Annotated in this window: 132 protein-coding genes, 3 pseudogenes and 2 riboswitches (1 of these 137 cut by a window edge); of the genes and pseudogenes, 108 read left to right on the top strand and 27 right to left on the bottom strand. The window is 34.9% G+C overall.

From position 1 onward, the window contains the following. The 14 genes and pseudogenes from ACIPKN_RS04115 to ACIPKN_RS04050 all read left to right on the top strand — a co-directional run bounded on the left by ACIPKN_RS04115 (position 1) and on the right by ACIPKN_RS04050 (position 7,341). Positions 1-273 carry a helix-turn-helix domain-containing protein gene (locus ACIPKN_RS04115; RefSeq protein WP_400933643.1) on the top strand — a complete coding sequence of 91 codons (273 nt, stop codon included), beginning with the start codon at positions 1-3 and terminating at the stop codon, positions 271-273. Further along, a complete protein-coding gene (locus tag ACIPKN_RS04110) occupies positions 264-530 on the top strand; it encodes a hypothetical protein (protein WP_400933641.1) in 267 nt (88 codons plus the stop codon). Before ACIPKN_RS04115 ends, ACIPKN_RS04110 begins: the two co-directional genes overlap by 10 nt. A 286-nt stretch (positions 531-816) precedes the next feature. After that, entirely contained in the window at positions 817-1,101 is a 285-nt protein-coding gene (locus ACIPKN_RS04105; RefSeq protein WP_400933639.1) for a hypothetical protein, read from the top strand. Then, positions 1,098-1,334 carry a YqaI family protein gene (locus tag ACIPKN_RS04100; RefSeq protein WP_400933637.1) on the top strand — a complete coding sequence of 79 codons (237 nt, stop codon included), beginning with the start codon at positions 1,098-1,100 and terminating at the stop codon, positions 1,332-1,334. Before ACIPKN_RS04105 ends, ACIPKN_RS04100 begins: the two co-directional genes overlap by 4 nt. A 70-nt stretch (positions 1,335-1,404) precedes the next feature. Continuing rightward, positions 1,405-2,298: a hypothetical protein gene (locus ACIPKN_RS04095; protein WP_400933635.1), complete on the top strand. Its 894-nt coding sequence runs from the start codon at positions 1,405-1,407 to the stop codon at positions 2,296-2,298. After that, positions 2,249-3,052 carry a PD-(D/E)XK nuclease-like domain-containing protein gene (locus ACIPKN_RS04090; protein ID WP_400933633.1) on the top strand — a complete coding sequence of 268 codons (804 nt, stop codon included), beginning with the start codon at positions 2,249-2,251 and terminating at the stop codon, positions 3,050-3,052. Before ACIPKN_RS04095 ends, ACIPKN_RS04090 begins: the two co-directional genes overlap by 50 nt. A gap of 155 nt (positions 3,053-3,207) precedes the next feature. Next, positions 3,208-4,284 carry a DnaD domain protein gene (locus ACIPKN_RS04085; protein WP_400933631.1) on the top strand — a complete coding sequence of 359 codons (1,077 nt, stop codon included), beginning with the start codon at positions 3,208-3,210 and terminating at the stop codon, positions 4,282-4,284. A gap of 51 nt (positions 4,285-4,335) precedes the next feature. Further along, positions 4,336-4,790, top strand: a pseudogene (ssb, locus tag ACIPKN_RS04080) (single-stranded DNA-binding protein). A 25-nt stretch (positions 4,791-4,815) separates the two neighbouring features. Next, positions 4,816-5,175, top strand: a complete 360-nt coding sequence (locus ACIPKN_RS04075; protein WP_400933629.1) for an NUMOD4 domain-containing protein — start codon at positions 4,816-4,818, stop codon at positions 5,173-5,175. Between the two features lie 619 nt (positions 5,176-5,794). Then, on the top strand, positions 5,795-5,944 hold the full coding sequence (locus tag ACIPKN_RS04070) for a hypothetical protein (RefSeq protein WP_400933627.1): 150 nt from the start codon (positions 5,795-5,797) through the stop codon (positions 5,942-5,944). 61 nt (positions 5,945-6,005) lie between these two features. Next, positions 6,006-6,329, top strand: a complete 324-nt coding sequence (locus ACIPKN_RS04065; RefSeq protein WP_400933625.1) for a dUTP diphosphatase — start codon at positions 6,006-6,008, stop codon at positions 6,327-6,329. Between the two features lie 9 nt (positions 6,330-6,338). Then, complete coding sequence (locus ACIPKN_RS04060; RefSeq protein WP_400933623.1) at positions 6,339-6,590, top strand: hypothetical protein; 252 nt, start codon at positions 6,339-6,341, stop codon at positions 6,588-6,590. Beyond that, positions 6,587-6,847: a hypothetical protein gene (locus tag ACIPKN_RS04055; protein WP_400933621.1), complete on the top strand. Its 261-nt coding sequence runs from the start codon at positions 6,587-6,589 to the stop codon at positions 6,845-6,847. The genes ACIPKN_RS04060 and ACIPKN_RS04055 overlap by 4 nt, the downstream gene beginning before the upstream one ends. Positions 6,848-6,924: 77 nt before the next feature. Continuing rightward, a complete protein-coding gene (locus ACIPKN_RS04050; protein ID WP_400933619.1) occupies positions 6,925-7,341 on the top strand; it encodes a DUF1064 domain-containing protein in 417 nt (138 codons plus the stop codon). A 242-nt stretch (positions 7,342-7,583) separates the two neighbouring features. Here the strand turns inward: ACIPKN_RS04050 and ACIPKN_RS04045 are convergent, their stop codons facing one another. The 3 genes from ACIPKN_RS04045 to ACIPKN_RS04035 form a co-directional block, all read right to left on the bottom strand. Continuing rightward, positions 7,584-7,790 carry a hypothetical protein gene (locus ACIPKN_RS04045; protein ID WP_143999067.1) on the bottom strand — a complete coding sequence of 69 codons (207 nt, stop codon included), beginning with the start codon at positions 7,788-7,790 and terminating at the stop codon, positions 7,584-7,586. A 152-nt stretch (positions 7,791-7,942) separates the two neighbouring features. Next, entirely contained in the window at positions 7,943-8,092 is a 150-nt protein-coding gene (locus tag ACIPKN_RS04040; RefSeq protein WP_400933617.1) for a YjcZ family sporulation protein, read from the bottom strand. 513 nt (positions 8,093-8,605) lie between these two features. After that, on the bottom strand, positions 8,606-8,872 hold the full coding sequence (locus ACIPKN_RS04035; protein WP_400933616.1) for a hypothetical protein: 267 nt from the start codon (positions 8,870-8,872) through the stop codon (positions 8,606-8,608). 225 nt (positions 8,873-9,097) lie between these two features. Here ACIPKN_RS04035 and ACIPKN_RS04030 point away from each other — a divergent pair, with 225 nt between their 5' ends. The 27 genes from ACIPKN_RS04030 to ACIPKN_RS03900 all read left to right on the top strand — a co-directional run bounded on the left by ACIPKN_RS04030 (position 9,098) and on the right by ACIPKN_RS03900 (position 32,066). Beyond that, positions 9,098-9,496, top strand: a complete 399-nt coding sequence (locus tag ACIPKN_RS04030) for a LuxR C-terminal-related transcriptional regulator (protein WP_400933614.1) — start codon at positions 9,098-9,100, stop codon at positions 9,494-9,496. A 980-nt stretch (positions 9,497-10,476) separates the two neighbouring features. Further along, complete coding sequence (locus tag ACIPKN_RS04025) at positions 10,477-10,947, top strand: hypothetical protein (RefSeq protein WP_400933612.1); 471 nt, start codon at positions 10,477-10,479, stop codon at positions 10,945-10,947. Positions 10,948-11,110: 163 nt separating this feature from the next. After that, positions 11,111-11,584 carry a hypothetical protein gene (locus tag ACIPKN_RS04020; RefSeq protein WP_400933610.1) on the top strand — a complete coding sequence of 158 codons (474 nt, stop codon included), beginning with the start codon at positions 11,111-11,113 and terminating at the stop codon, positions 11,582-11,584. A 304-nt stretch (positions 11,585-11,888) separates the two neighbouring features. Continuing rightward, positions 11,889-12,071, top strand: coding sequence for a hypothetical protein (locus ACIPKN_RS04015; protein WP_400933608.1), 183 nt, complete (start codon positions 11,889-11,891; stop codon positions 12,069-12,071). Positions 12,072-12,083: 12 nt separating this feature from the next. Beyond that, a complete protein-coding gene (locus ACIPKN_RS04010; RefSeq protein ID WP_400933606.1) occupies positions 12,084-12,857 on the top strand; it encodes a hypothetical protein in 774 nt (257 codons plus the stop codon). A gap of 588 nt (positions 12,858-13,445) precedes the next feature. Further along, a complete protein-coding gene (gene terS / locus ACIPKN_RS04005; protein WP_400933604.1) occupies positions 13,446-14,216 on the top strand; it encodes a phage terminase small subunit in 771 nt (256 codons plus the stop codon). Next, positions 14,188-15,489, top strand: coding sequence for a PBSX family phage terminase large subunit (locus ACIPKN_RS04000; RefSeq protein ID WP_400933602.1), 1,302 nt, complete (start codon positions 14,188-14,190; stop codon positions 15,487-15,489). The genes terS and ACIPKN_RS04000 overlap by 29 nt, the downstream gene beginning before the upstream one ends. A gap of 12 nt (positions 15,490-15,501) precedes the next feature. Further along, positions 15,502-16,998, top strand: a complete 1,497-nt coding sequence (locus tag ACIPKN_RS03995; RefSeq protein ID WP_400933600.1) for a phage portal protein — start codon at positions 15,502-15,504, stop codon at positions 16,996-16,998. Between the two features lie 4 nt (positions 16,999-17,002). Then, complete coding sequence (locus ACIPKN_RS03990) at positions 17,003-18,130, top strand: phage minor capsid protein (protein ID WP_400933598.1); 1,128 nt, start codon at positions 17,003-17,005, stop codon at positions 18,128-18,130. A gap of 83 nt (positions 18,131-18,213) precedes the next feature. Continuing rightward, positions 18,214-18,873 (top strand): hypothetical protein, encoded by a 660-nt coding sequence (locus ACIPKN_RS03985; RefSeq protein ID WP_400933596.1) that lies wholly within the window; start codon positions 18,214-18,216, stop codon positions 18,871-18,873. A 98-nt stretch (positions 18,874-18,971) separates the two neighbouring features. Then, the gene (locus tag ACIPKN_RS03980) at positions 18,972-19,871 is read left to right on the top strand and encodes a capsid protein (RefSeq protein WP_400934050.1); all 900 of its coding nucleotides are present in this window, start codon (positions 18,972-18,974) and stop codon (positions 19,869-19,871) included. Positions 19,872-19,930: 59 nt separating this feature from the next. After that, positions 19,931-20,254 (top strand): hypothetical protein, encoded by a 324-nt coding sequence (locus tag ACIPKN_RS03975; protein ID WP_400933594.1) that lies wholly within the window; start codon positions 19,931-19,933, stop codon positions 20,252-20,254. An 8-nt stretch (positions 20,255-20,262) separates the two neighbouring features. Next, on the top strand, positions 20,263-20,658 hold the full coding sequence (locus ACIPKN_RS03970) for a head-tail connector protein (protein ID WP_400933592.1): 396 nt from the start codon (positions 20,263-20,265) through the stop codon (positions 20,656-20,658). Beyond that, positions 20,658-21,002: a putative minor capsid protein gene (locus ACIPKN_RS03965; protein WP_400934049.1), complete on the top strand. Its 345-nt coding sequence runs from the start codon at positions 20,658-20,660 to the stop codon at positions 21,000-21,002. Before ACIPKN_RS03970 ends, ACIPKN_RS03965 begins: the two co-directional genes overlap by 1 nt. Beyond that, positions 21,002-21,325 carry a minor capsid protein gene (locus ACIPKN_RS03960; protein WP_400933590.1) on the top strand — a complete coding sequence of 108 codons (324 nt, stop codon included), beginning with the start codon at positions 21,002-21,004 and terminating at the stop codon, positions 21,323-21,325. The genes ACIPKN_RS03965 and ACIPKN_RS03960 overlap by 1 nt, the downstream gene beginning before the upstream one ends. Beyond that, positions 21,322-21,723 (top strand): phage tail terminator protein, encoded by a 402-nt coding sequence (locus tag ACIPKN_RS03955; RefSeq protein WP_400933588.1) that lies wholly within the window; start codon positions 21,322-21,324, stop codon positions 21,721-21,723. Before ACIPKN_RS03960 ends, ACIPKN_RS03955 begins: the two co-directional genes overlap by 4 nt. A gap of 2 nt (positions 21,724-21,725) precedes the next feature. Continuing rightward, positions 21,726-22,160, top strand: a complete 435-nt coding sequence (locus tag ACIPKN_RS03950) for a phage tail tube protein (RefSeq protein ID WP_400933586.1) — start codon at positions 21,726-21,728, stop codon at positions 22,158-22,160. 97 nt (positions 22,161-22,257) lie between these two features. Continuing rightward, a complete protein-coding gene (locus ACIPKN_RS03945) occupies positions 22,258-22,647 on the top strand; it encodes a hypothetical protein (RefSeq protein WP_400933584.1) in 390 nt (129 codons plus the stop codon). A 9-nt stretch (positions 22,648-22,656) separates the two neighbouring features. After that, the gene (locus ACIPKN_RS03940; protein WP_400933582.1) at positions 22,657-23,226 is read left to right on the top strand and encodes a bacteriophage Gp15 family protein; all 570 of its coding nucleotides are present in this window, start codon (positions 22,657-22,659) and stop codon (positions 23,224-23,226) included. Positions 23,227-23,244: 18 nt separating this feature from the next. After that, on the top strand, positions 23,245-23,370 hold the full coding sequence (locus ACIPKN_RS03935; RefSeq protein WP_400933580.1) for a zinc finger domain-containing protein: 126 nt from the start codon (positions 23,245-23,247) through the stop codon (positions 23,368-23,370). Between the two features lie 56 nt (positions 23,371-23,426). Then, the gene (locus ACIPKN_RS03930) at positions 23,427-28,193 is read left to right on the top strand and encodes a tape measure protein (RefSeq protein WP_400933578.1); all 4,767 of its coding nucleotides are present in this window, start codon (positions 23,427-23,429) and stop codon (positions 28,191-28,193) included. 13 nt (positions 28,194-28,206) lie between these two features. Further along, complete coding sequence (locus ACIPKN_RS03925; RefSeq protein ID WP_400933576.1) at positions 28,207-29,094, top strand: phage tail family protein; 888 nt, start codon at positions 28,207-28,209, stop codon at positions 29,092-29,094. 2 nt (positions 29,095-29,096) lie between these two features. Next, the gene (locus ACIPKN_RS03920) at positions 29,097-30,209 is read left to right on the top strand and encodes a siphovirus ReqiPepy6 Gp37-like family protein (RefSeq protein WP_400933574.1); all 1,113 of its coding nucleotides are present in this window, start codon (positions 29,097-29,099) and stop codon (positions 30,207-30,209) included. Beyond that, positions 30,209-31,069, top strand: coding sequence for a hypothetical protein (locus ACIPKN_RS03915; protein ID WP_400933572.1), 861 nt, complete (start codon positions 30,209-30,211; stop codon positions 31,067-31,069). The genes ACIPKN_RS03920 and ACIPKN_RS03915 overlap by 1 nt, the downstream gene beginning before the upstream one ends. Next, a complete protein-coding gene (locus ACIPKN_RS03910; protein ID WP_400933570.1) occupies positions 31,069-31,629 on the top strand; it encodes a hypothetical protein in 561 nt (186 codons plus the stop codon). The genes ACIPKN_RS03915 and ACIPKN_RS03910 overlap by 1 nt, the downstream gene beginning before the upstream one ends. 18 nt (positions 31,630-31,647) lie before the next feature. Continuing rightward, complete coding sequence (locus ACIPKN_RS03905) at positions 31,648-31,872, top strand: hypothetical protein (RefSeq protein ID WP_400933568.1); 225 nt, start codon at positions 31,648-31,650, stop codon at positions 31,870-31,872. A gap of 11 nt (positions 31,873-31,883) precedes the next feature. Then, complete coding sequence (locus ACIPKN_RS03900) at positions 31,884-32,066, top strand: hypothetical protein (RefSeq protein ID WP_142511020.1); 183 nt, start codon at positions 31,884-31,886, stop codon at positions 32,064-32,066. Between the two features lie 61 nt (positions 32,067-32,127). On the opposite strand, the gene ACIPKN_RS03895 is transcribed toward ACIPKN_RS03900, so the two are convergent. Continuing rightward, positions 32,128-32,913 (bottom strand): DUF4393 domain-containing protein, encoded by a 786-nt coding sequence (locus ACIPKN_RS03895; protein WP_400933566.1) that lies wholly within the window; start codon positions 32,911-32,913, stop codon positions 32,128-32,130. Positions 32,914-33,498: 585 nt separating this feature from the next. Between ACIPKN_RS03895 and ACIPKN_RS03890 the strand changes: the two genes are divergently transcribed. From ACIPKN_RS03890 to ACIPKN_RS03880, 3 genes are all read left to right on the top strand, one after another. Next, entirely contained in the window at positions 33,499-34,485 is a 987-nt protein-coding gene (locus tag ACIPKN_RS03890; protein WP_400933564.1) for a hypothetical protein, read from the top strand. 126 nt (positions 34,486-34,611) lie between these two features. Continuing rightward, positions 34,612-35,064: a phage holin family protein gene (locus ACIPKN_RS03885; protein ID WP_400934046.1), complete on the top strand. Its 453-nt coding sequence runs from the start codon at positions 34,612-34,614 to the stop codon at positions 35,062-35,064. Beyond that, entirely contained in the window at positions 35,064-35,807 is a 744-nt protein-coding gene (locus ACIPKN_RS03880) for a peptidoglycan recognition protein family protein (protein WP_400933562.1), read from the top strand. The genes ACIPKN_RS03885 and ACIPKN_RS03880 overlap by 1 nt, the downstream gene beginning before the upstream one ends. A 46-nt stretch (positions 35,808-35,853) precedes the next feature. On the opposite strand, the gene ACIPKN_RS03875 is transcribed toward ACIPKN_RS03880, so the two are convergent. Beyond that, positions 35,854-36,105, bottom strand: a complete 252-nt coding sequence (locus ACIPKN_RS03875) for a hypothetical protein (protein ID WP_400933560.1) — start codon at positions 36,103-36,105, stop codon at positions 35,854-35,856. Between the two features lie 193 nt (positions 36,106-36,298). Here ACIPKN_RS03875 and ACIPKN_RS03870 point away from each other — a divergent pair, with 193 nt between their 5' ends. After that, positions 36,299-36,637, top strand: a complete 339-nt coding sequence (locus ACIPKN_RS03870; protein ID WP_400933558.1) for a YolD-like family protein — start codon at positions 36,299-36,301, stop codon at positions 36,635-36,637. A gap of 537 nt (positions 36,638-37,174) precedes the next feature. Here ACIPKN_RS03870 and ACIPKN_RS03865 read toward each other — a convergent pair. After that, the gene (locus ACIPKN_RS03865; protein ID WP_400933556.1) at positions 37,175-38,020 is read right to left on the bottom strand and encodes an FRG domain-containing protein; all 846 of its coding nucleotides are present in this window, start codon (positions 38,018-38,020) and stop codon (positions 37,175-37,177) included. A 748-nt stretch (positions 38,021-38,768) separates the two neighbouring features. On the opposite strand from ACIPKN_RS03865, the gene ACIPKN_RS03860 reads away from it, so the two are divergent. Both ACIPKN_RS03860 and ACIPKN_RS03855 read left to right on the top strand, forming a co-directional pair. Then, entirely contained in the window at positions 38,769-39,269 is a 501-nt protein-coding gene (locus tag ACIPKN_RS03860; RefSeq protein WP_142511107.1) for a hypothetical protein, read from the top strand. A gap of 295 nt (positions 39,270-39,564) precedes the next feature. Continuing rightward, complete coding sequence (locus tag ACIPKN_RS03855) at positions 39,565-40,836, top strand: oligosaccharide repeat unit polymerase (protein WP_400933554.1); 1,272 nt, start codon at positions 39,565-39,567, stop codon at positions 40,834-40,836. Positions 40,837-40,884: 48 nt separating this feature from the next. Here ACIPKN_RS03855 and ACIPKN_RS03850 read toward each other — a convergent pair whose 3' ends face one another. Beyond that, complete coding sequence (locus tag ACIPKN_RS03850; RefSeq protein ID WP_400933552.1) at positions 40,885-41,535, bottom strand: FusB/FusC family EF-G-binding protein; 651 nt, start codon at positions 41,533-41,535, stop codon at positions 40,885-40,887. 430 nt (positions 41,536-41,965) lie between these two features. On the opposite strand from ACIPKN_RS03850, the gene ACIPKN_RS03845 reads away from it, so the two are divergent. The 7 genes and pseudogenes from ACIPKN_RS03845 (at position 41,966) to ACIPKN_RS03815 (ending at position 47,739) form a co-directional block, all read left to right on the top strand. Beyond that, on the top strand, positions 41,966-43,759 hold the full coding sequence (locus tag ACIPKN_RS03845; protein ID WP_400933550.1) for a S9 family peptidase: 1,794 nt from the start codon (positions 41,966-41,968) through the stop codon (positions 43,757-43,759). A 65-nt stretch (positions 43,760-43,824) separates the two neighbouring features. Beyond that, positions 43,825-44,460 carry a class I SAM-dependent methyltransferase gene (locus tag ACIPKN_RS03840; protein ID WP_400933548.1) on the top strand — a complete coding sequence of 212 codons (636 nt, stop codon included), beginning with the start codon at positions 43,825-43,827 and terminating at the stop codon, positions 44,458-44,460. Beyond that, positions 44,457-45,414 (top strand): annotated as a pseudogene (locus ACIPKN_RS03835) (HD domain-containing protein). The gene ACIPKN_RS03840 and the pseudogene ACIPKN_RS03835 overlap by 4 nt, the downstream one beginning before the upstream one ends. 490 nt (positions 45,415-45,904) lie before the next feature. After that, the gene (locus tag ACIPKN_RS03830; protein WP_400933546.1) at positions 45,905-46,303 is read left to right on the top strand and encodes a MarR family winged helix-turn-helix transcriptional regulator; all 399 of its coding nucleotides are present in this window, start codon (positions 45,905-45,907) and stop codon (positions 46,301-46,303) included. After that, positions 46,303-46,650, top strand: a complete 348-nt coding sequence (locus ACIPKN_RS03825; protein WP_400933544.1) for a DUF3147 family protein — start codon at positions 46,303-46,305, stop codon at positions 46,648-46,650. Before ACIPKN_RS03830 ends, ACIPKN_RS03825 begins: the two co-directional genes overlap by 1 nt. An 11-nt stretch (positions 46,651-46,661) precedes the next feature. Further along, positions 46,662-47,144, top strand: a complete 483-nt coding sequence (locus ACIPKN_RS03820) for a GNAT family N-acetyltransferase (protein WP_400933542.1) — start codon at positions 46,662-46,664, stop codon at positions 47,142-47,144. A 130-nt stretch (positions 47,145-47,274) separates the two neighbouring features. Further along, entirely contained in the window at positions 47,275-47,739 is a 465-nt protein-coding gene (locus tag ACIPKN_RS03815) for a hypothetical protein (RefSeq protein WP_142507949.1), read from the top strand. A gap of 361 nt (positions 47,740-48,100) precedes the next feature. Here ACIPKN_RS03815 and ACIPKN_RS03810 read toward each other — a convergent pair whose 3' ends face one another. The 3 genes from ACIPKN_RS03810 to ACIPKN_RS03800 all read right to left on the bottom strand — a co-directional run bounded on the left by ACIPKN_RS03810 (position 48,101) and on the right by ACIPKN_RS03800 (position 50,451). Further along, positions 48,101-49,297, bottom strand: coding sequence for an MFS transporter (locus tag ACIPKN_RS03810; protein ID WP_400933540.1), 1,197 nt, complete (start codon positions 49,295-49,297; stop codon positions 48,101-48,103). Beyond that, positions 49,287-49,775, bottom strand: coding sequence for a MarR family transcriptional regulator (locus ACIPKN_RS03805; RefSeq protein WP_400933538.1), 489 nt, complete (start codon positions 49,773-49,775; stop codon positions 49,287-49,289). Before ACIPKN_RS03805 ends, ACIPKN_RS03810 begins: the two co-directional genes overlap by 11 nt. Positions 49,776-50,103: 328 nt before the next feature. Next, entirely contained in the window at positions 50,104-50,451 is a 348-nt protein-coding gene (locus tag ACIPKN_RS03800; protein WP_400933536.1) for a hypothetical protein, read from the bottom strand. Positions 50,452-50,778: 327 nt separating this feature from the next. On the opposite strand from ACIPKN_RS03800, the gene ACIPKN_RS03795 reads away from it, so the two are divergent. The 6 genes from ACIPKN_RS03795 to ACIPKN_RS03770 all read left to right on the top strand — a co-directional run bounded on the left by ACIPKN_RS03795 (position 50,779) and on the right by ACIPKN_RS03770 (position 53,853). After that, positions 50,779-51,288: a hypothetical protein gene (locus ACIPKN_RS03795; protein ID WP_400933534.1), complete on the top strand. Its 510-nt coding sequence runs from the start codon at positions 50,779-50,781 to the stop codon at positions 51,286-51,288. Positions 51,289-51,411: 123 nt separating this feature from the next. Further along, a complete protein-coding gene (locus ACIPKN_RS03790; protein WP_400933532.1) occupies positions 51,412-52,032 on the top strand; it encodes a hypothetical protein in 621 nt (206 codons plus the stop codon). Positions 52,033-52,094: 62 nt separating this feature from the next. Continuing rightward, on the top strand, positions 52,095-52,880 hold the full coding sequence (locus ACIPKN_RS03785; protein ID WP_400934044.1) for a lipid II flippase Amj family protein: 786 nt from the start codon (positions 52,095-52,097) through the stop codon (positions 52,878-52,880). 121 nt (positions 52,881-53,001) lie between these two features. Further along, positions 53,002-53,361, top strand: a complete 360-nt coding sequence (locus ACIPKN_RS03780) for a hypothetical protein (protein ID WP_400933530.1) — start codon at positions 53,002-53,004, stop codon at positions 53,359-53,361. Between the two features lie 252 nt (positions 53,362-53,613). Next, positions 53,614-53,721, top strand: a complete 108-nt coding sequence (locus ACIPKN_RS03775) for a His/Gly/Thr/Pro-type tRNA ligase C-terminal domain-containing protein (protein WP_400933528.1) — start codon at positions 53,614-53,616, stop codon at positions 53,719-53,721. A gap of 3 nt (positions 53,722-53,724) precedes the next feature. Beyond that, the gene (locus ACIPKN_RS03770; protein WP_400933526.1) at positions 53,725-53,853 is read left to right on the top strand and encodes a hypothetical protein; all 129 of its coding nucleotides are present in this window, start codon (positions 53,725-53,727) and stop codon (positions 53,851-53,853) included. 181 nt (positions 53,854-54,034) lie between these two features. Here the strand turns inward: ACIPKN_RS03770 and ACIPKN_RS03765 are convergent, their stop codons facing one another. Then, positions 54,035-54,499 (bottom strand): hypothetical protein, encoded by a 465-nt coding sequence (locus ACIPKN_RS03765; protein WP_400933524.1) that lies wholly within the window; start codon positions 54,497-54,499, stop codon positions 54,035-54,037. Between the two features lie 132 nt (positions 54,500-54,631). Continuing rightward, entirely contained in the window at positions 54,632-54,772 is a 141-nt protein-coding gene (locus ACIPKN_RS03760; protein WP_198516187.1) for an aspartyl-phosphate phosphatase Spo0E family protein, read from the bottom strand. 554 nt (positions 54,773-55,326) lie between these two features. Here ACIPKN_RS03760 and ACIPKN_RS03755 point away from each other — a divergent pair. Next, positions 55,327-55,956: a hypothetical protein gene (locus tag ACIPKN_RS03755; RefSeq protein ID WP_400933522.1), complete on the top strand. Its 630-nt coding sequence runs from the start codon at positions 55,327-55,329 to the stop codon at positions 55,954-55,956. An 11-nt stretch (positions 55,957-55,967) separates the two neighbouring features. After that, positions 55,968-56,502: pseudogene (locus tag ACIPKN_RS03750) on the top strand (histidine phosphatase family protein). Positions 56,503-56,624: 122 nt separating this feature from the next. Here the strand turns inward: ACIPKN_RS03750 and ACIPKN_RS03745 are convergent. Both ACIPKN_RS03745 and ACIPKN_RS03740 read right to left on the bottom strand, forming a co-directional pair. Beyond that, positions 56,625-57,179: a GNAT family N-acetyltransferase gene (locus ACIPKN_RS03745; protein WP_274067843.1), complete on the bottom strand. Its 555-nt coding sequence runs from the start codon at positions 57,177-57,179 to the stop codon at positions 56,625-56,627. Between the two features lie 500 nt (positions 57,180-57,679). Continuing rightward, positions 57,680-57,985, bottom strand: coding sequence for a hypothetical protein (locus tag ACIPKN_RS03740; RefSeq protein WP_400933519.1), 306 nt, complete (start codon positions 57,983-57,985; stop codon positions 57,680-57,682). Between the two features lie 179 nt (positions 57,986-58,164). Here ACIPKN_RS03740 and ACIPKN_RS03735 point away from each other — a divergent pair, with 179 nt between their 5' ends. Beyond that, complete coding sequence (locus tag ACIPKN_RS03735) at positions 58,165-58,659, top strand: GNAT family N-acetyltransferase (RefSeq protein ID WP_400933517.1); 495 nt, start codon at positions 58,165-58,167, stop codon at positions 58,657-58,659. Positions 58,660-58,737: 78 nt separating this feature from the next. Further along, the gene (locus ACIPKN_RS03730) at positions 58,738-59,157 is read left to right on the top strand and encodes a GNAT family N-acetyltransferase (protein WP_400933515.1); all 420 of its coding nucleotides are present in this window, start codon (positions 58,738-58,740) and stop codon (positions 59,155-59,157) included. A 54-nt stretch (positions 59,158-59,211) separates the two neighbouring features. Here ACIPKN_RS03730 and ACIPKN_RS03725 read toward each other — a convergent pair whose 3' ends face one another. After that, entirely contained in the window at positions 59,212-59,949 is a 738-nt protein-coding gene (locus ACIPKN_RS03725) for a class I SAM-dependent methyltransferase (RefSeq protein WP_400933513.1), read from the bottom strand. Positions 59,950-60,280: 331 nt separating this feature from the next. Between ACIPKN_RS03725 and ccsB the strand changes: the two genes are divergently transcribed. Beyond that, entirely contained in the window at positions 60,281-61,450 is a 1,170-nt protein-coding gene (ccsB, locus tag ACIPKN_RS03720; protein ID WP_400933511.1) for a c-type cytochrome biogenesis protein CcsB, read from the top strand. Positions 61,451-61,930: 480 nt separating this feature from the next. Here the strand turns inward: ccsB and ACIPKN_RS03715 are convergent, their stop codons facing one another. From ACIPKN_RS03715 to ACIPKN_RS03705, 3 genes are all read right to left on the bottom strand, one after another. Beyond that, entirely contained in the window at positions 61,931-62,131 is a 201-nt protein-coding gene (locus ACIPKN_RS03715; RefSeq protein ID WP_053592785.1) for a cold-shock protein, read from the bottom strand. 218 nt (positions 62,132-62,349) lie between these two features. Further along, positions 62,350-62,976, bottom strand: coding sequence for a response regulator transcription factor (locus tag ACIPKN_RS03710; RefSeq protein WP_142507965.1), 627 nt, complete (start codon positions 62,974-62,976; stop codon positions 62,350-62,352). Next, complete coding sequence (locus tag ACIPKN_RS03705; protein WP_400933507.1) at positions 62,969-65,161, bottom strand: sensor histidine kinase; 2,193 nt, start codon at positions 65,159-65,161, stop codon at positions 62,969-62,971. Before ACIPKN_RS03705 ends, ACIPKN_RS03710 begins: the two co-directional genes overlap by 8 nt. A gap of 208 nt (positions 65,162-65,369) precedes the next feature. Between ACIPKN_RS03705 and ACIPKN_RS03700 the strand changes: the two genes are divergently transcribed. The 27 genes from ACIPKN_RS03700 (at position 65,370) to ACIPKN_RS03570 (ending at position 90,980) form a co-directional block, all read left to right on the top strand. After that, entirely contained in the window at positions 65,370-66,290 is a 921-nt protein-coding gene (locus ACIPKN_RS03700; RefSeq protein ID WP_400933505.1) for a hypothetical protein, read from the top strand. A 73-nt stretch (positions 66,291-66,363) separates the two neighbouring features. Then, positions 66,364-67,341 carry a thymidylate synthase gene (locus ACIPKN_RS03695; RefSeq protein ID WP_323657365.1) on the top strand — a complete coding sequence of 326 codons (978 nt, stop codon included), beginning with the start codon at positions 66,364-66,366 and terminating at the stop codon, positions 67,339-67,341. A gap of 627 nt (positions 67,342-67,968) precedes the next feature. Beyond that, positions 67,969-68,169: a hypothetical protein gene (locus tag ACIPKN_RS03690; RefSeq protein ID WP_142507969.1), complete on the top strand. Its 201-nt coding sequence runs from the start codon at positions 67,969-67,971 to the stop codon at positions 68,167-68,169. Between the two features lie 45 nt (positions 68,170-68,214). Beyond that, a complete protein-coding gene (locus ACIPKN_RS03685) occupies positions 68,215-68,421 on the top strand; it encodes a thymidylate synthase (RefSeq protein ID WP_400933502.1) in 207 nt (68 codons plus the stop codon). A gap of 113 nt (positions 68,422-68,534) precedes the next feature. After that, on the top strand, positions 68,535-68,945 hold the full coding sequence (locus ACIPKN_RS03680) for an Rrf2 family transcriptional regulator (protein ID WP_142507971.1): 411 nt from the start codon (positions 68,535-68,537) through the stop codon (positions 68,943-68,945). Between the two features lie 76 nt (positions 68,946-69,021). Continuing rightward, positions 69,022-69,651 carry an NAD(P)-dependent oxidoreductase gene (locus ACIPKN_RS03675; protein ID WP_400933499.1) on the top strand — a complete coding sequence of 210 codons (630 nt, stop codon included), beginning with the start codon at positions 69,022-69,024 and terminating at the stop codon, positions 69,649-69,651. A gap of 380 nt (positions 69,652-70,031) precedes the next feature. Further along, on the top strand, positions 70,032-71,450 hold the full coding sequence (gene aspA, locus ACIPKN_RS03670) for an aspartate ammonia-lyase (RefSeq protein ID WP_400933497.1): 1,419 nt from the start codon (positions 70,032-70,034) through the stop codon (positions 71,448-71,450). Positions 71,451-71,687: 237 nt separating this feature from the next. Beyond that, positions 71,688-72,938, top strand: coding sequence for a methyl-accepting chemotaxis protein (locus ACIPKN_RS03665; protein WP_400933495.1), 1,251 nt, complete (start codon positions 71,688-71,690; stop codon positions 72,936-72,938). A gap of 228 nt (positions 72,939-73,166) precedes the next feature. Beyond that, positions 73,167-74,636 carry an amidase family protein gene (locus ACIPKN_RS03660; protein WP_400933493.1) on the top strand — a complete coding sequence of 490 codons (1,470 nt, stop codon included), beginning with the start codon at positions 73,167-73,169 and terminating at the stop codon, positions 74,634-74,636. 87 nt (positions 74,637-74,723) lie between these two features. Further along, a riboswitch (cobalamin riboswitch) is annotated at positions 74,724-74,907 on the top strand. A gap of 178 nt (positions 74,908-75,085) precedes the next feature. Continuing rightward, positions 75,086-76,000: a tyrosine-type recombinase/integrase gene (locus ACIPKN_RS03655; protein ID WP_400933491.1), complete on the top strand. Its 915-nt coding sequence runs from the start codon at positions 75,086-75,088 to the stop codon at positions 75,998-76,000. Between the two features lie 14 nt (positions 76,001-76,014). Beyond that, positions 76,015-76,158: a hypothetical protein gene (locus tag ACIPKN_RS03650; RefSeq protein ID WP_400933489.1), complete on the top strand. Its 144-nt coding sequence runs from the start codon at positions 76,015-76,017 to the stop codon at positions 76,156-76,158. A gap of 800 nt (positions 76,159-76,958) precedes the next feature. Beyond that, complete coding sequence (locus ACIPKN_RS03645; protein ID WP_400933487.1) at positions 76,959-77,183, top strand: hypothetical protein; 225 nt, start codon at positions 76,959-76,961, stop codon at positions 77,181-77,183. Positions 77,184-77,610: 427 nt separating this feature from the next. Next, on the top strand, positions 77,611-77,910 hold the full coding sequence (locus ACIPKN_RS03640; RefSeq protein ID WP_400933485.1) for a hypothetical protein: 300 nt from the start codon (positions 77,611-77,613) through the stop codon (positions 77,908-77,910). Positions 77,911-78,047: 137 nt separating this feature from the next. After that, positions 78,048-79,145: a sigma-70 RNA polymerase sigma factor region 4 domain-containing protein gene (locus ACIPKN_RS03635; protein ID WP_400933483.1), complete on the top strand. Its 1,098-nt coding sequence runs from the start codon at positions 78,048-78,050 to the stop codon at positions 79,143-79,145. Between the two features lie 318 nt (positions 79,146-79,463). Further along, positions 79,464-79,868 carry a hypothetical protein gene (locus ACIPKN_RS03630; RefSeq protein WP_400933481.1) on the top strand — a complete coding sequence of 135 codons (405 nt, stop codon included), beginning with the start codon at positions 79,464-79,466 and terminating at the stop codon, positions 79,866-79,868. Between the two features lie 101 nt (positions 79,869-79,969). Beyond that, positions 79,970-80,836: an SU10 major capsid protein gene (locus ACIPKN_RS03625; RefSeq protein WP_400933479.1), complete on the top strand. Its 867-nt coding sequence runs from the start codon at positions 79,970-79,972 to the stop codon at positions 80,834-80,836. 277 nt (positions 80,837-81,113) lie between these two features. Continuing rightward, positions 81,114-81,302, top strand: a complete 189-nt coding sequence (locus ACIPKN_RS03620; RefSeq protein WP_400933477.1) for a hypothetical protein — start codon at positions 81,114-81,116, stop codon at positions 81,300-81,302. 37 nt (positions 81,303-81,339) lie between these two features. Continuing rightward, entirely contained in the window at positions 81,340-82,329 is a 990-nt protein-coding gene (locus ACIPKN_RS03615) for a helix-turn-helix domain-containing protein (protein ID WP_400933475.1), read from the top strand. Positions 82,330-82,647: 318 nt separating this feature from the next. After that, positions 82,648-83,202, top strand: a complete 555-nt coding sequence (locus ACIPKN_RS03610) for a nucleotidyltransferase family protein (protein ID WP_400933473.1) — start codon at positions 82,648-82,650, stop codon at positions 83,200-83,202. 153 nt (positions 83,203-83,355) lie between these two features. Continuing rightward, positions 83,356-83,736, top strand: coding sequence for a hypothetical protein (locus ACIPKN_RS03605; protein ID WP_400933471.1), 381 nt, complete (start codon positions 83,356-83,358; stop codon positions 83,734-83,736). Position 83,737: 1 nt separating this feature from the next. Continuing rightward, entirely contained in the window at positions 83,738-85,327 is a 1,590-nt protein-coding gene (locus ACIPKN_RS03600) for a terminase large subunit domain-containing protein (RefSeq protein ID WP_400933469.1), read from the top strand. Between the two features lie 93 nt (positions 85,328-85,420). Further along, positions 85,421-85,726 (top strand): hypothetical protein, encoded by a 306-nt coding sequence (locus ACIPKN_RS03595; RefSeq protein WP_400933467.1) that lies wholly within the window; start codon positions 85,421-85,423, stop codon positions 85,724-85,726. A gap of 61 nt (positions 85,727-85,787) precedes the next feature. Continuing rightward, the gene (locus ACIPKN_RS03590) at positions 85,788-87,113 is read left to right on the top strand and encodes a phage portal protein (RefSeq protein ID WP_400933465.1); all 1,326 of its coding nucleotides are present in this window, start codon (positions 85,788-85,790) and stop codon (positions 87,111-87,113) included. Positions 87,114-87,643: 530 nt separating this feature from the next. Then, a complete protein-coding gene (locus ACIPKN_RS03585) occupies positions 87,644-87,982 on the top strand; it encodes a hypothetical protein (protein WP_400933463.1) in 339 nt (112 codons plus the stop codon). A gap of 11 nt (positions 87,983-87,993) precedes the next feature. Beyond that, positions 87,994-88,599 (top strand): hypothetical protein, encoded by a 606-nt coding sequence (locus ACIPKN_RS03580; RefSeq protein WP_400933461.1) that lies wholly within the window; start codon positions 87,994-87,996, stop codon positions 88,597-88,599. Positions 88,600-88,740: 141 nt separating this feature from the next. After that, positions 88,741-89,622, top strand: a complete 882-nt coding sequence (locus tag ACIPKN_RS03575; protein ID WP_400933459.1) for a hypothetical protein — start codon at positions 88,741-88,743, stop codon at positions 89,620-89,622. A 163-nt stretch (positions 89,623-89,785) separates the two neighbouring features. Further along, a riboswitch (cobalamin riboswitch) is annotated at positions 89,786-89,969 on the top strand. A 246-nt stretch (positions 89,970-90,215) separates the two neighbouring features. Next, the gene (locus ACIPKN_RS03570; protein WP_400933457.1) at positions 90,216-90,980 is read left to right on the top strand and encodes a hypothetical protein; all 765 of its coding nucleotides are present in this window, start codon (positions 90,216-90,218) and stop codon (positions 90,978-90,980) included. Between the two features lie 184 nt (positions 90,981-91,164). On the opposite strand, the gene ACIPKN_RS03565 is transcribed toward ACIPKN_RS03570, so the two are convergent. Both ACIPKN_RS03565 and ACIPKN_RS03560 read right to left on the bottom strand, forming a co-directional pair. After that, entirely contained in the window at positions 91,165-93,105 is a 1,941-nt protein-coding gene (locus ACIPKN_RS03565) for a GTP-binding protein (RefSeq protein ID WP_400933455.1), read from the bottom strand. Between the two features lie 466 nt (positions 93,106-93,571). Then, entirely contained in the window at positions 93,572-93,994 is a 423-nt protein-coding gene (locus tag ACIPKN_RS03560) for a hypothetical protein (protein WP_400933453.1), read from the bottom strand. Positions 93,995-94,292: 298 nt separating this feature from the next. Here ACIPKN_RS03560 and ACIPKN_RS03555 point away from each other — a divergent pair, with 298 nt between their 5' ends. After that, on the top strand, positions 94,293-96,281 hold the full coding sequence (locus tag ACIPKN_RS03555; RefSeq protein WP_400933451.1) for a S9 family peptidase: 1,989 nt from the start codon (positions 94,293-94,295) through the stop codon (positions 96,279-96,281). A gap of 214 nt (positions 96,282-96,495) precedes the next feature. On the opposite strand, the gene ACIPKN_RS03550 is transcribed toward ACIPKN_RS03555, so the two are convergent. The 3 genes from ACIPKN_RS03550 to ACIPKN_RS03540 form a co-directional block, all read right to left on the bottom strand. Next, on the bottom strand, positions 96,496-97,038 hold the full coding sequence (locus tag ACIPKN_RS03550) for a GNAT family N-acetyltransferase (RefSeq protein WP_142507979.1): 543 nt from the start codon (positions 97,036-97,038) through the stop codon (positions 96,496-96,498). A gap of 253 nt (positions 97,039-97,291) precedes the next feature. Continuing rightward, positions 97,292-98,488 carry a class I SAM-dependent rRNA methyltransferase gene (locus tag ACIPKN_RS03545; protein ID WP_400933449.1) on the bottom strand — a complete coding sequence of 399 codons (1,197 nt, stop codon included), beginning with the start codon at positions 98,486-98,488 and terminating at the stop codon, positions 97,292-97,294. 62 nt (positions 98,489-98,550) lie between these two features. Continuing rightward, complete coding sequence (locus ACIPKN_RS03540) at positions 98,551-99,468, bottom strand: alpha/beta hydrolase (protein WP_400933447.1); 918 nt, start codon at positions 99,466-99,468, stop codon at positions 98,551-98,553. A gap of 172 nt (positions 99,469-99,640) precedes the next feature. Here ACIPKN_RS03540 and ACIPKN_RS03535 point away from each other — a divergent pair, with 172 nt between their 5' ends. From ACIPKN_RS03535 to ACIPKN_RS03525, 3 genes are all read left to right on the top strand, one after another. After that, on the top strand, positions 99,641-100,120 hold the full coding sequence (locus ACIPKN_RS03535) for a dihydrofolate reductase (RefSeq protein WP_400933445.1): 480 nt from the start codon (positions 99,641-99,643) through the stop codon (positions 100,118-100,120). Between the two features lie 320 nt (positions 100,121-100,440). Then, positions 100,441-101,274: an alpha/beta fold hydrolase gene (locus tag ACIPKN_RS03530; RefSeq protein ID WP_400933443.1), complete on the top strand. Its 834-nt coding sequence runs from the start codon at positions 100,441-100,443 to the stop codon at positions 101,272-101,274. Between the two features lie 52 nt (positions 101,275-101,326). Further along, positions 101,327-101,815: an HIT family protein gene (locus ACIPKN_RS03525; protein ID WP_400933441.1), complete on the top strand. Its 489-nt coding sequence runs from the start codon at positions 101,327-101,329 to the stop codon at positions 101,813-101,815. Positions 101,816-101,862: 47 nt separating this feature from the next. Here ACIPKN_RS03525 and trhA read toward each other — a convergent pair whose 3' ends face one another. Next, positions 101,863-102,498 carry a PAQR family membrane homeostasis protein TrhA gene (trhA, locus tag ACIPKN_RS03520; RefSeq protein ID WP_400933439.1) on the bottom strand — a complete coding sequence of 212 codons (636 nt, stop codon included), beginning with the start codon at positions 102,496-102,498 and terminating at the stop codon, positions 101,863-101,865. Between the two features lie 274 nt (positions 102,499-102,772). On the opposite strand from trhA, the gene ACIPKN_RS03515 reads away from it, so the two are divergent. From ACIPKN_RS03515 to msrB, 5 genes are all read left to right on the top strand, one after another. After that, positions 102,773-103,615: a DegV family protein gene (locus ACIPKN_RS03515; protein ID WP_400933437.1), complete on the top strand. Its 843-nt coding sequence runs from the start codon at positions 102,773-102,775 to the stop codon at positions 103,613-103,615. Positions 103,616-103,796: 181 nt separating this feature from the next. After that, complete coding sequence (locus ACIPKN_RS03510) at positions 103,797-104,729, top strand: GDSL-type esterase/lipase family protein (protein ID WP_255505038.1); 933 nt, start codon at positions 103,797-103,799, stop codon at positions 104,727-104,729. A gap of 4 nt (positions 104,730-104,733) precedes the next feature. After that, entirely contained in the window at positions 104,734-105,309 is a 576-nt protein-coding gene (locus ACIPKN_RS03505; RefSeq protein WP_400933434.1) for a YpmS family protein, read from the top strand. A 12-nt stretch (positions 105,310-105,321) separates the two neighbouring features. Beyond that, complete coding sequence (gene msrA / locus ACIPKN_RS03500; protein WP_400933432.1) at positions 105,322-105,855, top strand: peptide-methionine (S)-S-oxide reductase MsrA; 534 nt, start codon at positions 105,322-105,324, stop codon at positions 105,853-105,855. Then, complete coding sequence (msrB, locus tag ACIPKN_RS03495; protein WP_400933430.1) at positions 105,848-106,276, top strand: peptide-methionine (R)-S-oxide reductase MsrB; 429 nt, start codon at positions 105,848-105,850, stop codon at positions 106,274-106,276. The genes msrA and msrB overlap by 8 nt, the downstream gene beginning before the upstream one ends. Before the next feature lie 99 nt (positions 106,277-106,375). Here msrB and ACIPKN_RS03490 read toward each other — a convergent pair whose 3' ends face one another. Beyond that, positions 106,376-107,122: a formylglycine-generating enzyme family protein gene (locus tag ACIPKN_RS03490; protein WP_400933428.1), complete on the bottom strand. Its 747-nt coding sequence runs from the start codon at positions 107,120-107,122 to the stop codon at positions 106,376-106,378. A 132-nt stretch (positions 107,123-107,254) separates the two neighbouring features. Then, positions 107,255-109,093 carry a methyl-accepting chemotaxis protein gene (locus ACIPKN_RS03485; protein WP_400933426.1) on the bottom strand — a complete coding sequence of 613 codons (1,839 nt, stop codon included), beginning with the start codon at positions 109,091-109,093 and terminating at the stop codon, positions 107,255-107,257. A 260-nt stretch (positions 109,094-109,353) separates the two neighbouring features. Between ACIPKN_RS03485 and ACIPKN_RS03480 the strand changes: the two genes are divergently transcribed. From ACIPKN_RS03480 to ACIPKN_RS03465, 4 genes are all read left to right on the top strand, one after another. Then, positions 109,354-109,572 carry a YozE family protein gene (locus ACIPKN_RS03480; protein ID WP_142507990.1) on the top strand — a complete coding sequence of 73 codons (219 nt, stop codon included), beginning with the start codon at positions 109,354-109,356 and terminating at the stop codon, positions 109,570-109,572. A gap of 113 nt (positions 109,573-109,685) precedes the next feature. Next, complete coding sequence (gene deoD, locus ACIPKN_RS03475) at positions 109,686-110,393, top strand: purine-nucleoside phosphorylase (protein WP_142507991.1); 708 nt, start codon at positions 109,686-109,688, stop codon at positions 110,391-110,393. Between the two features lie 630 nt (positions 110,394-111,023). Next, positions 111,024-111,167 carry a hypothetical protein gene (locus tag ACIPKN_RS03470; RefSeq protein WP_185903418.1) on the top strand — a complete coding sequence of 48 codons (144 nt, stop codon included), beginning with the start codon at positions 111,024-111,026 and terminating at the stop codon, positions 111,165-111,167. A 161-nt stretch (positions 111,168-111,328) separates the two neighbouring features. Then, positions 111,329-111,502: a M3 family metallopeptidase gene (locus tag ACIPKN_RS03465; RefSeq protein ID WP_400933423.1), complete on the top strand. Its 174-nt coding sequence runs from the start codon at positions 111,329-111,331 to the stop codon at positions 111,500-111,502. 267 nt (positions 111,503-111,769) lie between these two features. Here ACIPKN_RS03465 and ACIPKN_RS03460 read toward each other — a convergent pair whose 3' ends face one another. Next, positions 111,770-112,219 (bottom strand): NUDIX hydrolase, encoded by a 450-nt coding sequence (locus ACIPKN_RS03460; protein WP_400933421.1) that lies wholly within the window; start codon positions 112,217-112,219, stop codon positions 111,770-111,772. Positions 112,220-112,783: 564 nt separating this feature from the next. Here ACIPKN_RS03460 and ACIPKN_RS03455 point away from each other — a divergent pair. The 3 genes from ACIPKN_RS03455 to tet all read left to right on the top strand — a co-directional run. Continuing rightward, positions 112,784-113,032 carry a hypothetical protein gene (locus ACIPKN_RS03455; protein ID WP_400933419.1) on the top strand — a complete coding sequence of 83 codons (249 nt, stop codon included), beginning with the start codon at positions 112,784-112,786 and terminating at the stop codon, positions 113,030-113,032. 231 nt (positions 113,033-113,263) lie between these two features. Then, positions 113,264-113,326 (top strand): tetracycline resistance efflux system leader peptide, encoded by a 63-nt coding sequence (locus ACIPKN_RS03450; RefSeq protein WP_366151260.1) that lies wholly within the window; start codon positions 113,264-113,266, stop codon positions 113,324-113,326. A gap of 32 nt (positions 113,327-113,358) precedes the next feature. Beyond that, positions 113,359-114,104, top strand: the 5' portion of a protein-coding gene (gene tet, locus ACIPKN_RS03445; protein ID WP_400933417.1) for a Tet(L)/Tet(K)/Tet(45) family tetracycline efflux MFS transporter. Its footprint extends 607 nt past the window's final position; only the first 746 of its 1,353 coding nucleotides appear in the window; it begins with the start codon at positions 113,359-113,361; its stop codon lies off the right edge, out of view.

Below are 114,104 nucleotides of genomic sequence, written 5' to 3'. Positions count from 1 at the left end.
ATGAACTTAGATGTTGGAGGATTAATAAAACAATGTCGTAAGAAAGCGAAACTTTCACAGGAGGCATTTGCTGATTTGATGCACACGACACAATCAACGATTAGCCGTATAGAACAAAATCTTATTGCATGTGAGGCGAATTTTTTAGCTAAAGCAGCCGCAATAACAAACTCACAGGATGTTGTTGTAGCTACATTATTTAGTGCTGATGCAGCAATGCAATTTTTACAAACAGTACCAATGTTTATAGGAGGATTCTTTTCATGGATATAGTAGAAAAATTAAAGCTAGAAATAGCGATGTTAGAGGCTTGTAATGAGGATTTATTAGTAGCAATAGGCGTTCATAATAAACGCGACGAGTATCACTTATCTGCTGAGTGTATGCGAAAAATCAATAAAACGACTCGTGAAATTGAAAGATTAAAAGCGTATTTACGAGATCAACAAAATTTCATGTGGGTTATCAAGGATTTACAAGATAGAGGATTACTTAGCGAGGTGATTAAGGAATATGCGAATCAAGCCTAGGGCGTGGAAGCACATGACATTAAAACAGAGGTTAATTTATTTACACTTCATTTGTGATAAGAGGGAGTTAACAAAGCTAAATGAATATAAAAAGCTGCTTAATTGGTTGAGACAATTAAACAGCGGACAACATATACAAGTCAATTATATCACAAAATCAGACGTTTGCGAGTGTTATCTCGCCCTCGTCAAGCAGTTCATAATCCTCCTCAAATTGGTACGGTTAGCCAAACATTATGAGCTGCTTGATGGGATGCCATCAAAATAATCGAAAGGGTTGATATTTATGAAATTAGCAAATGTAGTGTCTAGAATTACTGAATTACCTAAAATTTTAGAGCAACATGGTGTAGCGTCAGAGGATGTTATCCGAGTTGAGTATAGTTCTGGTTCAGCAGATAATGCTGACATTCTTGTTCAGCTCTTTTCATTCGAATCTATTAAAAAGTTAGGTGCTTATGATATTGAAAATAAGAAAGGCTATGAAGATGAACGTTGGAGGCAATATAAAGTTGTTAAATGTGGCATTTCATTTATCTGTTGGCAACGTGAAGGCGAGGCGATAGCGTGAGAGCACTTGCAGAAGTTGAGAATCCGATGGTATTAGGAACAATCGAGCCAATAAATAACGTACCAACATTTCAATATGTAGAAATGAAAAAAGATTTTCGAGACGTCTACGGCAGTTTAATCGTATTCAACGATGATTACATGGAGTTTTCGAACGGTGATATTGTCCACATGGATAACATCCACACATATCTTGAGGATCATTATAATGCAGCATTTTGCACAAAAAAATAAACCACTTGGCAGAGTGGTCTAAGAAAACTAATATTTGCGCTCATTATAGCGCACTACAGGAGGAATTTCAATGAGTAACTTAGCAGAACAATTCCATAGTCCTCAAATGGGACAACCTCAATTTCAAGGAGGAACTCTAGCACAAGCTAGTGCTTCTCGTGAAATGGAAGAAGTCAAAGGGCAGATTTTCATGGCGAAACAATTTCCACGAAACGTATTCCAAGCTGAACAACGTGTATTAGATACATGCCGTCGCCCAGCGTTAGCACAGGTTGCCATGTATCAATATCCTCGTGGTGGACAACGAGTAACAGGTCCATCGATTCGATTAGCTGAGGCGATTGCGCAAAACTGGGGCAATTTATCATACGGCATACAGGAACTAGAGCAACGCGAAGGTGAATCAGTTGCAAAAGCATTCTGTTGGGACCTTGAAACAAATGTCCGTCAAGAAAAGGTATTTACCGTCAAGCACTCTATGAAAGCTAAAGGGACTATTAAAAAATTAGAAGATCCACGTGATATTTACGAAAAAGTAGCAAATGACGGTGCTCGCCGTTTACGTTCATGCATTTTAGGTGTGATTCCTGGTGACATCATTGATAAAGCGATTATTCAATGCCACGAAACACTAGCTGGTAATAGTCAAGGTCCATTAAAAGATCGTATCGCAAATGCATTACGTAGTTACAAAGAAAACCATCGTGTCACTCAAGAAATGATAGAAGCAAAGTTTGGTTACAATGCTGATTCATTTACTGAATATGACTATGTAGAGTTAATAAACATATTTAACAGCTTAAGAGACGGCTTGAGTAAGGTAGATGATTGGTTTAATAAAGATGATGCTAAAAAGCAATCTAGCGGCTTGGGTGATGCGTTTAAAGACGAGCAAAAAACAGAGGTGAAACCGGATGCACCAAACGAAATTCCAATTGAACAGCCAGAACTATCACTCGAATGAGGCCAACCAACATTATATGTCGGTGTCACAGTTTAAAAGCGCCATGAAGTGTGAAGCTAGAGCGTTTGCTGAGGTAAGGGGCGAGTTTACTCGTCCTCTATCTACAGCTCTAATGGTTGGTTCATATTTACATGCAGCGTTTGAGAGTAGCGAGGCATTCGCTGAATTTAAAGAGCTAAATCACCACACCATTTACAACAATCGTGGCAACAAATATAAGGACTACGAAAAAGCTGATGACATGATTGAAACTATCGAGAACGACAAGTTTTGCATGTTCGCTCTACAAGGTGAAAAAGAGGTCATCTATACAGGTGAATTATTCGGTGTAGAGTGGAAAATCAAAGTCGACAACATAAATCATGAACGTGGATTTTTCAGTGATATAAAAAGCACTCAGGAGCTTCGGAAACGCTACTGGAGTGAGAAATATAATACATGGGTTTCGTTTGTACAAGCCTTCGATTACGTGCTGCAGATGTGGGTGTATCGAGAAATCATCTTTCAAAATACAGGTCGCTACTTTGATCCGTACATTGTGGCAGTAACAAAAGAATCGCCACCTGATAAAGCAGTTTTACACCTCGATTCAGGACGTTTTGATTTCGAGAAGGAATATGTTCAAACCATGCTACCAAGCATGATAGAAGCGAAGCTAGGACGTAGAAAGCCGCATCGTTGTGATAAATGCGAATACTGTAGGGCTACAAAGAAATTAGAAGGTACATTTGAAATTGAGTATTTACTAGATTAGGTGGTGAAAATGGATGAATAATGTAACTCACAAAGTTCTTCTTAAGGGTAAACTTGTCATTTCTTGCGCTTACCCGGGAAATTATTTCTTATTTCCTAACCTGATTGTTAATAAGTCTGTGATAAAAATTCGAATATAAGGAGAGGTCAGGGCAAATGGCTAAATTTAGATTAGTACACACATCATTTTGGAATGATCCGCGTGTCGTTGAAGAAATGACGGCAGAAGACAAATACTTCTTTCTTTATTTGCTAACGAATGAAAGTACGACACAAATCGGTATCTATCAAATTACAAAAAAACAAATTGCTTTTGATTTAGGCTACTCACCAGAGAGTGCAAATGCATTGTTACAACGCTTCATAGAGCACCACAAACTGATTAGATATAACGTTGAAACACGTGAAATTGCTATTAAGAATTGGGGCAAATACAACCTAGTTAGAGGTGGCAAACCGATACTTGATTGTGTGAAATCAGAGTTAAAAAATGTGAAAGATACAACGTTGATTGAATGGGTTGGTGAAAGCATACCAAACGATTCAATACGTAACGTCTACGAGTCGTACTACGATACGTCAACGATACGTGCTGAAATTGAAGAATCCAGTAATACCAACGGTTCTTACGTAACGTCACACGATACGTCGACGATAAGTGGACAAGAAGAACAACAACAACAAGAAAAACAACAAGAACAAGAAGAAGAAAAAGAACAACAACAACAACAACAACAAGAAAAAGTTGGTGGTCAGTCGGTTAGTAGCTCTTCTAATTTTGCTAGATTAGTGGAATTTACAAATCAAAACATTACACCAGTTCTTCCAACAATAGCAGAACACCTTGGTTACATCTTTGATGAGTATAAAGATGTGGATTTAATCTTAGCAGCATTACAAAACTCAGTATTTAATAATGCTCGAAACAAAATTAAGTATGCAGAAGGAACATTAATCAACTGGCGTAAGGAAATGATCACAACTTACCAGCAGTTACAGGCTAAAGAAGAAAGAGAGAAAAACAACAAGCGACAACAATCTAACCAATCCTATCAAAAGCCTAAAGGTCGAACAGAAATAGTGCCAGAGTGGTTCGCTAATCGTAATAACAAAGAAGAGCCACTAACGCCAAATACCGAATCTGATAACAACACGATTGATTTTGAGATTGAGAGACAAAAGGTCTTAGAAAATATTGAAAGAATGAGAAATAGAAGTGAAGCGAATGGTTGAGAAAGTGGATGTTAGTCAAATGATTATGACAATGAAAGAGGCGATGGTTGCATGATTAACCGAGTTGTAATAGTTGGCCGACTTACAAAAGATCCTGAATTACGATACACACCAAATGGCGTTGCTACATGCCGTTTCGCAGTTGCGGTTAATCGTACATGCAAGCTGAGAATCTAGCTAACTTTATGAAGAAAGGGAACTTAATAGGTTTGGAAGGGCGAATCCAAACTGGCAGTTATGAAGGGCAGGATGGCAAAAGAATTTACACTACTGACGTTGTGGCAGATAGTATCCAATTCTTAGAGCCGAAAAACGGCACAGGAGGCTCACAGAGCGCTTCAAACTACGAATCTAGTACAAATACAGGGGGAGCAAATCAAAACGCTCCACAGGGCAATAATAGTGGTAATAACAACCAGCCAAGTTGTTTAAAAGTAGAGGATGACCCGTTTGCAAATAATAAAGGTCCAATGGAAGTAAGTGAGGATGATCTCCCTTTTGATTAAAAGAAAAGAAAGGATGTGAGAAGAAATGGAATGGCGAGACATACCAGGTTACGAAGGTATCTATGAGGCTAGTGATACAGGGCAAATTCGTTCAAAAGATGGCAAGGTCACACATTCTGTTAGACATGGACGTAGAGTTTGGAAAGGTCGGATTTTAAAGCAAAAAGTAAGTAAGGACAACACTTGTAGAGTGGCTCTTTATAAAAATAAAAAAGAAAAAACATGGTTAGTACATCGATTGGTAGCAATGACATTCATTCCAAAACCAGAAGGAAAGGATTACATCAACCATATTGATGGTAGCCGTTTAAATAATGCTGTTAGCAATCTTGAATGGTGTGATCATAAAGAAAATAATAATCATGCTTTTGATACAGGGAATTAATACAGGTAAAAAGGTCATTTTAGTACACAAAGAAACTCATGAGCCTATTTATTTTAGAAGTATGAGCAGAGCAAGTGAGTTTCTAGGATTTGGAGAAACATATTTAGCGAGTCACATACACAGAGGTAAAGCAGAAATAGGGAATTATGAGATTTTCCTAAAAGCTAATTAAGAGGTGATAAATATGGAGCCATTAAAGAAGATCACTAAGGCTAGGACTTCACGAGAATTAGAACGATTGGTTGCTGATGATACTGAGAGAGGTTGGAACGTAGCGAGTCGGATGAACTATATTTCTCAAGACCCACGACCTTATCAAATACTATTGGAATTTAATGTTGAAAGGGAACAGGTGAGTTTATGAAGAAAGGTAGCCAGCTGTTTACTAAAGTCATAATACTCAAGTTACGTAGAGAAAAACCTACAGTTATCGAATTTAATGGTGATCGTTATGTAAAAGATAATCGGAATGTTGGAGGCAAATGATGAATTATTCGAAACAGGAATGTCCGAAGTGCGAGAAATTAGTGAAAACGTTATATAGACCTAGCATGGCACATGAAGGGCCTAACCTTTGCTACTGGTGCAATAAAAAACGAATGAAGGAGGAAAGTAAAAAATGAACTTAACAAAACTATTTGAAACACAAGCAGCATTGGACGAGCATATCATGCAGGAGCAAGGACCAGGAGCCGAGGACTTGGAAAAGAGATCATTGTCCTCGATGCAAAGAGAAGGGTTATTTCAGAGGAAATCCGCCAGTAGATAAGGTCAAAGGTAAACACTCATTAGGGAATCATTGGTATGACTGTCCAGATTGTGCAGGGTTCTTGGTAGTTGATAAGAATCCACTCCTTGAAGAATACGTTGACTGCTTGCATTTCATTTTGAGTATTGGGTTGGAAATTGACGTTACAACATCACTAGTTTGGGATGATATAGATTTCTTCGACAATGATATTACAGTTCAATTCATCGGAGTTGCTTCAACAATTTTACAATTGCGAAATTGGAAAAGTCATAGTTCATGGGAAGGATTGTTCAGTGAATTCTACATTTTAGGCAAGATGCTTGGCTTCACATGGGAGCAAGTAGAAGAGGCCTATTACGCTAAGAACAAAGTCAACCATGAGCGTCAAAACGCTGGATATTGAGGTGATCAAATGGAACAATTCGAACTCGATTTAGGTGTTCCGATAGATGAAAGCGAACTGGATCCTAATCCAATGGCGAATGTATACGGTTATGGTCCAGAAAGTAAACGATGTAAGCACTGTAAACATCTATTCGCTAGGAGATATGCAGGAACCTATTACAAATGTGGTTTAAGACAAAATACAAATGGTGCTGCTACAGATCAAAGAGTGAACTGGAAAGCTTGTAGCAAGTACGAAAACAAGGAGGAAACAAAATGAAATTCTTTGATTTTTACAATCCATATATCGCATTAATTAAGGCTGAAAATGAGGAACAAGCAAAAGAAAAGTATGTTGAGTGGGTAGCTAATGACGAGGGTGATTTAGAGTTTGATGAAATCGAAAAGGATCATGCCATCGTTAAGTTTAGCCAAGCTAGAGATGAACACGGGAATTTGGTTCCAGTAGATGAAATATTAGAGCAATTACAAAGCACCCAACCAGAATTATTAGTGATTGACGGAAGCTTAAATTAACCAAATAAACACTGCTGGTAGAACGGCATTAGGTTGTTTTATCAGCAGACTTCTGAGAATGCTAGTAGGAGGTAAAAATGAGTAAAGCAAAATACGGCAATAAAAAAGTTATACATGACGGAATAACATTCGATTCAGCAATGGAAGCAAAATATTATGATCATTTGAAACATCTACAAGCACAAGGCATTGTGTCCTCCTTTGAATTACAACCAAGGTTTGTGCTATTACCGAAGTTTGAAAAGAACGGCAAGAAATATCGTGAGATTGGTTATAACGCTGATTTTACGGTTCATTATGCAGATGGACATACTGAAGTGGTTGATATTAAAGGGATGGTTACACAACAATTCGAATTACGAAAGAAGTTATTCGAATACCATTTTCCGCACGAATTAAAGCTTCTAACGTATTCAAAGATTGATGGTGGTTGGATAACACATGATGCGCTTAAAAAGGCTAGGAAAGCACGCAAAGAAGCAAAAGCAGGGTGATAGGAATGAACATAGTGCGCAAGGAAGTAAAACAGCGTAGAGCAAGGCTAATCAATCGACAGGACCACATAGCTTTTCTAGAGTGCCGAGGATGCCCGAAACGTAAAGCTTATGATCCTAGCAAGAAATGTAGGAGATGCAAGACTTATAGACAACTACGGAGCATTGGAAAAGAGCTTGAGTCGATTAGTAACTTGCGCAGGTGGGCTAAGTGAATTTTTGAAACATAGTGTTCAGTAAAATTATTGATCTTTTCGGGGTTTTATAAAGAATGAACTGAATACAACAGAAAGCCCAATAAAAATGAATATTATTGCAATAGATTTATTTGGAATAAATGAATTGTATTCGAGGGGACCCGATAATCTGCCTGTTCCGCTTACAAGCAAGAAGATACCTAAAATAAATATTATATATCCAATTTTAGAATGTGTACCGTCTGTTTTCATTGCATAACAACTCCTAATATATAGGTTAATAACTTATATAAGGATAACATAATTAGGTAATATTTGAAAATATGGATTGATTCAATTACTGCACAATATGAACAAATTAACTATAAAAGGGTCACCATGCTGGGACCCTTAAATCGGAAATGTTAATACCTATTCATCATGAATGTAGCGCCAACAATAATTAAAAGTATAAATAGAACAACAATTAAGGCAAATGTGGAACCATTACCGCCGCCGTAATAGCCGCAGCCGCAGTTATTAATGCCACCAACATTTCCGCCATAGTATCCCATATAGAACACCTCCTTTTTACTATATATTATGTTGGCTGCAGCGAAGGAGTAGGGTTGTTAAACCATTCAGCTATGGGCATTAAAAAATATATTTTTGTGAGATAAGACCATAAAAAAAGGGCCACTTGGGATGGAGTGACCCTTAGTAAATAGATAAGGAGGTGTAAGGCTAAATTAGCTTTACATTACTATTAATATGTCGTGATAGCTATATTTGTATAGTGAATTGCCTGTGAAATAGATTTAAAAATAAAAAAGCCGCAGCGTCGTTACACGCTACATCGAAAAAATGTGTAAAGAGGATTAAAAAAGAGCCATCTCTTTAAAAAGAAATGGCTAAAAAGTAATCAAAGGATGAAGACAAATCATCAAGCGAATATGCTTAACACTACTATAACTATGTTGTAATTTTAGTTTTGTATAGTTGAATAACCTGGAAATTTAATAAAAAAGCCGCAACGTAATCAGACACTACATCAAACTAATGCACAATATGAGGATTAAACGAAATACTTAACGGCATAGAAAAAGGAAATAGACATATTCGTCTATTTCCTGTTCCATAGCTTTTAATTTTGCTTTTTGTTTGGCTTTTGGAATCGAGTGATACTGCTCATATCGACACATTCTACAAGAGCAATGAATTTTACCTTTGCTTAATTTACCGCGTACAGGCATGTATTCACTATCTTTTAACCAAACATCTTTTAAAATAGTCCATTTCTTTCGAATAATTCGCTCTCTCTGATGGCGAATATAGGCTTTTGAACGATTTTTCATAAATATCAGCTCCCTTGAGAAACCCAAGCTTGTAGAGAGGTCAAGGAAATACGGCACTCCCTACAAGCTTGGCAGGTAGCTGATATATTGGATCAATTGATTCATAGCATCATTCCTTTTTCAAGAAAAAGCCGCAGCGTCGTCACACGCTACAGCTCAGAATTGGTTTATGCCCTTTGACGGTGCTTACAACATTATTATACCACACCGTAGGAGGGCAAACCTATGAAATTACTAACGCAAGACAAGCTAGATTCAATGATTACAGACTACCACTGGATGGTTAATGCCATCAAAGAAATGCGAGAAGAAATGGTTATTGGGGCAAAAACGGCGCAGTATGGGATCGAGGCTACGCTACCAAAGGCGGCAGGCGGTGTAGGCGATCCGATTATGCAGGAGGCTATTAGACGTTCGAAAAATATTAAACGTGTTGCAGAGTATGAGAAAAAGCTGTTGGAGGTTCAGAAGCTTTTAGATAATGTTACTGGTGACAGGGAAGTTCAAGTACTGAACTGGATGTTAGACGGCAAATCTCAACGTTGGATAGGGCAACATATGGCTTTATCAGCAACTAGTATTAAACGTATAAAGGACGACATCGTAAAACAAATGATGGCATGATATTGGGGCCTTGTGCTCCTATGAAAGATTAAGTACAGTAAGAACATTAATAATAAGTCATATTGTTAACAGGAGGATAAAATGGGGAAATTCTCAACACAACTTCTAAAAGTTTGGCTAGCCATTCCCAGATGGTTCAGGACGTTTATTCTAAGCGCTATTACCATATATATTTTATGGTCTTATTTTATTAATGGACTAAAGAATATTTTCAAACTAGACACAACATCACTAATCATAAGTCTAATAGTATCTGGAATCATATTATTAATTTTCAAAAATAGTTCAGAAAAGAAATGCTGAACATTTTGAGCACATGTTACAAATGTGATAGATGTTACAAACGTTACATTCGTTACACATTAGGTATTAATAAATTTATCTTGTAAACTGAAGGGGAGGTCGGACAGGTAAATGTTTCTTCCCTTGGTATTTATGAAATCCTAAATATTAGGGAAAGACAGACCGACGACCGACCTGCGCCTCGTAAACTTGTTCGAGGCAAGACATACATGGCCGGCCTATATTTTTTAAGAGATTAGGTATCTTAATTAATATAAAAGGCTAAAAATTGCTGAAGGAGTGGTTTTTATGTGAACTTCGTCCACTTTCCTTTTAGTTAAACTTACTGAGCAACAAGTGCACGGAAATGCACTATAAAAACACAATTCGCTTTACAAATATAACGTGGTGCAGCTCTACCACGATTTCGCAAGTGAGCTAACTCGACAAAAACAATAGCAAAGCTTTCATCTTAGGATGGAGGCTTTTTCTTTTGCTTTGAAAACTGCATCAAACAGCCAAAACAAATAATAATGGACTAGTTACGGGTGAGTAAGTATCTCAGGAACATTAGATACCAAAGATCGCTGGCATGCACTAGTAACCAATAGGGCGGAGTTTGGTGTGGTTTTGAGAGCAAAAAGTTATTACATATTTTTCATCTCCTGGTTTATGATTGAATAGTAGGAGGTGATAATATGGATTGGTTAGATGAAGCTGCAAAGAAACATGCGGAGTTTGTAAAAAAACAGAAGAGTGAAACTGAGATCGGAAATGTTATCAAAGAGAGTTACCAGAAGAAAGTAACGGAACTTTGGGATATGTTCAAAAGTTTTTATGATTTGGCTAAGGATAAATTCGATGGCGGCAAAGCGTTTTCTGCAAAAGGAAATGAAATGCAATTAGTTATCAGTGATATAGAAATTCGTGGTTATGCTGAAGAAAGAGAAAAAATGGGTGGTTACTACGGAACTGTAACTGTAAAAATCAAATATCTTAATTCAAATCGAGTTGGTGAGGTCCATTTCGATAATTTACTGTTAGGACACACTAATGGAGAACCGACTTGGGTATATCGAGATTATGTTAACGATAGAATGATAGATGTTATCTTTACGCAAGAGGATGTAGAAAAAGTCTTTAAAAGTGCATTTTCAATATATCGATAAATTTTTTGACGTCTATAAGACGTCTTTTTTATTTTGCTTTGAAAAGTGAGTATCGAGCAGTTTCCCCCTTGATTGCTATGGCAACGGTACTTACTTTTGAGAGCAAAAAGTTATTAAGGTTTTGTATAGGGCTTTTCGCTTATGATTGAGTGGGAGGTTAGTTATGATTAAAAATTTTAGATTATTGTATGATATAAAAAAAATAAAAAATTCATTTAGTGATGTTGTATCACAGGATATTTATGATTATCGTACTATGGAAAATTACGTTGAGGAAAATATGGATGGTTTAAATCTTGATGAATTAAAAATTATTCATGAGACTGTATCAGAAGAAAATAAAAATATTGACGCAATAAAAGGTTTTTTTATCACCGCTATTACTGCTTTACTTACTGTAATAGCTTTCGGTATAACGGCATTAGTAACTATTATAACTTCATTTGAAGGAAATGATGGGATTATTTTCGTGAAAGGAATTCTAGCTTATACATTATGTGGATTGATATTACTTTATATATTATTACTATCCTTGTATTATTTTAAGAAAAGTAAAGAATCTAAAGAGATACTTAAGTTAAAAGAAACTATCAAGATAATTATTGCTATAAAAGAATCTAAAAAAACACCTATTTAGGTGTTTTTCTTTTGCCCTGAAAAGTGAGTATCGAGCAGATTCCTCCCCTTTGACTGCTGGGCAACGGTACTTACTTTTGAGAGTGAAATAATACCTAAATCTAATGGTGATAAACAGCTGTTTAAAACATTAAGGACTTTAAGTGACGTCTTTTTATTTTGCTTTGAAAGCTGCGACAAACAGACAAAGCGAAAAGTGATGAGAGGCCAGTAATTGGTAGTTTAATTTAAGATTTAACTATTATAAAAATTATTTTGATGACATTTTAAGAAATTATACCTATAATTTTGTTAGGAGGGATATTATGGATATATATGAATTAAGAGAATTGGTTTTGAAAATAAGATCATCTAGAGATCTATCTGAAAAAGAAAAGAAGTTTCTAATTGACAGAATTACACGAGATTTAAGGTTATTAGAACAACGCCACTTAAATAGTATTTCTGTTTCTTCAGGTTCATGCAATTGCTGTGGAAAAGCACTATAATCCTAGGGAATTATGAAATATTTTGCACAGGTTTATAAGAATCCAGAGGAAATATATGATATCAAATTCGAATTAATGGATAAAAATGAGAATGATGAGCAAAGCGATAGTTTACCTAAAGAAATTAAAGAATTACATAAAAATATAGAAAAAACTTGCAATGTAATAAAAAATTTAACTTATACTTCGGATGCTGTTAAAGAAAAGTATTTTAAGAAGCTATTATCATTATCTCAAGTAGCTTTTGTTTCAGAAAAACTAAATGCATTAGAAATTGCAACAAATTCTTTGGAAGTACTGCAGGAAGAAATATTATTAGTAGAAGGTAAAAGAATAAAAAATATGTATATGGTTAAACTAGGTGTTTCCGCCTTTATATATTTAGCTATATCTTGGGTAACCTATTTTTTATTAAGGCTCATCGGCTATTCTCCAAATGAATATTTGATTTATGTTACAGTTTGGTCTGGAGCTATGATTGGTACATGGATATCTTTTGGGGCTAGAAAATTTAACATAACCCTTGAAGATTTGAGTAGTATAGAAGAAGATAAAATGAATATTATAATCAGATTACCCTATATTGGTTTGTGTTCACTTATTTTCCTATTATTTTTAAATAGCGGAATATTTAATTTAACTATAGGTAATTCGTCAATTAAAGACACTTTAGAAAATAATTTTGAGATGCAAATATTACTTGGAGTTTTAGCTGGTCTGTTAGAAAGTAAACTAGGCATTAAAATCTATGAAAAAGCAAATAATATTATTGAAGAAGTAAGATGATGAATATAGCCTTTTTATAATAAGGTATTTCCAATTTGTTTATTATAATAAGAAAGAAGTGATCGTAAAATGTTATTCAAAGAATACAGAAAAACAAGAATTGAGCGAGAAACCCATTATAACTTATTTAAAACTTTAGATGATTTATACTGCAAAAATTAGATGAATTGTTAATATATCCGTTTGATTAGACACTAATTATCAAAATGGTAGAAAGCTTTTAATTTTGTGAGAAGATCGGTTAATTAATGTAACGTTCACTGAAGATAAAGTAACTGTAAATACAAAGAAATATAATAATATTAACTACTCTTTCTATAGAGAAGATAGTATTAATCCTAATTTAGCACAACCAGGTACTTTGTCGATGAGGAAGTAATTATTTTAAATCCACTTAAAGATTTATCATCAGTAAATGCTATGAAATACTTAGAATTACCAATCAAAATATTTAAATTTCTATCAAAAAAATAAAAATTTTTAGCGGGTCATTATTAATGACTCGTTTTTATTTTGCAAGAAACTAGCATAATGTGTGATTACAAAACAAACAAACAAACAAATGATGGAGGTGGTGGTGTATGAGATATGGCTAGACCAAGGAATCCGAAACGTGATGAAGCGTTTCAAATGTGGATAGAAAGCAAAGGGCAAATGCTTTTGAAGGATATTGCTGAACAATTAGGGTTGTCCGATTCTCAAATTCGAAAGTGGAAGAACCAGGATAAATGGGATGACCAATTGAAAGGTAACGTTACTAAATCAAATGGTAACGTTACTAAACGAAGTAGAGGTGCTCCTGCAGGTAACAGCAATGCAAAGGGCCATGGTGCACCTAAGCAAAATCAGAACGCTGTTACTCACGGCTTCTTTCAAAAGTTCCTACCAGAAGAAACACTCGAAATCATGGAAGCAATGAATGAGCGTTCTCCGGCTGATTTAATATGGGATCAAATACAAATTCAGTATGCTGCAATCATTCGTGCTCAACGCATTATGCATGTTGAATCGAAAGATGAAATGATTAAGGAACTCAAAAAGCATAAGGATACCGAATGGGGAGAGGAAGTCGAATATGAATTCCAATTCGCATGGGAACGACAGGCGCAACTACTTACTGCTCAATCGAGAGCAATCGGGGAGTTGCGTTCTTCTATTCGTCAGTTTGTTGAGATGGCTGATGCTGATGATGAACGCAGATTGAAACTAGAACAGATGCAGTTGAATATCGATAAGACGAAAGCAGAAGTTAAGCAGATTTCTAACGAAAGTGAATCATCCAGTCGAACAATTATCGTTAACGATAAAGAAGAAATGAGGCGATTAATGAATGAACGTGCAAACAGTGAACGTTCTTGATTTAATGAATCCTCATTTTTATTCGTTTTGGCTTGCTGAAGAATCAAATGTCATTCTTAAAGGCGGCCGTTCATCTATGAAATCCTCAGTTATCAGCATGAAGTTAGTACTCGATTTTGTGGATGATGACATGGGCAATGTTGTAGTGCTTCGAAAGGTTGGTAAATACTTATCGACTTCTGTTTACGAACAAATCAAATGGGCCATCTACATGTTGAAACTTGAAGATGAATTTTACTTTGGTAAATCACCTTTAGTAATACGACATAAGGCAACCAACACTGCGTTTTACTTTTATGGCGTTGATGATCCGATGAAAATCAAATCAGCGAAGATTGCGAAAGGCTATGTAATGGCACTGTGGTTCGAGGAACTTGCTGAATTTGCTGGTGTTGAGGACATCGATATTGTTTCAGATACATTTATCCGTCAAGACTTGGGTGATAAGGATGTAAAGGTGTATTACTCTTACAACCCACCACGTAATCCATATGCTTGGGTAAATGAATGGACTGACAGCAAAGCGGGCGATAATGATTACCTTATTCACCATTCAACTTATATGGATGACGAGAGGGGCTTCTTATCGGCTCAGATGCTTCGGAAAATCGAGAAGTATAAAGAGAACGACATTGATTATTGGCGATGGATGTACGCTGGTGAAGTCATTGGATTAGGCGATATGGTTTACAACATGAACCACATAAAACTTATTGATGAGTTGCCTAGTGATGATGGGATTATCTTAATTGATACATCAAGCGATACAGGACACCAAGTATCAGCAACAACGCACTTGGCTTTTGGTTATACAAAGAGACGAAATGTTATTTTGCTAGATACATGGTATTACAGCCCTGAAAACAAAGTAGACAAGAAAGCCCCTAGTGATTTATCCAAGGACTTCAAAGAGTGGACGGATAAAACAAGGGATGAATATAAACGTCAATTGGATGTTCAAACAATAGATAGTGCTGAGGGTGCTTTACGTAACCAGATATATAAAGATTACGGTATTAGGCTGCATCCAGTAGCTAAAAAGAAAAAAATAGACATGATTGATAACGTCCAAGACTTATTAGCTCAAGGGCGTTTTTTCGTGCTCAATACCCCGAACAATCAAATCTTTATTGAGGAACACCGAAAGTATCAATGGGATGCTGATACATTGCAAACGGATGATCCTAAGGTTATTAAAGTCGATGACCATACATGTGATGCTTTTCAGTATTACGTCAACGATAACCTACGTAAGCTCGGACTGAAATATTAAGGTGGTGATGACATGTTCACTAAAACAATTAACTGGATGAAAGGGGTGATGGTTAAATTGGGGTTAGTACAAAAAATAAAAGATGTCTCGGATATAAAAAAGATACCGATAACAGACAAAACTTATAAAGAAATAGAAAAGTGGCAGCAAATATACAAAGGCTACTTTAGTGAATGGCACGACGTATTTTATCACACTGTTGCCAGCGGTCAACAGAAGCGTCGCATGGCATCGTTAAACATGGCTAAAGTGCTTAGTGAGGAAATGGCCAAGATAATTTTTAACGAGAAATGCGAGATTAATATTTCCGATACAGACACATCTACATTCATTCATGACGTACTCCAGGACAATAATTTCTACAAGCAATTCCAACGTTATTTAGAGTACAGCTTTGCTATGGGCGGTATGGTCGTAAAACCGTACGTTGATGATGACAAGATCAAATTGTCATACGTAAAAGCAGATTCTTTTATACCAATCTCTTGGAATAGCCAAGGTATTTACGAAGGAGTTTTTACTAATGTAACTGTTGAAGGTAAGAAAACATACACACTACTGGAATGGCACTTATGGGAAGACGATGTATATGTTATTAGGAATGAGCTTTACGTAAGTGAAAACGTTAATGAACTTGGTAAAAAGGTGCTGTTATCAACCTTATATGATGATCTTGAAGATGAGGTACCAATTGAAAATGCACGAAGAAGTTTATTTGTCTACATTTATCCGAACATTGCTAACAATATCGACTTAACCAGTCCTTTGGGTGTACCAATTTATGCAAATGCACTTGATACATTAGAGAGTCTAGATATTGCGTTTGATAGTTTTAAACGTGAATTTAAGCTTGGTAAACGACGGATTATCGTACCTGAAAACATGGTAAACACAGTTTTGGATAGAAGAAACAACACGATGCGACGTTTCTTTGATGAAAACGATGAAGTTTACGAGGCAATGGGTGGCGACATGGATGATAACAAAATTCATGACAGCACTGTAGGTTTACGAGTAACTGAGCATGTCGATGGCATTAATGCTCTGTTAAATCTCTTATCAATGCAAACGGGTTTTTCTAGCGGTACATTCACTTTTAATGGTCAATCAGTTAAAACGGCCACAGAAGTTATTAGTCAAGATAGTAAGACATTCAGAACAAAGCAGACTCATGAGGTCGTAGTTGGCGAAGCTTTAAAACAACTGGTAGAAATCATTATTGACTTAGGTGAGATGTACGAATTATTTGAACGACCGGCAGGCGGCTATGATGTAACGATTGGATTTGATGACAGCATTGCTGAAGATGCTGCAAGTGAAATGAATAAGCAAATCCAATTAGTTGGTGCTGAATTAACATCAAAAGTAAGAGCGATTATGAAGGTGCATAAAGTACCTGAAAAAGAAGCTATAAAGATATTGCGAGAAATTAGAGAGGAGAATAATAGATCTTCTCCTGAACATGATGAAATTGTGAAAGAAGTTAGTCTCTTTGGACAGAAGGAGTGATTAAATGCCAAGACCAGTCATCACTCCATATCAATTTAATCTGTACACATCACAGATTACAGACATTTATGTGGCTTTAGAGGATGAATTATTCAAACAGATTGCAAACCGTCTTAAAACGAATCCTGAGCATGATAAAGACTATGTGTTACAGTGGCAAGTTGAAAAGGTGCAGCAATTACGAATGTTCAATCTTGAGACAATTAGAGAATTGTCAATTGCTACAGGTATTGCAGCTAGTACAATCAGGCAAACAATTGAGGATGTTGGAAACAAGACAATGCAAAGTGTTGATGATGAGGTAAGTGGAAAGTATAAGCCACTACCACCACCTACAGAGTTGGATTTAGTTCTAGAAAACTATGTAAAACAAGCGTTCCTTGAGCTAGATAACTATGTTAATCAAACACTTATCACAACGACACTTGGTCAAGGCACGGTTGCTATAATGTATCGTAAAATCGTTGAGCAGACCACTGCACAGGTTTTAGCTGGCAACATGACCATAAATCAAGCTGTTGCAGATACAGTGATTAAATGGGCCAATAAAGGCATTGATACAGGATTTGTTGATAAAGGTGGCGGAGTTTGGCAGTTAGAACAATATGCTGACACAGTTATTCGAAACACTGTCAACAAGACTTACAACGAATTACGGCTATCTCGTATGGATGAATACGGCATTGATTTAGTGCTCGTTAACAGTTATGCAGACCCAAGACCAGCATGCGCAGAGATACAAGGTAATGTTTGTTCTATGAGTAATCCTTCAAGTGATCTTAAGTATCCATCAATATATGAATTTGGATATGGTGAGCCATGGGGCATAAGGGGTGTTAACTGTCGTCACATCTTATATCCGTTTATTGATGGCTTAAATACTAATAATCAAATTCAGTACGATGAAGATGAAATGAGAAAGCAATATAAGTTATCTCAACAGCAACGGTACTACGAGCGCCAAGTCCGAAAGGCAAAACGGTCACTTAACCTTGCCGAGGAACTTGGTGACGAAAAGGCGATACAAAAGTACAAGCAGTTGGTCCGTAATCGACAAACTAAAGTACGTGATTTTGTAAATGAGCATGATCTTGCTCGTAGATATGACAAAGAGCGAGTTATAAAGTCGTAGAGATACGGCTTTTTGTTTTTGTCTTTATCCGTAGACGTCATAAAGAACGGAAGGAAAAATATCCAATATTGGAGGGCTTTATTATGACGAATGAAAATCAAAAAACGGTATACCAGCTACCGTCACCAGATGCTGGGTGGAGACCTTTAGATATTCAAATGTTTGCCGGAGAAGGTGATGAACAACCTGTTGACCAAACACCTCCAGCAGATACACCGCCTATTGATAATGGTGGAGGTAAAGAATTAACACCACCTGAAAAAACATTTACGCAAGCGGAAGTCAACAATTTTGTCAAACGTGAATCAAGTAAGCAGCAAGAAAAAATGTTGAAAGAGTTAGGTATTAGTGATTTCAAGGATGCTAAAGAGGGCCTAGCTAAATTCAAAGAGTGGCAAGATTCACAGAAAACAGAGCAAGAGAGGCAAGCTGAGCGTTTAAAGGAGCTAGAAACAAATCATGGTACTTTAACAGATGAAAACTCAGTACTCAAAGCACAAATCAGCGCAATGAAAGCTGGTGTTAATGCTGATTATGTCACTGATGTTGTTACGCTCGCTAAAACGATGGTGAGTGAGGATGTGGATATGGATACAGCTATTTCAAAAGTTGTTGAAAAGTATCCTCATTTCGCACAAGTTGAAGTTGAAAAAGAAGAAACACCTAAACCTAAATTTTCAACAGGACAGCATCAAAAACAATCTACTACTGAAGCAGAAGCTTGGACATCTGCATTTAAATAACAAATAAGATATTCCAGGAGGAAATGAAAATGAAAAATGTAATTGCATCATTACCAAATTATAATGGCATGAAAATGCTGATGAATTTAAACATTCAAATGTTTGCTCAAGTAAACTATGCAACTCTCTATTCACAAGCGCTACAACAAAAATTTTCTGAAGGATTGTATTTCGCGGAGCTTTTTAACACGCCAAATAACCAAAATTTAAAATGGACGAGTGCTAAAACAATCCAAATCCCACGTATCACAGTAGGTGGTTTTGTTGACGTTGACCGTGATGTTGTAGGTTCATTCACTCGACGAGCAGACAACGATTGGGAACCAAAAACAATCGAACACGACCGCGAATTCCGTACATTAGTTGATCCGATGGATATCGATGAAACAAACATCGCTTTATCAATCGCGAACATCACTCGTGTGTTTAACGATGAGCAAAAGATTCCTGAAATGGATAAGTATATGGCTTCTAAATTATTAACAGAATACCAATCTTATAGCGGTGCTCTGGACCATACAGTATTGACTACAGAAAACATTCTGTCGGTATTCGATGATTTTATGGCTGAGATGGATGACGCAGAAGTACCGCAAATGGGCCGTATCTTATATGTGACAGCAACAGTAAACAAGTTGCTTAAGGCAGCACAAGGGTTACAACGCTCATTAGATGTCATTGCTAATAACGGTGCTGTAAAACGTAGTATTTATTCATTAGATGATGTGACAATTAAAGTTGTACCATCATCACGTATGAAAACAGCTTACAACTTTACAGACGGTGCAGTTGTTGACCCAACAGCAAAGCAAATTAATATGATTTTGGTTCATCCTTTATCAGTAATCTCGCCACAGAAATATGAGTTCGTATCACTAGATCAACCAACTGCTGCTACCGGCGGTAAATATCTGTACTTTGAACGTAAATACTGGGATGTATTTGCAATCGAAAAGAAAGTACCTGGTATCAAAATTAATACAGAAACACTTAACTAAGAGGGCTTAAACAGTCCTCTTTTCTTAAATTATATTTATAGAATTGGAGGTTTTCATACATGAGTAATGTAGTGAAAATTCGAAAGGGCAATCGTATTTTAAATGTAGAAGAAGGTCGCCTATCATCATTTTTAAATCAAGGCTACGATCAAATCGATGATAACGGAACTATCATTAAACGTGCTACTGGTGGCCGAAATGTAACTGTAGCAGAGTTAAACGAAGTAATCGCGGAAAAAGAAGCGTTAGAAAAGCAATTAGCGGAATCTGATTCTGCAGAACTTCTTAAGGAAAATAAAGCGTTTAAAACAAAGGTAACAAAGCTAGAAAAAGAACTGGAAGAATTAAAAAAGTCAGCTGATTCAAATGCAAATAGTAAGTAGGTGTTAACATGCCATATTTAACTTACGAGGAATACCAAGAGATTGGCTTTTCCGATGTAACAGCAGATGACTTTCCAAAGCTAGAACGAAAAGCGAGTGATGTGTTAGATAGCGTCACTCGTGACTTTTATCAGTTGAATGAACTAGATTCAGACTTTCCATTACGTCGAGATAAATTCAAAAAAGCTGTTGCTGCTCAAATTGATTACTTTTATGATATGGGCGCTACAAGCTCTCATGGTATCCAAGAGCCAGCGACAGTACAAATCGGACGTACAACATTATCGAATAGTGCAAAAGGCTCTACATCGACGCAAGGTACAGAAAACAGCATAGTATCCAAGGACGCTTTGATGTATTTGAGAAACACTGGGTTATTGTATAGGGGAATCGAGGTGGTTTGATGATAGTTAAACCATTACCTAAGAGTTGGCTTATACACACCATCGTTTATAAAGAAATTCTCGATGAAAAAGATGATTACGGGAATCCAATGTATAAGAAACCTATCGATATTGAATTTGTGCGTTATGATCCTACGACAGTTTTCAGTCGTGATAACACTCAAACCAAAATCGTAGCTGAAGGGGTAATATTTGTCGATGCAGTTAATAGCTCGCCATTTCCAGAATTCAAAGAGGAATCTATTATTGTTTTTGAAGGTAGAGAGCTCGTTTTAAAGAAAATTGTGCCTTGCTATCATCCTAATAAAAATAAAATACATCACTACGAATTGGAAGTGATATAGTGCGAATACGTGTTAAACAAGAGCTTGATGGTATACCAGTAAAGTTAAGTAGTATGACTAAACAAGGACAAATAGCATTGGTCAATCAAGTTCACGCAGACTCAAATATCTATGCCCCTAAACTATCCAGTGACTTACGTAATCAATCGACAATCGCTGTCGATGGTAAGTCTATTATTTGGCACGGTCCATATGCACGTAAACAGTATTTTAATTACGGTGCTAAATTTACAACGCCTGGCACTGGTCCTAAATGGGATGTAAAAGCGCAAGCTATACATGGTGCTAGTTGGGTGAAAATCACAAAGGCGGCGATGAAGTGAAAGAACTAGATTTTTTAGTACAGTTGAATCGCTATATTAATTCACTTGGATTATTTGCAAGAAGTGAAATAGGAGTCTTAAAGGCGACTGAAAGCATTGCACTTATGGCAATGCCTGGAGGTGCAGAAACTGTATACTTTGATGGAACTAGAGATAAAGATTATCAAGTTCAAATTAATGCTAAGGGTAAGAAACAGGATAACTGTATCAATTCTTTAAGCGCACTATTTCAAAAGCTTGAAAATATAAATGATTTACCGTCTGATAACGGTAGCTACGACTACCAACAAATAAAAATAACTTCATTGCCCTCACTCATCATGGTTGATGAGCAGGGCTTTTTTATGTACGAACTATCAATCAGTGCAACAATAACAATTCATAAAGGAGTGGTATAGCTATGTCACGTCAAAAGAATGCCTTAACTAAATATTTCGTTGGTCCTTGGACGGATGAAAAAAGCACAGCAGCACTACAATTAGCGAAATGGATTAAATCGGTATCGGATGATTCGGATGAATCAACTGAGGATACTGCTTTTTATGATGGTGATGGCACACCGGAAAGTGACGTTGTTTCCATAAAAAAATCATACTCATTCGAAGGAATGTATGATGAAGAAGATCCAGCAATGAAATATATCGCATCCTTAGAGCTTGAAGTAGGCGAAGGTCGTAAGATTGCCTTTAAACAAGAGCGTACTAATGGTGATATCTTAGAAGGTCGCGCTACTGTGACTGAAATTAAAGTTACTGGTGGAGAAGCGTCTGAATACGCTACATTTAGCTGTAAAATCGGTTGGGATTCTAAACCGAAAGTGACACCTAAACCCTAGTGAGCCCCCAGTAGATGGGGGAGAACCAGAAACAGAAGAACCAAGAGAAACAGAGGGCGAGTAACCGTCCTCTTTTAAATTAAAAGGAGTGGGATAAATGGCAATTAAGATTCAAACACGTGAAGTTGGTATTCCAGTAGAACTCGGAGAACTTAAATTTACTTTTGATACATCTGACGAATCAATTAAAAACTTTTATGAAGTTGGACAAAAAACTTTAACAGAAATGAAGAATGTGAAAGAAGATGATCTAGATGCAGCGAAAGAAATCCTCGAAAAAGGCTATGATCTCATGTTAGGTAAAGGTGCATTTAAACAAATATACAAACAAACGTCATCATTAATTGAAGTAACAAAGTATTTTGTTCAACTTGCAGAAGGTATTCAAGAAGAATTATCTAGTTTAGGTAAAGGATTATCTCAACAAGATAAAGCCCAAGAATATCTACGTCGTAAAAACAAACCTAAAAACAAAAATAAAAAGTAGGTCGTTGCTATGTTTAAATTGACTGACGCATTGGTTACTGAAGTCGAAATAAACGGTCGTATGTACAATTTAGACATGTCATTTGATAACATTTTGAGCCTTATTGACATGTTAAGCGATAAAGAACTTGATGATGCAATGCAGATAATTGTAGGACTCGAGATGCTAATAGTTGAACCTTTAGAATGCGCAATTGAAGATAAAGCAGAAATCTTTTTTGAGTTATACGAAACCTTGATCGATGTAGCTAAAGAGGATGATGTTGAGTACGACATTGAGGGAAATCCAATGCCTGTACAGCAAAAAGAAAAGGAAGTGGACATTTACGACATTGCACAGGATGCAGAGTATATTTACGCTTCTTTTATGCAAGATTACGGCATGGATCTATTTGAGCAACAAGGTATTTTGCATTGGGATAAATTTAGAGCACTTCTTGCTGGATTACGCGAAGATACGAAGTTTAAAAAGGTGCTTGAAATTCGACAAATGCCATTACCAACTGGAAAAGGCTCAAGTGAGCAACGAAAACAGGTTGAAGAATTGAAGAAAGCATACGCATTGAAGCCTAGTGAATAGGCTTCTTTTTTATGCGAGGTGAATAAATTGAAAGATTTGAAGGTAGTTCGTTGTAAAAAATGTAATAGGCTACTAGGTAAAGTAAAGGGTGAAGCAGAGATAAAGTGTAGCCGCTGTCACACCACTAATACCTTTAAACAATAAGAGAGCCATTGAGCCCCGAATATGTTTGGAAATTTAAAACATAAAGGGGTGGTGTAATGGCTGGTGATGGCCGCGTAGTAATAGATGTCATATTAGATGACGGTAAAGTAACTAAAGGTGTAGCGAACGTAGGGAATAAAATAGATGGTGTCGGCAGTAGTGCATACAAAGCAACATTAGGTTTAGGTAGGATGATTACAGCATTAGGGCTAATAGCAGCTACTAGAAAAGGTATTGAAATGGTAACTAGCGCTATTGGTGGTGCTGTAGCTCGTGTCGATACATTAAATGGTTTCCCGGTTGTTATGGAGCGTATGGGCTTTAGTAGCGAACAAGCTAAAGCAAGTATCGATAAATTATCAAATGGTATACAAGGGTTGCCAACGACGTTAGATGGCATTGTTAAGAGTGCGCAAAATATCGCTCTTATGACAGGAGACTTAAATGTTGCTACAGAAACAGCGCTTGCACTTAACAATGCTTTTTTAGCATCCGGATCAAGTTCGGCGGATGCTGAACGTGGTCTAGTGCAATATGTACAAATGCTGTCAAAAGGCAAAGTTGACATGGTTTCGTGGCAAACATTACAAGAAACAATGGGCTTTGCGCTTAATAAGACCGCTGAGGCGTTTGGTTTCACCGGGAAGGCAGCACAACGAGATTTATATACCGCACTACAAAAAGGTAAAATTACATTTGAAGATTTTAATACAAAATTAATTGAGTTGAACAATGGTGTAGGCGGCTTTGCTGAAATCGCACAGGCTGGTAGTGCTGGTATCGCAACATCTTTCACGAATATGAAAACCGCTGTTGTACGTGGTACAGCAAACATTATACAAGCGATTCAGGATGTATTAGCTAAAACACCACTACAATCAATCGAAAATATTTTAGGTTTGATAGGTAAGGCTTTTAGTGATTTTTTAAATTCAATAGCAGCCGGAATACCGACGGCGGCTAACACGATAATGAACCTGTACAACGCGCTCGAATCATGGCTACCGTTGATGTCATCAATTGTCATCGGGGTAGGAACTGTTTTCACAGCTTTCCTTACTTACAATTCTATCATAGCAATCATTGATGCAGTTAAAAAATCACAATTAGGTTTGGCTGCAGTTATGATGATGAATCCTTGGGCGCTAGCTGCAGCTGCGGCAATAGCAGCTGTAGTTTTAATAATTAAATATTGGGAGCCTATAACCCAATTCTTTTCAGACATATGGGCAAAATCATTAGCTGTTTTCAATAACGCATTAACTGCTATTCAATCATTCGCTACGGCGATGTCCGAAACAGTATCGAAAATAGCGACAACACTGAGTACTAGTTTGGGCACTGCGTGGTCAAGCGTATCCAATGGGTTTACTGCGGCAATAAACGGGTTGTTAACTGGGCTATCTAGCCTTAAAGAAAAATTAAGTATTGTCACAGATATTATAAATGTTGAACAAGCTCTAAACTTACTTAAAACGGCCGCAATGGCAGTTTTATCGTCGGTATTAATGTTGATGGGACCGTGGGGCATATTTGCTAGTATTCTATTAAAAGTTTTTACTCACACAACATTACTGCAAGATACTTTTAAGATGCTCAAAGGCGAGATGACATTCGATGAGGTCGCTAGCAACTTCACTACTTCAATTAGCAACATTATTAGTAATATAGCCGAACTAGCAACTCGTTTAATTCCGTTAGGCGCTGAAATGATTGTTAATTTAATTAATGGTGTAAGCAATAATATTGGGAATTTATCGTCTGCATTCGCTGAGATTCTTCCAGTTATTATTAACACGCTAGTTACGATCATTCCTCAACTGCTACTCTTAGCAGCTGATATTGTTACAAAATTAGCAGAAGGACTAACAACCAGCTTACCTATTATGGTAGAGGCAATAGTTAGTTTAATAGAATTAGTTACAACAACTATAGGAACACTTTTACCTCAACTTGTTGAAGTCGGAATATCTTTGCTAACAACTATTATTAATGGCATCGTTACAGCATTACCGATGTTAATTGAAGTCGTTGTGCAATTGCTAGATACAATAATAAATAATCTAACAACAATGTTGCCCATGTTGATAGATACTGGATTAACAATCGTTGAAACATTGTTAAACGGCATATTAACTGCATTGCCATTAGTTATTGAAAGTGCTCTAAACATCATTATGTCACTTGTTGATGCCTTAATTACAGCATTACCTCAATTAATTCAAGTGGGTCTATTAGTACTAAATACATTGATTGAAGGTATTATTGGAGCATTACCAACGATAATTGAGGCAGCATTGACTATTATTATTGCTCTAGTAGGAGCATTAATTTTACTTTTACCTCAAATTATCGAGGCTGGTATTAAAATTATCATGGCTTTAGTTCAAGGCTTAATAAAAGCTATACCAGCACTTATAGAAGCAGCATTAACTTTAATTATGTCGTTAGTAGAAGCACTTATTAAATTACTACCTCAATTAATTGATGCTGGAATAAAAATCGTTGAAGCTCTTGTAAAAGGACTTATACAAGTATTGCCACAACTCATTGAGGCTGGTATTACTCTTATTACCGAATTATCAAAAGCTATGCTTAAATTGCAACCACAATTATTAGCAGCAGGCGTCAAATTGATTGTAGCTCTTACAAAAGGGGTCTTATCCATCCTAGGGCAACTGTTGTCAGCAGGTGGTCAATTAATCCTTGGGTTGTTAGGTAAAATACTTAGCTTTACTGGTCAATTGTTATCCTCTGGTGCCACTCTAATAGGCAAATTAGTTTTTGGAATTTTATCTTTAATAGGTAATGTTATAGGTGCAGGAGCAACACTTATCACAGGTCTTATTGATAAGATTTTGAGCTTTGTTAGTAATATATTAACTGTTGGTAAAGACCTAGTTGGTTCATTAATAGACGGTATAGTCAGCAAAGTCACTGATATGATTAATGTCGGTAAAGATTTAGTGAACGGTTTAATAGAAGGTATTTTAGGTATGGCCGGAAATGCTATTGAGGCAATTACAGGTGTTGTAGATGGCGTCGTTAATAAGGCTAAATCGCTCCTTGGTATTCATTCTCCTTCCCGTGTTTTTAAACAAATCGGTATCTGGACTATAGAAGGTATGGAAATTGGGATGGAAGAGCGCAAAGCTAGTATTAAACAAGTTATGACCGACATAACAAATAGCTTGTTAGGTATCACCAACCATTATCAAAGCGAAAATAAGAAACTTACTCAAAAAGCTAATTCTGAAATTGCTCTAATTGAAAAACGATCTAAAGAAGACATTGATAAAATTTATCGTAATGCTTATGCGAAAAAGCGTAAAACCACTAAAGATGAAAATTTAAAAATCCAACGAATCCAAGAGGATGCCGCGAAAAAGATTGCTGAAATTGAGAAAAAATCTAAAAAAGAATCACATGATTTACTTACAAAAGAGCAGCAAGACAAACTCAAAGAAATCAAATTATTTATTGAAGATAAGAAATCTTTAAATGAACTGTCATTAGTTGAAGAGATTAAGATTTGGGAAAAAGCACTAGATCATTTTGACATGTATTCCAAGGAACGAGTTGAGGCACAAAAGGCACTTAAAAAGGCTATGGAGGACCTTAATAAAGAAAACCTTGAAAAAATTAAACAATATGTATCAGATAAGAAATCCTTAGATCAATTATCTTTAATCGAAGAAGAGAAAATTTGGGAAGAATCAATAAACCTTTTTGAGGAAGGGTCGAAAGAGCGCATTGAAGCTCAAAGAAACCACCAAAAAGCCGTCGAGGCAGTGAATAAAGAGATCACATCCATCAATAAAGAATATCTAGACCAAATGAAGAAAATCGATGATGACTACATCAAAGAAGCACAACGACTCAATAAAGAGTATGAGGATGCTTATAACAAGCGTGTATCTACTCTCATGGGGTTTGCAAGCACTTTCGATGCATTCAAAGTTGAACTCGATCGCACAGGCTATGAATTGATGGAGAATTTGCAATCACAAGTGGATGGCATTAAAGATTGGCAAGATCAATTTGCTAAGTTGTCAGAGCGTGGTATTGATGCAGATTTATTAAAAGAGCTTTCTGATTTAGGAGTTAAAGCATTACCAGAGCTTGCGGCATTAAATAGCATGACGGATGATCAACTATCTAGATACAGTGATTTATATAAAGAAAAATCACAACTAGCTAGAGAGCAAGCTGAAAAAGAGTTATCTGGTATGCGAAAAGATACTGACCAAAAGCTTTTAGAATTACGACAAACAGCAGACACTCAATTAAGTAAATTGCAAACTGAATGGGACTTGAAGATTAAAAATCTAGTACGTACAACTGATTCAGAGCTAGCTACTTTAAAACAAGTTGGTATTAACGCTGGTCAAGGCCTCTTGGATGGACTAGCGAGTATGGAAAGTGACTTAATTAACAAGGCTCAAGATATTGCAAATGCAATTAAAGACACAATGCAATCAGCTTTAGACATTCATTCTCCTTCACGTTGGATGCGCGACTTTATCGTTGGTAATTTGGCTAAAGGTTTTGATGTCGGTGTAGATAAGCATAAAAACCTTATCACAAAAGCTTCTGGACGTTTTGGTGAAATGATTAAGCCAGATATAGTTAATAAACTAAGAGGTGTTAAAGCTAACTTGGGAACATTAGGAACATCATTGCAAAGCGTAGCAAATACAAATAAAACTATAACTTATGATCATTCCCGAAAAGTAGAAAATAAAATCAATATGCAGCAAACTGGTAACGACCGATCTGATTTAGAACGTCTATTACGTAGACTAGAATTTGAAATGGGTTGATTGGAATGATGACATGATTACAAAACTAAAAATAACTAATAGTAGAGGCGGCGAATTTGAATTCGGCCGTCTCTTTCGTTTGACAAACGGTCTTGATCTAAGTGGTTTAATGGCGAAAGTAAACTTTTCAAATAACTCAAAGGCTGGCTCTAAATATCAAAACACGAAATTAGAAAATAGAGAGTTCGACATCGAATTTAAAATGATACGCCAAAACGCTGACGAAGTGCAGATGGATAGCAACCGTGCAAATATGTACAGAGTTTTTAATCCAGAGTTAAACCCGATGCGTGTAGATTTAGAACTTAGCGACGGCAAGCAATATTATTTAATGGCTAATCTACAAAGTACTCCAGTAATGCCACCTGACCATGCAAACAACAACAGAGCATGGCAAAAAGCGTTATTACAATTCATAGCTACTGACCCTTATATCTATGAAAAAGATGCACGACAGGTTGATATAGCAAAATGGGTTGGAGCTTTTAAATTTCCGTTAAAAATTCCACAGGGAGTTGGTATTAAAATGGGTAAACGATCAAACAGTTTAATCGTGAATGTATTCAACGAAGGGCAAAATAAAACAGGTATGTTAATACGTTTCAAAGCGTTAGCAACTGTAGTAAGACCAGCAATTATCAATGTAGACACTTTCGAAGAATTGAGACTCAACTACACAATGACTCAAGGTGATGTAATTGAAGTAACGACTCACGATGGTAATAAAACTATCACTCTATTAAAAGATAATGTAAAAACCAATATTTTTAATGCTATTGATTTAAATAGTCATTTCCTACAAATCGAACCAGGTGACAACCTATTCAGATATGAAGCTGATACAGGAGTAGATAATCTAGAAATGAAACTAACATATCGTGCTAAATCGGTGGGTGTATAATCATGTATTTAAATATTTTTGATGTGAATTTTAATCGATTGGGGATCATCGATGATGATAATGATATAGATTTAACACTAAAATATCACGATCATAGCATTTTAATAGCGACCATAGACGCAAACAAAGATAATGTTGCTCATTTTTTTACAAATGAAATTAGAATCCTTACGAAATCAACAGACTCAAGGCGCGGTTATATAGTCGAAAGTGCTGAATTTAAAGATGAAAATAAAACAGAAATATTAATCATGGCAAAGTCTTTAAGTATCATGATGAGTTGGAGGATTATTGAGTGGCAACAAATTTATAAAGGTAGCATCGAGGATGTTTTAAAGAGCTTCGTTAATGCCAACGCCATTAATCCTACACAGATAAATAGAAAAATACCAAACCTTGTTTTAGGTCCTAATACTGGTATCGACATAATCACAGAAGAAGCATACAACAACAAAATGCTCGACGAGTCCCTATGGGAAATGTGTATTAAACATGACGTGTCATTTGAAATATTAATGAATCACACAACTAAAAAGTATGAATTTGTCGTCTATCAAGGCGCAGACAGATCTACGGAGCAAACGGTTAATCCTCATATTATTTTTTCGAAGGCGTTTGATAACGTTAATACACAGTCTTATATCGATGATATGAGTAACTATAAAAGCACTGCTTATGTTGCTGGAGAAGGCGAAGGTGATGATCGTACTGTTTTAAGGCTAAATGATAACTTTAAAGGTTTTGAGCGTAGAGAAATATTTTTCGATGCTCGTGATCTACAGTCTAATTATAAAAATGAAAATGATGAGGAAGTAACCCTATCACCTAAGGAATATGAAAAGGTTTTAACAGAGCGCGGACTCAATAGGTTGTCTGAGTATCCACGTATACAGACTTTCAAAAGTGATAATGATTCAGATTCACAATTCGTTTTCGGTAAAGATTATTTCTTAGGTGATAAAACAACATCTCGTAACGATGAAGTAGGTTTAGTGATGCACTCACGAGTAGTAGTTGTAAAAGAAAACTACAATGAAAATGGTTACTCATCTCAAACAGAATTCGGTACAGCTGTACCAACGATTATAGATAAAATTAAGAAGGTGATTAAGTAATGGCTGTACGTAGTGGTTTTTTTAACGATGTAAATGATGACCGAGTTTATGATGAAAAAGACTTTGCGGAGTTCTTCGCAGCATTTATCGGAAATGGTGTTTTTCCTAACCCTTCAAATGGATTACAAGTGTATGCAAATAGCAATATGACCACAGTTGTAAAGGCTGGTAAAGGGTGGATTAACGGCTATTTCGTAGTAAATGACAGTGACTTTATCATTGCCCATGACAGAGCTGACGGTGCCTTGAAACGCATCGACAGAATTGTATTGCGAAAAAGTGTTGCTGATCGTGATATTCAAATTGTGCTTAAAAAAGGTACTTTCGCTACCAATCCTGTAGCACCAACAGTTGTAAGAGATGCAGATTTTTACGAGTTGGTGTTAGCTGATGTCCTAATCAGCGCTGGTACTACTCAAATCATCCAAGGGAATATTACTGACCAACGATTGAACAAAAACTTATGTGGAATCGTTCATGCCGTTGTAGATCAAGTAGACACTACAACAATCTTTAACCAATACCAATCATGGTTTAACAAGTTTAGCGTTACAAAAGCCGATGAGTTTACAGCATGGCAAACTGATGTGACTACAGCTTTAGAAGCTTGGATTGATGGACAAGAGGCTGATTTTGAAGCATGGATGAATAAAGAGCAAGGATTATTCATCGCTTGGTTTGAAACCATAAGAGGCATTCTAAACGAAGATGCAGCAGGGAATTTATATAACATGATTGAGGACCATGAGAATGCTCGTCTACCACATATTACAACAGATGATACTACCAAGAAAAAGTATAGAACTGGTTTGGTGATAGATAACGGAAAACTATTCTTTGAATACGAGGAGGTAAAATAATGGCGGATAGAATACAAGTAGCGATGGAGCCAACATCGCAATCTATACTTAAACAATCGCAAAATATTTTTACAGATACTCAGGACATGAAACCTAGGATACAAACCACTCAAAGTAATGTTAACTCAATAAATGCCAGAACAGCTACTATGGACAGCAACATTGGTACTCCAACTGACTCGGCATCTAATGGGACGAGTGGAAGCTTACATCGTAAGATGAACTGGTTAATGTCTAATGGCCGCACTAAGCCAGTGTTAAAAGTGGCTGGTCGAAGCGCGAACTACGCTAGCGGTGGTTTAACTAATCAAAGAGGTACTATATATCCCTACGATGGCGATGCTACCGTGTATTTGGATGTGTATGGGAGTGGGCGATTACTATATCTTATAGGGAGCGAGAGTCATTATGCTGTTTATGTTAAGGTCGACGGTAAATCGTTCATGATGGGATATGAAGGGGTTTTTGACATACCATTTTCCAACAGATTGAGAATAGAATATGGCGGGAGTTACGAAGGATATGCGCCAGTATTAATTTATTATGAACTAAACCAATAATTGAGAGGAGGCTATATTGTGACTATCTTACGCGAATATGAAGAGAATGGATATAAAATAACTGAATACACGAATGATGGTGAGACAGTATCAGCTAGAATTAAAGAACAGATATTGACAGATGAAGATGTTTTTCCATTAGAACCAGTTGAAGTACAACCAAAGCCTACCTTAGAAGAAATGCAAGCACAAACGCTATTGAATACAGAAGTATTAATTGCAATGAAAAATATTGGAGTGTAGGGGGAACAAACATGAACATTGTTTATCGTGCTGCTGAGTTATTAATCACTAGTCCAGGATGTAATTACGATGTGATGGCAACAAATTTAAGTTTACTTATGTTAAATAAGCAAGTTAGCCAAGATGAGTATTCGAAGTTATGTACCTTAATGAACGAACAGCAAAATAAAGTATCGAATGAAACGCAAGCATAAGCTTAGCGTTATTTTTATTGTCAAAAAGAGCAAGCGGAATTAATCCGATTGCTCTTAACTATTAAGATTTTATACAAGCATTGTAAAATTGCGTTCCAAACCTAGTACTCTGAGCATACGACCTAATAATTTGAGGTTGCCCAATGAATTCGGCTAGTTGAAGTGCATCTTGAACAACAGAGTGATTTTCAATCTCTGAATATACGTTAACATCAGTTAAACTTCCGTTAGAATATAATTTTATTAATCCTAAACGATTCAAATTTTCTAAGTAAGAATGTATTTTTTCAGGATTCGTACAATCCGCTCTAAAAGAAACATCAGAGAAATTTTCCATTACAGGTGAGTGAGAAGAACCGTGATTTGCAACAACATGCAAGGTTGGGAAATGTTGACCTTTTATATATTTTAGAATTTTGGCTTCATCAGTATTTAGCTGCCTTATGATTTCTACGTAAGAGGGATGGGCTCCATCTGATGTCCTAGAATTCATAGCTGAAGCTAGTAAATTCGTAAACATATCTCTTAATTCTTCTTTGTCTCCTGCAAAACGCATGGATTCTATCGTAGGGCCTGCTATTGAAATATCAGGTGTGATGATATCATCCGGTGATACATCCTTTAATTTTTCTTCCAACGTTGTTTGCAAGTAATCAGCAATCTTTTCATAGCCCCAAATTAATGCAGAAACGGGAGCTAAAGCTACATGAATAAGTTTAGAAACAGTGTGTAACCCTTTGCCAATTTCTTGGGTAGCAGGTTGCAATAAATCTTGATAAATTGGGACGGATTCAGCTAGTGCAGTTGCAGCTTCAATAGTTTCTTTTATTTTATTTGGATTATCCAATAGTATCACCTCCTTTTTATTAATATTACTAAATGTTGGGAATGTTGTTAATGATTAATCGTACTTGGTTGTTTGTTGTGATTTATGATATTTCTTTAATGCTACTAATTGGGGTAAGTTTATGGTTATCAAAAAGTATTTTGCCGTTACTGGCGTTAATATTTTTGCTTAGATATAAAGAACAGAAGATTTAAAATCCGAAGCGTTTGGGAATTCGCCTTCCACAAAAACATCTGTGGAGGGCTTTTATTATGCAGGAAAGGGTGAGACACATGCAAAACATCCCATTAAGAATCATTGTTGATGAATTTAATCTACTAGGAGAAGTCGATCGATATCATCAGCTCAAATAGGTATCTCACGGTCAGATATTGGAGAATTAGAGTTACGAATTAACCGATACTTACAGCATGCTGTAATGATAAGCCAACATTTATCAGCAAAATAAGACTGAAATAAATGCATTCAAATACCAATTGAGGAAATAATCAGTGATTTAGTAATATTTCGGATTCTCCATTATGGAAGGTTATGAGATAATATAATAGTATGTATGTAAAATAATATATTTTTGGAGTGAATCTGTTGGGTAGTAAAATATTGGAATACGTTGTACCTACTATAATTCTATCATTTATTACTTTTATTGCGACTTTGATGATGAGCTATTTTTCAGGAATTAATTCTGTTGTAAGTATAGGGACTGCAACTTCTTTTGAAAACAATAAATATGTAGTACCTATTAATATTCAATCCTATAATACAGTCATTAAAGACTTACAAATAGTTTTGGATACTACAGTTACTAAAAATCAAATTAAAACAAACATGCCAGTTGATATTAAAATAATTGATAATCATTTAAGTAATTCTAATGGAACTACTCTTGAAATTTCTCAAATTTCAAAAGATCAGTTTATAAATTTATTAATTATTACTGATAAAAAGTTAAATAAAGATGAGGTTAAGATATATCCAAATGAAAATAAGATTGATATATTTTACGGTTCTATGGACATGGATCCTATAGGAAAACTAGTGAAGAACACTATTATAACTTCAATAATATATGCAGCATTTTTTTTCGTAATGACATACATTACCGATGTTAGAAGTAAGAAAAGGATTACAAAATATAAGGAAGAAAGGGATGAAAAAATAGCTGAATTTAAAGATGAAGCTACTAAACTGTCGAGTCAACTTAATTTTGAAATAAAACGTAATAATGATGCAATAAAGCGTAATAAAGATGAAATGGAAAAGATGGAGAAGGAAAAAGAAAAACTAAATAAGGAATCCATAATATACAAAGAGAATAATTTAAAAAAGCAAATTCTTTTGCAAGCCAAATTAAATGATTATAGTAAAGAGTTGAATTTTTGGAGAAATACAATTAGAAAAATGCTTTACACTAATTCAAATAAAACAAATATTAGTGAAGAGATATTTGATATAGTCTCCAAATCATTAAAAACATATCAAACAAATGAAAGAACAAATCACGATTTTGAGGCCTTAAAAGTATTATCAAAGATGATAAAAGATATTGAAGATAGTGATAAGTTGAACTAATAAACTAATGAGTTAAAAGATTTACTTTATTGCATTAATTGTAGGAAACACACAATACAGTGATATGCCTTCCACATTGTGGAGGGCTTTTATTTTACAGAAATAAGGAGTGACATTATGGGAGGAATGGATTTGGATTACTTAGAAGTAGCGCATTTATATTTATTTGGTGGGGTGAAATTCCTACACCTGTTGTTATTGTTAATGGGATTAGACATTTTAACAGGGATTTTTAAAGCTATAAAAAATGGTAACCTGTGGAGTCGGAAATCACTATTTGGCTACGCTCGTAAGTTATTAGTTTTAATCGTTATAATCACAGCAAATATAATCGATCAGGTACTGTCGTTAAATGGGACTCTTACATTTGCAACAGTACTTTTTTATATAGCAAATGAGGCTTTAAGTATCACTGAAAATATGGCTCAACTAGAGGTACTTATACCGAAGCAATTGGCAGAAAAGTTAAAGGTCATTGAGTCTCAGTCAGAAGAACATTTCACAAATGAAATGCTAAATGAACTAACAGGGAAAGACGTTGATAAAGAATTGAAAAATAAAAAGGATGGTGAACAATAATGGTTGTAACTCGTAAAAAATTAGTACCCGATGTACAAGCAAACAAGGTTACTTATGGTAAAGGAAATGCTAAAAAATACATCGTTGTCCATGAAACAGATAATACGCGAACAGGAGCCGATGCAGACGCGCACGCTAGATTACAATATAACGGTAATAGCCGTTCAGCTTCTTGGCACTACACTGTGGATGACAAAGAAGCCGTACAATCTTTTGAACATGCTTGGAGATGTTGGGCTGCAGGAAGCACAACAGGCAACAACCAAGGGATACAGGTAGAGGTTTGCGTTAATAGTGATGGTAACTATCAAAAAGCAATGCTGAACGCTGCGGAATTAGTAGCTAAAATCATGAAGGATGAAAATATTCCAATTAGTAATGTTGTTCAGCACAATCATTTTAGTGGTAAGAACTGTCCTAGTCAAATGCGTGCTGGAAAAGTAAGTTGGTCACAATTTATTACAATGATTAAAGTATCAAGTGGCAATACAACACAACAGAAGCCTTCCACAGATACTAATAGATATCGTGTCTTAACAGGTACTTATGCTACAAAACAAGTTGCTGAAAATGTCTTAGATGTATTAAAACATCGTTTTGGTTGGGTGGCTTACATTGAGCCAGATGAAGCTAAATGGCGTGTTAAAACAGGAACTTTTACAGGAATGGATGCTGTACAAGCTGGGGCAAATAAAATTAAAACAGCTAAATTAGCACAAGTAACAAATATAGTAGCTGAATAATATTAAAGACCAAGATAGCTTAATTGCCGTCTTGGTCTTTGTTCATTTATAAGTATGGAAATAATGAAAATAAAACAAAGAACACTAGCAGAATACATGCGAATATAAAAATTTTAGTGATAAATGGATCTGAAGTAAATGGATCTGAATCATTTTTATTTTGTACTTGTTTTTTGGTATATTCCTCGTACTCTTCCTCCTTAATCGTATTACAATATGCACATATCTCAATCTCAGCCCCATCTCTATGTACTTTCTTAAATGGATTAATGGCTAAACAATTAGGGCAATTACTCAATTATATTCTCCTCACTAATCTTATCTACTAATTACCATTTTAGGAAATTTAGCATGAATTGTATATATAAAATTAGGAAATAGTAACTGAAATCACGTTACTTATAATTTATTCCTGTGATTTTCACTTGCCAAAAACAGAACGTTAGTTCTATAATACATACAAACAAATGTTCTTGATGAGGGGCGATATTATGTTAAATGATCGTGGGAATATGAAGTGGACAGCAATGATGCTGCCTGAACATATAGTTCAATTAAAGGAATGGAAACGAGAGCGGTTTTATGATAAAAAGCGAGAATTAACTGAGTGGGAGTTAGAGGAGATTGAACAAACAATACAACGTGCCTTTAAATTGCGAAAATTAATTACTCTTACACTATGGCAAAACCTTAATCTACATGCCAAAACTGGATTAGTCACTGGAATGGATTCGTACAAAAAGGAGCTATTACTGGATACAGATATTTCAGTAAAACATAATTCATTTAATGATATTCAAGATGCAAAACTGGTGCACACTGATGATTAAACATGAAGAACGCAGCATATTACACCAATATTAATTTTAGATATGGCTATCAGGTTATTGCAACACGACTATCCATCGATTGAAAAGTTAAAAATGTCGAAGGTCTACATAAATATTGTAGATGGTTTATTAAAAGGTTTAAGTAATGATTTCTAATAAAAGACGTTTACTATCAAAGAAAGAGTTAGTGAAGTGGATAAAGTGGGTAAGTGTAGATGAATTTTCAGTTATGGACAGCTGGTGAAGATGAAGTGTTGCGCTTCGCCAAGCAAGCTTTAAATACACACGTAGAAAAAATAATAATTAAACGTTTAAAAATATAAAAAGACATTAATTTTATTTAATTTTAAAACCTAGAACAAAAATAACCCCGTTCTAAATTTAGAACGGGGTTAAAATATAGTTGTTTATATTATTCGATATAAGATACTTCACTATACAAAAAATATAAATAATAAAGTTGTTTGAAAATCTAAGCTATATTCAACCTTATCGCCTGTTAGCCTTCTATGAAATATAGCTTCACTACAGAATCTACTAAGTAATTTCATTATATAGCGATTTTGTGAAGCCATCAATTCCAGGAAATAAAGTTTCACTTGTTATATTCATTAATTTCAAGTCTTTTCTTATTTCATTATGATAAATTTTTGGAATCTTCACTTTAAGTAGGACACATTCTTGATTTAATAAATCCAATAAGTTATTATATTCAACAATTTCCTTACTTGTTGGCAATTGTTTTTGAAACTTATTTACTGTTAAAGAAAGATTATATTCAAATGCTTGCCGTCCTTCAAAAGGAATGGCGAATAGACCCTGTTGTCTTGATAGTCTCTCATGCAAATTAAAGGGTTCTATTAACATTACTAGTGGACTTAAAGTTTGTTCATTAAGTACATGGTTGCAATATTCCCTACTTCCGTAGTCAAAGTCATTATCAAAACCTCTGCATTTCTCTGTTTCAAGCCCTTTTTTATAAATCAAATCTTTATTTAGGCAAAACACAGCAGATTCTTGTAATGCTTGTTCAATAGAGAAATACATAGCCACATAATATGAATACGAGAAATCTAATAATCTTGTTGGACCTCCATGATGTTGTATTAATGACAACCACTCTAATGTATCTTCTTTTTGAGGTAGTTTTTCCATGTAATGAAAAGCTCTGCGCTTAAATTTATCAATGATTTTTCTCTCTATCTTTGGTATTTCTCTCCAATCTGTGTTGGTTGCTCCCCTTTCTAAGGAAGTTTGTAAAGACCACGAACTATTTGATTGGCCTCTAAAAACCCAATTGTTAATAGAATTAAATAATATTCTACAGTCATCCCATGATTTAATAGTATATTCACAAAATATGTTATCGTGATGCTTAGTCATAAAATTCACCTAGTTTTTTCTTCATTTTAAAGTAGTCTCCTTTGTATATGTTAGCTCTATTAAATTGTATCAATAATGGTAAGTGTTGTCAGTAGAGTTTTGGTGCATAAAGAGTATTTATGAAATATACAAATGCTACAGAATTGAACTCACTTTATAAAGAAAGTACAAAAAAATTGTTCGGTACCCCAATAGTACCCCCAGAAGTACCCCAAAAGAGCATACGAAAGTATACAATAATAGAAAACCGAAAAAGTTTGATACACTATGAATCGTTGATAATAAAGCAATCTATCTATAGAAAAATGAATATTATAAATTCATTTGAACTCTGGGAGAAAAACACACCACCAAAATGGTTATCCTAAAAAATTACGAAACACTCGTTTAAAATGCGGGTGTTTTTTTGTTTATAAACACTCGTATAGCAATGTTTATAGTGTGATGTTAAGTTGTTGTATTCAGCTAGCATTATAATAGGGGAAAGCAGAAAAAAGTATGTACCCCAGAAAGTACCTCAAGATTATAGATTTCATCTATTAATTAAGATGCGTGTACTACATCTTTTTAATAGTTTGGTTTAAATGAATTGTATGGTTTTTAACAGGAAAATTTGAGAAGCTTGCCGCCCAACCACTACATTTAATCAAAAATAAAGTGGAATTCTTTCTACAACCGTCTATACAATTGTTTTTGTATTTTAATAAGATACACAGAAAGTAATTTCTTTTTATTAGGAGGTGAAACTTTGTCAAATCAAACATCACCATGTCAAAATAGAAAGTATACGATTACTACAGGACCATTTCTTGTTCCATTGGATGCTGCAGTTGGACAGCCTAATAATCGACTTGTGATTCTTATAAAAAACCCTACAAGCAAACCATTAGAGGCTGATGTTGTGATTGAATATTGTCCTTCTTTACAGCTTTCAATGAAAGGAATATCACTTCCTTTTATAACGAATGAGAATGAAAAACCTTTTCTAGAAGGTCTTCCGTCAACTGTTATACCTCCAAGGAGTTGTACTCGATTGGAATTTGATATTAGTTCGATTGTAAATGGGATTCTTCATGTTAAATCTACAGGCGATTATTTAGTAGGCGAGCGCCCTTTACGTGGAAGACTTGAAATCGAAGTGGTTGGTGGATCAGGCCTTTCTAGTCCTACAAATCCTGGTCTTTCTGTTGCAGATCCTTCCATGGTATTCCATTTCGGTGATATGAAAGTTATGCTTCTCGGAAATTAAATTATAAAACCATTAAATGAGTACAGGCAGCATAAAAGCACTGTACTCGTTTCATTTTGATAGTAAGAGCTATTGATTTTTTTGTGTACCCAGCAGTATCCCGAACCACGAAGACAGAAAACACTTATTAGGCCTTTCATAATTCGATACGTTTCTTGATTACTTTCAAATTATTAACAAAAATAGTGAGTGAATATATAAAATAATCTGTTAATATGATATACTATTCTTGTTTTACATAATTGGAAATTAATATAAAGTATGGGAGAGAAAGCATCTTGGGGTGTGAAAGGATATGAAACAATTTTTAAGAAAATTAAATAAAATCGATACGTTTTCGCCGTATTTCTTTTTACCGTTTATTTTACTGCTATATTTCTTCACGAGCATGTTTGATTGGCATAGATTTGAAATGTTCAATTTACATGTTTCTATTTGGCCCGCAGTCATTTTAGCAGTTATTTGTTATTACATAGGTGTTTACGTTATAGACAAGATGAAATGGACAATTCCTTCATTTGGTCTGTCGTTTTTAGGCAAATATGTGATTCACTTTATCGTGTTTCTTACGTTACTTGGTTTATGCTCGTACCTTTTGATGGTTTTTGGAAGCGGACTTGGTATTTCAGATGAATCAAATCGCCGAAATTTAAATCCAAAGCTGAACTTCTTTAGTCAATTATTATGGTTTGGAGTGTTATTGCTACTATCCTATAAAATGATTTTAGAAAAGCATATGACGTGGAAGAAAGGGTTTATCTACGGTTCTATCTATGCATTTATCATTTTTTTATTTGTGTTAGTTGCCTATCGAACGCCATTAATTATTATCCTATTTACAGGGATCATCATTATCCACTATGTAGTAAAACGAGTGAAATTGGCGTGGTTTTTAACAACGCTATTAGTTATTGGTGTAGCTTTTTCTATGTTTAGTTTTATTCGTGTGTTAACGGAGGACCAGTCATTAGAATTTAATAGAAGAGATCAGCCTGATGTGGAGCTAACGGAAGAGGCAAGAGACCAGCTGTTAACGGCTGAACAAAAGGTAAACCAAACGCCGTTATGGGTGCGTGCATTAAATGAAGAAAGTGTAACAGGGCATATTGTGTTAAGTACAATTATTGAGTATACGCAGGAGAACGGTTATTTAAACGGTGAAGTCCATAAAGGTATCTTTAGTACGATATTACCTGGTAAGCAAATTTCACCTCGCATGATGGTCACGGAGGTTGTCAATTCCGTGAGTATAGAGAAGGGTAAGGTTATTACACGTGGAAATCGTACAACTACACCAACCTTTATCGGTCAATTATTTTTAGATGGGGGCTATTTATTAGTAGCAATTGGTTTCTTTTTATACGGTGCTTTAATTTCGCTTCTTTATAATAAAGTGAAGCAGGAAGGCATTCGTAGTTTCCATTCTGTCGCCTATGCCTTTTCGATTACGGTATTTACGGTGTCGATGCATACAGGTTTACTTGATTTAATCTTTGTTTTAATGCTCGGTTTTGTTATCATTGCATCGTCGATTATAAAAGTGGATCAAAATCAGCTTCGTTATTAATGATAAAAATTATCTAAAAAGCCTTCCCGCAATGGAGAAGGCTTCTTTTTATTGAGTGATGCGCTCGAAAAATGCTTTTGTTTTTTCAATATCCGTAACATGCCGATTGCATGATTGGCTATCTGCGCAAATATAATTACTATAATTCGTGAACGTTCCAACGGTTTGCCCTTTTACAGATGTAGTAAATAGGCCAACATCGGAATGGCGCTTACATATTGCACATATTCCACGAATTGTATCATTAGAGAATGTGCCTTTAATCGATTTTAGCTTGTCATCTTGTTCTAGCAAAACGTATTTTCGATGTGTTCCAGGATCATCCCAAGCTAAATAACAAATCTCCTGAAAATCCATTTCTTCAAGCTTTGGTAGTTTTAGCTTTTTTTCCTTTTTAAAAAGGCTTTTCAGTGTACTGGCAGTGACTGCTTTGAATGGGATGACGTATGGTTTTAATTGCTCTATATACTCATCACCTTGTGCGCGATTAGTCACTTCAAAAAGCTGTTCAATCAACTCAGCTTGCTCAGCGGACAGCGCTAATTTTGTTGTGATCTCGCTTTCAACGATACCGTGTACGGCAAGGATGACGTCCTTATCTTTCGTCGTAGCAAGTGTTAGTATGATTTTATTTATTTGCTGCTCAAGTAAATGATAGTTTGCGACCGTTAAAAACGGTTGGATTGTTGGTTTTTCCATTTGAATTCACTCCTGTATTGTAGGCTTTTCATAAAGGTTTATGGCCTAAAGAGATCATTCAATTATGTTATTTGGGTTAACTTTTCTAGACCTCTTTGACCTGTAATGTGTTTGGTCTAGAGCAAGCATTACAAAAGAATGCGTCCATTTCGATTCCTCCTTGAAAAGAAAACTAGTTTTATTATAACATTTTTTTGGTAAAATATAAAGTTAAAATATTCAGATATTAATATTAAAATAAATGGTATAATTATACTTATTGGGATTTCCATCACGTCGTGGGATTGATTCCCATCCAGGCTAGTTGCTTTCCTAGGCGTCCGATAAGTCGATTTGGATGCGGTCTAAGACGTTATCACTGGAAAAGGGATGGAAACCTTTTTAAAAAGTACTGTTACCAGAGAAAATTTTTAAGAAAAGAGGAACGTCTATGATTCAGTTTGAAAAGATGAACACAAAGCATTTTTTGCAAAATTTAACGGTAAGTGATTTTGCGATTAGTCCTAATGAAAAGCAGATGGTATTAAGTACGAATTTTAATGGATATTTTAATCTTTGGGGAATGGATTTAGAGAAAAAATTTCCATATCAAATGACTTTTCATAATCAAACTTCGGATTTTATTAAATATTCGAAAACAGGTGAATTTCTTTTAGTTGGCTTTGATAAAGATGGTGATGAGAATAGTCAAATTTATGCAATTTCACCTGAGGGAGGAAGCCTTGTACCAATTCGCTATAAAGAGGGAGAACGTCATTTCTACGCACATTTGACTGAGGATGGTAGACATCTTTATTATTCAACTACAGCTGGAAATTCAACGTATTTAAATAGTTTAGTTTATGACATTGAGAGTGAAGAAGAAAAGTCACTGATTGAGGGTAGTGATGCACCTACTTTTATCGCTACAGTTAGCCCAGAGGAAAAATCATTTGTTTATATTAAACAGTTTGGAAATACGCATTCCTTAGCATATGTACAAATTGATGGTGAGGAAGTATTGCTCACGCCATTAACGGATAAGCAGCATACAGTTTCCGATGTTGTGTATACTTCTGAAATGGAAATTTATTTTTTAACAGATTATGATGAAGATTTTAGCTATTTAGCAAAGTTCGATATTCAGTCGAAACAATTTACAAAGTTGCTTCAATTAGAAAAAGAAAACTTTACAAGTATTTATTATTCAAAAGAAGAGCAAGCACTATATATTGTCGGTTCCTATGGTGTAGAGGATCGCCTTTATCGTTATACAATTGTAGATGGAAAAAATGAAAAACTCGAAACACCTGTTGATATTATTGAGAAAATGGTTATTATGCCAAGCGGACATTTATATTTGCTTGGAAAATCGGCTACGAAGCCAAATAATATTTTTGTTTCAAAGGAAATGGGAAGTTCATGGTTAGAGGTAACTCACTATAGAGTACCGGGTGTTCGAGAAGAAGATTTGGTAGAACCTGAAGTGCTTCGTTATCCATCGTTTGATGGTTTGGAAATTGAGGCACTCTTGTTCAAGGCGAAGGAAGAAAATTCGAATGGCCATGTTATTTTATGGCCACATGGTGGTCCACAATCAATTGAACGCAAATCATTTCGACCGATGTTCCAATTTCTTGTTACCCAGGGATACTCTATTTTTGCACCAAATTTTAGAGGCTCATCGAACTACGGTCTAGACTTTATGAAAAAGGTTGAGGGCGATTGGGGTCATGGCCCACGTCTTGATAATACTACTGGGATTGATTGGCTTATTGAGAAGGGCTATGCTGATCGTGATAAAATGCTGCTTTTAGGTGGCAGCTATGGTGGCTATATGGCACTGCTATTACATGGTCGCCATGCAAATTACTTTAAAGCAGTTGTCGATATTTTTGGCCCAAGTAATCTGTTTTCATTTATTGAGTCTGTTCCGGATTTTTGGGCACCATATATGAAGCAATGGATAGGAGATCCAGAGAAAGACAAGGAAAGATTAACAGCCGATTCGCCAATTACGTATTTAGATGGTATGACGAAACCTATGTTAGTCATTCAAGGGGCGAACGATCCACGTGTTGTGCAAAAGGAATCTGACCAAATCGTTGCTGCTTTAAAAGACAAGGGGCGAGAAGTGGAATATATTGTGCTAGAAGATGAGGGTCATGGATTCACGAAAAAGGCGAATGAAATTTACGTGTATGAGAAAATACTCGAATTCTTTAATACACATATCCATTTATAAACGGGGACTTTTTAATTTATTCCACTATCAAACTCGTAATCGATGGAAAACATAGGAGGACTATTATGCTACTTAAGCAACAAGGATTTAATTTATGGGCTGATGGTTATGATAAAACGGTTCAGCTAAGTGAAGAAAGCAATCAATATCCATTTGCAGGATATAAAGCAGTATTAAATATGATTTTTAACGAGGTCATGTCCATTCCAAAATCAACTGTATTAGACATTGGATTTGGGACAGGGGTATTAACGGCAAAGCTTTATGATAACGGTCATACTATCAATGGGCTCGATTTCTCCTCGAAAATGATCGAAATCGCCAAAGAAAAAATGCCTGATGCAAACTTAATGGAGTGGGATTTATCAGAAGGGCTGCCATTAGAGCTCCTTCGTCAAAAATATGACGCCATTATTAGCACCTATGCGCTTCATCATTTTACCGATGAAATGAAAGTGCACTACATTACAGCATTATTGCAGCAACTAACAACTGCAGGCAAAATTTTTATCGGCGATATCGCGTTTGAATCAAGAAAGCAGCTTGAAAAATGTCGTCAAGACAGTATTGATTATTGGGATGATGATGAATTTTATTTTGTCCATGAGGAAATTAGCGCCTTATTAAAAGGAGTATGCCAATTAGAATTTTATCCAATCTCGCATTGTGGTGGAGTTTTTGTACTTTCGAATCTTGCATAGGAAGATGCTTACATGATTATTTATATGGTGAATTCGAAATAGATGATGTGTTAGCGGAACTTCTTTTGAGTAAAGGGGATTCATCAAGGTGGGGCAAGTTATCTTGTAAATAGCCAATGGAATGTAACGCGTTATGAGCATTCAGTTGGTGTCATGCTGTTAATTAAATAGTTAGGTGGATCTTTAGAGGAGCAGATTGCAGGTTTATTGCACGATGTTTCGCATACAGCTTTTTCGCATGTTATTGATTTCGCCATTGAAAATGAAGCTGAAGACTATCATGAAGAAATATTTAAAGAGGTTATTCATAAATCAGAAATTCCTAATATTCTTAAAAAGAATAACCTTGATTATGAACATCTACTTTTAAATGCTGCGACTTGGCATTTACTCGAACAACCAGCTCCTGATTTATGTGCAGATCGAGTAGATTATACTTTAAGAGATATGTACACATATGGGAAAGCCTCATTTGAAGAAATACAAAAATTTTTAGATGATAGTATCATTTATCAAGGAAAGATGTGTCTTAAAAGTATCAAAAGTGCAGAATGGTTTGTGAAAACATATTATCAAGAAGTACTTGATTTCTTTATGAATCCGTTAAATATTTATGCTTATCATAAATTTTCACAAACGTTAAAGTTAGCATTAGATAAAAAGATTATTACACTCGCTGATTTTCTTAAGGAAGATGAAGAACTAATTGTATTGTTGAAATCCTCAAATGATAGGCAAGTACAGGGCCTTTTACAGCTTCATCCTAATGTCAAAGTGAGGGTGGATCAAACAGATTTTGATATTCAGCAAAAGAATAAAACTAGACATATCAATCCTTTGCTTTACGATGAGAATCGATTAATAAGGGCAAGCGAAGTATCTGAAGATGTTAGAAAAATGAATGTTGCAGCTGAAGAAAAATTTCAACAGGGTGTGTTTGTGAAAATTATATGAGTATATCGATAAATTAGCACTTTTTCGATAGAACAAGGAAGGGGGTGTCAGTAGACAGCCCCTTCGCTTTTATGTAAACAGCTTTGAAAGGGTTGATATATGTTTATTCTTTTTTATGTAGTCGGTACACCACTTACAGTACTTATACAAAGAAAAAGCCTATGATTATTCAGGAGCGAACTCTTTGAAAACTTACGCAAAGGAGAGCTCTTTAACACGAGTTTAGACAATATTTTTTCCCTCGGTTCTCCCGTAATATCGTTTTGTCTAGCTGTCTTTATGTTGCTATGAAAACGTTCACTAACGATGCACTTCTGATTTTTCTTTTTACAGCTATTCCGATCATCTACCTAAAACGGTTTACAAAATTCGGTAATCTATGTAATCTAAATTAAAAAAACTGAAAATATAAAATTTTGGATATCTCTTTAAATGTATCGTATGTTGCGATATAATCTGTTTAGACGATATATTAAAAGGAGTAAATTTAATGATTAAAGAATTAAATAATTATTTTACATCAATTTATTACCATCTACATACAACGCATGAAGAGTTTATTTCGCATCAAAGCGTACGTATTTTACAGATGATTCATAAGGAGGATGAAGTAACTGTCCGTGATATTGCTGAGTTGCTGAATATTTCTCAAAACACAGCGTCAGAACATATAAAAAAGCTAGAGCGTAATGGCTGGGTGAAAAAGGAGCGATCTATCGAAGATCAACGCAAAGTATATCTACATCTTACATCTGAAGGGCTTCACATCTTAAAGAAAAACACAGAGTTAGATGATGAAAAACTACAATATGCACTAAAGCAGCTTTCAGAAGAACAACAGCAAATAATTTTACAGGCATTTCGTCTATTAAGCGAGGTGTCTAAATAATGTACACATTCGTAAAAATTCTTTGCTCGGCAGCCGTGATCGGTATTGTTACAGAGATTGCTAAAAGATTTCCTTCCTATGGCGGTATTATTGCCGCCCTACCACTTGTCAGTATTTTAAGTATCATTTGGCTTACTGTGCAAAGTGAGTCGAGTGAACATATTCAGCGCTTTACGGTTGGTGTAATCGTTGGACTACCAGCTACAATGTTTATGCTATTTGTTATTTATATGGCGATGAAATCATCGATCCATATCGTGTTTGCCATTGGACTAGGAATTGTTTCGTGGGCAGTATTTCTAGGTGTTCAAAAAGCCATTGCTAGTGTATTTAATTTTTCAATTTAGGAGAATAGTAGATGACAGTAATTCCAATTCTGCAATTACATCAAAATGATGTGTTACAGTTTTTTAAAGAGCATTGGGGAAGTACAGAAATGGTCATTTCCAGTGGGGTATATGACTGTAGTAAATTAGATGGCTTCGCCTATGTAGATGCACAAAACATGCTGTTAGGTCTCGTGACGTATATCATTCGTGATAAAGAATGTGAAATAATTTCCCTTGATAGTATTGTGGAGGGAAAGGGGGTTGGTTCATTGCTTGTACAAGCTGTTGAACAGCATGCATTCGAACATGGTTGTACAATGATTACCCTCATTACGACAAATGATAATTTACACGCGTTAAAATTTTACCAAAAAAGAGGCTATCAGTTAGTCGAAATCATACAAAACGCAGTCGAGCAAGCAAGAGCATATAAACCTGAAATTCCTTTACTCGGTAATGATGGGATTCCGATACGTGATGAAATACGATTAGTAAAGCAATCTGGCTTATAATGAGTCAGGTTGTTTTTTGTGTACGTGAAGAAGTTGATCGGTAAAGAAAAATCCTCACTGTTTATTTTCGAGGTTTCATCACCTACGATTTCTCGCTATACTTATGGGGAGTAAGAAAGTGAGGAATGAAATGAAAAAATTATTATTTGTTTTATTATTTAGTGTTCTAGTAGTGGGAGCGGCCTTTATTATTTATTTAAAAAGCAATCCACCACTTGTCATGAATAGTTATACGAATTCTACAGATGCTTCAACTACAAAAATCGTAGAAATAGAGAATAAAGGACTACGTGACATAAAGCTTCGGCAAATACTTATTAATAATAAAGTGCCTGAAAATGTTGAACTCGTCGTGAGTAAGTCGGAACCGTTTGAAGCAGAAACGAAGCTAGTAGGTAATCCGGATATTACGTATCATAAATTAAGACAAGTAAACATTTTTCCAAGTCAATACATAGATCGCAAGGCCATCGGAAAGGAGCCACAGCATTATGCGGTGAAGGTTGAGGCACCTAAAATTAAAAAAATCACGATTAAGTATGAGTATTTAAAAATGCCATTTACTTTAACAGCTGAGTTACAAGCTACTAACTAAAATGAAACTATAATCAGTAGAGGTTTTCTTTCCTGAATTAGTTAAAATTAGAAAAGCGCAAGAAATCAACGTTTCTAAAATTGATTTCTCGCGCTTTTTAAGGTTTTGATCAGTTTTGTCTTAACCTTATTGAAGCTATATAAAAAAGATTGGTTGTTTTTAATAAAGATTGATTGTTTTTAATAAAGATTGATAAAAATCGATATAAAGATTGTGAAGAAATGTACTTAAACAAAAGGTGCGGGTTATTTCAACAGTGTTGTTTTTTAACTTGTGTTCAACAATCGGGCCAGATTGTGAAGTGAAAACTAGTAAGACAACAGATATTAAAAGTATCTATATCCGTTGTCTTTTTGCTTATTTATGAAGTACTCCTGCTTTGAAATCTTTTATAAGGTAGTATGGAAACCAAGAGCAGTAAAACACCAAACAGCACAAATAAAGCAGAACTAGGCAGTACATGATATAATGCGGGGGACATTCCACCAAGCGCCATACCTGAATAACGGACGAAGTTAAAAACGCCTAAAGCTGTTCCTCGGTGCTCGCTGTACTCATTGCTAATAAGAGTCGAGAGAAGGGGGGCGGAAAATCCAACCATAATTCCATAACCAAATAAGATAATGCTTAACCCCACAAGTGATTGAGCGTGAAGTACACCAAATAGTATGACCTGCAAAGGCATAACAATTAACAGTGAGATAAACAAAGTATTTAGAGATATTTTTTTCTGCAACCTTTTAAATAACATACTCCCGACAATCATGCTGACTGTCAAAGGTAAATATAATAATCCAATGAACTGTAAATATACATGATAATGATCATGGAGCAAGACAGGCAGATAGACAAGAATAGCAAAATAGATGAAAAACACTAAAAAGCTAATGATCATAATACTTGTTCCAATGTAATGGGAAAAGACTGCCTTATATGCATGGATAAATCCTTTGGACGGTATTTCGTCAGTTTCATTCTGTTTTTCACTTGGCAGCAAATAAACAATGAACAACAGCAAGGAAACCGCCATGATCAAAAGAAAAAGGAAAATTCCCTCATAACCAAAAAACTCCCCAATAAAACCTCCAACCACAGGTGAAACGGCTGGTGCAAGGGTAAGCAGGATTTGATACGTTCCCATGGCACTTCCTCTTGCTTCACCTTCAAATAACTGTGCAATCATACTGATTGCAACTAAAGGGATTATCCCGGCCCCGATTGCCTGAATCATTCTGAACAGCGTAAACAACGTAAAACTGTTGGTGTAAGCACAAAAGACTGCTGATACGCCCATCAAAAGAAGACTAATGAGCAATAATCTTTTTTTATTTTGATGTTCAACCACAGTTCCCAGAACAATCTGTATCACTGCAATAATAAAGATAAAGCTACTGACCGTAAAATTCACCCAGCTGATGGATACTTCAAACGAATCCCGAATAAGGGGAATAATCGGTGTATAGATGTTCTGGCTTAAAGAAGCAAAAAACGTGCTAATACTCAAGGCGTATAAGACAAACGATTTTTTTGCGTTACATTTTGTATATTTAGTCTCCAAATGGAACGTCATCACCTTTAAGTTTGTCAGTAATCATTTCTAAAAAAGTTATAATGGTTTCTAATTCGTCGGTATTGAAACTATCTAATAGGCGCAGGTATCGATTTCTCGCCTTCTCATGCAATTGATCGTGGATAGAGGCAAGTTGTTTCCCTAAATCAGTAAGGAGATAGTGAACTTCTTTTTGATTGGTCTCCTGTCTGGTCTCGATAATAACGTTCTTCTCTAGCATTTTTTTGATTGCCTTTGTAATGGCTGGCTTGGAGACGTTTAACGTTTCCGAAAGGGATGTATTATTCGCAGATCCCTGTGCCTTGATGGCTGAAACAATATGTAATTGAGTGAGAGTCCAATCCATAACAATGGAGTTTTCCTCATTTTTTTTACTGAAGCTTTTCCTCTTTTGGACGGCTTCTCTTTCTTTGATAAATTGTTGCAAAGCATTCAACGCTTCCATCTTTTTGTCTATATGATTCATAATGTATCACCTAACTTTTTGTCTTTTGTTAACCGGTTAATAAAAATAGTTTACCAGTTAACAAAAAGAGGTGTCAAGTGTAAATTAACTGATAAACAATCAGACGGGATTGTTTAATAAGTGTCGCTGTTCTTCTTTTATAAAACTCCCATGAAAGAACTTAATCTTTCATTTTCTGTGGTGAAGAGATTATTTTCGCGCTTCATGGATGGCTAAAGGGGTGCTTTAGGGGATAAGAAGGATCTGAAAAACGTTGGCTTTTTTATATACAGTGAAATCAAGAGTTTAGAGTGATTTTTAATCAAATTTTATGATAATTCAACACTTATCACTTTCTTTTTTTTATTTGTAATTTGCCCTTATTAAACATAACAAGTCCATTAAATCGCTCATAAAAACCATATAACGGATATAACAGTCCAAGGAATACGATAAAGGAAGGTATTTTTTCGATAACAGGGATTACGCCTGATAGGAAAGATCTTAATGTTTCTGTTAAGAAAATAAATAAAGGAATGATTGCAATCGTACCAATTAATAGAAATGGGGTTACTTTTGTCTCTTTTAATTTGACGTGGCAATGTGGACATTCCATGGTAAATGGTGATGAAAAATCCTCAAAGTCTTCAAGCGATATTGCTTCTTGACAGTCTGGACAAGGTATAGATGTTTTCATAAATAAATCTCCTTAAAAACGAATTCCCTTTAGTATAGTTGAGAATACTTCCAAAAGTAAGCGGGAAATAGTGGAGTTAAGAAGTTGGGAATTCAAAGAAAAAGCGTATATAAGAAAAGGATCGGGTTCCATAAAACTTTGATGGGGAAGTCCACTGGACCGTTAAAGAGGGATAAAGCTTTGAATGGCTAATGAGCTATATACTCGTTTTATGTCTTATCATTTATGCCCGTGTCATTTCATAAGATTGTTTGATGAAAAAATACCATTAATACTAAAACGTGGTAATCTAATAGTAACATTCATTGAAATGTTAGGAGGGACTAAATGGGGTTTGTCGTCATCGGCATAGTACTTGTTATTTGTATTTTCACTGTTACTTTAGTGGTTATTAGGAAGCATTCAAACGGGGATATTAAACTGGAAGTAACAGCTGTATGTGAAGGAAAAAATGAATTAGATCAAGCTATTATAAAGATATATTTTACATTTTCAATAGGCAAACTTACACATCGTAAAAAAGAAATAATGGGCAGTATTGATTGGTCAAAAGGATGGATGCCTGTTTGCTATAATTTGAAGGAATATGGAGTCTATAAGGACGAAAGATTACTCCTTGCTACAAATGAGAAAACGTATACAACCTTCGAAATCAACGCTACAAATGCGATAGATCCTCTGGGACGAGGTGAGGGGTATGTTGTATTAATATTAGAGGACCCTATTTCTTCAGATAAATCCAGCGCAGGTGTGATTCTTGTAGTAACGGCCAATATGTTGACCTATCAGCTATCTGATTCAACTAGCTGGAATAATGACTTTGCAATTAATCATTAAATAATAAAAAAGCTATTCGTTAGGAAATAAAGTACCTGATGAATAGCTTTTCTGTTTGGTAGGGTAATAATGAAACTTATTCAAGTTAATTTCGTAGAATATTAAAAGGAAGGAGTGTCTTTGTTGTATTCGGTACTCTACTATAAGGAAAAACCTTGGGAGATAGATAATGAAGAGGAATTATACAAATATGCTGCTGGGGTTCAAAAGCACATCGCTATCTTAACCTATGGCAATCAGTTAGATGAACAAGCCTTAGATGAACTGATTGCAACATATTTAACAGAGGAAAGTTGCGACGACTCAAACAAATTTAATATAAGGTACGATACATATGATGCCGATGTGAAAAGTTCCCATAGGAATCATTGGATTTTTGGAATTCAGATGGACGATGAGCAGCTTTTAGCGTTTGAAGCGACTATCCAACGCATAGATGGTACGCATGTCCGAATTCAACATAGGAGTAGAGGACATTATGAAGTTAAAATTGATGGTAAACTATATTCCACAAAGGTATATCGAACTAGAGAGTGCTCGAAGGTTTACAGAGAGCCTGTAGAAGGGAGATATTTACTTTTTATGGACGAGGAGTCAGAAGATAATGAGCTGTTAAGAAGTAAAATGTATATGATGCCAGAAAAATTGCAATCGCTTTCTCTATCAGCGACAACTCCTCGTGAAGAATGGGAAGTATATGTACGAGATTGGATCAAACGATTACTAAAAATAATACAAGAGTGACGACCAATCATCAACCGAAAAGAAGGTAATAGGTTTTGGATATTTTGACAGATAAATTAATAATGATTGGTTTGTTTATTCTCATCATTCACTCGATAGAAACACTTGCGTATGCAGTACGATTATCGGGTGCACGTGTAAAATTATTAGCCTCTGCATTATCATTGTTCAATGTCATGGTCATGTTTTCAAGGCTAGCAAACATGATGCAGCAACCTTTTACCGGAAGTCTGACTGACACAGCACCAAAGGAAAACACATTGGCATTTGTGGAACAGCAATTCCGTATGCTTATTGGCGCCGCTTCATTAGGTACATTGGTAGGTATTCTACTATTGCCAACATTTGTAGCGATATTTTCAAGGGCTATTATACATTTGTCTGAGGAAAGAGGCTCCATTCCAGCATTATTCAAAAAGGGTTTTAGCATTGACTATATCAAACGGGGAATAAAACATATTCATATGCCAAGCTTTTCATACTTAAAAGGTATTAGTTGGCGTGATATTCCCCTTAAATTATTTATTATTAATGTCGTAATTACGGCCATCTATACAATTGGCGTCCTATCTGCACTTTACGCCGCTTTATTAGTTCCTGAAAGATCGAATACTGCTGTCATGTCATCAGGACTTATTAATGGTGTAGCGACGATGTTACTAATCATATTTATTGACCCTAAGATTTCCATTTTGGCAGATGATGTGATCAATCAAAGAGGCAGCTACTTAAGTCTTAAACGAGCATCTGTAATGATGATGGCATCAAGACTGCTAGGCACATTTTTGGCACAGCTATTATTTCTACCAGGAGCAAAATATATTGCTTGGTTTACACAATTCATGTAAGGGGGATATACATTGATGATAATTATTCAAGCCGAATAACAGCTTTTTCTAAAAATTAAGAAGGATAGATCGAAGTTGATATTAATAGGATAACTTTCAAAGAAAGGAAAATCGATATTTAATGAAAAAATTATGCTTCCTAATTTTAATAATGTTTGTGTTAGTTGCTTGTAGTACGAATCAACAACAAGAGATCCATTACATAGCGAAAAGTGAGCACTGGAAGGCCGTATATCATAGTAATACTGCCGAGGGCTTACAACTTTTCTATCTTGGGGAAGAGGGAGATTTAGGTGGTTTAGAAATAACGATAGAAGGGTCTAAAGAATCACAAAATTATATTGACTACCAGGTAAATAAGGATAAACAGTTAATTTTAAAGAAAAAAGAAAGTGCAAAAATATTTAAAAAGGATGCTGCCCCAACCATTCACATTAAATGGCAGTCTCACAATGAGACTTTAGAAGTACGAAGTGGATGAAAACTTAGTATAGAGAATGAGGGGATGGCAATAAGATGAGCTCTTTGATACATACCTTCGCTTGAACACAGACAGTGCTCATCGTTGCAATTTTCCTACTAAAAGTAGAATATGCAGCAAGTACATAGTTGGGTGTAGCATCATAATTAATGCACAAAAAGAATATTAATTGAGCATTTTGGCAGCGTAGCTTGCACCTCAACAAGTAAAAGTAATTAAGGTTGCAGATACACATCAAGAATGATTTACAAAATGAACAAAAAAATCCGTATAAGTATTGACGATCGACAAGAAAAGCTTGGTAAAAAAATTCGTGAAGCTCAAATGAAAAAAATATCTATTTTAGTGCTTGGTGATTAAGAAATGGATCGTCAACATGTCACTGTTCGTAAATATGGTCAGCAAGCATTAATTGAAAAGCCATTGCAACAGTTTATAGAGAAAATAAAGCGAGAAATACAGCAAAAAGCATTATCTTATAAAGGGTATTAAACAATTTAGCTCACCTTTAGAGGGAAGTCATAACCCTCTAAAGGCGAGCTAAAAAAATGAAATAAATGTTGTGATATTTATTTTTGTAAAATTTACTTAAAAATGTAGATTTTTTCTTAGATTTTGCTACTATTAATCAATTTTCAAGCATACAATAAATTAAACAACAAACGAAATAGATTTAATTGGCGCTGTTCTTTTGATAATTACTTTCTCCTAAAAGGATAGTTTGTGTCTCAGCGTCAATGACCAGGTATTTATGATAAGTCTCCTGATTATTTTGCTTAAAGGATGCTAAAAAATATACTTGTCGATTGGGATGAATAAAAGTATGTTGAGAGAGGTCTATTTTTTTACGTATAAAATTTGTTTTTAGATGAAATGTTTCTTCAGCCTTCGGTACGTCCTTAAAGGCTATTTTTTGACGAATGTTTAAGGTAGCATCGTTATATTCCTCATAGATTGTCCTGTTTAAATGATGGTAAAAATCATTCTTAGTACGAAATGTCTGATATTGATTATTAGGATATTTATAAGATGTAGTTCCAGAAGGTTTGCAAAGAATCGGTGCTGAATTTTCTACTGAATCTTGAGGCTGCTGTAGTAAAAAGCTTGAAACGACCAATGATAAAAAAAACATCTGCATTTTTCGGCCTCCTTTTTCCTGTCATAAAGAAGATATCCCATTTTTATGTTATTTATACGTATCTTTACAACAGCAATGGAATTGGTGTGTTTTTTAAACCGGAACCTACTATACAGATCATCGGAAATAGTTTTAGCTAGCTTTATTGATCGCTTTTGAATATTTATTTAGTAGGACATCTAATTCTTGACTACAATCTACCACGCTAGGGTGGGTAAAACCTAAATCCATCGCCTTTTTATACATATCTTTCCTTTTGTTTTCAATCTCCATCTTCAAGAATTGTTTAAACGATATCTTAACCAAAATCTTTTCCCCCTATAATTTTTTCTTCATATTCTTGAAATACATTGACCTCGATTCAACTTTTTCATTGTATCTCACCTAAAACGAAAAATATGTCACATTGTGTATAGGTTGAGAAATTCGTAATTTAGTCATAGAAAAATATATTCATAATTATATAGTTGAAAAATAAGAAATTCCAACAACAGGTATTTTAGTCTACACTAATTGCCTTTTATTGTATTAATTATATATTTTGTTACCTATTATATTAGAATATTAGCGTTTTTTTTGGCCGTATTCAAGAATAGGCAAAGGTTGAAATTTAATAGATTTGCTCCTTTTTTACTATTAAAAACTATGTCGATATCTATTGAAATTTTAATGCATTTCGTATCTTGTCACAATTTATCAAATAAACTTCTTTGTTGTTTGTTATTGAGGAGATTTCATGTTGGTTAATAATGTTGAGAATTTTCGAAATAAATGGAATGATGGGTGAATAGAGTTTGCATAATTGCTATGATAGGGGGAGGTTTATAGTGTTGAAGTTAAGATTGCCATTATTTAGCATTATGATCGTTACTAATTTAATGTTATTAGCATGTTCAGAAGAGAAAACAAAAGCAGGAGAATCTTCAGAATCAACAGTGGTTACTAACCATTCGGTTCAACACGTGGAAGAATCAAAACAAACGCTTCCAACTATCGATAAGCATTATGATTTTACATATTTAGAGAAATTGCCGGAGGAAAAAAGAGCTTTATATGAAGACTTCTTGAAGAAAGGAAATATTAATAGTCTAAAGACTTTTACACCAGAGGAAATCGTGTTAATTATGATGAATTTAATATTTGAGCATAATTTCGATAAACTCTATGCAATTACCTACAATAACAATGAGCTACCAGATAAAGATACCTTTATAGCAGAGTATATAGATTATTTTTTAGATGAAGATATTCAAAATTATTTAATGTACAGATACTACGATAGTATTTCTTTGAATAAAGATTCTAGCACTGAAAGTATAGCAATTGTTCAATTAGAGATAATTTTTGGAAGCTCGCACTACGGCAAGACATATGCCTTATTAAGAGAGGATGGTATGTGGAAGGTTGACCTATACAATTATATAAAAGAAAAGAAGGCAAAATCTGAAGAAAAATAGAAGGAACTATAATGACTGTACTATATTTTGTTAGACACGCGCGTTCTCACTATAACGCTGATGAGGTCAATCGCCCGCTTTCTAGTAAAGGGTTTGAGGATAGGGATCGTGTTACTAGATTATTTGAAAAACATATTCATCGATATATTCAAGTCCATATAAAAGAGCCATTCAGACGTGGAGGGCATCGCACAAAAACATAAATTACAGATAAAAAAAACGATTGATTCCTATAAAGAAAGAATATTATCATTTGACGCTGCCATTCATCAAGTATGGAGACATCCGAATTTCGCATTTGAAGGTGGAGAATCCAATGAAATTGCAAAGTAACGAGCTATTACCACTTTGCAAAAAATTATACTTACACATCCAAATGACAATATAGTGATTGGTACACATGGCAATATAATAGTCTTAATGATGCAATATTTGGATGTGCATTATGATCACGCATTTTAGAAAAAACTTTCAATGCCTGATGTGTATCAACTAACATTTCAGCATTTCGTGTTAAGTGATGTTCAAAGAATTTGGGAAGAATAGAAGAAGGGGTTGTCTTCTGACAGCCCCTTGGTTCATTTTATCGAGAAATATCCTTAATTTACCGAAAACTTTATATGATTTATCGAGAAAGCGAAGTATTTCCAACAACTGGGGAAAATTGCTTATCCTATTTGATTCCAATCTTCTCGTAATAGACCAAATAAAACTACATCATGAAATTGACCGAAGCGGAAAATCTCATTGCGTAGAGAACCTTCTTTTGTAAAGCCACATTTTTCATAGGAACGAATAGCGCCTTTATTAAAGCTGAAAACTTGAAGCTTAATTTTATTAATGGAAATATAATTAAAAATAAAATGAATAAGCGTTTTCATGGCATCGGTTCCAAGCCCTTTGCCGTGCCATTGTTCGCCAATTGAGATACCTACAAAGCAAGTACTATTTTTCCAGTTGATTCCATAGACGCCACAGGAGCCGATAAGCTCATTTGACGACTTTTCGAATATACCGAAAATAAACTCCTCTTTTTTTCCACTAATACTTTGAAAGAATGAAGCATGATCCTCAAAGGTGTTTGGAAAGGGAATATCGTCATTGGCAAGTAACAACGTATTTTTTTCACTTTCGATTTTTACAAATGCCTCCAAGTCGGAAGAAGTCATTTGCTGTAAAGTAATAGATTGTCCTGTAAGAAATTCATTAAAATAATTTTCCATTTGTTTTCTCCCTTGTTCAAGGGCTGCAGTTAGAGGTTACATCCCTTGGGTTATTTGGTGTATAAACAAAACATCTACTGCAATCTCTGCGCTCATATGCCCAACTCCTTTAGTTTAGATATCATTATAGTAGCATTTTTGGTAATTAGTAGAAACAATTGTTTTTAAATGCTTATCTCCATAATGTGGAGTTGATTTCCGCTCCAACTGGGCGCTTTGTAGCTGACGCTGCGCTTTCGCACAGAAAAAAATTGTTGCTGACGCTACGTTAGCACTACACTTTCACACAGAAAACATTTGCTTCGCTACAGGGTCTCATCTGTGACATCTAACACTGCCTCATATACATAAATCGAAGGAAGTACTATGGATTTCTTTAGTAGTTCTTCTTTAATATTTAAAATATACTTTCGACTCTCTATTGTTAAGAAGTCGTTCATTAACGATATTAAATCCCTTGATAGAGAACCTTTTCGTGTTTATATCAATATTCCAAATTTCTAATGGGGCATGTTTTGTATTTTAAAATAGTAACCATGAGATGGTGTTTCTAAATAATTACAATACTTTAATTCTAAAACCTTCGGATTGCCAGTTAAGTCCGCTAATATCGACATGGCTTCCGCTGCATTCGGACAAACAAAAAATGTTTCGATATCGATATCTTGATCCACTAGTAAATCATACACTGTAGCACCGACAACATAAGCTTGACCAATTGTATTCCATTTTTCTAGTAGTTCTAATTCTTCGAGAATGAGCATGGCAGTTTCTTTCCGCTTTGAAGCTCTCTCTAATAATTCCAAAATTTACATATACTCCACAATAAAATTGTAAATCATGTTAGAATACATTATATTTGTAATTTATTTAAAGTAAACTCTGCCAAGAACAATTTAAAACAGTACTAAGGGCGTATTTTTGATCCATAAGGGAAGATTAATGAGATAGATTACTAGGATTAAAGATGAAAAGGAGAGCTTTGATGAGATTAAAATTTTATGAAGAAAAAGATGATCATTTAATTGAACGATATACGATTACAGAGGAGCAGCTTCGCTATACGATGTCTCCGAAAGAGAGCATTGAACTAGTGAAGCAGGATAAAAATCGTCATGCCGTTCTTGTATTAGATGAAGACAGGCTCGTAACATTCTTTGTATTGCATGAACATGAGGGTGTCAAGCCATATTCCTCTAACGAACAGGCGGTTTTAATCCGTGCCTTTTCGACAGACTTTTATGAACAAGGGAAAGGCTATGCGAAAGCAGCATTACAACTTTTGCCGGACTTTGTTTTGACGCATTTTCCTTATATCAATGAGCTTGTGTTAGGGGTTAATTTGCCGAATACTGCTGCACAGTCACTTTATAAAAAGTGCGGATTTGTCGATGAAGGAAGGCTGGCAAAAGGGTTTAGGGCTGAGATTAAAGTGATGAGTTATTACTTAAGTAAAAATATTAGAGAAACGCTTGAATAGAAATGCTGTACTTGTAAGAGGAAGGAATCTACTTAATATTAAAAAATTTCTCGTCTAAAAAAGAAATGAGGTGGCAGAATGAAAAACTTGCTGGAAGCACGTATAGAGCATTTCGATGAAATATGTGCAATTGATCAAGAAGTAATTGGAGATTTTTCGCGAAGGGACTATTTGCGTACAGCTATTAACGAAAAACGATGTATCATTCAACAAACTGAAAAAGGTATTGCGGGTTTTCTCATTTTTACAAATGATTTTTTTGACAATAGCTTCATCTCATTAGTTATTATCAAACCAACTGAGAGAAGAAAGGGCATTGCCACAACATTATTAAATTTTTATGTAGAAATGGCGGCCACTCCAAAAATCTTTTCTTCTACTAACCAATCAAATACTAGTATGCATAAGGTATTTGAAATGGCGGGATTTATAAAAAGTGGGTATATTGAAAATTTAGATGATGGTGACCCAGAAATTATTTTTGTGAAATTTAAGTAAAGCATAGACAAAGGCAAGTCTCGCAGTAGAGTTACGGCTACGAGACTTGAAAAGTTATTTTCTTGCTCTTATTAATAAAAAGGAAGGTTTACGATGCTCATTTTCTAAGGAAGGCAGTTTTTCAACAGCCTCTAAATTAGGAATCGGCTCTAGCATTTTTTCTATCGTCAAGTTATGTTCGATCAATGTATTGATGATTGTAGAAATGCTACGGTGATATTTAACAACACCATCCACAAGCCATGTCCGCTCACGCAAACCTTCATCATGGTAATTATCAATTGTGTAATGGCTCCTATTGCCGCTGTCATCATAAAGCCAATTATCCTCCGTTGTTTTACGAGCAGTAACAATCGGATGCTCTACAGAAAAAATAAAATTGCTACCAGGACGAAGCATTTTAGCGATTTTACCAATGACTGCACTAAAATCCTTTATATAATGTAAGGAAAGAGAGCTTGTTATACAATCAAAGCTGTCAGGAGCTGCCTGATAATCTTCTATCGCTCGCAAATAATAGTCTATATGCGGATGAGCATGTTCACATTGAGCGATTGCCAGCATATTTTCTGAAACATCAATAGCTGTTACATGCTGTGCGTTATTTTCTATACAATAGTATGCAAATTGTCCCATTCCACAGCCAATATCAAGTATTTGTAAATTAGTTAAATTAGGAAGTAAGGATTTTAACGCTGGTTGTTCAAGCAAGTTATTGTAGTTATAGGGTGCTTGACGGAGCTTTTTATATTGATGGAAAAATTCCGGATGGTCATATATATTTTGTTTCATGGTATACCTCCATTTGTCTCACATAACGTTATGTAACATTTGCGCATATTTATTGTCACATATTAACCTAAAAAGAAATAGACTATTATTTCAATTTTTAGTAAGATGTAGGTAGAATGGTGCCAACTTTTGTAATTCCCCATCTATCGGATTGTATAGATGGTTTTTTGATATGAGGACGTCTTTTCTGATGTTTTACGCCACAAAATTGTAACAATTCCGAAAAGTAATGTTATTTAAAGGGGAATGATGGCACTTATTTTAATGAATCACGTTTTTTTATTGGGAGTAATTATGCGGTTTCCCAAAAAATACATTGGAGGATGTTGCATTGAGTAAAGAATCATTATTAAGTTTAAGTAGTAATTCATTGTTCGTGGCATTTATTTTACTACTGATCGCTATTATACCGATTGGACTTGCCGTGAAATCAAAAGGAAAGATGTTTGGGAAAGTCGGGCTTTTACTTACATATATTGCTTTTGCTTTACAACTAGTGTATTTCATATTAAGGTGGATTGCTGTTGATCATGCACCTGTAAGTAATATGTATGAGTTTATGACGTTCTTTGGTATCATGCTAACTGGTAGCTATTTAATCATTCATTTTTTATATAAGCAAATTGTTGTAGGTTTGTTTACCATCCCTGTGTCATTAATTATTCTCGGTTATGGAAGCGTTTTTACAAAAACGGTTTCACCACTTGTTCCATCACTGCAAAGCAATTGGTTAACGATTCATGTTATGACAGTTGCATTTTCAAGTGCTATTTTATCGATTTCGTTCGCAACCGGTATTATTTATTTATTAAGAACATTAGATGTTTCTAAATTCTCGCTAAGTACACTATTCTTAGAAATTGTTCTGTATTATTTAGTTGTTGTGATTGGCTTTATAGTTGTTGCCACATATTTTGACATAGCGGTAGATAAAGTCGAGGTTCAATTTGAAAATAAGCTAGATAAGGTGGAAACAGCCGTTTATACGATGACACCGTTAATTGTCAATAAAGATGCAGTAACAACTAGTGGGGATCAGGTCGGCCTTTTACAGATTACAAATAAGATAGATGCGAAGAAATTAAATTCAATCGTATGGGCATTTATCGTCGGTACAATTTTATATGCAGTAATTTTCCTCATTACGAGAAAACCGTTAATTGTTTTATTAAAGCCATTAACAAATCGTGTACAACCAACATTAATGGATGAAATTACATATCGAGCTGTTGTGATAGGTTTTCCATTGTTTGCTTTAGGTGGACTTTTGTTTGCCATGATTTGGGCACAAATTGCCTGGAGTAGGTATTGGGGCTGGGACCCTAAAGAAGTGTGGGCACTTATTACATTTTTATTTTATGCAGCGTTCCTTCATTTCCGTCTTTCCAAAGGGTGGGAAGGGGAAAGGACAGCTTGGTTAGCGATTATTGGCTTTGGCATTATCGTGTTTAATCAAGTATTTGTAAATTTAGTCATTGCAGGTTTACATTCTTACGCGTAAGGATGTTGTAAATGGAATGTAGTGAACATGTTGAATGGGCTAATGTTCTGTATTTCTCATGAAATGCAAGTAAATTATTAAGCATTGTGAGTCTCACAGGGTGGGAAGGTCAATATTTCGAAATGATCGCATTACTTGTACATGGAGTTGGTTTTGTTGTAGCAACTATTGTGCTATATTAGCTTCATTTAAGTGGATAGCGCATTGTCGATTGGTCTAATGGGCAACAATTTTGTGGCTACCCTATACAGCGCTATTCACTTTTATCTTTGTTAGTGTATATCCGATTACTTATCAGGGAGATATGCCTGCACCCGTACAAAGACTAATTCTTTCTGCAGTGCTCTTGTTTTATCCGTTTTATATTGGAACGTTGACTATTTCAAAATGTGAAGCTGTACAAATAAAATAACCGTAAAAAAGAGACATCCATAATTTGGATGTCTCTTGAATTTTGCACTGTTTATTCTAAAGCTGAAATTAAAGCTTTACAACATTAGTTGCTTGTGGTCCGCGGTTACCTTCTTCTACGCCAAATTCTACTTTTTGGCCTTCTTCTAAAGTTTTAAAGCCATCTGATTGAATGGCAGAGAAGTGTACGAATACATCATTTCCACCTTCTACTTCGATAAAGCCAAAACCTTTTTCCGCGTTAAACCATTTTACTGTACCTTGTGTCATGTGAACAACCTCCCAAAAAAATTAAACAATCATATTGCTTCGATCGCTTGAAAAAAATCACGTATTCAAAAGCTCGTATTACTTTTGAATACGTGATTTTAACGGTTAAGATGAAGTAATGTAATTATTGTTTTTATTATATAACAGTACCAGATATTTATCCAGTATATTCCGCTTTTTGTAAGAAAAAATTTACATTAAATCTATTTTCAACATAATTAGTTGATCCATGCCTTCTCTTTAGCGACAATGACTGCCTCAGCGCGTGATTCTACGTTTAGTTTGACAAAAAGTTTGGATAAATAGTTTTCAACGGTGCGCTGCGTGACCCCAATGGCTGAAGCAATTGCTTTATTCGTACAACCTTGTGCGACAAGCTGTAATATTTCTTGCTCCTTGTCGCTTAGTAAAATCTCTTGCTGCGTATTTGGCAAATTGATGCGCTGCTGTACAAAATCTAAAAAATCAGCCGCTAGCAGGATCTCGCCTCTTAGTGCGGCTTCAATGGTTTGAATAACTTGCTGTTTCGTGGCAAGCTTTGATAATAATCCATCGACCTTTTTTTCAATAAGTAATTCGTAATAATCGGAAAGCTCATAGCCTGTGTAGAGTATAATGAGTGCTTCTGGTTGCTTTTTCTTAATCATTTCCGAAAGCTGGATACCGTTGACTGGCTTCATATTTATATCGATTAAAAATAATCGAAAAGCTTGAGCGTCCATTCTAGACAGAACAGCGGCACTATCCTGCTCTGTGTCTATTTGGACATTTGTTAAATCCTGTAATAATGTTTTTGTACCATCTAAAACGACAGGATGGTCATCTACAATAAGAATATCAATCATATGATTCCACGTCCTCTTGTATTTGAATAAAAATTTGCATTCCTTCATTATGACTGGAGGTTATCGTGATGTCGCCATTAAAAGCACGAACTCGTTCTCGAATCCCGTTCATGCCCATTGAAGCGGAAGATTGCATTAAATCTTCAATATCACAGCCAATACCATTATCTTCGTATTGTAGGATAAAGCCGCAATTGATCACTTGTAGTTTTAGTGATACTTCAGTTGCCTCGGCATGCTTAATCGCATTATTTAAAAGCTCCTGCACAAGTCGATAGACGACTAAATGTAAGGTTGCATCCTGAAATTGGACGCGTTCTATTTGGGCGTTTAATAAAAAATCGGCACGTATTTTTACCTTTTGAATCAGTTTTTTTAAGGCGATTTGAAGCCCAAATGTATCCAGTAATGGAGGGCTTAGATTCTCACAATACTCACGTAAATCCTTCGATGCATTTAGCAATTGCTCTCGAATATCTAATACCTTGTCTTTTTTGATAATAGGCGAACTAGCAATTACATCTAACTCTCTTCCTAAATGAAGTTGTTCCTGTAATATAGTGTCATGTAATTCTTGCGCTAAAATACTTTTTTCCTTTTCAATGATATTCCATAATAATTTATCGAGCCAAGGAAGCTGGGTATCATTGCTATCCTTCATAAGCCTTATTTCACTTATTAAATCTTCAATGAGCTTTAAATTATCAATAAACATTGAAACATAGAGCGCAAGTAATTCTAACCAAAGAAGCTCTTCTTTTTGTAATGCATGTCGAATGATTAACATGATTTTCTCTTCACCTGAATCATGTAATAACAGGTGCGTCATGTTATTCACTATGTTGACTTCACCGCGAGAGATGGGCACATCTTCCGTTAGTGTTGTAATCGTAAAAGCTGTAGTACCAAGCTTTTCTGTTATCTCATATTTGAATTGCTCCAATAATTCTTGCTGATCTTTTGCCTTACCCATACGATTTACGGCAGCATATAAATTATGTACATAATTACCAGTAGATGAAAAAATAATCTTTCGATACTTAAAATCAAGCTGCTCCTTTATATAAAAGCTAGCAATGATAACGAGGAATATAAGGATAAAGACGCTCGTAATTTGAATAATCGATAATGTATCTATAACCAATATGGTAATGCCTGTAGTTAAGATTAATGCACTAAAAAAAGCAAGTGTTGAATAATAGCGCAAACGAGATAATTGATATTCAATATCGAATAATCGTTCGTTCACTTGAATGAAAATAAAAGAAAAAGGAATAAACAATAAAAATAATGCAGCTACCTCAGCATGTAAAATAGGGTTTTGACCTAAAATTTCGGGTATAACGAAAAATAATAAAAATGGCAAAAAAGGCGTGATAAATGCAATGGTGATCAGACGGATTTTTGCCAGTTTAGTTCGTAAATAACTCGTTAGTAAAATATAGATGGCATAAAGAACAAGAACAGCAAATATCGCTAAATAAATTAATGCTGTTATTACCCGAAAATCAGAATTAATCCTCATTATGAAATTACAGCAAGGTATAAATAGTAGTAATAAATAAAGCCATTTGGTATTGAGGTACAGCCATTCTAGATGTAGGTATCGGAAGTAAAATTGTAAAAAGTGAATAAAAAGTAATATGCATAATACGATACCAATACTTATTACTGCTTCTCCAATTAAATTTCCTCTACTCGATGCCCCGCAACTTATATAGGTCAAAGAACAAGTTAATAAAAATAATGTTAGTAGACTAGTTAGTTGATTATCTTTATTTCTTTGCCATAAATAGATGGCAACACCTAAAGATAGGACAAAATAAAACAGCGGAAAAATAATTTGCAAATAAAATTCTTCCGGATTATCTTTATGCTTAACTTTAACCGAATGAAAATCACCATTAGTCTTCATAAACGTTAGTTCCTTAGCACTTCTAACGATAGAATCGAGTTGGATTGAACGAACATTTTCTGCAGGAATGCCATCAATTGTCAGTAACATATCGCCTTTTTCAATGTTATTTTGCTGTGCCCATGTTGAGTAATAGAACTCAGTTATGACTGGTTTTTGGCTAGTTGTGTCCACTGAAATACCAAGTAAAGGGATTCGCATTGCCACTACGAGCACATAAATACCTAGGAGTAGGTAGGTTATGAAAATACTATATATCCATTTACTCATCGTTTTCTCTCAATTATTTGCATGATAATATTACCCCATTTCCATCTTAATTACCTATTTATTATCCATAATTTTTGGTAATTTTGGAATACCGAAATAAGGTGTTTCGGAAAACCACTATTGCTTTTTCGGAAAAACGAAATAGTTTTTTCGGTGTAGCCTATGATAGTGTAAATCTAGCATATGTGACGAAAAGGAGGAGCGTTGCATGAAAAAGAAAGGATTGCCACTAATCCTTTTTTTTCTAGTCGGCATAATGTCGTACCCGATGACAATAATCGCTAAGGACTTTGAGAATGATGCGGTGAAAGTTGATGTTTGCATTATTGGGGGTGACAATCGTTTTGTCTATAAGATTCCTAAGCATTTACATAAAGATACGCCGTATGCTGAGATGAAGAATAATATTGAATCTTCCTTAGAAAGTCATTGGAAGATCGGGGATGCTCGTTATGAAGCTCACCAGACAGATGTTACGTATACTTTTTCCATTAAAGATTTAATTAATGAAAAACAAAATGGGCAAATGAAGGTAGCGATACCATATACTTTTTTAGTAGGGATGTTTGGTGAAAATGATGCTATTCAATTACGCATTTTGGTAAGCAAATTAATCGACTGGGAAGCCAACTCAAAGGATTGGGCAACGCTCGGCTTTGTGGAACCGCCCACTAATTTTAGTAAGCAGGAATATGTTTATGAGGGAGCGGTCAACAACCTACTACAGCAGCGGGTCGGACATTTTAATGGCACGGTTATGAAAGGGCAAATGGTTCTACATAGTGTTATTTATTTTAGCTTTATTATTGCACAGCTTTTCGCCTGTATATTTTTATCAAGACGTTTAAAAAAGAAAATTATAGAAGATCCAGAAAACATGCATCAGTTCCGAAAGCTTAACTATATGTACCAAATCATTCCGTTATTGATTATCGGTGTGCAAATTGTATTTCTAGTCATATCCGGGTTACTGACTGCTTTTAGTGTCTATTTTACCCCAGGGATGGATCTTTTACTGATTATCGTTCCGATTTTATTTAATATTATTTTGTTACCAACGTTTTTTTTCACAATTGAGAGTGAAATCTCAAAAGAGCTAGAAAACAATTTCTTTGGCTCAGATATGTAAATATTGTTTTTATTTTTGGACGTCCTAGATGTTATAATGGTCAACAGCATACATGAAGGAGCTGTTGATTAACATGGCGCATCCAGAAATCGCGTACTTAAATTTACTACAACATATATTAGAGAGTGGCGTTAAAAGGGAAGATCGAACAGGTACTGGTACATATAGTGTATTTGGCTATCAAATGCGATTTGATTTAAGCGAGGGCTTTCCTCTTTTAACGACTAAACGTGTACCATTTAAACTTGTAGCAAGTGAACTACTTTGGTTCATTAAAGGGGACACAAATATTCGTTATTTACTGCAAAATAATAATCATATTTGGGATGAATGGGCTTTTAAAAAATGGGTTGAGTCCGATGAATATTCAGGTCCTGATATGACAGACTTTGGTCGTCGTTGCTTAGTGGACGAGTCTTTCAATGCTGACTACAAAAAAGAGTTAGCTTCATTTTGTGAGCGTATTTTAACAGACGATGAATTTGCACGTAAATACGGAGAGCTAGGTAATGTTTATGGCAAGCAATGGCGTAATTGGACAACATCAACGGGGGAAAGAATCGATCAATTACAAGATGTAATCGATCAAATCAAACACAATCCAGATTCACGACGCATTATTGTCAATGCATGGAATCCAGAAGATGTTATCAATGCAGGAGCAAAAGGTAGTAAAGCTGCATTACCTCCTTGTCACGTGATGTTCCAATTTTATGTCGCAAATGGAAAATTAAGCTGTCAGCTAATGCAAAGAAGCCTTGATACATTATTAGGCTGTCCATTTAATATTGCCTCATATGCATTACTGACACATTTAATTGCACATGAATGTGGTTTAGAAGTTGGCGAATTTATTCATAGCATTGGGGATGCTCATATATATTTAAATCACGTGGAGCAAGTAAAAGAACAGCTTTCGCGCGAGCCTAAGGACCTACCAACCTTAAAAATTAATCCAAATAAAACGTCAATCTTTGACATAGAACTCGAAGATCTTTCTATTGAGGGCTATGATCCACACCCGACAATTAAAGCTCCAATTGCCGTTTAAACTGAAGCAGCAGCCGTTTTGGTTGCTGTTTTTTTAAAACAAACTAACGACGAAGCGTTCGAGTAGAATAGATGGGGCAACGGAAGAACTGGCGGAGTGAGGAATAGTAGCCAGAGCGAAGGGGAAGTAGAGGCAAAGTGACGGGAAAAACCAGCCGAGTGACGGAAAGCAGAGGCAAAGTGACGGGAAGAGATCAGAGTGACGGATAGCGGAGGCGAAGTGATGGATAGAGATTAGAGTGACGGAAAGAACTGGCCGAGCGACGGAAAGAGATTAGAGCGTCGAATAGAAAGTGCAATGTGATAGATAGAAGAGTTGAAGTCGTGGATAGAACCAACAGAATCGTGGATAGAAGGGCCGAAGTCGTGGAAAGAACCGTTCAAGCGTTGAAAGCAGAGGCCAAGCGACGGATAGAGATCAGAATGACGGAAAGAACCACCCAATCGACAGATAGAACCAACAAATCGCAGGATACTACCGCCAAAAGAGAGATACTTAATTTATTTTAAAGCTAAATCCCTAAGCACTTTATATGAAGGATATTTAAATTCATGAAAATTTTACCGATATAAGTTTTAATCTGGAAGTCCTAATAAAAATTTAGAGGTGAATGATGTGAGGAGATCGTTGATTTTTCAAATAGACGGAAAAGGGTGTGAGCAGCGTTTAAGGACGAAATTGCTGACCAATACTCCTCAACAACAAGAGGAATTTATTCATCAACATGAGCTACCACACATCTCTACAAAATTAACACAGGAGCAAATACATAAAATGATGCAAGTCGTTGAGGAAATTCGCCTGAAACGTTATAAAGAAAGACTATAAATGTAAGCGCCTTCTAAGCTATAATAGCTGAGGAGGTGTTTTATTATGAACGTGATCTTTGTAGATTCGGTTTTAGGTACAGAGCTTTTGCAAATGGTGTCACATGATGTGGCAGGCATATTGGCTGCGGCACAAGGAGAAAGTGTGACGTTTCCAGTTGGCCATTTTAAGTATGATTTTCATAACTTAGACTTTTATGAGGAAGATGGAGAAAAACGACAAGAATTAGTTATTTACGTAAAGCAATTATAATTATCGTATAATACTCTGATAACGGTAAAAAATAAATACAGGTGCAAATAGAGCAATTTGCTTGTTTTTATTTAATCCTGTAACTATAATAGTTACAACAGGTGGTGATACATATGGTGAACAGTCGATATTCGGTAGCGATCCATATACTTTCGCTCATTGCAACAACATCTGATAATAGCCAGCTGACGTCTGATTTCATCGCAGGTAGTGTAAATACAAATCCAGTTGTCGTGCGACGAATGATCGGGGTGCTTAAAAAAGCAGGCTTGCTTTCGTCACAACCAGGAATTGCAGGCTATGATCTATTAGTGGAGCCAAAAGATTTAACGCTATTAGCCATTTACCATGCGATTGATGGACCAGAGCAGCTTTTTGCGATTCATGATGAGCCAAATCCAGCATGTGCGGTTGGTCGAAAAATCCAACGGACATTGGAGGGTGTTTATACATCTGTTTGGCATGCAATGGAAGAACAACTACAAGCACAAACTTTACAGGATGTGCTAGATCAACTTCGTTAAAATCAACGAAGTCGGTCTTTTGTATCTAACCTGTAACTTAAATAGTTACAAATGAAAAATAGGAGGAATTATAAGTATGAAAATAGCAGTAATTGGTGCAACAGGGAAAGCAGGACAAAAAATTGTAGAGGAGGCACTACAACGTGGTCATGATGTCACTGCGATTGTTCGTTCAGCTTCGAAAATAACAGCAAATATGCCAGTAATTGAAAAGGATGTATTTGAATTAGCTCAAGAAGATGTGAAAGGCTTTGACGTAGTCGTAAATGCATTTGGAGCTCCTTTTGGTCAGGAGGAATTACATGTGAAAACTGGCCGTCATTTAATTGATATTTTCACTGGTATTCATACAAAATTATTTGTTGTCGGTGGTGCGGGTAGTCTTTTTGTAGACCCAGAAAAAACTGTTCGAGTAATGGATACACCAGATTTTCCAGAAATGTTTTATGCGACAGCTAAAAACCAAGGTGAAAATCTACGTGACTTACAACAATCAACTATTACTTGGACATTTTTAAGCCCATCTGCTTTCTTTGATCCAGAAGGTCCACGTACAGGTAGCTATACAACTGGAGAAGATCATTTATTAGTAAATGCTGCTGGTGAAAGTTATGTTAGTTATGCAGATTATGCCGTTGCGGTATTAGATGAAATTGAAAATCCGAAGCATGTTAACAGCCGTTTTACAGTTTCTTCTAATCAATAAGAATTAACTGAAGTAATAACTTTTTATTTAATGAGAAATGTATAGCAGATGGAGTATTTCTTAAAACTTTATTAACAGCTATAAATGAAACATGTATTATAATTAAGCGTGTTTGGGCGCAATTTTCAAGCGAGTTGACTAGTTTGGTTCAACTCGCTTGAGATCTTTACTTAGTCTGTTCGAATGATGTCTACAACGTACTGTTCAATTGCTTAATCTCTTCATCAAATCTTCTTTTATAAGCTGTATTTACTGGTCATTAATGTTAATAGTAGCGCTTAGTTTGTGAAATTTTCATTTTCCAGACAAATGACTGTTTACATTACTGCATTAATTAGCTACTATCAAGTGTGAGTATTACATAAAAGGAGACGACAATTATGTCCACACAACGTATAGAAAAAGACTTTTTAGGTGAACGTGCATTACCAAGCAATGCTTATTACGGGATTCAAACGCTTCGTGCTACTGAAAACTTCCCGATTACAGGATATACAATTCACCCTGCTCTTATTAAAGCAATGGGTATTGTAAAAAAAGCAGCTGCTTTGAGTAATATGGAAGTACACCTACTTTCAACAGAAATCGGAGATGCAATTGTCGAGGCTGCACAAGAAGTTATTGATGGCGAATGGGATGCTGAATTTATCGTTGACCCAATCCAAGGTGGAGCTGGCACTTCTATTAATATGAATGCCAACGAGGTTATTGCTAACCGTGCCTTAGAGATTTTGGGCAAAGAAAAAGGGGACTATAAATCAATTAGCCCAAACAGCCATGTTAATATGTCACAATCAACAAACGATGCTTTCCCAACAGCTATTCATATTGCTGTGTTGAATTTGATAGATGAACTACTTCTTACAATGGAAAACATGCAAGCAGTGTTCCACCAAAAAGCGGAGCAATTCGCGCATGTTATTAAAATGGGTCGTACGCATTTACAAGACGCTGTACCGATTCGATTAGGACAAGAATTTGAAGCATATTGCCGTGTTATCACTCGTGATATTGTGCGTATTCGTCAAACTCGCCCAAATTTATATGATGTAAATATGGGAGCAACAGCTGTTGGTACAGGATTAAATGCATTCCCTGACTATATTCAATCAGTTGATGTACATCTTGCTGAAATTTCAGGATTGCCGCTTAAAGGCGCTACACACCTTGTGGATGCAACACAAAATACAGATGCTTATACAGAAGTATCAGGCGCATTAAAAATCTGTATGATTAATATATCGAAAATCGCGAATGACCTTCGTTTAATGGCATCTGGTCCACGTGCGGGGCTAGGGGAAATCATTTTACCAGCTCGTCAACCTGGATCTTCTATTATGCCAGGGAAAGTAAATCCTGTTATGCCAGAGGTTCTTAACCAAGTGGCATTCCAAGTAATTGGTAATGACCATACTATTTCTTTAGCATCTGAAGCAGGGCAATTAGAATTAAACGTTATGGAGCCTGTGCTTGTCTTTAACTTAATTCAATCTATTAGCATTATGAATAATGTGTTCCGAGCATTTACACAAAATTGCTTGAAGGATATTGAAGCAAACGAAGACCGTATGAAAGAATATGTGGAAAAAAGCGTTGGTGTGTTAACAGCAGTAAACCCGCATATTGGCTATGAGGTAGCTGCACGAATTGCGCGTGAAGCAATTTTATCTGGTCGTTCAATTCGTGAACTTTGCATTGAAGAAGGCGTACTAACGAAAGAACAATTAGATTTAATTCTGGATCCTTATGAGATGACACATCCTGGTATTGCCGGATCAAGTATGATGAAATTAAAATAATTTATTATGAAAGCACTTTGTCTAAAGCAAAGTGCTTTTATGTTTTAAAAAACTAATATTTGAAGGAGTCATACTTTTAGATCATACGTTGAGTAACTACTGTTTTTAGATGCTGCGAAAGAACTTTCTCTTTTCTATATCATTATCTTACAAAAGTTGGTCTTTTTTCTATGAATTTCAGTAGAATTAAACTATAATAACTACGTTGGAATAATATTATAGTTGGAGGAATTTAGTATGACTTTACGGAAAAGAAGTATAATTTGCTTTTCTACTTTAAATGTTCTTATGGGTGTTATTTTAATTATAGACCTAGCAAATTTAACTTCATTAAAATGGCTATCCACTTTATTAACAGTAATAGGAATTACTATGACATTATCGTGTATTTTCTATGTGAAATTTAAAATTATTAAGCCTATTAATCAATTAGCTGAATCCGCTCAAGCAATTGCTGATGGAAATTTAAGTACTGCTCCGATTGAAATTAATTCCAATGATGAGGTATCAGACTTAGCTAAAGCGTTTTTAAAGATGAAAGAACAATTACATACAATGACACAAAAAATTGCAAGTAGTTCTACAGATTTATCAGCGAGCATAGAGGAGCTATCAGCAAGTACAAATGAAATTACAGATGCAGTTAATGAAGTTGATTCACAAATGGAGAATACGACTGAGGGTCTTAAGAAAGCAGCACAATCTGCAAATGAAAGTGCGATTGCTATGCAAGAAACTGCAGATGGCATTGAACGTATTACTGTGGCAACGCAAGATGTATTTGATCATGCAAAAGAAGCAAATGACATCGCAGGAAATGGTGCGGAAATTTTACATGTAGCTAAAAATCAAATGGAGTTTATTTCAACTTCTACTGAAAAAACAAGTGAATTAATGCAGCAATTATCAAGCAAAATGACTGATATCAAGTCTATGACAGACATGATTACGGCTATTACTGATCAAACAAATTTGCTAGCATTAAATGCAGCAATTGAAGCAGCGCGTGCTGGCGAGCATGGTAAAGGCTTTGCAGTAGTCGCAGAGGAAGTTCGAAAATTGGCAGAGCAATCTAAGCATTCGGCTATTCAAATTGTCGAGCTTGTAGTTGGAATAGAAAGCGATACAAAACAAGTAGCTACCTCTGTTGAAAAGGACTTGAAAAATGTTCAACAGGGCGTCTATGTCATTGATGAGGCTACAAAGTCATTCGGTACGATTTCTCAGCACGTTAGTAAAATGACGAACCAACTAGAGGATATTTCCGCAACAGCAGAAGAGCTTTCAAGTAGCGCGAATGAGGTTACAAATTTAGTATCGACAATTGCAAACGGAATGGATAGTTTGTCTAATTATACAGGGGTCATTCTGCAGTCTGTTGATGAGCAAAGTGCCTCCATGCAAGCGGTCAACATGGTGGTGTCGCAAGACTTATGTGTACAAGCTGAAAATTTACAAAAGCTTACACAGAGATTTAGTGGACAATAATTGAAAGAACTATATTACCCATAAAAAAAAGGCTATTTTGCAGGAATAAATTTTCTGCGAAATAGCCTTTTTTTATCAAGTGCATTGATTAGCGTAGAGCCGAAAATTAAATATTAAATAAGCCGAAAAAATCGGTTGTTATCGTTAAAAGTACTATGCTAATCATAAATAATTTAGGTATAAGTTTACCTTTTTGGTATAATATTGAAAGAAGGGTAGGGAATATGAATGGGGATAAATTTTAATAGCTTTCTTAAAGAAGAATTGTCAGTAAATGATATTCAGACAGCAATGGAACAAGGTGATATAACATCAAAAGAATTAACTATGTATTATTTACATAGAATTGCTAAGTATGATCAAGGTGGACAGAAAATTAATTCTATGCTTGAAATTAATCCTGAAGCGATATTTATTGCTGAAGCATTAGATGAGGAAAGATTAACAAAAGGGGCTAGAGGGCCACTACACGGAATTCCGGTGGTTTTAAAAGATAATATCGAAACGAAAGACTTTATGCACACTAGTGCAGGTGTAATAGCATTAGAAAATTATTTAGCAAAGCAGGATGCATTTCTAGTAAAAAAGCTTCGTGAAGCAGGGGCTGTTATTTTAGGAAAAACAAATATGACTGAATTAGCAAACGGTATGTCGAGTACGATGTGGGCAGGCTATAGTTCTCGAGGTGGACAAACACTTAATCCTTATGGTGATCCAGAACTTTATGTGGGAGGATCTAGCTCAGGATCAGCGGTAGCAGTTGCAGCGAATTTTTCTGTTTTATCAATTGGAACTGAGACAGACGCTTCGATTTTAAGTCCAGCTATACAAAATTCAGTAGTTGGCATAAAACCGACTGTTGGGCTCATTAGTCGACAGGGCATTATTCTGTTTACATACTCTCAAGATACAGCAGGATCAATGGCTAGAACTGTAACAGATGCAGCTATTTTATTGGGCGTATTAACAGGAGTAGATCAAGACGACGTCGCTACATATAAAAGTGAACAAAAGTTATATAAAGATTACACCAATTTTTTAGATGCAACTGGATTAATTGGTGCTAGAATTGGTGTTTATAATAATGCCTCAAAAGATTATTATGACTCAGTGGAATATGACGGAACACTTTTTAATAATGCCATTCAGGTTTTGAGAGAGCAAGGAGCCGTTATTATTGAAGGCGTCGAAATCCCTTCTTTTCATAGAGACTGGAAATGGGGAGTACCGCAATACGAATTAAAGCATAGTTTAAATAATTTTCTTGTAAATCTACCTTCCCAAATGCCTGTCCATTCTATTTCTGAGTTAATTCAATTTAATAAACGATCAAAAGGAAAGTCGTTAAAATATGGTCAGGATAAATTGGAATCGAGAGAGAAATTATCGAATACGTTAAGAGATTCTGACTATTTAAATGCAAAACTAGAGGATTTGTATTTTTCTCAAGAGCAAGGAATCGATTATACATTAAAAAAATATGAATTAGATGCGATTATCTTTCCATCATATATAGGTTCAACAATTAGTGCGAAAGCTGGATATCCGTCTATTGCCGTCCCAGCAGGGTATATGAAAAATGGGAGACCGTTTGGGGTAACATTTGCAGGAACTGCATTTAGTGAGGATGTACTAATAAAACTCGCATTTTCATTTGAGCAAGCAACTAAACTACGAAAAGCTCCGAAGTTGTATTAAGATCCAACCAGACTCAATTGACTTTAAAAATACAGTACTTTACAATTAAAGGTAGGGAACTCGGTATTTTCCAGTTTCTTAACAACTGAATAGCGTGGAGTAATAGGTGTAAATTGCGTGCAATTTACTTAAAAGGGAAGTCGGTGCAAATCCGACACTGTCCCGCAACTGTAAATGTGAGCGACTTTTCATATACCACTGTTTAACGACGGGAAGGGGAAAGGTAGCGATGATCATGAGTCAGGATACCTGCCTATTATGAGTACACACCATAACCCTACGAGGAAAGCATTTTTTATAAGGAATGGTGATATGCTACAAACGTTATTATTGTAAGATTTTTAAATATTTATATTGTATTTTAGGATAGTGGTGTCATATAGCCCTATTTCTAAATAATATAGACACTTTCTTTGGATTGTTAAAATCTAAAAGGAGGTGTCTTTTTTGTGTTATTAAAATTTGCTATTCAGGATTTTTTAGACGAAAAGGAACTGCAAAATCTAAGCAAATATACATTGCAAAGTTATAAGGCTTTCTTTAGAGAATTTAAAAGGTGGTTATATGAAAAAGAGATAGTTGATGTAGATGATATTACACCTTCTATTATCAAAAGTTATTTACTTTATTGTAAAAATGAACGCGGAAACTCAGCACCTACTATAAATACAAAGCTGAAACACTTGAGAGCCTTTTTTAATCATTTACAAGATAATGAGTTTTTGTTGAAAAATCCAATTAACAAAATAAGCAAGATGAAAGAAGATACTCAAATTGAGGTATTTACTGATGCTCATATCAGAAAAATGTTGGCTTATTACAGGAGGGTAAAAGGAAAGGATAAGCAATTTTTAGCGTTTAGGAATAGTTGTATCATCACAACATTGCTAGGTAGTGGTATACGAATAGGGGAGTTATTAAATTTGCGGTGGTCTGATATTGATACAGAAAACTATTTAATGACTATCTACGGTAAAAATCGCAGACAAGAAACAGTTCCACTGACATCTAAAGTTTTACAGGAATTACTGGAATATAAGTTGTATTGTGAACGGCATTTTGGAACATTATCAAGTTTTGTATTTGTGAAGTATAACAATACACAAATGACTTATGATTCGATAAAAAATATGTTTAAAAAATTACAAGAGGTCATGAATTTTAGTGATGTACGACTATCAGCACATACATTTAGGCATACATTTGCTCACCGTTGTTTAATAGCAGGAATGGACGTATTTACGCTTCAAAAAATATTACGTCATAAGAATTTAAGTATTACTGAAAAGTATTTAGCTTTGTGGGGAACTGCTTTAAATGAACAAAACGAGAAATACAATCCATTAAATGATTTTGATTTATAGGAGGAATAAGGTAAATGGACATGAGAGAATTAAGTCTTTTAATAGCAAATGAATTCACACAATTAGAGAGTGAAGGAGAAGCATTGACACTAAATTTCCTAACTGGTGGTGAACGTCAGGATAACAACGATAATGATCGTGTAGATTTAGCAGTTTAGAGACCACAAAATTGTGGTAGTTGATTTTAGGCATAAGAAAAGGGAGGATGCGCTAACATCTTCCCTTAACTAAATACGATTACACTAAAACGTTTCCCGACGTAAGTGTATTACTAGAGTTCATTATATCGAAAAAAATTCGATGATGCAACTTCTATTTAATGCACCCTTTTTTAAGTGTAGTCCGTCTTGGTTGCCCAATAACAGACGTTAAAGACACTGGAAAGGTTTGTCGTACCGTTGCAGAAAAACGACTAGGATACTGCATAACTCTTTGCTTGTTTAGAGTGTATCTGAATTGGTGAGAGCCACCATTAAGGGCTAGGAGGATTACAGGGTTACTACGGTAACGGTAATCATAATCACGCTAGAATCAATTGCAAATAGCACATATCGGACTGTAATGTTATGAGATTATGAGAAATGAAAATTTCCTACGAAACAAGACGATACAGTAACCTCATGCAACTCCATGACGTTGAAAATCGGTAGTTACTTATTGTCTATTACTCTAATTTGAGTTTTAGATAGTAGGTAACAACTTTGCGTCCATTTCCTAAAGCAGACAGCCATTCTGTTGAAAATTGGTCATCTGTTGTCAAGCACGTTATTTAATATATTCTAATTAATTTTAAGCACAATAGCGTACAGGACGATAAATACATCATGAATTATTAAAACGTCTAGAATCAATTGGAAATAATTAAATAGTTGTATATGAAATAAAAATAATATACATTAGATGGAATTTAAGATGCAATTTGGAATTAATAATAATGTAAATAGGGGATGATTAAAAAATGTTAGGATTTTTAAAACGGAATTTATATATTGTTGATCTAAGTTTATCAGATGGACGTAAGGTGCAAACTTTAGTTAAGGCATATAGTATTCATGGAGCGGGAGCAAAAATGGCAGATATAATAAATAAACATAGTTTCTTGACTACTGATATGGAAATTGTTCCACGTGCACAAGTAACTTCATTTTCAATACCAAGGTTAAAAGAAGATAAGAGTAAATAATATTAAGAGTTGATTTATAGAATTGATTAATTCAATCTATGAGTTGACTCTTTTTATTGTTATTGGATTCATAGGAATTAAATATACTAGAGTTTTATAGTAACTAGATAAATTGTAAGGAGATTAATTAAAACGTCTAGAATCAATTGGAATTAATTAAATATGAGATGGTAGAGGATACATTATGTTTTATTGGGGAGTAGAGTGCAGCACTCTTTACATATCTTTTTGGGATGATAATTTTAGAATCAATGGAATAAAAAACCAAATAAACACTTTACATTAAGCTGTAAGTGTGATAGATTAAAAATGCCGATGGACATATATTATTGTGTAATTTACTTATTATTATATTACCACCTGAAGATTATATCCGTCAACATATTTTATGTATTTTATTATTTAATTTTAAGGAGAGAGTTCAATTATGACAAAACAAATGAACGCACTAACAGATCAAGACATGTTTGTAAAATTAGAAGTAGGAGTATTTGTAAAAGGTATGAGTCCATTTGATTTACAAACTTTTTATTCTGGGCTCATTCACAAAATAAATATAGAAACTTATAAAGGTAGAAAAATTAATCCAGAAGTTTTAGATTCAGAAATTACTAGCATTGTAGTAATTGATGATGATGAAAATGAACGTGAGTTTATAGATAAAGGAGGAAAATTAAAATTAACAGAACAGGAAATACAAGAAGCTATCAAAAAAAAGATTCATTAGCCAAGCAACATTCAGTACCTACTCTTAATTGAGTGGGTACTTGTTAAAAAATAATTTTAGACCTTCACTAGCTACTTGGGTAGTTTCGCATTATTATTTGGGTGAATACAAAAAATAAAAATATTGGAGGAAAAGGAATGGTTAAAAATTTAAAGGAAGCATTACAAGCGTACAGACAAGTAAGCACGAAAGAGGAAAAGGAGGATGTACTATATCATATTTACGATACAAAAATTATAGAGGAGATGAACGCTTATGATAAAGAGCCAGATAAAATTGTTCAATTAAGATTTAAGATTGAGTCAATGAACAAGGTACATAACTATATCAATAAGCTATATAGCGGTATCCATCGTAGAGATTTAGATTCGTATGTTTTAGTAGCTGTATGGAAAATTTTTGATGAGCGTGAAATTGATTTTAGCCTTACAGATAGACAAATTGAGGTTTGGTTTTTTAAAGCATTAAGTGGGCTAGTAAGCAATCAAATTAAAGCAGAACGGGAAAAGCAAAAGATAAATGTTCCTGAACATATTGTATACAAAGATGATAATAATGGAGATGCTAGTTTATACGATCAAGTTGCATTAAGACAATATAATGATGAGCATATCCAATCTTCATATGATTTATTTGTTGAAGCGATTGGTGGATATGAAGAAATTCTTTCAAAACCTCAATTAGTGCCATTCACTTTAAAGAGGGCTGGATTCACTGAACAAGCAATAGCTGAAAAATTAGGATGCAGTCAACAAAACGTAAATAATTTATTAAAGGCAGCAAACAAAAGAACCCGTGAAAAATACATAGATTATAAATTAACGCAGATAGCACATAAGTCACCAAATACCATAACAATAATTGAAAATCACATACATAATTATAACAACATTATCCATTGCGGCGACATTGATAAGTTTGACTTCTTTAAATATACATATAAGTTTTTACAAGATAATTATAAATTTTATAACGAACATAATGATAAATCGTACACAGTATTTGATGTAATATTTGATAATTTACGCAATAAGGAACACAACTTATTTGATGATGTAGTTGCTAGCTTTACAAATGACAAAATTACATTTACAGGTCGTGAAAAGGATAGAGTAGTAAATATAGTCAATCGCATACTAAATCAATACATAAAAGATACATATAAAGCAGTTGGAAATATTGCAAGAGATGTCACATATAATAATTTAATTGTTGAAAAGTTTTATAAAATGTAAAAAATGTTTAAATTTAGGTTGTAACTAAACTGATATATTAGTGAGATATATTTTATGTTGTCATAAGCATATTTCTTTTTCCTCTTTTGAGAGAACAGGGTTGTCCACATAGCCTTGTTCTTTCTCTTTTTTTAGTAAATTATCAAATATTTAACCTATTAATAATTTAATTGATTCTAATTGATTTAAACGTCATAAACAGTTAGATGATAAATAATACTAGATTGGTTCTATAACATCTATATTAATACGCTACGTATCTAAAAATGGATGCTAGTGTAATTTTAATATAAAAAATAAGTAAAGGAGAAATTAAGCATGGAAGAACAAACAGAAGTAACAGTAGAGGATCAACAAGTAGAGCAGACTGCTAATGATAGTCAATCAATTGATGAATCAGAGCAATCACAGGTAGATAATACTAACGCTTTACTTGAGCAGATTGAACAACAGAAAGCAGAGTTACGAGCATTTCAAGTTGACAATGCACTAAAGGATAAAGGTTTAAGTCCATTTAAGTCAATTTTTGATGTATTTGCTAAACAAGACGTAACGGTAGAGGAGCAAGTAACAGTAATTGAACAGGCAGTTAATGCAATCTTAATGGAGAAAGCATATCAACCAAAAGAGGTAGCTAAACAACAAGCTTATGAGCAAGCTATTAACGATGGTGATGTTAATTCAGCAATTAAATTTAAACTATCAAAGTTTTTCGGTAAGTAAGAACCAACCACCACAAAATTGTTGTCGTTAAAAGTAGTACCAATCTCCAAGTTGGGGACACCCATACATAAAAAACACAAAAAGAAAGAAGGAAATTATTCATGATTACAAGTACAAACGGATTTACAGCAACAGAAAGCATTTCATTGTCACAAGAGTTAGCTTTATTAGGAGTACAAGATACACCATTCTCATCTTTATTACTGTCAAAAGGTATAGAGAAAGCAATGTCAACTGTCTACACATGGAAGGAAAAATCACTTGCTACAGATGGTGAAACAGATGCGGTAGAGGGTGCAGATACAACTACATTCCAACAATCATCAAAACGTGAAATTAGTAATATTCTACAAATCTTTAAACGTGCTGTGCAGATTTCGGGTACTGCTGAAGCAATGCAGTCAGGTAAATTTAGTGAAGAGGTAAGCGATCGCCTTTTAGAATTAAAGCAGAAACTAGAATCTGTACTAATCAACGGTCTTAAAAAGGATGGTTCAAAAACACCGTTTATCCGTCAAATGTCAGGTTTAATCGAGTTTGCAGATAATACTAATGCTAAATCTAATACAGATGTAGAAGCATTAATTAAAGAAGGTATGCGTCAACTTTGGAACAACAAATTAACGTCAGGTACATACTATGCATTTGTTAATGCAGATGTAAAAGACAAAATTGACGCTATTTACAAAGAAAAGTATTCATACACTCACAAAGAAATGAATTTCGGATTATTAGTTGAGTCGATCAATACGAATTTTGGAACAGTTAACGTTGTACTAAGTCGTGATATTCCAGCCGATAAAATTGTATTATTCAATGACTCATACGTTAATATGGCAGATTTACGTCCTGTTACATTTGAGCCATTAGCAAAAGTTGGAGATGCAACAAAAGGTCAAATTGTCTGTGAGTCAACATTAGTTGTACGCAGTCCAAAAGCAGTTGCTGTATTAACTGTAACAGAATAATTAATACATACATAGTTAATTGGAGTTCGCAATTTTGTGGACTCCTTTTTTACTATATGAAAGGGATGAAATACATGTAATGACGAAGGATGAATTATATCTATTAAGACGTAAGAAGAAAATATTGCTTAAAGATATATCAAATCATATCGGTATTAGTATTGCTGCCTTGAGCAGATTTGAAAATAACATACTTAAACTAAGCGTTGATAAAGAAATTCAATATAAAAATTACATAATCAATAACTAGATAAAACAACATGGAGGAAATTAATCAATGAATACAGAGCCAAGATTTTTTTATTGCTATAACAAGGATTTATATGAATTTATAAAATTGAGAGATATTCGCTATTTAACTAAAGCAAGACGATTAGAGAATAATGACATCTTTACAATGTACTTGCAAACAGATGAATTAACAAAAGCGATTAATGAATATAAAGAGACACGTACATACAACTAATACTTAAAACTAAGACGATTGAATGGAGATAAGACTAATGAAATTAAAAGAAAGCTTACAACAGTACAATTTATCAGTAGCAATACCGAATGAATTATTTACTCAACTATTACAAATGAAAGAAGATAAGGAATTGAAGCCAGTACATATTGGTTTTACGTATTCCTATATCTATTTACAAACATACATGTACCGTTATTCAACTTATAGCACATATGTACCTAGTGTAGAGGAAATTAAAGAATTATTTGGATATAATCCTGCTGAACAACGTGTAAATTATATAATCAAAAAGAATGGCTTACTAGAAAAAAAGAACATCCTTACTACCACAAATGAATTCCCTGTAATTTCTGATATGGTATATGACGAGTATGGTATTGATCGTGTACCAAAAATAACGACAATTCAAGAATTTTGTAATGAATATGAATACGAAACTGTAGATGAGTGGAGAGGACAGATGGGGATCACTCGTAGAACAACATGTAAGTATCCAGTATTCGGATTTGAACGTTATCCTGAAGAAGATGAAAATGGTGTTTACTATGAAGAAGGTACATTCTTTAACATATCAGATACAACTATGATTGATATGGATACTTTCCTATTCTGTATGTCTACAGATGATATTGGTGTAAATGGATTCTATGTATATGCTTATTTATTAGATAAAAGTAATAAATTTAACGGTGATTTTAACGCTACATATATGCGTATTGCTAAAGAAACAGGTATAGGATTAAATAGTATTACAAATATAATGAATGCATTACGTTCACATAATCTAATTACAACAGTACATAATGTAGAATATTTCAGTTTTGCTGTTCCTAAGAAAGATAGAGTACCATCTACACATAAAGTAAATACGAGTGCTGACTTTTCAGCCGACAAGATTGAATATGAGAAACTTAAATTTATATCTGATAAATGGTACAAAGAAAAATTTAAAGATAAATTTAAAAATGAAGATACATTTACACATGATGGAATTGATATAGATATTAGCGATTTACCATTTTAAACTTGTATTTTTCTAAAACCATACACTTTTAACTATATATATAATATACTTTGACTTTTATATTATTATTCTATATATAAGTAATAAATAAGAAATGGAACATATATTATATATATTATTAAAATGGTATGGTTTTAGGATTTCATAGTTTAAATAGCTAATTTAGTCGTAACTTAAATGGTGATGACCTTAATATGTTATTCAACTAACGGGGCAGATTAGTTGAATAAGATGTTTCGGATTGGAAAGTTAAATTTACATAAAGTTTTACGTTATAATGTTCAAGAAAAAAGCAGGTTTGAATAAAGGAGAATTGATGTGACTAATTACGAAACGCAGTTGATAAATATTATCAAAAATGACAAGTATATAATCTCTATTTTAAAAAGCGTTGAGAAACTAAATTTAAATGATGCTTGGGTTGCAGCTGGACTCATTAGAAATAAAGTGTGGGATGTTTTACATAACATCAATACACCTATAAATGACATTGATGTTATTTATTTTGACAACATAGATACTTCGTGGGAAACAGAAAAAGATTTAGAAAAAAAATTAGAAATTTTAATACCTAACCAGCCGTGGTCGGTAAAAAATCAAGCACGTATGCATTTAAAAAATGGATTTGATTCTTATAATTCTTCCTTTGATGGTGTTGCCCATTTTACAGAAATACCAACTGCAATAGCTGTAAAAATATGCAATAGTGAACTTAAAATAATGGCTCCATACGGACTGGATGATTTGTTTAAAAAGATTGTTAAACCTACTCCATATTATCAAAATAATAGCAAGTTACGTTCAATATATATTGAGCGTATGCAGGAGAAAAAATGGCATGAAATTTGGATTGATTTATCTGTAGAAGTTTGATTTTATTCTGCTTTAGTTGAATAAGATAGACAAACCAGAAGCAACAATCTTTGAGAAAACAGCCTTACTAAAATAGTAAAGACTATAGCGAAAGTATCACTAGGGTGAGTCCGAAAATGGACTTGCTTTTTTATTTGAGGAGGAAATTAAACAATGAATATATATGAAGCATTAAATACAGTGTCATGGAAAAAGAAAGAGTATTTTTTATGGAAGCATAATTTATCAGTCTTGCGTGAAATACCCCTGACTGAAGAAGAACTATGTAAATTAATTAAATCAAAAAGTTTAGCGTATATGAAACGGTGGGAGCGTGATGAATCCTATCATGCTCTAGTAAATATAATGATAGAATCACAAGCAGGTAAGGACTTAGAAGATGTATATTCAATTGTAAAAGAAAAAGCCCTTACAGGTGATGAAAAGTCAATAAAATTGCTATTAGATTTACAAAAACAGGTACAACAATATAACAAGCAAGCGAATAAGGGTAAGCAGACTACTAATACATATGATGATCTGGAGTTAGATTAAGATGAATATAAAGATTAAAAAAGTTTTTGATAGTTTCCCATTGTTTGCGAAGAATTTTATTTACATAACGGATAACAACAATTATATCGTCAAATTTGACTTAAACTCTGCACAGTTAGAAATCAATGAATTGATGCAGCATAATAGGTTTATTAATGTTTTAAAAGCCCGACAATCTGGAATCAGTACATTCGTGCTTGGTCGAGCGTTACATAGAGCGTTGACGAAAGAAAATGAGAATATCTTAATTGTTAGTTACAAATCAGACAGTGCAGTTGCCTTATTTGAGAAGTTGAAACAGATGAATGATTATATCCCTAGAAATAAGTATCCTGATTTATTTCCTAAAGTAAAGCGTGATAATCGAGATGAATTAGTATTTTCTAATGGCAGTAAAATCAAATCATGTACCTCGGGGAACAAAGATATAGGTAGGGGTTCAACATACACTTACATACATCTTTCTGAATTTGCATTTTATAGTAATCAAGAAAAGCAACTATTATCTGTGGAACAGTCACTTGCAAAAGGTGAGCATAGTCAATTAACAATCGAATCAACTTCAAATGGCATTTCTAACCACCACTATCGGATCAGTATGCAGGGTTTAAAAAATAAGTCGAAATTCGTTGTCTATTTTGTACCTTTCTTCCATAAACTTTATGAAAAACAATTTGCACATGATTATGCAGAGAGCGTGGAATGGTGGAAGGCTAATAATAACGGTAAAAAGTTAACTAAAAATGATTTAGATGACGAAGAACTAGCCCTACATAAACTAGGGGCTACATTAACTTGTCTATGTTGGCGCAGATATAAGATTTTAGATATGGAATCAGAACAAGACTTTTATCAAGAATATCCAAGTACGGCTATCCAGTCATTTCTCAATTCGAATGGTAATGCAGTCTTCGATCAAACTAAGGTATTAAACCGATTATCTTATGCAAAAGAGCCAATTCCTAAAAATGAAGTACGCTCAAACTTACATGAGAGCATTCGACAATGGGCTAGTAAGGGAATTATATTGTTCGATTCGCCACAAGTGGGGAAAAAATATTATTTTGGTATTGATACAGCATCGGGTTCAGGTGGAAATAATGACTCATCTACTATTATTGGTTTTGATGAAGATGGACAACAAGTATTAACTTTTGAATCAAATAAAATAGCAGTATATGAATTTGCGGAGTTAATTAACGAGTTAGGACGTTATTATAACTACGCTTTTTTAGTTGTCGAGAGAAATAGTTACGGCTTACCTGTTATTGAACGATTGAGAAAAGAGTGCGGATATGAAAATATGTACAAACAAAAAATGTTCGATGAACGAGGGAAGAAAAAACTTCAACTAGGTTGGGTTACTACTCAATCAAATAAGGCTATTTTTATTTCTGACTTCAAAGAGCAATTCGAGAAGGGTTTAATTAATATTGAATGTAAGCAGCTATTACAACAGATGCAAATGTTCATTGAGAATAATGGGAAATTAGGTAATAAGCGAGGGAATACTGAAAAGAATCATGACGATTTAGTTATTGCTGCTTGTTTATCTGTACAAGGAATGAAAGCAAGTAAATGGTATGTCTGATTTAAATGGAATAATGTTCCGTTTAGGTTTGGAAATTAAGAGGAATTATCCACCTATATGTCGAATGTAGTAGATAGAAAGGAGGTATTTAAGTTGAATATTGAACAATTAATTCAAAGAGGTTTAGGTTTTAAAGGGAATATTAATAAAACAACTTTTACTAATTTTAGTGAATGGACTACTGAATGTACTTTATATTTACAAGATAAATATAATTCAAATGATAGTACTAAACAATTCATAGAAAAGTCCAATAGCATTATTGATATTTATCTATCAGAAGAAATAGTTTTAGAAGATACTTTAAACTATATTATAGGTTTATTACAAGGTGTAAAGAATCATGAAGAAAAAAATAGTGAGCAATGGGATAACTTCTTCGAAGAAATAAATAAGTAATATATTAAACACTCTCATTAGTGAGGGTGTTTTTTATTTTATCAAAGAAAGGATGTAGAAAATGAATTTAGAAAACTATATTGCAGTCAAACATAAAAATAAAGCCACATGGTTTATTGATGAAGCTACTTCATACGAGAATCAGAGTCGTATATTAAACGTTGTGCAGATTAAAGATTATTTGAACGGTGAGCACGAAATATTAAAGCGTCCGAATTACAAATATAACGGTGAAGTTGTAGAGCCTAGACGTATCGTAATTCAGATGGCTAAAACGATTTTAAACTTTAAGGCACAATATCTACTTAAAAATCCTGTCAATTTGATAGGTGATGAATCGATGGTTAAAGAATTTAATAAGGTAAATAGGTTAGGTCGTTTCGATGATGTAAATGTTCAAATTCTTTTACAGTTATTAAAATTCGGGGAAGTATCAGAGTACATATATATTGATAAAAATAATCGCATCCAATCTAAACTAATTTCTGGAGACAATGGCATACCTGTCTATAACAATTACAATGAGATGATTGCTTTTATTGAGCATTATACTTTTGATGGGATTACATACTACAACCTATATACAGATACGAGTGTACAAGAATGGTCAAATGAAGGTGGGAAGACTAATAAGCTAGGGGAAAGTCCATCGTTAAGTGGTTTGCCTATTCATTACAAAACTTTACACGAATTAAGTGATCGTATTGGTAAAAGTGAGTTGGACGATTATCAAAATATTTTAGATAACATGGAAGATTTGCTTAGTAAATATACAGACAGCATGTATAAGTTTCTAAATCCGATACCAGTGGTAAAAGGTCAGCAACTTACTAATGGCTCGATACCAAAGGAAATTGTAGGTGCGGGTCTCACATTAGATGACGGTAGTGATTTTGAATTAGTAAACGGTCAATTAGATAGTAAGTCATTTGATTTAGTTTATAAAACGCTAATGCAGACCTTACTTGATGTATCGTCAACTCCTGCCGTTTCTATGAACAAGACAGATATTAGCAATTTAAGTGAAGTATCCATTAAACTTTTATTCTCATTAGCGGATACACAAGCAGGAGTAAATGAAACTTACCTCAGAGATGGATTTTATCAACGTTGGGAAAAGGTGCAGCGTTTATTGAAATATAAAGGTATTACTATTTTAGATGAAGAGATGGTATCACTTGAGTTTAATTTCCAATACAATACTCCAAGCAATCATAAAGAAATTTTGGATAATATGAAAACTCAATTCGATATGAACGCTATATCATTAGAGACAATTATTGAACAATCACCATACGTAAATGACACAATGAGAGAGTTAAGTCGGCTTAAAGGTGTAGAGTATGATACAGCAACAGATGATAGTAAGATACATAATATAATTTAGTACGTTAAAACATGAAAGTGAAGTATAAGAAAGGGGGAAATGGTAGTGTACAAGTTGATATGAAATGTAATAGTGACAAGGGTTTATGCTTTATAGTGTATATGCTAAAAAACTCACGCTCTGTTATATATAATACGCACACGTACACATCATCCCTCGCTTAAATATAAAAAAACAATGATTAACCTTGAAATATAGTTAAATAATTAGCTATCTACTTACTTTTAGTAACCAACTTATTTAATTGTAGATGATGTTAAGAAGGGAATAATGAGATTAATATTTATACAATTATATACAACATTGATACTCAACTTTTATCGTATTAATTTATGTGTGCAGAAGCTATACAAACGTAGTAGTACCAACGTTTTATTGTGCTAAAAACAGTTTTAGTTTACATAAGATAGGTTATGGGCAGTTATTGATATATCAACGTTTATAAGGTATTTATATATTGTATGTACAAATTGATAATTTATGCAGTATAAAACAGTGCATAAAACATTGAATATTAGGAAGGTGATTGAATGAATATTAACAATTTAGAACGATTAAAAATGGATATTGAAGGTATAGATATAGAAGACGAAAAGTTGAGCATATATCTTGCAGAGAATGGACTACAAGCAACTGATACATATAATACAAATGATACGTCTAACTTGAAAGGTATCTATGCTACTGCTCTCTCAGTGTTAGAAGGACTGGCTAACAACCCTACGATGATGAAGGCTATTAAGCTTGATGATATGACAGTGAGTGAGTTCAGCGACAATATAATGAAGCGTATAGATCAACTGGACAATAAGATTAGACAGATTAAAGTAAACAATAATAGTAGCAGTACATTCCTTTTATACAATTGAGAGGTGATTAAATGAAGTTATTAGATGATCAATTAATTCAAGATACGATAAGATCAATTCAAACTCAATATCAATTTAACATTTACGAGGAAAATCCATTTTCGATTAATGCAGTAATAACTAATGCTACGTTTAGTCCTAATTCCGCGTATCATATCCATTCATTAAGCTTATTCCATTGTGGTGATTATACTAAGATTAATCAAGATAGCGACAATATTTACATGGTTACGTCTGACGTATTAGAATTGCGTGGTGGTAAGTTTAAAGCTACATTAGAATATTGTAACTATTCGATACCTAGATATGAAATAGAACAAGTATTAATTGGATATGACAAGTTAGGTAGACCAATATATGAAGAAAGAGAAGTTTTAAAAGGTTATATTCCTTCTATTTTAAAATACAAAGATTTTTCAATCTCATCTAATGAAGCGGTTAATCTAAATCAACCTATTTATGAGATTACTGTTAGAGATAATGAAGCAAGTAAGGAGTATTTTGGATTAAATGAGGATACATATGCTAAAGTAATTGTTTATGATGTGAGTTATCGCATAATTAATGTAGATTACAGCAAGCAAGGATTAATACGGATTAGATTAGAAAAGTATTGACAAGAAGCGGATACCCCTAACTTTTTATTTTGTACGCTACCATATCAATTTTCACACGCCCATAAAAAATGGTATAATATTCATGTTTAGTTAAATGTGTAAATGATAAGAAATGAAACAATGGTTAGAGGAGTGTCTTAAATGAGTGAAACGACAGGAATAGTTCAACCTGATGAAGCAACTGAAAATAATAATTCGAGCCAAGACACTAAAAAAGCAATAAAAGTAGGGCTAATAATGCCTATTGCTGAAATTGTGGGGCTAAATGAACATCATTGGGAAGATGTAAGAAGGATTATTCGTGAAGCATTAAAGGATATTGCTGAATATGAAGTGGATATTAGATTAGTAAGTGATTCCGATGAGGTTAGAGTAATTCAAAGTAATATTGTTCGTAATATATACTCTGATGAAATAGTTATTATTGATGTTAGTGCAAAAAATCCAAATGTAATGTTTGAGTTTGGTTTGAGGTTAGCATTTGATATGCCTTTTGTGGTTATTAAAGATGACGCAACTCCATTTATTTTTGATACAGGGAACATACAACATTTGGAATATCCGAGAGACTTAAGATATACGAAAATTGAAGAGTTTAAACGTAAGTTAAGGCATAAGGTTATTAGTACCCTAAAATATAAAGAGGAAAATCCAAATAAGAGTTTATATCTTGAAGAATATGGAAACTTAGTGCCGAAAAAGATTAATGAAGTAGAAACTGATATGGGAACATATATGAAAAAGATGGTTAATGAATTAAAGTTCTCTTTAAATTCAGAAAATAAACCTGTAAAAATAAATGAACATCATTTAAGAAGGGAAATTAAAGAGATTTTATATGAATATGAATCTAATTTAAATCAGGATGTTCTTGCTGTTGGCGTATCTGAACTAAATGAATACGTTATTAATAATATAGGTAATATCGGTAACTATTTATCGAAATATACTATTCAATCTTACGTTAGGGAAATTTTAGAAGGTTTAGAGAAAGAAAGATTTGTAGACTCATTACCATTTTAAGAAGTGAAGGAGGTAGGGTAAAGGCTCTACCTCTTTTTTTATTTGCAAAAATATAAAGAGAAGTTAAAACTTACCAACATCAATTGACTTTTAATCCACACACCTTTACAATTGATTTTAATGATTCAACAGGAATGTGGAGTATTTTAAATATCTCACAACTGAATAGCGTGGAGTAATAGGTGTAAATTGCGTGCAATTTACTTAAAAGGGAAGTCGGTGCAAATCCGACACTGTCCCGCAACTGTAAATGTGAGCGACTTTTCATATACCACTGTTTAACGACGGGAAGGGGAAAGGTAGCGATGATCATGAGTCAGGATACCTGCCTATTATGAGTACACACCATAACCCTACGAGGAATAGGAGGTGGCATGTTGACAAAACAGAATGCTCTGTTCGTCACTGTACGTCAAACGCCCAAAATAAGAGGAGGTATTAGCTATCGTGCTAATTCTTTCATATTTGGGCATTGTTTGACGTTATATGATGAACGAAAAAGATAGAATGAAGGATTTCCTCGCTTTAATAGGAAATCCTTTTTTTACTGATGACTTCCGTTTTGAAAATATGTACGAAAAGAGGATGCACGTATGACGAATATTCATGTATGTACAGCACAGGAATCGCAATATGTAGATATGAAAATTTGTAAGCTGCCACGCATTGAAGCTACTAAGAAAGCTACAACAAGAATGGCTGTAGAATCACTTGTCGACCAATTAATAGCTAGCAAACTAATTAGTAATGAACGATTGTTTGAGCAAATTTTATATAACAAAGATATTATTTGGATTCAAAATGGAAATTTTAATGGGCACCTTTTTGCAAAGGCGGATACTACAGATCAACTTAAAACAAAAACAAATAGTTTTATGATGTATATGCCGACAAATCCAATTATCTATGAGGTGAACGGTGAGCATCATCATTTAATTACACGCATTGATTCGACTCGTGCAAAGCCAAATTTAGAGCGACTAGCCCAAGCTCCTAAGCCAATATTAAGTGCTGCTCGAGTCAATGATTTATTATGCTCAATAGTGATGCGCTTTTATGGAACATATTTAGAGGATTTATCACAGGTAGCTCCTAAAAACAAACAACTGATTAATTTTGTAGAGCGCGAGTATCATCAATTTTTAGAAGCTGTGAAGGAACTAAATGAATATCATTTAAACTGGCACCCACGTGGTAACGGTCATGAACTATTACTGGAATTAATTGATAATTTACAACTTTTGAAAAGTCGACCTGGCAAGGTTTTAATTGATTTCTCTAATCCCCATAGCTACGTTGTTGTGGACCCTTCATATCGCATTTTCAAACAGGCACAGAAAACAGTGCAAGCTTTGTAAATTAATTTCGTGCTGGGTGAAGGGAATATCAGCGAATGGAGGTGGAATATTCGCGGAGGCAGAGTAACTACTCGAGCGGAGCCAGAATACTCACGGAAGTAGGGAAATCCTCGCGAGGAGCCAGAGAATACCAACGAAACATAAACAGGACATTGATAGATAATCATGTCCTGTTTTTATGATTTCAGTCAATACAATGCATCGTCGCCTCTGCCTCATGCCATGGAACGGAGTAACCTTTGCCTTTTGCGCAAAAAATACTAGAAGATGTATATTCGGGATCGGCGTTTTTATCGTAGCCAATTTGTGCAATGATATCTTCTGTATTGTGACACACATCATAACCATCAAATTGGAGAGAAAGTACGCCCTTACCATTAGTGTAGGCGGCAAAGATTGTACTGTAGCTCATAAATGTTGCGACAGGAGCGCGGCCAGTTAAAATCGCATCATGTTCAGTTAAGATTGGCGCGTCAAATGTACCAGCAGCTTGTTGAATATCGGTCATCATCCGGCCAATAAAATCACTTGGAGCTTTAAGTTTAAAACGGTAATACGGCTCTAGTAATACATTTTCTGCTTGCTCCAGCCCTTGCCGTAATGCTCGGAATGTTGCTTCTCGGAAATCGCCACCATCTGTATGTTTAATATGTGCGCGTCCTGTCAAGAGAGTGAAGCGAATATCTGTCACAGGGAAGCCAGTTAACAACCCATGATGATCGCGCTCGAATAGATGTTTTTCAATGAGTCGTTGATGCCCAACCGATAAATCATCTGCATGACAAGCATTGACAAATGTATGACCAGTACCGCGTGTATTTGGCTCCATCAATAAATGTACTTCTGCATAATGCTTTAAAGGTTCAAAATGACCATAATCTGTCACCGTTGTTGCAATCGTTTCCATATATAAAATCTGTGGTTCGCTAAATAAAATGTCTAGCGAGAAGCGTTTGTTCAGCACGTCGATAAGAACCTCGAGTTGGATGACACCCATAATATGTACATGAATTTCTTGAAATTTTTCATGCCATAGCACACGTAATGATGGTTCTTCTGCTTCAAGTGTGCGGAAAATTTTTAAAACTTCCTTTATATGCTGATCGCCTTCATATTGTACTTTTGCCTGTAAAGTCGGTACTAACTCATAGGGCTGCGGGTTACCTGAAAAACCAATGATATCGCCGATGTTTGCTTCGCTAATCCCTTTTACTGCGAAAATCTCCCCAGCCTCGACCTCTTGAACTGTTACATAACGGCTGCCATTGTAAAGTCGAATCTCAGTTACTTTTTCTGTTGCATCTTCAAAGGAAAATTCATCACGCACATGTAACGTTCCTTGCAATGCCTTGATAAAAGTTAAGCGTTGATGCCCATCATGACGAATTTTAAATACTTCACCTTGGAACGGAGCTTTGTTATTAAAATGTGTTTTTGTAAGTAGGGGGAGCTGTGCTAAAAACTCCTTTATCCCAATATCTTTTAAAGCAGAGCCTGTAAAACATAAAAAGGCTTTTTCCTGTTTAATCATCGTATGTAAACGAGTAAGGCAGCTAGAGCAATCCAATGTTTCATTTAGAAAATCGTCGAGAAGCTTTTCGTCACGTTCAGCAAGCCACTCCATCATGCGATTTGAAACATAGTCTGAACGGAGCGGTTCATCTACGAATAATACATCCTCAGAACAGTCCTTTTGAAGCTGTACCATAACGGCTTGAACATCTGCCCCTTCACGATCAATTTTGTTAATAAAGAAGAAAGTTGGGACGTGGTATTGGCGTAAAAGTTGCCACACTGTTTCCGTATGACCTTGTAGTCCTTCAACCGCACTTACAATAATGATGGCAAAATCCATAACCCGAATGGCACGTTCCATCTCTGGTGAGAAATCTACGTGTCCGGGTGTATCGATTAACGTATATGTATCATTCTCAATCGTCATGCGACCTTGCTCCGCAAAAATCGTAATGCCTCGCTGACGCTCCAACTCATGATTATCTAGAAATGTGTCCTGGTGATCCACTCGTCCACGGGCTTGAATACTGTTTGTATGAAATAGTAACTGCTCAGAAAATGTTGTTTTTCCTGCGTCCACGTGAGCGAGTACCCCGATTGTTACATGCATAAAAAATCCTCGTTTCTATTCATTCTTTTATCAATATTGTAACAGAATTACCCTACAAGATTACGAGTAAATATATACGACTGTGTCTATGCCTATCAAAAAGAGGGGCTTACCAATGAGAGAAAAGCACAAGCCGAGACTTTGTTCGTAAAAAAGGGTAAAAGTGCGCATATTGAAGGTATTTTAAAGAAAATTATTAGTCTCGATTAAGAACATTCTCGCCCTAATCATCCCTCTTATAAATTTTACCGCAGAAAAAAATTGCTGATAGGAGACCTAATCTAGACCATTATGGGAGTGATTTCCGTTACGACTGGGTGCTTTCTTGGGGACGTACTTGGCTCTCAGTGGCGCAAGAAGCGGAGATAAGCTTTTGCATTATCATTAAAGGTAGGAGTTCTGTCATTTATCTAAAAGTATTGTTGAATTGTTTGATTTCAAATATCAAGTGATAGATAAAAAATCTTTAATCTCGTTCCGCATACTTGCCGTCATTTTGAGGGGAATTTTCTAAATATGAAAAATATGCTTGAAAGACTTTACCGTTTTCAACTTTATATACATAAAGTACTGTTGGTTCGTCAGCAAATTTAACTTTTATTTGGTATCCAAATGCCGTTGTTAATAATTCTTCTTTATCAAAACTAGTTTCCCAAGATGCATTTGGGTATTTCTTTTCTAAATGTTCTTCAACCATTTGAGTATATTTATCATATGTTGCGTTCTGTATATGTGGACGAACAGTTAGGAATACTGCATAGCTTAAAAGGATAATAACTATAAAGGTATACAAAATTTTTTTACCTCTTTTTCTAAAAAAGAATGAAATCACAAAAAAGAAATAAATAGATCCAATCACAAAAAATAACTCTATTGCTTTTATAGCCATAAAAACACCTCCTGATTGAATAATTTTTCCATTTTTATTTTAGCACATGTAATATACAATCACCCTAAAAGTTGAGGTTAATAAAAGTTCTCACTGGATGAATTTGACTTACTACTTATCAAAGGTTCTAAAGTTTCGCAACCTTTTGATACATCGCGGTCACTCATTGTTATTCTTGCTACTGTTAAATCCTCTCTCTGATAAAAAATAATTTCTTCTTAAAAGGAGGAATAATACTTAGAGTATTTAAATATTGTACTATGTAATGAAACTTCAACACAAAGGGGATTTTTAAAATATGACTTTGAAACAAGGGATTCAACCAGAAAATTTATATCAATTAAAATCAGTGGCAGATCCACAAGTATCACCTGACGGAACAGAAGTAGTGTATATAGAAACGCATATTGATGAGAAGAAAAAAGACTACGTATCTAATTTATTTTACATAGACTTGAATGAAAAAAAGCCTCAACAATGGACATTTGGTGAAGATAAAACGAGTTCGCCTGTATGGTCACCAGATGGCAGTAAAATTGCATTTGTATCAACGAGAAAGGGTAAGCCACAAATTTTTGTGCTTTCTAAAGCAGGTGGAGAAGCGAAACAAGTTACTCATTGTAAAAACGGTGCGACATCACCTGTTTGGTCTCCGTGTGGTAAGAATATTGCATTTTCAGTAAAGCTAGGTGAAAATGAAAGCATTTATGATAAGGCTGAAAATGATAAGAAAGATGATATAGAACTTAAACCACTTGAAATAGAAAAAATGAAATATAAATCAGATGCAGCTGGGTTTATTGATATGGAGCAATTTTCTCAAATTGCCATCGTCAATCTTGAATCTGGAGAATTAGAGTTAGTTACGGAAGGAAAACATAATTTACAACTTTGTGCATGGTCTCCAAACGGGAAATATCTTTCTTACATTGCTGACTTAGCAGAGGATTTAGATTTTTCATTCGTGGTTGATATTTACTTATTGGACTTAGAAACAAAACATGGTCGCAAGCTTACGGAAGGAACGGGGGTGTTTTACCAAACTTCATGGTCCCCGAATAGCCGCTACGTAACTTATGTTGGAAGTGAACGAGAATTTGAAAATGCGACACAAGCAAAGTTATGGATTTATGATTTGGAAAATAACAATACGACATGTGTAACGAGTGAATTTGATGCGCCGGTCGGTGATTTTGTCGTCGGTGATTTCCTTCAAGGTGTCGTTGCTCCGCGTGTACAATGGCTGGAGGATAATAAAAGCTTTTACTTCCAAGTGACTGATCACGGAAATACAGCGATTTATTTTGGTAATCTTTCTGGAGAATTATATCCAGCGATTCATGATGATCAATACGTATATGGTTTTTCGCTTGATCAAAAAAATGATAAAGCGGTAGTCGCAATTAGTAGTACTACAAATCCTGGCGATCTATTTTACGTAAATTTAAATACTGGTGAACAAGAACAGCTTACGAAAGTTAATGAAGAATTTTTAAAGACGAAAGAATTGTCTGTTCCTGAAGCAGTTGAATATGAAGGGGCAGATGGCTGGAAAGTAAGCGGCTGGATAATGAAGCCTATTGGCTTTAAAGAAGGGGAGAAATATCCACTTATTCTTGAAATCCATGGTGGACCTCACGCTATGTATGCCAACTCATATTTTAACGAATTCCAAATCCTTGCTGCACAAGGTTATGCGGTCCTCTATACGAATCCTCGTGGAAGCCATGGATATGGTCAAAAATTTGTTGATGCGGTTCGTGGTGATTATGGCGGTAATGATTATAATGATCTCATGGCTGCTGTGGATTTTGCATTGGAGCATTATGATTTCATTGATAAAGACCGTCTAGGAGTTACAGGTGGGAGCTATGGGGGCTTCATGACAAACTGGATTGTCGGACATACAAATCGTTTTAAAGCTGCTGTTACGCAACGTTGTATTTCTAATTGGATTAGCTTTTACGGCGTAAGTGATATCGGCTATTACTTCAATGACTGGCAAATCCAAGCGGGACTAGACGATATAGAGAAGCTTTGGAATCATTCGCCACTTAAATATGTTGACAATGTGGAGACGCCACTGTTAATTTTACACAGCGAAAAAGACTATCGCTGTCCGATTGAACAGGCAGAGCAATTATTTATCGCCTTGAAACACCGTAAAAAGGAAACTAAATTTGTGCGCTTCCCAGAATCCAATCACGAACTTTCTAGAAGCGGAAAACCAGCGTTAAGAATCAATAGATTAGAATATATTAAGGATTGGTTTGTGAAATATCTATAAATGAAATATTGGTGGCTTAAGAAGTGAAAATACTTCTTAGGCCACTTTTATTTTATAGTTACATTGAGAGGGAGAATGCTTTGTAGTAATCAAGTGTAAAGTGATAATAAAGTTATATAATTTTGCTATAGTAGTCGAATAAGAGTTACACAACTTTCTTGTCACTTAACAATTAAGAAGAACTACAAGGTCGAAAACACTTTGAGAAACTAGACTATTCATTAATTATTCCATAATGTACTAAATCTTCATATTTACCGTCTTTGATGATATGATCCTTTAAAATTCCTTCTTGTTTCATGCCAATTTTGTCCATAACTTTTCCTGAAGCAAGGTTCGTAGAAAAATATCGGGCAAACACTTTATGCAGTTTCTTTTCTTCAAAAGCAAATTGAACAATCGACTGCGCTGCTTCTGAAGCATAGCCTTTTCCCCAATACTCCTCGCCAATCCAATAGGCTATTTCACCTTGATTAAAGCGTTTATTGTTCGATAAGGCAATGGCTCCATATAATTCGCCAGTTTCCTTATCTGTAACTGCAAACTCGTACGAAATATCCTGCGTAAAATTATCGTAATGACGTTCCATCCATGTTAATGCATCATTTAAACTATATGGATAAGGTAGGTACATGGTACTTTTATAAATATTATAGTTATTGCAAAGCTTTGTAACCGTTTCTGCATCGGCTGTTTGAAATAATCTAAGAACAAGTCTTTCTGTAGAAATCATTAACTTTTCATGAACATATCCCATTCTATCATCTCCATTTATCAATATTTTGTAAAATGACACTCACTATAGCGTGAGAGTGCTTTCCTGAGGCGTGGTGAGCCGCTATGCGCCAATCAACTCATTTACATGGCATACAACTTAAAATATCATCCTAAATTTTAGGGATTAGATGATTCTATTGTATTGTAGACGGAAAATTCTGACAAGGGTGGTCATTATATTCTCTCCCAAATAAAAAACAGAATCACCAGAAAGTGATTCTGTCTAGGTTCATTTAGTTAAGTTTTTTAATAAATACAACCTTTAAGTAATTGAATTCTGGATATTCACGTGGGGCACGGAAATCCTTTGGTAAGCTATATTCTTCAACAATTTTATAGGCTGTTTTAGTTTCTTTAAATGCTTGATCAATAAAGCTCTTGAACTTTTTCATCCCAAAGCTTGCATTGTTCGTTGAAGCAACAATGATACCGTTTTTCTCCGTAATGGCGATTGTATCTACAAGTAATTTAGGATAGTCTTTCGCAGTTGAGAACGTTCTTTCCTTCGTACGTGCAAAGCTAGGTGGATCTAAAACGACAAGGTCAAATTTTAAATTATGGCGCTGAGCATATTTAAAATAGTTGAAGACATCCATTACTTTAATATCCTGTGATTCGTAGTCGATGTTATTGACGCTAAATTGCTCAATTGTTTTAGCTAAACTACGCTTTGCAACATCTACACTAGTTGTTTTTATTGCTCCTCCAAGTGCCGCTGCGACAGAAAATGCTCCCGTATAGGAGAACGTATTTAGCATATTTTTACCGTCCGAATAACGATCACGAATGGCAAGTCTCACTTCTCGTTGATCAAGGAAAATACCTGTCATTGCTCCATCATTTAAATTGACAGCGTATTTCATACTATTTTCCGATACGATAATCGGAAATTCGCCAGGTGTTCCCATTACGAAATCGTCTTGTTCCATATACTGTCCTTTAGTATCGAAACGTTTTTTCTCATAAATGGCTTTGTAATCTACTGTCTCTGCTAGTGCTTCATATACCATTTCTTTAAATGAGTAAATGCCTGCGCTATACCAGCTTATCATATAGTAAGAATCGAATAAGTCGATTGTCATACCGCCTATGCCATCACCTTCGCCATTAAAGATTCGAAAGGCTGTTGTTTGAGAATCGTTGAAAAATGCTTCTCGATTTTGAATGGCCTTTTTAAATTTTTTCATAAAAAAGGCTTTGTCTATTTTTTCGTTCGCATCGTTTGTTAGCAGCCAACCAATACCTTTGTTTTGTAAGCCATAGTATCCTGTGCCGATAAAACGGTTATGATTATCCGTAAGTCTTAGAAGTGCACCTTCTTCTTTAGGAAGATGGCGTGCATCAACTGCATCTTTTGAGATGAGAGGATAGCCTTTTTTTAATTGATCTGAAAAGGGATTGTTAATTTGTAAAGCAATAGTTTGTGTCATGTTGTCATCCTTTAAAAAACATTTTGCTCTATTATCGCACTATTTTATGCTGATAGACAAACTTATTTCACGAAATTAGCAATTTTTTCAGCTGTTTCATTAGTCGCTTCTTCGAAAAAATTCATTTTACTAAAGTAACTATGGATTAAACCAGTCATATTTACATGCTCAACAGTCACTCCAGCATCCGTAAGCTTTTGTGCGTAAGCAAGACCTTCATCGTAGAGGACGTCTGCCTCTGCAGCTATAATGATCGTTTTCGGTAAAACACTTAAGTCGGCAATTTGAAATGGAGAAATAAGTGGATTCATATAGTTTTCTTTATCTGTGTAATGACCTGCAAACCACTGCATGCCTTGTTTGTCTAAGCCGAAGTGTTCCCCGTAAGCATTGTAAGAAGTCGTTGTAAAATCAACATTGACTACAGGATAAATAAGTGCCTGTGCTTTAATCGCAGGTCCATTTAATGTCGCAGCTAAGTAGGCGACAACTGTTGCTAAGTTTCCGCCTGCGCTATCACCAGCGACTGTAAGATTTGCGGTATCTCCACCGAAATTTCCGATGTTTTCGTAAACCCATACGAAACTGTCATAAGCATCGTAGAGCGGGGTAGGGAATGGATATTCTGGTGCTAGGCGATAATCAACCGATACAACGATTGCTTGCGCTTTTTCTGCTAATAGCTGACAGCCTGCATCCGTAGAGTCTAAATTTCCAAATACCCAACCGCCTCCATGATAATAAACAATGACAGGAAGTTTTTTATTTAAAACAGGTCTATAAATACGAACATTAATTTGTGCTCCATCTCGAACTGTTATTTTTCTATTGTCAATTGCCTCAAGCTGTGGGCTATTTGGTGACGTCCATTTTGGCACTATTCGAACGGCTCTCGCTTCTTGTGGAGTTAGATCATAGTACTGAATAGAAGAATCACTTGCTTTAATATAACGGATCGCTTCATCTCTTAATTTTGTCATCTTCATCAATCCTTTTAATTACGTTTGTTAATTGTATTATAAACTATTCTTATAAAATTACTAGGATTTAGAATCGTAAAAGAAAATAATTTAATTTCTAAGCAGAAATAATCTGATTGTAAAGTAAAATTATGTTTATAATATAATGAACGATAGTATTTGGAGGGACAATATGATTTCTTTAATTGTGGCACATGATAATAATTATGTGATTGGCTATGAAAATGGCATGCCGTGGCATTTGCCTGGGGATTTAAAATATTTTAAGGAGAAAACGATGGGGAAGCCAATGATTATGGGGCGTAAAACATTCGAATCCATCGGTAGACCGCTTCCTGGTCGACGTAATATTGTGATTACTCGCGACGATAGTTACCATGCGGATGGGATTGAAGTAGTGACAAGCTTAGAGAGTGCCCTCGCCCTTGCTGGGGATGTCCCAGAAATTATGATTATTGGTGGCGAGCAAATTTTCCGCTTATCCATGGATATCACAGATCGCTTGTACATTACAAAAATCAATCATTCGTTTAATGGGGATACATACTTCCCGAATTATGAGCAGGATTTTGTACAAGTTTCCTCAGTGGAGCCAGAAACAGCACCAGAAGGTTACACATTCCAATATCAAATTTTTGAGCGTAAGAACTAAAGAAAATAGGTACTACGAAGCACGGTTATGATGACCGTGCTTTTTTCGTGACTAAATAAAGGTTTTTGGAAATATTTGTAGAACAAAATAATTATTAGGCTCATCCGCATAACGTGGGGTTGATTTACGTTCCGACTGGCGCTTTAAATTCGATAAACCTGTCGTAGTAACGGAAAGAACCGTCGAAGTGACGGAAAGAGTCATCGAAACGACAGAAAGACCCATCGTAACAAACGATGAGCTGCTTCGCTTATGTATCAGATCGCAGGTAAAAGGATATTTAAGACATTATAATTCTATCTTTGAGAGGTGTCATGTCAATGTGGGAACAATACATTATTGAAACAAGCAGAGGGCGATTTGAATACTTTGTACGTGGAGAAGGGGAACCATTAGCTATTACACATTTTTATATGGGCTTTGATGAACGAGGAAATTTATTTGCCGATCCGTTCACTGAACATTACAAAGTGTACTTAATCAATGTAAGAGGTGCTGGAAATTCAGCACATATAGAAGATGATGAACAATTAAGCTTCCAAGAAATCGTGAAAGATTTAGAAGCGATTCGAGAAGCGTTAAAACTTGAAAAATGGGCTTTTGCGGGTCATTCAACGGGTGGAATGCTGGCACTTCAATATGCAGTGGATTCAACAGCATCTTTAACAAAAATAGTAGCTGGTTCAACAGCAGCAAGTAAAGAGTATGGAAATCACCCAAATAGTATTTATTGCGCTGAAAATAAACATTTCAATCGCATAGTTGAAATAATGGATTTACTAAATAATCCGGATACAGTTCGAGAAGAGCGTCAGAAGTTAAGCTATGAATGGGCTTTAATGTCTTATCATTCCGAGGAAAAGTTAAAATTAGCAACGACCCGACCAAATAGTGGACGGACAATCGGAAAGAACCTTGATTATTTTAGAAAAGTACAAGTAAAAAGCTTTGACATTCGCGAACGATTGAAATCAATACATATTCCTACCTACATATTTGCAGGTAGATATGATGCACAATGTCCGGTTGAATTCGGAATTGAAATTGCCGATTTAACGCCAAATGCACAATTAACGATTTTTGAACAGTCTAATCATAATTCGTTTATTGAGGAAGAAGAAGCTTTTAAAGAGTTTCTACAATTGACCTTATAATTGGGGCGGTTAATTAATTCTGATATTAGATGTAAACAAAAGGGGAGTATCTGTGAGAAAAATAACATTATCAAATGGAGACACGGTAGAAGTTGAATGCTTGAGCTGTGCAATAACGAGCGGACTTATTGAACCGGATGGTGGTGTAGTCATTGAAACTGACTATTTTCATGCTCATCAAGATGTTGCCTATCCGATAAAGGGATTAATCATTTTGGCTTCTAAGCGTCATATTACATGTTTTGATGAGCTAGACGATGAGGAAAAAATGGATTATATAAACCTTGTATCAAAAATTAGAAAGGCTCAAAGGGATGTTCTAGGGATAGAATTTGTTTATTATTTTTACAATGAAGATACGACACATCATTTTCATACATGGCTGGTGCCTCGCTATGAATGGATGTATGAATTTGGACGTTCCGTAGAATCGGTTAGACCTGTTTTACTTCATGCGAAGAATAAAATGAATAATGAAGAAAATAAACAGGAAGTGCTGCGTGCAATAAAGGCTTTAACGAGGCAATTACGGACGCAATAACAAAAAATCGCTCCTTTGTATAAGAGAGCGATTTTTATTGTCACTATTTATAAGTAAAAATAAACACAAGCATACATCGAGCCACAGCCAGCTAACACAAATAGATGCCATATCGTATGGTTGTATGGAAGTGAACGCCAGGCGTAAAAAAAAGCACCAATCGTATAGAAAAGCCCACCTGCTAACAGTAAAGCAAAACCATTAAAACCTAAGAAAAGATAGATAGGCTTTATCGCAAAAATAATGAGCCAGCCCATAGCGATGTAAAAAATTAAAGAAAGCTTTTCAAATCGATTAATAAAAAAGCATTTAAAAATAACGCCTAATATGGCAAGTGACCAAATAATACATAATAAAGTAATACCTAGCGTGCCACCAATTGAAATTAAAAGGAAAGGTGTATATGTTCCTGCAATTAAAATATAAATAGAAGAATGGTCAAGAATGGCAAAAAAGTGTTTGTATTTTTCTGGCATACTATGTAGCAGTGTGGACATTAAAAATAAAACGATCACAGAGACACCAAAAATAGTAAACGTTGTAATTTGGAGTGCACTACCGGTTTGTACAGCTGCTAAAATAAGAACAACTAGTGCTGGAATACTTGCGATAAATCCAATGCCATGTGTAATGGCATTCCACAATTCTTCCTTCCATGTTTTATAGTCAAAAGAATCAATCATATCGAACACTCCTTTCGTGTATACATTTACTATACCCCAATAATTTTCATCCTGGTATTTACATTTGTCATGTTTTCGACATAAAAAGTGTCATATAAATGCCTCTATGCTAGAGGGTCTTTGTTAGACAAGGATTCAACAAAGCGCTATAGTATCCAAGGTAGCGGTTTCAAAATGGACTGAAATGAATGAAACCTAATGACAAATGTCATGTTTACATAATGATTCATTAGTCTATATAATAAATTTTAATGAAGTAAAAGGATGTGTCGAAGTGGGACGAATTCATATAGTAACGGACTCAACTTGTGATTTAACAAAAGAAGAAGTAGCGCAGCACGGTATACATATTGTGCCTTTAACGATTCAAATTGATGATAAAACTTATATAGATGGTATTGATTTAGAGCCACAACCTTTTTTAAGTTTAATGAAGAATGCTAAAAATTTACCGAAAAGCTCTCAGCCTGCACCGGGAAAATTTAAAGAATTATACGATGAGCTAGGTAAAGATGGAGATCAAATTATTTCCATTCATATGACAGGTAGTATGAGCGGAACAGTGGAATCAGCTCGTCAGGCAGCTCAAATGTCAGACTCTGATGTAACTGTAATCGATTCACGTTTTATTGCCATCGGTTTAGCTATTCAAATACGTGAGGCCATTAAATTGCGTGATGCAGGTGCTACTGTCGAGGAAATTGTTGAGCGTTTAGAGAAAGTGCGCGAAAATACGTATTTATATGTTATTGTCGACACACTTGAAAATTTAATTAAAGGCGGTCGAATTGGGAAAGGTACTGGCTTTATCGGTTCCTTGCTGAACATAAAAGTCATTGCAAACTTAGAAGGTGGCGCATACAATCCCGTATCAAAAGTACGTAGCCATAAACAAGTTGTGAACTACTTATTTAAGCAATTCCAAGCTGATACTGCTGGAAAAACAGTCAAGTCAGTAGGGATTTGTCATGCTGAGGGTCTAGCAACGATGGGTGGACCTTTAAAAGAATTAATCGAGGGAACAGGTTTTAATGAAGTAGAAATTGCCTTTACTTCACCAATCATTTCAACACATACTGGCCCAGGTGCAATCGGTTTTATTTATTTTGCAGAATAATATAAGAGAGCTACTACATAAATAATTGTAGTGGCTTTTTATTGTTGAAAAGTGCCATGCCTATTTTATATGAAAAACCGTTGTAAACATACATTTTTACTCAATACCTAGGTATAGTCACTTTTCATTGCAGCATGAACTATTCTATAATAGAAGTAAGCAAATGATGGAAGGTGGTCAAATGAGCATTTGGCGAATGATAGTTTTGTCATGTTTGACCGTTTTAGTACTAAGTGGTTGTGCAATATCAATAGATGAACCGAATCCGCAAGCAGAACCAGACGGGGAGCATGCAGGGACGGAACAAGATATGAAACAGGATGAGCAACAAACAGAAAATGAGGAAAAAACCTCAAAGAATGTATTGACGCAAATTTTCGAACATTTTTTTGAGCCATCACCAGAGGATTTACGGAAAATTGATGATAAAAGCGCAAAGCAACTACAGTACCTAGCGCTCGGCGATTCTTTGACGGCCGGTGTTGGTGATGAGTATAGTAAAGACGGTTTTGTTGGAAGACTAGCAGATTCATTGGTTGCTTGGCCCTCAATTTCAGATGTTGAAGTCGATAATCGAGGAAAAAGAGGAAGACGTAGTGATCAGCTATTAAAATTAGTGGAAAAAGGGCATTATGATGAAGAGTTGCAAAAAGCACAGCTCATTTCAATTACTGTGGGTGGAAATGATGTCATGAAGATTGTCAAACACGATCTGTTTAATTTGAAACGAGATGCTTTTGATAAAGAATTGAAGGCATATAAGAAACGCTATAGTAAAATTGTTGAAGGCATACGAGCTAAAAACCCAGAAGTGCCTTTATTACTTATCGGTTTTTATAATCCATTCTCAATCGTGACAAATGAAGCGAATGAATTTGATACGATTATTACGGAGTGGAATAAAGTCATTGAAGACATAGCCAAGAAAGATACGAATGCGTGCTATATCTCAGTGGAGGACTTGTTTGATTCAAATAAAGAGCTCGTTTATCATACCGATTTCTTTCACCCAAATGCAAAAGGCTATGACAAAATGAATGAGCGAATTTTAAAAGCAATGGAGAAATGTAACATGGAACAAAAGATTAACAAGGAAATAGGCTTCGAGGAGTGACGAAATGAATAAATGGAAATTCGCATTTTTTGCCTTAGCAGGCACAGTGCTTTTTGCAATCCTCCTCGTCGTTTTTTTAGTAACTAGACCAATAGACGGAGTAAATTTAGCAGAGAGTTCAAAAGATGAAAGTGAAGTAAAAGGAAATGTACTCGTTGTCCAAACAACAACGAAGGAATTAGAATCTATATCGAAGAAGTATTTAAAAGATGCTGGGTCACCATTACCGTTGGACTTTACGATTGGTGATGATATTCAATTAAAAAGTACACTTAAGGTGTTCTACACAGAAATCCCCATTTCAATGAACTTCGATCCGATTGTGGATAGGAAAGGGAATATTATTTTAAAACAGACAGGAATGAATGTTGGGCTGTTAAATATTCCACTTGAGACAGCGATGAAAATTATGCGAGACACGGTGGATTTCCCTTCTTGGATTTCAATCGATCCTAGTAAGGCAGAAATTTATATTGACTTATCGCGCATTAACATTGCTTCAGGATCTCGTATTAAAGCAAAGGAATTAGACTTACCAAAGGATAAGATTTTACTGGAAATTATTGTTCCTGGTGAATAAGGAGTGAGATAAATGGCAAAGCAATTGGCAACATTTGCAGGTGGTTGTTTTTGGTGTATGGTCAAGCCTTTTGACGAAACACCTGGCATTGAATCAGTAATTTCCGGCTATACGGGTGGACATGTTGTCAATCCAACATATGAACAAGTATGCTCTGAAACGACAGGACATGTTGAAGCGGTTCAAATTACGTTTGACGATGAGCTATATTCTTACGAGCAATTACTATCGACATTTTGGACATTAATTGATCCAACTGACGCTGGAGGACAATTTTATGATCGTGGAGAGTCCTACACGACCGCGATTTTTTACCACAATGATGAGCAGCTTGATTTGGCTGAACGTGCTAAGGCAGATTTACAGGCATCTGGTAAATTCGATAAGCCGATTGCCGTGAAAGTTTTACCGGCAAGTCCGTTTTATCCAGCTGAAGACTATCATCAATATTATTATAAGAAAAATCCAATGCACTACGAGCGCTATGCAGTAGGGTCTGGTCGCAAAGCGTTTCAGGAGACACACTGGGGGCAGAAAAATGAATAAAGAACAACGTTTAAAAGGGTTAACGGACATGCAATATTACGTGACACAGGAAAATGGAACAGAGCCACCGTTCCGTAATGAATTTGATAAGCACTTTGAAGAGGGTATTTATGTAGATATCGTTTCGGGGAAGCCATTATTTAGCTCGCTCGATAAATTCGATTCAGGTTGTGGCTGGCCAGCGTTTGCAAAGCCTATTGAAAAGGAAGAAGTAACGGAGCATTTCGATACGTCTCATGGGATGCGTCGCGTAGAAGTTCGAAGCACAGACGCTGATTCTCATTTAGGCCATGTCTTTCCGGATGGACCAAGTGAGCTTGGAGGCTTACGCTATTGCATTAACTCCGCAGCCCTCCGCTTTGTACGAAAAGAAAATTTAGAAAAAGAAGGCTATGCAGAATATCTTTCATTATTTAAATAACAAAAACTCCTAGCAGAATAGATCGTGCTAGGAGTTTTTTTATGGTTATTTAAATTGTATCAAAAGCGACGGATAGAACGTCATCATTGTCTAGAAATATTAACTGATTGATCTTGCAATTCTAAATCCGATATCATCAATCAAGAAATCAGGCATACTCTTACGACGACAGGTAGCTCCACAACCACGTTCTTCCTCAGCCCAACTACCTCCTCGGATTATACGATAATTGCCAAATATCTCTTCATCGTATATGTCCCAGCACCATTCCCAAACATTTCCTATCATGTCGTACAAGCCCCATTCATTAGGCATTTTTTCTCCAACTTTGTGTACACGTTCGTTGGAATTATCTTGATACCATGCAATTTCGTCAATTTCTCCATACCGATATCCTTTTGATTTTGCTTTACATGCATACTGCCATTCAGCATCTGTCGGTAATCGAAAACCATTAGAACTATGCTTGCAGACAACTAATTTACTTTGCTGATCACAATCATAAAACTTGTCATAGCCAAGAGCATCAGACAATAAATTGCAAAAGTTCACTGCATCTATCCATGAAACATTAACAATTGGTTTTCGATCATTTATTGGTGTTAAAAATTTCTTTCCCATAATAGTTGCATAAAGTTCTTCAGTCACAGTATATTTAGCAAGATAAAATGGCTGTATCTCAACATTCCAACTAACTTCCTTTAAATTTTTCCTTTTACCTGGCATTCCAAATTTATAGTTCGAACTAATCCATTTTTGCTCGTTTCGAAAATCTCGTAGGCGAATTTCTCCTTCAGGAATATCCACCATTAATTCATTTAAGTAATGATTCAAATTAGGTAACATTGTCCTCTCCAAATCTTAACCTATTGTTTTAGACTACGATCTCCATTAATATTTGGTGCTTAATCATGTATCTCTTCATGAATAATGAACATCGATTTTTTAAAACTACAATAATAGAGATTCTGAGACACTTTAAACTTTAAATTCACTTACAAGATTACGCAGACTATCTGCCTGTTGAGCAAGCTCTGTGGCAGAGGCGTTAATTTCCTGCATGGATGCAGATCCTTGAGTGGCTGCAGCGGCTGAAGTGACTGTGTTGGCAGCTGATTGTTCTGCATAGGCATTCACATGGACAAAATCATTCGCTACAGCATTGCTATAGTCAAGAGTTAATGCAATTTTCTCTACCATGGTCGCGATAATTGTCGTCGTTTCTTGAGTATGCGTTAAAATATTGTCTAAAGATTGGTTTGTTTCATTTGTTACTTCAACGCCACGAATAACGGATGATACACCCTCGTGGTTTTGAGAGATGATGGATGTTACTTCGTCTTGAATGGACGTTACAATGGATGTTACTTCTTTTGCGGCATTTTGAGATTGTACGGCTAGCTTTCGAACTTCATCAGCGACTACCGCAAAGCCCCGTCCGTGCTCACCAGCGCGTGCTGCCTCAATCGCTGCATTTAAGGCGAGTAAATTTGTTTGCTCTGAAATAGCAGTAATCGTGCCGATAATAGATGTTATGTCGGCGGATTTTCGACCGAGTGCTTCGACTATAGAAGTCGTGGAGGCCATCGTTGCTTCTATAGCTTGCATGACTAATGAAGATTGTTGAACGGAGCGACTGCCTTCATCAGCTGCTTGCTGCATAGCTAAGGATGCACGCTGAACAGCATTTGCTTGCTCATTTAAATGGTGTACAGCATGCTCAAGATCACTCATTTTTTGTTGTGCGCTAGTCATACTAAAAATCGTATTCTCGCTATCACTTGCAATATCAGCTGTAGCATCAGCAATATTCTGTATGGTACGGGCATTTTCATCGGCTAAAGACATTAGCTCTAAGCTACTGCTTGAAACATGGTCCGCCAGATTACTGACACGTTTAATCAAGAAAGATATCGATTCAATAAGTGTATTAGTTGAAGCGGCAATAATTGAGAACTCGTCATGATTACGAACTTTAACACGTCGTGTCAAGTCGCCACCAGCCTGTGCAATATCGAGAATGGAATGGTTAATGGCCTGTGTATTGTTTCTTAATGATTTAAATAACATATAACCAAAAATAATAATTGCAATAAATCCAAGTATGGAGATGAAGAAGAAAGAAGTAATAGATAGTGTAACTTGCTTGTTAAGCTCATCTAATTTTGCTTTATTAGCATCATCCATAACCGCATTAATGGACCCGATATTTTTGTCAATATAATTCTTCATCGTTTCTCCAGTACCGCCCATCATGAGCTTTCGAGCTTGTTCGAGACCAAGTTCATCACGCATTGTCATGACTTTTAAAGAATATTCAAGGTAATTTTTATAATACTGATTGATCGCCTGTATATGACCTAACTCTAACTCTCTTTCTGTAAACTGCTCTTCTAAGGCTTTCATTTTTTTATCGATAGTATCAATTTTCATTTTATAAGATGTAGCAAAGTTCCCGTCCCCGGTAATTAAATAGGCTTGTTCTAAATTGGTGAGCCTCGCAATTTCATAAGCAAGTTGGTTGACAGTTAATTGTTCCTGAACGTTTTTCTCAGTAAAGTCTTTCATTTGTCTTTGCAGATTCTGAATATTAATATACGATAATAAACCCATTGTGCCATTTATAACAATAAGGAGAGAAAAAATGATAAGGACTTTGCCTCGTATTAAATGGTAAAAACGTTGTCGTTTTTCTTTAGTAGGAGGGAGATTACGCCTATCTTCTTCCAAATTTTTTACTTTCTTTTTTGAAAACCTAGTTTTAAAGAGAGACAGGCGTTTCTGTATGGAGATCCTGTATTTATGAGAGTTATTCATCGCCATCACCTTCCTATTTTGAATAGTTGGTTTAAATTTTACCGTATTTTACTAGGTATTTCTATCCCTTTTATCTAAAAATTTTCATTTTTCAGACAAAAAATACATACTATTTTTCTGTGACGAAAGTCCAGATATTGACGAGAGAATAGTACTGTTAGGATGAATAGGAGAAAATGCTTAATAGATATTTTTGTGACGAAGAAGGTATTTTTTGATAAACTAGCGGAAAGCAGAAGAGTAAAGAGGGGATTTCTAGTATGAAAAAGAGCTTTTATTTGTATGTACTGACATTTAGAGGTGGGGATTGGTCAGATCCGAAGGTACGATTTGCAGAGGAAATGTTCCATGAGCATAATTTTCCGAAGCAGAGTGAGGAATTTGATGAGCTTTCTTCTTATATTGAATCTTACGCCACAGACAACTTAACAACAGGAGTATTTGATGAGTTGTGGGCATTATACGTAGATCATGCGTGATATAAATTTAGACAAAATAAATTATTTCAAGTTGCTAGACGTCTAGCATTGCGAAAATAGGAGAAACACAGTATTATTTATAGTGATAACTGACAGAAAAGAGGGATTGCAGTATGAGTATTCATATTAATGCAAAAAAAGGCGAAATCGCTGACACAATTTTACTTCCAGGAGATCCATTACGTGCAAAGTATATTGCTGAAACGTTTTTAGAAGATGTTACTTGCTATAACGAAGTTCGTAATATGTTTGGTTATACAGGTACGTATAAAGGTAAACGTATTTCTGTACAAGGTACTGGTATGGGTGTGCCTTCAATTTCGATTTACGCTACAGAATTGATGCAAGAATATGATGTACAAAAATTAATCCGCGTAGGTACTTGTGGTGCAATTCAAAAAGATGTAAAAGTTCGTGACGTTATTTTAGCGCAAGCAGCAACATCTGATACACGTATGAACCAAATCATTTGGGGCAGCGCTATCGACTTCGCACCGATCTCTGACTTTGATTTATTATTAAAAGCATACAATGCAGGTAAAGAAGCTGGTTTAAACTTACAAGTAGGTAATATCTTCACAGCAGATATGTTCTATTCTGATGAGCACCAAAATGAAAAATTAGCTCAATATGGCGTACTTGCTGTAGAAATGGAATCAGCAGCACTTTATACATTAGCTGCAAAACACGGCCGTAAAGCACTTTCAATCTTAACAGTAAGTGACCACATTCTAACTGGTGAAGTAACAACGGCAGAAGAACGTCAAACTACATTCAATGATATGATCGTTGTTGCACTTGAAGCGGCTATTCAAGAATAGTCTGATCAAGGATTTGAAGGTTGGAATAACTTTCAAAGGGACTAAAAGGGACTACACTAAAAATTAATAAGATTTTTAATCCTCAACGGGTGACTCGATAAAGATAGCCTGTTGAGGTTTTTTGATGATAATGAGTTGAAAAGTCTTGCCAGCATAAGAGGACGTATTAAGCGTTTCACGAATATTTGCGTGACCTAGTTGTCCAAATGACATTCATATTACCGGTTTAGACAATATATATAAAGCAAATGTATGTCGCAAACTATGAAACGTAATTGGAGGTATCGAATACTGACGTACAATATCTTGCCATTGCTTACTCAAATGGTCAGGATGATTTGGAAAACAGTTATCCTTTGAGAACATTATAAATGGGCTTTCCGTCCTTGTATAAAGTATGATTGAACCTATCTCCAAGTTTGGATAGCTTCTTTTGCTTTATCTCAAAGTAAGCTTGTAACTCGTTCATAAGGCATTCAGGACATTTGAATTATTTCACAAAGTTTTTAATGTTTTTACTGATATTTACAAGGTTTGCGGTACACTAAAAAAGTAATAAGGTTTACTTTATGAGGTATATTATAGTATTGAATAGATTCTCTTTAAAGACAAGAAAAGTAGGTGAACAAAGTGGGGAAATATCAATTGGATACCAAAGGTAAGGTAGCTGTGACAAAGTATCATGAAAAAAACAAACCCGCCAAATTTGATAAAAAGCAGCAACTTGAAAAAATACGTGCGGAGTATTTGAAAAAGAAACAAACAGACAAATAATATGAATGAAAACAGAGGAAGATTAAAATTTTATTAAAAGTCAAGTTATAAGCTAAAACTATTTTAAATAGTGAATTCATATTTAATGTCACACATTATAAGGATAGGAGAGCTTAATTAAATTCGCTCTATCTATCCTCTTTTTTACTACAGATGACCCTATGGATTTAACCATAAAAGAAAATAAAACAACAGGTGCTTATACTAATTATTTATGTAATGAAAAGATTCCATATATATTTGCAAACTTAAATGGATCAACAATGGATGTAAAGATACTGGCACATGAATTTGGTCATGCATTTCAAATGGCTGAAGGGCTCAAGGCACCATAGTTTATCGACCTTCCTCTCCCAGCGTAGTATACAATACCCGTTCTGAGTATATTTTCATCTTCTGTGGTGTAGCGCTGTTTTTTGCGCTACATGGATGGCTAAAGGGTGCTTTATCAGAGCTAAAGGGCTTTTTAATTTATGAAGAAGGGCTTAATAGTGATTAAGGGAAGCATAACAAAAGGGCTTGTGGTAATTTTATGCACAAGCACTGATTGATGGTTAGCTTTTTGTTTTGGATAAAGAAATGTTGATAATAGCTCACCATATCTAATCAGTTGAAATATAACCAACCTTTTCTAGTAATTTCAATGTTGTATAATTTAAATCTGGAAGTTTTTCTAAAGGGAAATATTTCAAATCTTTACTCTCCTCATTTTGCTTAATTGTGCCTTTTACAGCAGTTGCTTTAAAAATTGCCGTCGCGTTATAAATTTCATCCCCATGTGGAAATTTATAATATAACTCTTTCCCTGAAGCTAATCCAACCAATTTCAATTCTTCGGCAATTAATCCTGTTTCCTCATACAACTCCTTTTGAGCAGTTTCTTCAAAACTATCTCCTATTTCCATACCACCGCCTGGCAGCCCCCAATCTTCTGTATCTGAGCGTAATTGCAATAGTATTTCATTCTTTCTGTTAAAAACAATGATTGCTGAACCTGGTGCAATAATAGGGCTTGTTCCAACATATTGCCGTAAAGATTTTATATAATTCATAATTCCTCCTATGTTTACCCATATTTATGTTCTTTTAAATGAAAATTTCAATCTGTAAAGAATCATAACATAGCAAAGTCTTTGTTGGTAGACAAATGGTAAATGTGTTATGAGTAAATAGCATGCAATGAGTAGCAAGCTCTTAGAAGCTTTTAGCGACCTTGTTTGCGTTGAAAGTGGTGTAGGGGATTTATCTGACGAACGTAATTATCTTTCATTCACTGTGATAAATGAAATTTAAGGTTGGCTAACGAGGTGCTTTCGTTTATGAAGATAAAACTTGTGTGAAGCACTTCATTGTTGCCGGCGAAGGAACACTAGTAGAAGAACATTGATCGTTGAAGCTTTAGAAAAATTACTATGGTTTTTTCACTTCAACCATCGTCTGATAATTGGTTGGAATGGTAAATGGAAATTCATATCCAAGTGAATTCATTTTGAGGTATTATTAGACTAACGGATCAGGATAATCCTGGGGATAGATATTTTACCGAAATGCTTATAGTGTCTATTAATGTAATATAGAAAATTAAAGAGGGGATAAATTATGCTCAATAAAAAGGGGTGTTATCAACAATATTTTCTGTAGCAGGACTTATTGTTGTAGCTTGTTTTTATTACGTTCAACTTGATGTGGCATGGGTATTTTTAGTTGGGGTTATTTTGTTTATTATAGGAACAATTTTTAGTATTCAGAGCTTTATGAAAAGGGAAAAAGGTTTTTGGAAGTATTCACCTATTTGTGTATTAGGGATTTATGTTATTGGTGTTGCATTATCAGTTGTACTTCTTGTATTTATGGGTGAGGCATAGAAATCCATATTTCATATACGCCATTGGTGGCAACTTGAAGATTATATTTGCAACTAAACATTAACGGTAGGAATGTCAATAAGTTGGTAGTGGTTGGTAAAATGAAAGTATGACCAAGGAAACTTAATCACCGTCTGGGTATTTTTGAAACTTTGAAAAAATAGTTGTTTCCATAACATCAGATCGTTATGGTAATATGATACAATAATGAAAAAAATGGGAGGAATTTTTATGAAGTGCAATAAATATAACTGGGTACAATTTATAGAGGGAAGCGTATCATTAACCCTATAAACTACGTAAACCCTCACTAATGGAGGGTAAAGGTGAATAATCGTCATAATCAATTGCTTTTATGGCTGTGTGTTCTTTCTTTTTTTAGCGTATTAAATGAAATGGTATTGAATGTTTCATTACCTGATATTGCAAATGAGTTTAACAAAGCCCCAGCAAGTACAAATTGGGTAAATACATCCTTTATGTTAACTTTTTCTATAGGAACGGCTGTATACGGTAAACTATCTGATTTGATGGGGATTAAAAAATTAATTATATTTGGAATTGTAATGAACTGTGTGGGATCTTTGATTGGATTCATTGGACATTCTTTTTTTTCATTACTCATTTTTGCTCGTTTTATTCAAGGAATTGGTGCTGCTGCTTTTCCATCACTCATTATGGTTGTAGTTACACGATATATACCAATAGAAAGTCGTGGCAAAGCATTTGGCCTTATCGGTTCTATCGTAGCATTAGGAGAAGGGGTAGGACCAGTTATTGGTGGGATGATTGCCCATTATATTCACTGGTCTTATTTATTACTTATTCCTTCAGCAACTATTTTAACTGTTCCTTTTCTTATGAGATTATTAGAAAAAGAAAAAATAAGAAAAGGCTCTCTCGATATAGTAGGAATTATCTTAATGTCTATAGGTATTGTATTTTTTATGTTATTTACAACATCCTATAGATTAACTTTTCTTATAAGTAGTATTCTTTTTTTCCTAGGTTTTCTTAAACATATTACGAAAGTATCAGATCCTTTTATTGAACCTTCATTGAGGAAGAATTC

The organism is Lysinibacillus sp. NPDC086135, assembly GCF_044746345.1.
Lineage (GTDB): Bacteria > Bacillota > Bacilli > Bacillales_A > Planococcaceae > Lysinibacillus.
Note: the sequence above shows the minus strand (reverse complement) of the source record. Positions and strands in the feature narration are given on the sequence as shown.

What these genes read in the sequence shown, in the direction of transcription:
- ACIPKN_RS04115 (WP_400933643.1), top strand. Translation starts at nt 1, where the DNA reads ATGAACTTAGATGTTGGAGGATTAATAAAACAATGTCGTAAGAAAGCG.
- ACIPKN_RS04110 (WP_400933641.1), top strand. Translation starts at nt 264, where the DNA reads ATGGATATAGTAGAAAAATTAAAGCTAGAAATAGCGATGTTAGAGGCT.
- ACIPKN_RS04105 (WP_400933639.1), top strand. Translation starts at nt 817, where the DNA reads ATGAAATTAGCAAATGTAGTGTCTAGAATTACTGAATTACCTAAAATT.
- ACIPKN_RS04095 (WP_400933635.1), top strand. Translation starts at nt 1,405, where the DNA reads ATGAGTAACTTAGCAGAACAATTCCATAGTCCTCAAATGGGACAACCT.
- ACIPKN_RS04090 (WP_400933633.1), top strand. Translation starts at nt 2,249, where the DNA reads ATGCACCAAACGAAATTCCAATTGAACAGCCAGAACTATCACTCGAAT.
- ACIPKN_RS04085 (WP_400933631.1), top strand. Translation starts at nt 3,208, where the DNA reads ATGGCTAAATTTAGATTAGTACACACATCATTTTGGAATGATCCGCGT.
- ACIPKN_RS04075 (WP_400933629.1), top strand. Translation starts at nt 4,816, where the DNA reads ATGGAATGGCGAGACATACCAGGTTACGAAGGTATCTATGAGGCTAGT.
- ACIPKN_RS04070 (WP_400933627.1), top strand. Translation starts at nt 5,795, where the DNA reads ATGAACTTAACAAAACTATTTGAAACACAAGCAGCATTGGACGAGCAT.
- ACIPKN_RS04060 (WP_400933623.1), top strand. Translation starts at nt 6,339, where the DNA reads ATGGAACAATTCGAACTCGATTTAGGTGTTCCGATAGATGAAAGCGAA.
- ACIPKN_RS04055 (WP_400933621.1), top strand. Translation starts at nt 6,587, where the DNA reads ATGAAATTCTTTGATTTTTACAATCCATATATCGCATTAATTAAGGCT.
- ACIPKN_RS04050 (WP_400933619.1), top strand. Translation starts at nt 6,925, where the DNA reads ATGAGTAAAGCAAAATACGGCAATAAAAAAGTTATACATGACGGAATA.
- ACIPKN_RS04045 (WP_143999067.1), bottom strand. Translation starts at nt 7,790, where the DNA reads ATGAAAACAGACGGTACACATTCTAAAATTGGATATATAATATTTATT.
- ACIPKN_RS04040 (WP_400933617.1), bottom strand. Translation starts at nt 8,092, where the DNA reads ATGGGATACTATGGCGGAAATGTTGGTGGCATTAATAACTGCGGCTGC.
- ACIPKN_RS04035 (WP_400933616.1), bottom strand. Translation starts at nt 8,872, where the DNA reads ATGAAAAATCGTTCAAAAGCCTATATTCGCCATCAGAGAGAGCGAATT.
- ACIPKN_RS04030 (WP_400933614.1), top strand. Translation starts at nt 9,098, where the DNA reads ATGAAATTACTAACGCAAGACAAGCTAGATTCAATGATTACAGACTAC.
- ACIPKN_RS04025 (WP_400933612.1), top strand. Translation starts at nt 10,477, where the DNA reads ATGGATTGGTTAGATGAAGCTGCAAAGAAACATGCGGAGTTTGTAAAA.
- ACIPKN_RS04020 (WP_400933610.1), top strand. Translation starts at nt 11,111, where the DNA reads ATGATTAAAAATTTTAGATTATTGTATGATATAAAAAAAATAAAAAAT.
- ACIPKN_RS04015 (WP_400933608.1), top strand. Translation starts at nt 11,889, where the DNA reads ATGGATATATATGAATTAAGAGAATTGGTTTTGAAAATAAGATCATCT.
- ACIPKN_RS04010 (WP_400933606.1), top strand. Translation starts at nt 12,084, where the DNA reads ATGAAATATTTTGCACAGGTTTATAAGAATCCAGAGGAAATATATGAT.
- terS (WP_400933604.1), top strand. Translation starts at nt 13,446, where the DNA reads ATGGCTAGACCAAGGAATCCGAAACGTGATGAAGCGTTTCAAATGTGG.
- ACIPKN_RS04000 (WP_400933602.1), top strand. Translation starts at nt 14,188, where the DNA reads ATGAACGTGCAAACAGTGAACGTTCTTGATTTAATGAATCCTCATTTT.
- ACIPKN_RS03995 (WP_400933600.1), top strand. Translation starts at nt 15,502, where the DNA reads ATGTTCACTAAAACAATTAACTGGATGAAAGGGGTGATGGTTAAATTG.
- ACIPKN_RS03990 (WP_400933598.1), top strand. Translation starts at nt 17,003, where the DNA reads ATGCCAAGACCAGTCATCACTCCATATCAATTTAATCTGTACACATCA.
- ACIPKN_RS03985 (WP_400933596.1), top strand. Translation starts at nt 18,214, where the DNA reads ATGACGAATGAAAATCAAAAAACGGTATACCAGCTACCGTCACCAGAT.
- ACIPKN_RS03980 (WP_400934050.1), top strand. Translation starts at nt 18,972, where the DNA reads ATGTTTGCTCAAGTAAACTATGCAACTCTCTATTCACAAGCGCTACAA.
- ACIPKN_RS03975 (WP_400933594.1), top strand. Translation starts at nt 19,931, where the DNA reads ATGAGTAATGTAGTGAAAATTCGAAAGGGCAATCGTATTTTAAATGTA.
- ACIPKN_RS03970 (WP_400933592.1), top strand. Translation starts at nt 20,263, where the DNA reads ATGCCATATTTAACTTACGAGGAATACCAAGAGATTGGCTTTTCCGAT.
- ACIPKN_RS03965 (WP_400934049.1), top strand. Translation starts at nt 20,658, where the DNA reads ATGATAGTTAAACCATTACCTAAGAGTTGGCTTATACACACCATCGTT.
- ACIPKN_RS03950 (WP_400933586.1), top strand. Translation starts at nt 21,726, where the DNA reads ATGTCACGTCAAAAGAATGCCTTAACTAAATATTTCGTTGGTCCTTGG.
- ACIPKN_RS03945 (WP_400933584.1), top strand. Translation starts at nt 22,258, where the DNA reads ATGGCAATTAAGATTCAAACACGTGAAGTTGGTATTCCAGTAGAACTC.
- ACIPKN_RS03940 (WP_400933582.1), top strand. Translation starts at nt 22,657, where the DNA reads ATGTTTAAATTGACTGACGCATTGGTTACTGAAGTCGAAATAAACGGT.
- ACIPKN_RS03930 (WP_400933578.1), top strand. Translation starts at nt 23,427, where the DNA reads ATGGCTGGTGATGGCCGCGTAGTAATAGATGTCATATTAGATGACGGT.
- ACIPKN_RS03925 (WP_400933576.1), top strand. Translation starts at nt 28,207, where the DNA reads ATGATTACAAAACTAAAAATAACTAATAGTAGAGGCGGCGAATTTGAA.
- ACIPKN_RS03920 (WP_400933574.1), top strand. Translation starts at nt 29,097, where the DNA reads ATGTATTTAAATATTTTTGATGTGAATTTTAATCGATTGGGGATCATC.
- ACIPKN_RS03915 (WP_400933572.1), top strand. Translation starts at nt 30,209, where the DNA reads ATGGCTGTACGTAGTGGTTTTTTTAACGATGTAAATGATGACCGAGTT.
- ACIPKN_RS03910 (WP_400933570.1), top strand. Translation starts at nt 31,069, where the DNA reads ATGGCGGATAGAATACAAGTAGCGATGGAGCCAACATCGCAATCTATA.
- ACIPKN_RS03900 (WP_142511020.1), top strand. Translation starts at nt 31,884, where the DNA reads ATGAACATTGTTTATCGTGCTGCTGAGTTATTAATCACTAGTCCAGGA.
- ACIPKN_RS03885 (WP_400934046.1), top strand. Translation starts at nt 34,612, where the DNA reads ATGGATTTGGATTACTTAGAAGTAGCGCATTTATATTTATTTGGTGGG.
- ACIPKN_RS03880 (WP_400933562.1), top strand. Translation starts at nt 35,064, where the DNA reads ATGGTTGTAACTCGTAAAAAATTAGTACCCGATGTACAAGCAAACAAG.
- ACIPKN_RS03870 (WP_400933558.1), top strand. Translation starts at nt 36,299, where the DNA reads ATGTTAAATGATCGTGGGAATATGAAGTGGACAGCAATGATGCTGCCT.
- ACIPKN_RS03865 (WP_400933556.1), bottom strand. Translation starts at nt 38,020, where the DNA reads ATGACTAAGCATCACGATAACATATTTTGTGAATATACTATTAAATCA.
- ACIPKN_RS03855 (WP_400933554.1), top strand. Translation starts at nt 39,565, where the DNA reads ATGAAACAATTTTTAAGAAAATTAAATAAAATCGATACGTTTTCGCCG.
- ACIPKN_RS03850 (WP_400933552.1), bottom strand. Translation starts at nt 41,535, where the DNA reads ATGGAAAAACCAACAATCCAACCGTTTTTAACGGTCGCAAACTATCAT.
- ACIPKN_RS03845 (WP_400933550.1), top strand. Translation starts at nt 41,966, where the DNA reads ATGATTCAGTTTGAAAAGATGAACACAAAGCATTTTTTGCAAAATTTA.
- ACIPKN_RS03840 (WP_400933548.1), top strand. Translation starts at nt 43,825, where the DNA reads ATGCTACTTAAGCAACAAGGATTTAATTTATGGGCTGATGGTTATGAT.
- ACIPKN_RS03830 (WP_400933546.1), top strand. Translation starts at nt 45,905, where the DNA reads ATGATTAAAGAATTAAATAATTATTTTACATCAATTTATTACCATCTA.
- ACIPKN_RS03825 (WP_400933544.1), top strand. Translation starts at nt 46,303, where the DNA reads ATGTACACATTCGTAAAAATTCTTTGCTCGGCAGCCGTGATCGGTATT.
- ACIPKN_RS03820 (WP_400933542.1), top strand. Translation starts at nt 46,662, where the DNA reads ATGACAGTAATTCCAATTCTGCAATTACATCAAAATGATGTGTTACAG.
- ACIPKN_RS03815 (WP_142507949.1), top strand. Translation starts at nt 47,275, where the DNA reads ATGAAAAAATTATTATTTGTTTTATTATTTAGTGTTCTAGTAGTGGGA.
- ACIPKN_RS03805 (WP_400933538.1), bottom strand. Translation starts at nt 49,775, where the DNA reads ATGAATCATATAGACAAAAAGATGGAAGCGTTGAATGCTTTGCAACAA.
- ACIPKN_RS03800 (WP_400933536.1), bottom strand. Translation starts at nt 50,451, where the DNA reads ATGAAAACATCTATACCTTGTCCAGACTGTCAAGAAGCAATATCGCTT.
- ACIPKN_RS03795 (WP_400933534.1), top strand. Translation starts at nt 50,779, where the DNA reads ATGGGGTTTGTCGTCATCGGCATAGTACTTGTTATTTGTATTTTCACT.
- ACIPKN_RS03785 (WP_400934044.1), top strand. Translation starts at nt 52,095, where the DNA reads ATGATTGGTTTGTTTATTCTCATCATTCACTCGATAGAAACACTTGCG.
- ACIPKN_RS03780 (WP_400933530.1), top strand. Translation starts at nt 53,002, where the DNA reads ATGAAAAAATTATGCTTCCTAATTTTAATAATGTTTGTGTTAGTTGCT.
- ACIPKN_RS03775 (WP_400933528.1), top strand. Translation starts at nt 53,614, where the DNA reads ATGAACAAAAAAATCCGTATAAGTATTGACGATCGACAAGAAAAGCTT.
- ACIPKN_RS03770 (WP_400933526.1), top strand. Translation starts at nt 53,725, where the DNA reads ATGGATCGTCAACATGTCACTGTTCGTAAATATGGTCAGCAAGCATTA.
- ACIPKN_RS03765 (WP_400933524.1), bottom strand. Translation starts at nt 54,499, where the DNA reads ATGCAGATGTTTTTTTTATCATTGGTCGTTTCAAGCTTTTTACTACAG.
- ACIPKN_RS03760 (WP_198516187.1), bottom strand. Translation starts at nt 54,772, where the DNA reads ATGGAGATTGAAAACAAAAGGAAAGATATGTATAAAAAGGCGATGGAT.
- ACIPKN_RS03745 (WP_274067843.1), bottom strand. Translation starts at nt 57,179, where the DNA reads ATGGAAAATTATTTTAATGAATTTCTTACAGGACAATCTATTACTTTA.
- ACIPKN_RS03735 (WP_400933517.1), top strand. Translation starts at nt 58,165, where the DNA reads ATGAGATTAAAATTTTATGAAGAAAAAGATGATCATTTAATTGAACGA.
- ACIPKN_RS03730 (WP_400933515.1), top strand. Translation starts at nt 58,738, where the DNA reads ATGAAAAACTTGCTGGAAGCACGTATAGAGCATTTCGATGAAATATGT.
- ACIPKN_RS03725 (WP_400933513.1), bottom strand. Translation starts at nt 59,949, where the DNA reads ATGAAACAAAATATATATGACCATCCGGAATTTTTCCATCAATATAAA.
- ACIPKN_RS03715 (WP_053592785.1), bottom strand. Translation starts at nt 62,131, where the DNA reads ATGACACAAGGTACAGTAAAATGGTTTAACGCGGAAAAAGGTTTTGGC.
- ACIPKN_RS03710 (WP_142507965.1), bottom strand. Translation starts at nt 62,976, where the DNA reads ATGATTGATATTCTTATTGTAGATGACCATCCTGTCGTTTTAGATGGT.
- ACIPKN_RS03705 (WP_400933507.1), bottom strand. Translation starts at nt 65,161, where the DNA reads ATGAGTAAATGGATATATAGTATTTTCATAACCTACCTACTCCTAGGT.
- ACIPKN_RS03700 (WP_400933505.1), top strand. Translation starts at nt 65,370, where the DNA reads ATGAAAAAGAAAGGATTGCCACTAATCCTTTTTTTTCTAGTCGGCATA.
- ACIPKN_RS03695 (WP_323657365.1), top strand. Translation starts at nt 66,364, where the DNA reads ATGGCGCATCCAGAAATCGCGTACTTAAATTTACTACAACATATATTA.
- ACIPKN_RS03685 (WP_400933502.1), top strand. Translation starts at nt 68,215, where the DNA reads ATGAACGTGATCTTTGTAGATTCGGTTTTAGGTACAGAGCTTTTGCAA.
- ACIPKN_RS03680 (WP_142507971.1), top strand. Translation starts at nt 68,535, where the DNA reads ATGGTGAACAGTCGATATTCGGTAGCGATCCATATACTTTCGCTCATT.
- ACIPKN_RS03675 (WP_400933499.1), top strand. Translation starts at nt 69,022, where the DNA reads ATGAAAATAGCAGTAATTGGTGCAACAGGGAAAGCAGGACAAAAAATT.
- aspA (WP_400933497.1), top strand. Translation starts at nt 70,032, where the DNA reads ATGTCCACACAACGTATAGAAAAAGACTTTTTAGGTGAACGTGCATTA.
- ACIPKN_RS03665 (WP_400933495.1), top strand. Translation starts at nt 71,688, where the DNA reads ATGACTTTACGGAAAAGAAGTATAATTTGCTTTTCTACTTTAAATGTT.
- ACIPKN_RS03660 (WP_400933493.1), top strand. Translation starts at nt 73,167, where the DNA reads ATGGGGATAAATTTTAATAGCTTTCTTAAAGAAGAATTGTCAGTAAAT.
- ACIPKN_RS03650 (WP_400933489.1), top strand. Translation starts at nt 76,015, where the DNA reads ATGGACATGAGAGAATTAAGTCTTTTAATAGCAAATGAATTCACACAA.
- ACIPKN_RS03645 (WP_400933487.1), top strand. Translation starts at nt 76,959, where the DNA reads ATGTTAGGATTTTTAAAACGGAATTTATATATTGTTGATCTAAGTTTA.
- ACIPKN_RS03640 (WP_400933485.1), top strand. Translation starts at nt 77,611, where the DNA reads ATGACAAAACAAATGAACGCACTAACAGATCAAGACATGTTTGTAAAA.
- ACIPKN_RS03635 (WP_400933483.1), top strand. Translation starts at nt 78,048, where the DNA reads ATGGTTAAAAATTTAAAGGAAGCATTACAAGCGTACAGACAAGTAAGC.
- ACIPKN_RS03630 (WP_400933481.1), top strand. Translation starts at nt 79,464, where the DNA reads ATGGAAGAACAAACAGAAGTAACAGTAGAGGATCAACAAGTAGAGCAG.
- ACIPKN_RS03625 (WP_400933479.1), top strand. Translation starts at nt 79,970, where the DNA reads ATGATTACAAGTACAAACGGATTTACAGCAACAGAAAGCATTTCATTG.
- ACIPKN_RS03620 (WP_400933477.1), top strand. Translation starts at nt 81,114, where the DNA reads ATGAATACAGAGCCAAGATTTTTTTATTGCTATAACAAGGATTTATAT.
- ACIPKN_RS03615 (WP_400933475.1), top strand. Translation starts at nt 81,340, where the DNA reads ATGAAATTAAAAGAAAGCTTACAACAGTACAATTTATCAGTAGCAATA.
- ACIPKN_RS03605 (WP_400933471.1), top strand. Translation starts at nt 83,356, where the DNA reads ATGAATATATATGAAGCATTAAATACAGTGTCATGGAAAAAGAAAGAG.
- ACIPKN_RS03600 (WP_400933469.1), top strand. Translation starts at nt 83,738, where the DNA reads ATGAATATAAAGATTAAAAAAGTTTTTGATAGTTTCCCATTGTTTGCG.
- ACIPKN_RS03590 (WP_400933465.1), top strand. Translation starts at nt 85,788, where the DNA reads ATGAATTTAGAAAACTATATTGCAGTCAAACATAAAAATAAAGCCACA.
- ACIPKN_RS03585 (WP_400933463.1), top strand. Translation starts at nt 87,644, where the DNA reads ATGAATATTAACAATTTAGAACGATTAAAAATGGATATTGAAGGTATA.
- ACIPKN_RS03580 (WP_400933461.1), top strand. Translation starts at nt 87,994, where the DNA reads ATGAAGTTATTAGATGATCAATTAATTCAAGATACGATAAGATCAATT.
- ACIPKN_RS03575 (WP_400933459.1), top strand. Translation starts at nt 88,741, where the DNA reads ATGAGTGAAACGACAGGAATAGTTCAACCTGATGAAGCAACTGAAAAT.
- ACIPKN_RS03570 (WP_400933457.1), top strand. Translation starts at nt 90,216, where the DNA reads ATGACGAATATTCATGTATGTACAGCACAGGAATCGCAATATGTAGAT.
- ACIPKN_RS03565 (WP_400933455.1), bottom strand. Translation starts at nt 93,105, where the DNA reads ATGCATGTAACAATCGGGGTACTCGCTCACGTGGACGCAGGAAAAACA.
- ACIPKN_RS03560 (WP_400933453.1), bottom strand. Translation starts at nt 93,994, where the DNA reads ATGGCTATAAAAGCAATAGAGTTATTTTTTGTGATTGGATCTATTTAT.
- ACIPKN_RS03555 (WP_400933451.1), top strand. Translation starts at nt 94,293, where the DNA reads ATGACTTTGAAACAAGGGATTCAACCAGAAAATTTATATCAATTAAAA.
- ACIPKN_RS03550 (WP_142507979.1), bottom strand. Translation starts at nt 97,038, where the DNA reads ATGGGATATGTTCATGAAAAGTTAATGATTTCTACAGAAAGACTTGTT.
- ACIPKN_RS03545 (WP_400933449.1), bottom strand. Translation starts at nt 98,488, where the DNA reads ATGACACAAACTATTGCTTTACAAATTAACAATCCCTTTTCAGATCAA.
- ACIPKN_RS03540 (WP_400933447.1), bottom strand. Translation starts at nt 99,468, where the DNA reads ATGACAAAATTAAGAGATGAAGCGATCCGTTATATTAAAGCAAGTGAT.
- ACIPKN_RS03535 (WP_400933445.1), top strand. Translation starts at nt 99,641, where the DNA reads ATGATTTCTTTAATTGTGGCACATGATAATAATTATGTGATTGGCTAT.
- ACIPKN_RS03530 (WP_400933443.1), top strand. Translation starts at nt 100,441, where the DNA reads ATGTGGGAACAATACATTATTGAAACAAGCAGAGGGCGATTTGAATAC.
- trhA (WP_400933439.1), bottom strand. Translation starts at nt 102,498, where the DNA reads ATGATTGATTCTTTTGACTATAAAACATGGAAGGAAGAATTGTGGAAT.
- ACIPKN_RS03510 (WP_255505038.1), top strand. Translation starts at nt 103,797, where the DNA reads ATGAGCATTTGGCGAATGATAGTTTTGTCATGTTTGACCGTTTTAGTA.
- ACIPKN_RS03505 (WP_400933434.1), top strand. Translation starts at nt 104,734, where the DNA reads ATGAATAAATGGAAATTCGCATTTTTTGCCTTAGCAGGCACAGTGCTT.
- msrA (WP_400933432.1), top strand. Translation starts at nt 105,322, where the DNA reads ATGGCAAAGCAATTGGCAACATTTGCAGGTGGTTGTTTTTGGTGTATG.
- msrB (WP_400933430.1), top strand. Translation starts at nt 105,848, where the DNA reads ATGAATAAAGAACAACGTTTAAAAGGGTTAACGGACATGCAATATTAC.
- ACIPKN_RS03490 (WP_400933428.1), bottom strand. Translation starts at nt 107,122, where the DNA reads ATGTTACCTAATTTGAATCATTACTTAAATGAATTAATGGTGGATATT.
- ACIPKN_RS03485 (WP_400933426.1), bottom strand. Translation starts at nt 109,093, where the DNA reads ATGAATAACTCTCATAAATACAGGATCTCCATACAGAAACGCCTGTCT.
- ACIPKN_RS03480 (WP_142507990.1), top strand. Translation starts at nt 109,354, where the DNA reads ATGAAAAAGAGCTTTTATTTGTATGTACTGACATTTAGAGGTGGGGAT.
- deoD (WP_142507991.1), top strand. Translation starts at nt 109,686, where the DNA reads ATGAGTATTCATATTAATGCAAAAAAAGGCGAAATCGCTGACACAATT.
- ACIPKN_RS03465 (WP_400933423.1), top strand. Translation starts at nt 111,329, where the DNA reads ATGGATTTAACCATAAAAGAAAATAAAACAACAGGTGCTTATACTAAT.
- ACIPKN_RS03460 (WP_400933421.1), bottom strand. Translation starts at nt 112,219, where the DNA reads ATGAATTATATAAAATCTTTACGGCAATATGTTGGAACAAGCCCTATT.